133 protein-coding genes, 9 tRNA genes, 1 riboswitch and 2 other annotated features (1 of these 145 cut by a window edge) are annotated in these 113,695 nt (G+C 35.1%); of the genes, 123 read left to right on the top strand and 19 right to left on the bottom strand.

The window, feature by feature from the left end; all coding sequences use genetic code 11:
• The 13 genes in view from GVV10_RS04430 to GVV10_RS04370 are tightly spaced (at most 53 nt apart) and all read left to right on the top strand, a layout consistent with a single transcriptional unit that may run on beyond the window.
• Window positions 1–120, top strand: partial view of an HK97-gp10 family putative phage morphogenesis protein gene (locus GVV10_RS04430; protein ID WP_159519993.1) — the end only. It extends 405 nt beyond the left edge of the window; 120 of the gene's 525 nt are visible here — the last part of the coding sequence; its start codon lies beyond the left edge, outside the window; the stop codon is at window positions 118–120.
• Window positions 117–431, top strand: coding sequence for a hypothetical protein (locus GVV10_RS04425; protein WP_159519991.1), 315 nt, complete (start codon window positions 117–119; stop codon window positions 429–431). Before GVV10_RS04430 ends, GVV10_RS04425 begins: the two co-directional genes overlap by 4 nt.
• A 2-nt stretch (window positions 432–433) precedes the next feature.
• Entirely contained in the window at window positions 434–919 is a 486-nt protein-coding gene (locus GVV10_RS04420) for a phage tail tube protein (protein ID WP_159519989.1), read from the top strand.
• 12 nt (window positions 920–931) lie between these two features.
• Window positions 932–1,291 (top strand): hypothetical protein, encoded by a 360-nt coding sequence (locus GVV10_RS04415; protein WP_159519987.1) that lies wholly within the window; start codon window positions 932–934, stop codon window positions 1,289–1,291.
• Window positions 1,292–1,344: 53 nt separating this feature from the next.
• Window positions 1,345–1,623 carry a hypothetical protein gene (locus GVV10_RS04410; RefSeq protein ID WP_159519985.1) on the top strand — a complete coding sequence of 93 codons (279 nt, stop codon included), beginning with the start codon at window positions 1,345–1,347 and terminating at the stop codon, window positions 1,621–1,623.
• Window positions 1,623–4,208: a tape measure protein gene (locus GVV10_RS04405; protein ID WP_159519983.1), complete on the top strand. Its 2,586-nt coding sequence runs from the start codon at window positions 1,623–1,625 to the stop codon at window positions 4,206–4,208. Before GVV10_RS04410 ends, GVV10_RS04405 begins: the two co-directional genes overlap by 1 nt.
• A gap of 10 nt (window positions 4,209–4,218) precedes the next feature.
• Window positions 4,219–4,587, top strand: a complete 369-nt coding sequence (locus GVV10_RS04400; protein ID WP_159519981.1) for a hypothetical protein — start codon at window positions 4,219–4,221, stop codon at window positions 4,585–4,587.
• Complete coding sequence (locus tag GVV10_RS04395; RefSeq protein ID WP_159519979.1) at window positions 4,588–6,831, top strand: hypothetical protein; 2,244 nt, start codon at window positions 4,588–4,590, stop codon at window positions 6,829–6,831.
• Complete coding sequence (locus GVV10_RS04390) at window positions 6,831–8,552, top strand: DUF859 family phage minor structural protein (protein ID WP_159519977.1); 1,722 nt, start codon at window positions 6,831–6,833, stop codon at window positions 8,550–8,552. The genes GVV10_RS04395 and GVV10_RS04390 overlap by 1 nt, the downstream gene beginning before the upstream one ends.
• Complete coding sequence (locus tag GVV10_RS04385; RefSeq protein ID WP_159519975.1) at window positions 8,552–8,794, top strand: hypothetical protein; 243 nt, start codon at window positions 8,552–8,554, stop codon at window positions 8,792–8,794. The genes GVV10_RS04390 and GVV10_RS04385 overlap by 1 nt, the downstream gene beginning before the upstream one ends.
• Entirely contained in the window at window positions 8,787–9,146 is a 360-nt protein-coding gene (locus GVV10_RS04380) for a hypothetical protein (protein WP_159519973.1), read from the top strand. Before GVV10_RS04385 ends, GVV10_RS04380 begins: the two co-directional genes overlap by 8 nt.
• Window positions 9,143–10,120 carry a CHAP domain-containing protein gene (locus tag GVV10_RS04375; RefSeq protein ID WP_159519971.1) on the top strand — a complete coding sequence of 326 codons (978 nt, stop codon included), beginning with the start codon at window positions 9,143–9,145 and terminating at the stop codon, window positions 10,118–10,120. The genes GVV10_RS04380 and GVV10_RS04375 overlap by 4 nt, the downstream gene beginning before the upstream one ends.
• A complete protein-coding gene (locus tag GVV10_RS04370) occupies window positions 10,117–10,410 on the top strand; it encodes a hypothetical protein (protein WP_159519969.1) in 294 nt (97 codons plus the stop codon). The genes GVV10_RS04375 and GVV10_RS04370 overlap by 4 nt, the downstream gene beginning before the upstream one ends.
• A gap of 319 nt (window positions 10,411–10,729) precedes the next feature.
• On the opposite strand, the gene GVV10_RS04365 is transcribed toward GVV10_RS04370, so the two are convergent.
• The 3 genes from GVV10_RS04365 to GVV10_RS04355 all read right to left on the bottom strand — a co-directional run bounded on the left by GVV10_RS04365 (window position 10,730) and on the right by GVV10_RS04355 (window position 10,992).
• A tRNA-Gly gene (locus tag GVV10_RS04365) sits at window positions 10,730–10,803 on the bottom strand.
• A gap of 3 nt (window positions 10,804–10,806) precedes the next feature.
• Window positions 10,807–10,882, bottom strand: a tRNA-Asp gene (locus tag GVV10_RS04360).
• A 19-nt stretch (window positions 10,883–10,901) separates the two neighbouring features.
• Window positions 10,902–10,992 (bottom strand) — tRNA-Ser (locus GVV10_RS04355).
• A gap of 338 nt (window positions 10,993–11,330) precedes the next feature.
• Between GVV10_RS04355 and ytvI the strand changes: the two genes are divergently transcribed.
• From ytvI to GVV10_RS04080, 55 genes are all read left to right on the top strand, one after another.
• On the top strand, window positions 11,331–12,443 hold the full coding sequence (gene ytvI / locus GVV10_RS04350) for a sporulation integral membrane protein YtvI (RefSeq protein WP_159519967.1): 1,113 nt from the start codon (window positions 11,331–11,333) through the stop codon (window positions 12,441–12,443).
• Window positions 12,444–12,463: 20 nt separating this feature from the next.
• Window positions 12,464–12,670: a PspC domain-containing protein gene (locus GVV10_RS04345; protein ID WP_159519965.1), complete on the top strand. Its 207-nt coding sequence runs from the start codon at window positions 12,464–12,466 to the stop codon at window positions 12,668–12,670.
• Between the two features lie 193 nt (window positions 12,671–12,863).
• Entirely contained in the window at window positions 12,864–13,280 is a 417-nt protein-coding gene (gene rpsL, locus GVV10_RS04340) for a 30S ribosomal protein S12 (RefSeq protein ID WP_159519963.1), read from the top strand.
• 45 nt (window positions 13,281–13,325) lie between these two features.
• Complete coding sequence (gene rpsG, locus GVV10_RS04335) at window positions 13,326–13,796, top strand: 30S ribosomal protein S7 (protein ID WP_159519961.1); 471 nt, start codon at window positions 13,326–13,328, stop codon at window positions 13,794–13,796.
• A gap of 26 nt (window positions 13,797–13,822) precedes the next feature.
• Window positions 13,823–15,889, top strand: coding sequence for an elongation factor G (gene fusA, locus GVV10_RS04330; RefSeq protein WP_159519959.1), 2,067 nt, complete (start codon window positions 13,823–13,825; stop codon window positions 15,887–15,889).
• 84 nt (window positions 15,890–15,973) lie between these two features.
• Window positions 15,974–17,158, top strand: a complete 1,185-nt coding sequence (tuf, locus tag GVV10_RS04325) for an elongation factor Tu (RefSeq protein ID WP_159519957.1) — start codon at window positions 15,974–15,976, stop codon at window positions 17,156–17,158.
• A gap of 231 nt (window positions 17,159–17,389) precedes the next feature.
• Entirely contained in the window at window positions 17,390–17,701 is a 312-nt protein-coding gene (gene rpsJ / locus GVV10_RS04320; RefSeq protein WP_159519955.1) for a 30S ribosomal protein S10, read from the top strand.
• 15 nt (window positions 17,702–17,716) lie between these two features.
• Window positions 17,717–18,406: a 50S ribosomal protein L3 gene (gene rplC, locus GVV10_RS04315; RefSeq protein ID WP_159519953.1), complete on the top strand. Its 690-nt coding sequence runs from the start codon at window positions 17,717–17,719 to the stop codon at window positions 18,404–18,406.
• Entirely contained in the window at window positions 18,399–19,028 is a 630-nt protein-coding gene (gene rplD, locus GVV10_RS04310; RefSeq protein WP_159519951.1) for a 50S ribosomal protein L4, read from the top strand. The genes rplC and rplD overlap by 8 nt, the downstream gene beginning before the upstream one ends.
• A complete protein-coding gene (gene rplW, locus GVV10_RS04305) occupies window positions 19,028–19,312 on the top strand; it encodes a 50S ribosomal protein L23 (protein ID WP_159519949.1) in 285 nt (94 codons plus the stop codon). Before rplD ends, rplW begins: the two co-directional genes overlap by 1 nt.
• Before the next feature lie 71 nt (window positions 19,313–19,383).
• Entirely contained in the window at window positions 19,384–20,226 is an 843-nt protein-coding gene (rplB, locus tag GVV10_RS04300; RefSeq protein WP_159519947.1) for a 50S ribosomal protein L2, read from the top strand.
• Between the two features lie 20 nt (window positions 20,227–20,246).
• Window positions 20,247–20,525, top strand: coding sequence for a 30S ribosomal protein S19 (gene rpsS, locus GVV10_RS04295; protein WP_159519945.1), 279 nt, complete (start codon window positions 20,247–20,249; stop codon window positions 20,523–20,525).
• A gap of 2 nt (window positions 20,526–20,527) precedes the next feature.
• Entirely contained in the window at window positions 20,528–20,863 is a 336-nt protein-coding gene (gene rplV / locus GVV10_RS04290; protein ID WP_159519943.1) for a 50S ribosomal protein L22, read from the top strand.
• 14 nt (window positions 20,864–20,877) lie between these two features.
• Entirely contained in the window at window positions 20,878–21,666 is a 789-nt protein-coding gene (gene rpsC, locus GVV10_RS04285) for a 30S ribosomal protein S3 (protein WP_159519941.1), read from the top strand.
• 2 nt (window positions 21,667–21,668) lie between these two features.
• Window positions 21,669–22,091: a 50S ribosomal protein L16 gene (rplP, locus tag GVV10_RS04280; RefSeq protein WP_159519939.1), complete on the top strand. Its 423-nt coding sequence runs from the start codon at window positions 21,669–21,671 to the stop codon at window positions 22,089–22,091.
• Window positions 22,088–22,288: a 50S ribosomal protein L29 gene (gene rpmC, locus GVV10_RS04275; RefSeq protein ID WP_159519937.1), complete on the top strand. Its 201-nt coding sequence runs from the start codon at window positions 22,088–22,090 to the stop codon at window positions 22,286–22,288. Before rplP ends, rpmC begins: the two co-directional genes overlap by 4 nt.
• A 14-nt stretch (window positions 22,289–22,302) precedes the next feature.
• Entirely contained in the window at window positions 22,303–22,563 is a 261-nt protein-coding gene (rpsQ, locus tag GVV10_RS04270; protein ID WP_159519935.1) for a 30S ribosomal protein S17, read from the top strand.
• Between the two features lie 14 nt (window positions 22,564–22,577).
• On the top strand, window positions 22,578–22,946 hold the full coding sequence (rplN, locus tag GVV10_RS04265) for a 50S ribosomal protein L14 (protein WP_159519933.1): 369 nt from the start codon (window positions 22,578–22,580) through the stop codon (window positions 22,944–22,946).
• A 9-nt stretch (window positions 22,947–22,955) separates the two neighbouring features.
• Window positions 22,956–23,264, top strand: a complete 309-nt coding sequence (gene rplX, locus GVV10_RS04260) for a 50S ribosomal protein L24 (protein WP_159519931.1) — start codon at window positions 22,956–22,958, stop codon at window positions 23,262–23,264.
• 16 nt (window positions 23,265–23,280) lie between these two features.
• Window positions 23,281–23,826 (top strand): 50S ribosomal protein L5, encoded by a 546-nt coding sequence (rplE, locus tag GVV10_RS04255; RefSeq protein WP_159519929.1) that lies wholly within the window; start codon window positions 23,281–23,283, stop codon window positions 23,824–23,826.
• Window positions 23,827–23,829: 3 nt separating this feature from the next.
• Complete coding sequence (gene rpsN / locus GVV10_RS04250) at window positions 23,830–24,099, top strand: 30S ribosomal protein S14 (RefSeq protein WP_159519927.1); 270 nt, start codon at window positions 23,830–23,832, stop codon at window positions 24,097–24,099.
• Window positions 24,100–24,122: 23 nt separating this feature from the next.
• The gene (gene rpsH / locus GVV10_RS04245) at window positions 24,123–24,521 is read left to right on the top strand and encodes a 30S ribosomal protein S8 (RefSeq protein WP_159519925.1); all 399 of its coding nucleotides are present in this window, start codon (window positions 24,123–24,125) and stop codon (window positions 24,519–24,521) included.
• Between the two features lie 15 nt (window positions 24,522–24,536).
• Window positions 24,537–25,082: a 50S ribosomal protein L6 gene (rplF, locus tag GVV10_RS04240; protein ID WP_159519923.1), complete on the top strand. Its 546-nt coding sequence runs from the start codon at window positions 24,537–24,539 to the stop codon at window positions 25,080–25,082.
• A gap of 21 nt (window positions 25,083–25,103) precedes the next feature.
• On the top strand, window positions 25,104–25,460 hold the full coding sequence (gene rplR, locus GVV10_RS04235; RefSeq protein ID WP_159519920.1) for a 50S ribosomal protein L18: 357 nt from the start codon (window positions 25,104–25,106) through the stop codon (window positions 25,458–25,460).
• 11 nt (window positions 25,461–25,471) lie between these two features.
• Entirely contained in the window at window positions 25,472–25,978 is a 507-nt protein-coding gene (gene rpsE / locus GVV10_RS04230) for a 30S ribosomal protein S5 (protein WP_159519918.1), read from the top strand.
• Between the two features lie 11 nt (window positions 25,979–25,989).
• Window positions 25,990–26,430 (top strand): 50S ribosomal protein L15, encoded by a 441-nt coding sequence (gene rplO / locus GVV10_RS04225; RefSeq protein WP_159519916.1) that lies wholly within the window; start codon window positions 25,990–25,992, stop codon window positions 26,428–26,430.
• Window positions 26,430–27,716, top strand: coding sequence for a preprotein translocase subunit SecY (secY, locus tag GVV10_RS04220; RefSeq protein ID WP_159519914.1), 1,287 nt, complete (start codon window positions 26,430–26,432; stop codon window positions 27,714–27,716). The genes rplO and secY overlap by 1 nt, the downstream gene beginning before the upstream one ends.
• An 11-nt stretch (window positions 27,717–27,727) precedes the next feature.
• The gene (locus GVV10_RS04215) at window positions 27,728–28,375 is read left to right on the top strand and encodes an adenylate kinase (RefSeq protein WP_159519912.1); all 648 of its coding nucleotides are present in this window, start codon (window positions 27,728–27,730) and stop codon (window positions 28,373–28,375) included.
• Window positions 28,375–29,142: a type I methionyl aminopeptidase gene (map, locus tag GVV10_RS04210; protein ID WP_159519910.1), complete on the top strand. Its 768-nt coding sequence runs from the start codon at window positions 28,375–28,377 to the stop codon at window positions 29,140–29,142. Before GVV10_RS04215 ends, map begins: the two co-directional genes overlap by 1 nt.
• A complete protein-coding gene (infA, locus tag GVV10_RS04205; protein WP_159519908.1) occupies window positions 29,142–29,360 on the top strand; it encodes a translation initiation factor IF-1 in 219 nt (72 codons plus the stop codon). The genes map and infA overlap by 1 nt, the downstream gene beginning before the upstream one ends.
• Window positions 29,361–29,385: 25 nt before the next feature.
• Window positions 29,386–29,499 (top strand): 50S ribosomal protein L36, encoded by a 114-nt coding sequence (gene rpmJ / locus GVV10_RS04200; protein WP_159519906.1) that lies wholly within the window; start codon window positions 29,386–29,388, stop codon window positions 29,497–29,499.
• A 14-nt stretch (window positions 29,500–29,513) separates the two neighbouring features.
• Complete coding sequence (gene rpsM, locus GVV10_RS04195; RefSeq protein WP_159519904.1) at window positions 29,514–29,879, top strand: 30S ribosomal protein S13; 366 nt, start codon at window positions 29,514–29,516, stop codon at window positions 29,877–29,879.
• Window positions 29,880–29,904: 25 nt separating this feature from the next.
• Window positions 29,905–30,294, top strand: coding sequence for a 30S ribosomal protein S11 (gene rpsK, locus GVV10_RS04190; RefSeq protein ID WP_159519902.1), 390 nt, complete (start codon window positions 29,905–29,907; stop codon window positions 30,292–30,294).
• A 37-nt stretch (window positions 30,295–30,331) separates the two neighbouring features.
• On the top strand, window positions 30,332–31,291 hold the full coding sequence (locus GVV10_RS04185) for a DNA-directed RNA polymerase subunit alpha (RefSeq protein ID WP_159519900.1): 960 nt from the start codon (window positions 30,332–30,334) through the stop codon (window positions 31,289–31,291).
• A gap of 11 nt (window positions 31,292–31,302) precedes the next feature.
• Window positions 31,303–31,665, top strand: a complete 363-nt coding sequence (rplQ, locus tag GVV10_RS04180; RefSeq protein ID WP_159519898.1) for a 50S ribosomal protein L17 — start codon at window positions 31,303–31,305, stop codon at window positions 31,663–31,665.
• Between the two features lie 115 nt (window positions 31,666–31,780).
• Window positions 31,781–32,869 carry a DUF871 domain-containing protein gene (locus tag GVV10_RS04175; protein ID WP_159519896.1) on the top strand — a complete coding sequence of 363 codons (1,089 nt, stop codon included), beginning with the start codon at window positions 31,781–31,783 and terminating at the stop codon, window positions 32,867–32,869.
• Window positions 32,866–33,729, top strand: a complete 864-nt coding sequence (locus tag GVV10_RS04170) for an N-acetylglucosamine kinase (protein ID WP_159519894.1) — start codon at window positions 32,866–32,868, stop codon at window positions 33,727–33,729. Before GVV10_RS04175 ends, GVV10_RS04170 begins: the two co-directional genes overlap by 4 nt.
• Window positions 33,730–33,836: 107 nt before the next feature.
• Window positions 33,837–34,019, top strand: coding sequence for a hypothetical protein (locus GVV10_RS04165; protein WP_159519892.1), 183 nt, complete (start codon window positions 33,837–33,839; stop codon window positions 34,017–34,019).
• A 67-nt stretch (window positions 34,020–34,086) separates the two neighbouring features.
• Entirely contained in the window at window positions 34,087–35,313 is a 1,227-nt protein-coding gene (gene pepT / locus GVV10_RS04160; RefSeq protein WP_159519890.1) for a peptidase T, read from the top strand.
• 11 nt (window positions 35,314–35,324) lie between these two features.
• Entirely contained in the window at window positions 35,325–36,152 is an 828-nt protein-coding gene (locus GVV10_RS04155) for an energy-coupling factor transporter ATPase (protein ID WP_159519888.1), read from the top strand.
• Window positions 36,128–36,967 (top strand): energy-coupling factor transporter ATPase, encoded by an 840-nt coding sequence (locus GVV10_RS04150; RefSeq protein WP_159519886.1) that lies wholly within the window; start codon window positions 36,128–36,130, stop codon window positions 36,965–36,967. Before GVV10_RS04155 ends, GVV10_RS04150 begins: the two co-directional genes overlap by 25 nt.
• The gene (locus tag GVV10_RS04145; protein ID WP_159519884.1) at window positions 36,964–37,761 is read left to right on the top strand and encodes an energy-coupling factor transporter transmembrane component T family protein; all 798 of its coding nucleotides are present in this window, start codon (window positions 36,964–36,966) and stop codon (window positions 37,759–37,761) included. Before GVV10_RS04150 ends, GVV10_RS04145 begins: the two co-directional genes overlap by 4 nt.
• Window positions 37,761–38,495 (top strand): tRNA pseudouridine(38-40) synthase TruA, encoded by a 735-nt coding sequence (gene truA, locus GVV10_RS04140; protein ID WP_159519882.1) that lies wholly within the window; start codon window positions 37,761–37,763, stop codon window positions 38,493–38,495. Before GVV10_RS04145 ends, truA begins: the two co-directional genes overlap by 1 nt.
• Before the next feature lie 96 nt (window positions 38,496–38,591).
• Window positions 38,592–39,029 (top strand): 50S ribosomal protein L13, encoded by a 438-nt coding sequence (rplM, locus tag GVV10_RS04135; protein ID WP_159519880.1) that lies wholly within the window; start codon window positions 38,592–38,594, stop codon window positions 39,027–39,029.
• Between the two features lie 8 nt (window positions 39,030–39,037).
• On the top strand, window positions 39,038–39,445 hold the full coding sequence (gene rpsI, locus GVV10_RS04130) for a 30S ribosomal protein S9 (protein WP_159519878.1): 408 nt from the start codon (window positions 39,038–39,040) through the stop codon (window positions 39,443–39,445).
• A 371-nt stretch (window positions 39,446–39,816) separates the two neighbouring features.
• On the top strand, window positions 39,817–41,178 hold the full coding sequence (locus GVV10_RS04125; RefSeq protein ID WP_159519876.1) for an RNA-binding domain-containing protein: 1,362 nt from the start codon (window positions 39,817–39,819) through the stop codon (window positions 41,176–41,178).
• A gap of 526 nt (window positions 41,179–41,704) precedes the next feature.
• Window positions 41,705–42,169: a cysteine peptidase family C39 domain-containing protein gene (locus tag GVV10_RS04120; protein ID WP_159519874.1), complete on the top strand. Its 465-nt coding sequence runs from the start codon at window positions 41,705–41,707 to the stop codon at window positions 42,167–42,169.
• A 314-nt stretch (window positions 42,170–42,483) separates the two neighbouring features.
• Window positions 42,484–42,804: a hypothetical protein gene (locus GVV10_RS04115; protein ID WP_159519872.1), complete on the top strand. Its 321-nt coding sequence runs from the start codon at window positions 42,484–42,486 to the stop codon at window positions 42,802–42,804.
• A 676-nt stretch (window positions 42,805–43,480) separates the two neighbouring features.
• On the top strand, window positions 43,481–43,687 hold the full coding sequence (locus tag GVV10_RS04110) for a hypothetical protein (RefSeq protein WP_159519870.1): 207 nt from the start codon (window positions 43,481–43,483) through the stop codon (window positions 43,685–43,687).
• A gap of 98 nt (window positions 43,688–43,785) precedes the next feature.
• A complete protein-coding gene (locus GVV10_RS09570; RefSeq protein ID WP_328705625.1) occupies window positions 43,786–44,076 on the top strand; it encodes a hypothetical protein in 291 nt (96 codons plus the stop codon).
• A gap of 413 nt (window positions 44,077–44,489) precedes the next feature.
• Window positions 44,490–44,705 (top strand): argininosuccinate lyase, encoded by a 216-nt coding sequence (locus tag GVV10_RS04100; protein ID WP_159519868.1) that lies wholly within the window; start codon window positions 44,490–44,492, stop codon window positions 44,703–44,705.
• Between the two features lie 772 nt (window positions 44,706–45,477).
• Window positions 45,478–45,897 carry a LytR/AlgR family response regulator transcription factor gene (locus tag GVV10_RS04095; protein ID WP_159519866.1) on the top strand — a complete coding sequence of 140 codons (420 nt, stop codon included), beginning with the start codon at window positions 45,478–45,480 and terminating at the stop codon, window positions 45,895–45,897.
• 24 nt (window positions 45,898–45,921) lie between these two features.
• Entirely contained in the window at window positions 45,922–46,458 is a 537-nt protein-coding gene (locus tag GVV10_RS04090) for a hypothetical protein (protein ID WP_201289985.1), read from the top strand.
• Complete coding sequence (locus GVV10_RS04085; RefSeq protein ID WP_159519862.1) at window positions 46,455–46,907, top strand: hypothetical protein; 453 nt, start codon at window positions 46,455–46,457, stop codon at window positions 46,905–46,907. Before GVV10_RS04090 ends, GVV10_RS04085 begins: the two co-directional genes overlap by 4 nt.
• 77 nt (window positions 46,908–46,984) lie before the next feature.
• A complete protein-coding gene (locus GVV10_RS04080; protein ID WP_159519860.1) occupies window positions 46,985–47,803 on the top strand; it encodes a nuclease-related domain-containing protein in 819 nt (272 codons plus the stop codon).
• A gap of 12 nt (window positions 47,804–47,815) precedes the next feature.
• On the opposite strand, the gene GVV10_RS04075 is transcribed toward GVV10_RS04080, so the two are convergent.
• Together GVV10_RS04075 and GVV10_RS04070 are read right to left on the bottom strand one after the other, a co-directional pair.
• Window positions 47,816–48,277: a GyrI-like domain-containing protein gene (locus GVV10_RS04075; RefSeq protein ID WP_159519858.1), complete on the bottom strand. Its 462-nt coding sequence runs from the start codon at window positions 48,275–48,277 to the stop codon at window positions 47,816–47,818.
• A 6-nt stretch (window positions 48,278–48,283) separates the two neighbouring features.
• Entirely contained in the window at window positions 48,284–48,697 is a 414-nt protein-coding gene (locus GVV10_RS04070; protein WP_159519855.1) for a helix-turn-helix transcriptional regulator, read from the bottom strand.
• 290 nt (window positions 48,698–48,987) lie between these two features.
• On the opposite strand from GVV10_RS04070, the gene GVV10_RS04065 reads away from it, so the two are divergent.
• From GVV10_RS04065 to GVV10_RS04035, 7 genes are all read left to right on the top strand, one after another.
• Window positions 48,988–49,302, top strand: a complete 315-nt coding sequence (locus GVV10_RS04065) for a hypothetical protein (RefSeq protein ID WP_159519853.1) — start codon at window positions 48,988–48,990, stop codon at window positions 49,300–49,302.
• A 53-nt stretch (window positions 49,303–49,355) separates the two neighbouring features.
• Complete coding sequence (locus GVV10_RS04060) at window positions 49,356–49,985, top strand: hypothetical protein (RefSeq protein WP_159519851.1); 630 nt, start codon at window positions 49,356–49,358, stop codon at window positions 49,983–49,985.
• Window positions 49,986–50,144: 159 nt separating this feature from the next.
• Window positions 50,145–50,221 (top strand) — tRNA-Ile (locus GVV10_RS04055).
• A gap of 28 nt (window positions 50,222–50,249) precedes the next feature.
• Window positions 50,250–50,325 (top strand) — tRNA-Ala (locus GVV10_RS04050).
• 95 nt (window positions 50,326–50,420) lie between these two features.
• Window positions 50,421–51,338: a metallophosphoesterase family protein gene (locus GVV10_RS04045; RefSeq protein ID WP_159519849.1), complete on the top strand. Its 918-nt coding sequence runs from the start codon at window positions 50,421–50,423 to the stop codon at window positions 51,336–51,338.
• A gap of 79 nt (window positions 51,339–51,417) precedes the next feature.
• Window positions 51,418–53,097, top strand: a complete 1,680-nt coding sequence (locus tag GVV10_RS04040) for a Na/Pi cotransporter family protein (RefSeq protein ID WP_159519847.1) — start codon at window positions 51,418–51,420, stop codon at window positions 53,095–53,097.
• 62 nt (window positions 53,098–53,159) lie between these two features.
• Window positions 53,160–53,570 (top strand): PPC domain-containing DNA-binding protein, encoded by a 411-nt coding sequence (locus GVV10_RS04035; RefSeq protein ID WP_159519845.1) that lies wholly within the window; start codon window positions 53,160–53,162, stop codon window positions 53,568–53,570.
• Window positions 53,571–53,583: 13 nt separating this feature from the next.
• Here the strand turns inward: GVV10_RS04035 and GVV10_RS04030 are convergent, their stop codons facing one another.
• Window positions 53,584–54,090: an LURP-one-related/scramblase family protein gene (locus GVV10_RS04030; protein WP_159519843.1), complete on the bottom strand. Its 507-nt coding sequence runs from the start codon at window positions 54,088–54,090 to the stop codon at window positions 53,584–53,586.
• 55 nt (window positions 54,091–54,145) lie between these two features.
• Here GVV10_RS04030 and GVV10_RS04025 point away from each other — a divergent pair.
• The 7 genes from GVV10_RS04025 to GVV10_RS03995 all read left to right on the top strand — a co-directional run bounded on the left by GVV10_RS04025 (window position 54,146) and on the right by GVV10_RS03995 (window position 56,994).
• Window positions 54,146–54,221: transfer RNA gene (locus GVV10_RS04025), tRNA-Thr, on the top strand.
• Between the two features lie 84 nt (window positions 54,222–54,305).
• Window positions 54,306–54,617: a PTS lactose/cellobiose transporter subunit IIA gene (locus tag GVV10_RS04020; protein ID WP_159519841.1), complete on the top strand. Its 312-nt coding sequence runs from the start codon at window positions 54,306–54,308 to the stop codon at window positions 54,615–54,617.
• 197 nt (window positions 54,618–54,814) lie between these two features.
• Window positions 54,815–55,258 (top strand): hypothetical protein, encoded by a 444-nt coding sequence (locus GVV10_RS04015; protein WP_159519839.1) that lies wholly within the window; start codon window positions 54,815–54,817, stop codon window positions 55,256–55,258.
• Between the two features lie 118 nt (window positions 55,259–55,376).
• A complete protein-coding gene (locus tag GVV10_RS04010) occupies window positions 55,377–55,679 on the top strand; it encodes a PTS sugar transporter subunit IIB (protein WP_159519837.1) in 303 nt (100 codons plus the stop codon).
• A gap of 45 nt (window positions 55,680–55,724) precedes the next feature.
• Entirely contained in the window at window positions 55,725–56,147 is a 423-nt protein-coding gene (locus GVV10_RS04005) for a flavodoxin domain-containing protein (RefSeq protein ID WP_159519835.1), read from the top strand.
• A gap of 271 nt (window positions 56,148–56,418) precedes the next feature.
• Window positions 56,419–56,898, top strand: coding sequence for a pantetheine-phosphate adenylyltransferase (coaD, locus tag GVV10_RS04000; protein WP_159519833.1), 480 nt, complete (start codon window positions 56,419–56,421; stop codon window positions 56,896–56,898).
• Between the two features lie 19 nt (window positions 56,899–56,917).
• Window positions 56,918–56,994 (top strand) — tRNA-Arg (locus GVV10_RS03995).
• Window positions 56,995–57,050: 56 nt separating this feature from the next.
• Here GVV10_RS03995 and GVV10_RS03990 read toward each other — a convergent pair.
• Both GVV10_RS03990 and GVV10_RS03985 read right to left on the bottom strand, forming a co-directional pair.
• Window positions 57,051–57,605, bottom strand: a complete 555-nt coding sequence (locus GVV10_RS03990) for a DNA-3-methyladenine glycosylase I (RefSeq protein WP_201289984.1) — start codon at window positions 57,603–57,605, stop codon at window positions 57,051–57,053.
• Between the two features lie 35 nt (window positions 57,606–57,640).
• Window positions 57,641–58,315 carry a class I SAM-dependent methyltransferase gene (locus tag GVV10_RS03985; RefSeq protein WP_159519831.1) on the bottom strand — a complete coding sequence of 225 codons (675 nt, stop codon included), beginning with the start codon at window positions 58,313–58,315 and terminating at the stop codon, window positions 57,641–57,643.
• A 378-nt stretch (window positions 58,316–58,693) separates the two neighbouring features.
• On the opposite strand from GVV10_RS03985, the gene GVV10_RS03980 reads away from it, so the two are divergent.
• From GVV10_RS03980 to GVV10_RS03930, 11 genes are all read left to right on the top strand, one after another.
• On the top strand, window positions 58,694–60,010 hold the full coding sequence (locus GVV10_RS03980; protein WP_159519829.1) for a PTS sugar transporter subunit IIC: 1,317 nt from the start codon (window positions 58,694–58,696) through the stop codon (window positions 60,008–60,010).
• A 70-nt stretch (window positions 60,011–60,080) separates the two neighbouring features.
• Complete coding sequence (locus GVV10_RS03975; RefSeq protein WP_159519827.1) at window positions 60,081–60,230, top strand: LPXTG cell wall anchor domain-containing protein; 150 nt, start codon at window positions 60,081–60,083, stop codon at window positions 60,228–60,230.
• Between the two features lie 2 nt (window positions 60,231–60,232).
• Entirely contained in the window at window positions 60,233–60,673 is a 441-nt protein-coding gene (locus GVV10_RS03970; protein WP_159519824.1) for a DUF3284 domain-containing protein, read from the top strand.
• Window positions 60,674–60,709: 36 nt separating this feature from the next.
• Window positions 60,710–61,369, top strand: coding sequence for a GntR family transcriptional regulator (locus GVV10_RS03965; RefSeq protein ID WP_159519822.1), 660 nt, complete (start codon window positions 60,710–60,712; stop codon window positions 61,367–61,369).
• A 103-nt stretch (window positions 61,370–61,472) separates the two neighbouring features.
• On the top strand, window positions 61,473–63,212 hold the full coding sequence (gene argS, locus GVV10_RS03960) for an arginine--tRNA ligase (RefSeq protein ID WP_159519820.1): 1,740 nt from the start codon (window positions 61,473–61,475) through the stop codon (window positions 63,210–63,212).
• A gap of 104 nt (window positions 63,213–63,316) precedes the next feature.
• Window positions 63,317–63,721, top strand: a complete 405-nt coding sequence (locus GVV10_RS03955; RefSeq protein ID WP_328705626.1) for a YbaN family protein — start codon at window positions 63,317–63,319, stop codon at window positions 63,719–63,721.
• Entirely contained in the window at window positions 63,714–65,393 is a 1,680-nt protein-coding gene (locus GVV10_RS03950; RefSeq protein ID WP_236261868.1) for an ABC transporter ATP-binding protein/permease, read from the top strand. Before GVV10_RS03955 ends, GVV10_RS03950 begins: the two co-directional genes overlap by 8 nt.
• Window positions 65,386–67,011 carry an ABC transporter ATP-binding protein gene (locus tag GVV10_RS03945; protein ID WP_159519814.1) on the top strand — a complete coding sequence of 542 codons (1,626 nt, stop codon included), beginning with the start codon at window positions 65,386–65,388 and terminating at the stop codon, window positions 67,009–67,011. The genes GVV10_RS03950 and GVV10_RS03945 overlap by 8 nt, the downstream gene beginning before the upstream one ends.
• 121 nt (window positions 67,012–67,132) lie before the next feature.
• A complete protein-coding gene (locus GVV10_RS03940; RefSeq protein ID WP_159519812.1) occupies window positions 67,133–69,283 on the top strand; it encodes an ABC transporter ATP-binding protein in 2,151 nt (716 codons plus the stop codon).
• On the top strand, window positions 69,270–71,069 hold the full coding sequence (locus GVV10_RS03935; protein ID WP_236261861.1) for an ABC transporter ATP-binding protein: 1,800 nt from the start codon (window positions 69,270–69,272) through the stop codon (window positions 71,067–71,069). The genes GVV10_RS03940 and GVV10_RS03935 overlap by 14 nt, the downstream gene beginning before the upstream one ends.
• A complete protein-coding gene (locus GVV10_RS03930) occupies window positions 71,062–71,319 on the top strand; it encodes a DUF3781 domain-containing protein (RefSeq protein ID WP_159519808.1) in 258 nt (85 codons plus the stop codon). Before GVV10_RS03935 ends, GVV10_RS03930 begins: the two co-directional genes overlap by 8 nt.
• 56 nt (window positions 71,320–71,375) lie before the next feature.
• On the opposite strand, the gene GVV10_RS03925 is transcribed toward GVV10_RS03930, so the two are convergent.
• Window positions 71,376–71,460: transfer RNA gene (locus GVV10_RS03925), tRNA-Leu, on the bottom strand.
• Between the two features lie 112 nt (window positions 71,461–71,572).
• Here GVV10_RS03925 and GVV10_RS03920 point away from each other — a divergent pair.
• From GVV10_RS03920 to GVV10_RS03900, 5 genes are all read left to right on the top strand, one after another.
• Window positions 71,573–72,907, top strand: a complete 1,335-nt coding sequence (locus tag GVV10_RS03920) for an MATE family efflux transporter (protein WP_159519806.1) — start codon at window positions 71,573–71,575, stop codon at window positions 72,905–72,907.
• A gap of 66 nt (window positions 72,908–72,973) precedes the next feature.
• Window positions 72,974–73,447 carry a signal peptidase II gene (lspA, locus tag GVV10_RS03915; protein ID WP_159519804.1) on the top strand — a complete coding sequence of 158 codons (474 nt, stop codon included), beginning with the start codon at window positions 72,974–72,976 and terminating at the stop codon, window positions 73,445–73,447.
• Window positions 73,428–74,336: an RluA family pseudouridine synthase gene (locus GVV10_RS03910; RefSeq protein ID WP_159519802.1), complete on the top strand. Its 909-nt coding sequence runs from the start codon at window positions 73,428–73,430 to the stop codon at window positions 74,334–74,336. The genes lspA and GVV10_RS03910 overlap by 20 nt, the downstream gene beginning before the upstream one ends.
• Complete coding sequence (locus GVV10_RS03905) at window positions 74,336–75,535, top strand: rhomboid family intramembrane serine protease (protein ID WP_159519800.1); 1,200 nt, start codon at window positions 74,336–74,338, stop codon at window positions 75,533–75,535. Before GVV10_RS03910 ends, GVV10_RS03905 begins: the two co-directional genes overlap by 1 nt.
• 10 nt (window positions 75,536–75,545) lie before the next feature.
• Window positions 75,546–76,028 carry a deoxycytidylate deaminase gene (locus GVV10_RS03900; protein WP_159519798.1) on the top strand — a complete coding sequence of 161 codons (483 nt, stop codon included), beginning with the start codon at window positions 75,546–75,548 and terminating at the stop codon, window positions 76,026–76,028.
• On the opposite strand, the gene rnhC is transcribed toward GVV10_RS03900, so the two are convergent.
• Complete coding sequence (gene rnhC / locus GVV10_RS03895) at window positions 76,012–76,872, bottom strand: ribonuclease HIII (RefSeq protein WP_236261860.1); 861 nt, start codon at window positions 76,870–76,872, stop codon at window positions 76,012–76,014. The genes GVV10_RS03900 and rnhC overlap by 17 nt on opposite strands.
• Before the next feature lie 68 nt (window positions 76,873–76,940).
• On the opposite strand from rnhC, the gene GVV10_RS03890 reads away from it, so the two are divergent.
• The 14 genes from GVV10_RS03890 to GVV10_RS03825 all read left to right on the top strand — a co-directional run bounded on the left by GVV10_RS03890 (window position 76,941) and on the right by GVV10_RS03825 (window position 93,544).
• Window positions 76,941–77,609 carry a CvpA family protein gene (locus GVV10_RS03890; protein WP_159519796.1) on the top strand — a complete coding sequence of 223 codons (669 nt, stop codon included), beginning with the start codon at window positions 76,941–76,943 and terminating at the stop codon, window positions 77,607–77,609.
• On the top strand, window positions 77,599–79,878 hold the full coding sequence (locus GVV10_RS03885; RefSeq protein WP_159519794.1) for an endonuclease MutS2: 2,280 nt from the start codon (window positions 77,599–77,601) through the stop codon (window positions 79,876–79,878). The genes GVV10_RS03890 and GVV10_RS03885 overlap by 11 nt, the downstream gene beginning before the upstream one ends.
• The gene (gene uvrC, locus GVV10_RS03880; protein WP_268892248.1) at window positions 79,878–81,644 is read left to right on the top strand and encodes an excinuclease ABC subunit UvrC; all 1,767 of its coding nucleotides are present in this window, start codon (window positions 79,878–79,880) and stop codon (window positions 81,642–81,644) included. The genes GVV10_RS03885 and uvrC overlap by 1 nt, the downstream gene beginning before the upstream one ends.
• Complete coding sequence (locus GVV10_RS03875; RefSeq protein WP_159519793.1) at window positions 81,634–82,368, top strand: glutamate racemase; 735 nt, start codon at window positions 81,634–81,636, stop codon at window positions 82,366–82,368. Before uvrC ends, GVV10_RS03875 begins: the two co-directional genes overlap by 11 nt.
• Window positions 82,368–82,835 (top strand): metallophosphoesterase family protein, encoded by a 468-nt coding sequence (locus GVV10_RS03870; RefSeq protein ID WP_236261858.1) that lies wholly within the window; start codon window positions 82,368–82,370, stop codon window positions 82,833–82,835. Before GVV10_RS03875 ends, GVV10_RS03870 begins: the two co-directional genes overlap by 1 nt.
• Window positions 82,836–82,887: 52 nt before the next feature.
• Window positions 82,888–82,964: transfer RNA gene (locus GVV10_RS03865), tRNA-Arg, on the top strand.
• A 76-nt stretch (window positions 82,965–83,040) separates the two neighbouring features.
• Window positions 83,041–84,030 (top strand): sugar-transfer associated ATP-grasp domain-containing protein, encoded by a 990-nt coding sequence (locus GVV10_RS03860; protein ID WP_159519792.1) that lies wholly within the window; start codon window positions 83,041–83,043, stop codon window positions 84,028–84,030.
• An 86-nt stretch (window positions 84,031–84,116) separates the two neighbouring features.
• Window positions 84,117–84,761 (top strand): hypothetical protein, encoded by a 645-nt coding sequence (locus GVV10_RS03855; protein ID WP_159519791.1) that lies wholly within the window; start codon window positions 84,117–84,119, stop codon window positions 84,759–84,761.
• A 61-nt stretch (window positions 84,762–84,822) separates the two neighbouring features.
• On the top strand, window positions 84,823–86,094 hold the full coding sequence (gene tig, locus GVV10_RS03850) for a trigger factor (RefSeq protein ID WP_159519790.1): 1,272 nt from the start codon (window positions 84,823–84,825) through the stop codon (window positions 86,092–86,094).
• 47 nt (window positions 86,095–86,141) lie between these two features.
• Window positions 86,142–88,454, top strand: coding sequence for an endopeptidase La (gene lon, locus GVV10_RS03845; RefSeq protein ID WP_159519789.1), 2,313 nt, complete (start codon window positions 86,142–86,144; stop codon window positions 88,452–88,454).
• Window positions 88,454–89,035 carry a ribosome biogenesis GTP-binding protein YihA/YsxC gene (yihA, locus tag GVV10_RS03840; protein WP_159519788.1) on the top strand — a complete coding sequence of 194 codons (582 nt, stop codon included), beginning with the start codon at window positions 88,454–88,456 and terminating at the stop codon, window positions 89,033–89,035. Before lon ends, yihA begins: the two co-directional genes overlap by 1 nt.
• Before the next feature lie 19 nt (window positions 89,036–89,054).
• Complete coding sequence (locus tag GVV10_RS03835) at window positions 89,055–90,083, top strand: sugar-transfer associated ATP-grasp domain-containing protein (RefSeq protein WP_159519787.1); 1,029 nt, start codon at window positions 89,055–89,057, stop codon at window positions 90,081–90,083.
• A 77-nt stretch (window positions 90,084–90,160) separates the two neighbouring features.
• Window positions 90,161–90,374 (top strand) — a binding site (T-box leader).
• 34 nt (window positions 90,375–90,408) lie between these two features.
• Entirely contained in the window at window positions 90,409–90,972 is a 564-nt protein-coding gene (locus GVV10_RS03830) for a GNAT family N-acetyltransferase (protein WP_159519786.1), read from the top strand.
• Window positions 90,953–93,544, top strand: a complete 2,592-nt coding sequence (locus GVV10_RS03825; RefSeq protein WP_159519785.1) for a valine--tRNA ligase — start codon at window positions 90,953–90,955, stop codon at window positions 93,542–93,544. The genes GVV10_RS03830 and GVV10_RS03825 overlap by 20 nt, the downstream gene beginning before the upstream one ends.
• Before the next feature lie 195 nt (window positions 93,545–93,739).
• On the opposite strand, the gene mgtA is transcribed toward GVV10_RS03825, so the two are convergent.
• Window positions 93,740–96,322 (bottom strand): magnesium-translocating P-type ATPase, encoded by a 2,583-nt coding sequence (mgtA, locus tag GVV10_RS03820; protein ID WP_159519784.1) that lies wholly within the window; start codon window positions 96,320–96,322, stop codon window positions 93,740–93,742.
• Between the two features lie 207 nt (window positions 96,323–96,529).
• Here mgtA and ald point away from each other — a divergent pair, with 207 nt between their 5' ends.
• From ald to GVV10_RS03785, 7 genes are all read left to right on the top strand, one after another.
• Entirely contained in the window at window positions 96,530–97,657 is a 1,128-nt protein-coding gene (gene ald / locus GVV10_RS03815; RefSeq protein WP_159519783.1) for an alanine dehydrogenase, read from the top strand.
• A gap of 29 nt (window positions 97,658–97,686) precedes the next feature.
• The gene (locus tag GVV10_RS03810; RefSeq protein WP_159519782.1) at window positions 97,687–98,670 is read left to right on the top strand and encodes a zinc dependent phospholipase C family protein; all 984 of its coding nucleotides are present in this window, start codon (window positions 97,687–97,689) and stop codon (window positions 98,668–98,670) included.
• A 21-nt stretch (window positions 98,671–98,691) separates the two neighbouring features.
• Window positions 98,692–99,237 (top strand): ribosome hibernation-promoting factor, HPF/YfiA family, encoded by a 546-nt coding sequence (gene hpf, locus GVV10_RS03805; protein ID WP_159519781.1) that lies wholly within the window; start codon window positions 98,692–98,694, stop codon window positions 99,235–99,237.
• A 48-nt stretch (window positions 99,238–99,285) separates the two neighbouring features.
• Window positions 99,286–99,696, top strand: a complete 411-nt coding sequence (locus tag GVV10_RS03800; protein WP_159519780.1) for a cell division protein SepF — start codon at window positions 99,286–99,288, stop codon at window positions 99,694–99,696.
• Window positions 99,689–100,171, top strand: coding sequence for a DivIVA domain-containing protein (locus GVV10_RS03795; protein ID WP_159519779.1), 483 nt, complete (start codon window positions 99,689–99,691; stop codon window positions 100,169–100,171). Before GVV10_RS03800 ends, GVV10_RS03795 begins: the two co-directional genes overlap by 8 nt.
• Window positions 100,137–100,344: a binding site (T-box leader), on the top strand. (Overlaps the previous gene by 35 nt.)
• Window positions 100,345–100,390: 46 nt before the next feature.
• Window positions 100,391–103,111 (top strand): isoleucine--tRNA ligase, encoded by a 2,721-nt coding sequence (gene ileS, locus GVV10_RS03790; RefSeq protein WP_159519778.1) that lies wholly within the window; start codon window positions 100,391–100,393, stop codon window positions 103,109–103,111.
• On the top strand, window positions 103,108–103,815 hold the full coding sequence (locus tag GVV10_RS03785) for a TrmH family RNA methyltransferase (RefSeq protein WP_159519776.1): 708 nt from the start codon (window positions 103,108–103,110) through the stop codon (window positions 103,813–103,815). Before ileS ends, GVV10_RS03785 begins: the two co-directional genes overlap by 4 nt.
• 4 nt (window positions 103,816–103,819) lie before the next feature.
• Here GVV10_RS03785 and GVV10_RS03780 read toward each other — a convergent pair whose 3' ends face one another.
• From GVV10_RS03780 to GVV10_RS03745, 8 genes are all read right to left on the bottom strand, one after another.
• On the bottom strand, window positions 103,820–104,962 hold the full coding sequence (locus GVV10_RS03780; RefSeq protein WP_159519774.1) for a hypothetical protein: 1,143 nt from the start codon (window positions 104,960–104,962) through the stop codon (window positions 103,820–103,822).
• 174 nt (window positions 104,963–105,136) lie between these two features.
• On the bottom strand, window positions 105,137–105,628 hold the full coding sequence (locus GVV10_RS03775) for a hypothetical protein (protein WP_159519772.1): 492 nt from the start codon (window positions 105,626–105,628) through the stop codon (window positions 105,137–105,139).
• Between the two features lie 308 nt (window positions 105,629–105,936).
• Complete coding sequence (locus GVV10_RS03770; protein WP_159519770.1) at window positions 105,937–106,203, bottom strand: hypothetical protein; 267 nt, start codon at window positions 106,201–106,203, stop codon at window positions 105,937–105,939.
• The gene (locus GVV10_RS03765; protein WP_159519768.1) at window positions 106,184–107,530 is read right to left on the bottom strand and encodes a hypothetical protein; all 1,347 of its coding nucleotides are present in this window, start codon (window positions 107,528–107,530) and stop codon (window positions 106,184–106,186) included. The genes GVV10_RS03770 and GVV10_RS03765 overlap by 20 nt, the downstream gene beginning before the upstream one ends.
• Window positions 107,505–108,179 carry an ATP-binding cassette domain-containing protein gene (locus GVV10_RS03760; RefSeq protein WP_159519766.1) on the bottom strand — a complete coding sequence of 225 codons (675 nt, stop codon included), beginning with the start codon at window positions 108,177–108,179 and terminating at the stop codon, window positions 107,505–107,507. Before GVV10_RS03760 ends, GVV10_RS03765 begins: the two co-directional genes overlap by 26 nt.
• A gap of 31 nt (window positions 108,180–108,210) precedes the next feature.
• Entirely contained in the window at window positions 108,211–108,402 is a 192-nt protein-coding gene (locus GVV10_RS03755; protein ID WP_159519763.1) for a hypothetical protein, read from the bottom strand.
• A gap of 282 nt (window positions 108,403–108,684) precedes the next feature.
• Window positions 108,685–109,293 (bottom strand): superoxide dismutase, encoded by a 609-nt coding sequence (locus GVV10_RS03750; protein ID WP_159519761.1) that lies wholly within the window; start codon window positions 109,291–109,293, stop codon window positions 108,685–108,687.
• Window positions 109,294–109,348: 55 nt separating this feature from the next.
• Window positions 109,349–110,818: a carboxypeptidase M32 gene (locus GVV10_RS03745; RefSeq protein WP_159519759.1), complete on the bottom strand. Its 1,470-nt coding sequence runs from the start codon at window positions 110,816–110,818 to the stop codon at window positions 109,349–109,351.
• Between the two features lie 76 nt (window positions 110,819–110,894).
• On the opposite strand from GVV10_RS03745, the gene GVV10_RS03740 reads away from it, so the two are divergent.
• The 4 genes from GVV10_RS03740 to GVV10_RS03725 all read left to right on the top strand — a co-directional run bounded on the left by GVV10_RS03740 (window position 110,895) and on the right by GVV10_RS03725 (window position 113,381).
• Complete coding sequence (locus GVV10_RS03740) at window positions 110,895–111,371, top strand: phosphatidylglycerophosphatase A family protein (protein ID WP_159519757.1); 477 nt, start codon at window positions 110,895–110,897, stop codon at window positions 111,369–111,371.
• A 12-nt stretch (window positions 111,372–111,383) separates the two neighbouring features.
• The gene (locus GVV10_RS03735) at window positions 111,384–112,061 is read left to right on the top strand and encodes an AAC(3) family N-acetyltransferase (protein WP_159519755.1); all 678 of its coding nucleotides are present in this window, start codon (window positions 111,384–111,386) and stop codon (window positions 112,059–112,061) included.
• A 22-nt stretch (window positions 112,062–112,083) separates the two neighbouring features.
• Window positions 112,084–112,185: riboswitch (TPP riboswitch) on the top strand.
• Between the two features lie 35 nt (window positions 112,186–112,220).
• Window positions 112,221–112,745: an energy-coupled thiamine transporter ThiT gene (locus tag GVV10_RS03730; RefSeq protein ID WP_159519753.1), complete on the top strand. Its 525-nt coding sequence runs from the start codon at window positions 112,221–112,223 to the stop codon at window positions 112,743–112,745.
• A gap of 105 nt (window positions 112,746–112,850) precedes the next feature.
• Window positions 112,851–113,381: a DUF402 domain-containing protein gene (locus GVV10_RS03725; protein ID WP_159519751.1), complete on the top strand. Its 531-nt coding sequence runs from the start codon at window positions 112,851–112,853 to the stop codon at window positions 113,379–113,381.
• The last annotated feature ends 314 nt before the right edge of the window (window positions 113,382–113,695 follow it).

The following is a 113,695-nucleotide window of genomic DNA, read 5'->3' as shown; positions in this document are numbered from 1 at the left end:
ACACGAGGGCAAAAAGCACAACAATTCATGACACCTGCATCATTAAAAAATAAAGTAAATGTTGGCAAAGATATTGGAGCAACTGTATCTAAACAATTAAGGAAGGACTTGAAAAAATGAGAAAAGAAGTATATGAACTTTTGTCTCAAATCACAAACAATGTATTTCAAGAATATCCTAATAAAGATAAGGATTTCCCTTGCTTAGTATTTACTCTAAATAATACTGCAGGTTATTCTATGAGCGATATTGAATATTACAAGCAGTTTCTGAGAGTCGAAATATTTGCTGAAACAGCTGAACAACGGAGTGAACTAGAAGTCCAAGTTATCGAAAAATTGTTCAAAGATGATTGGATCAATAAAAATAATCGTGATATACCGCATGAACTGTATTATAGACAGGATTTAACATTCGAAAGGAAGGATTAAATATGTCAAAAGAAACTAAAGTAATGAACGAACAAATAGAAAGTGAAGAGGAAGAAAATATGCCTGAAAAGAAAAAAAGAACAATTGGCACAAAATTAACAATGTTAAAAAAAGGTGCTGACACAACTGATCTAAAAATCGGTCATTTGACAAACATTGGTGAAATAGGTTTAGAGTCAGAAGAAATTGATATAACAACTCATGACAGTGTTGATGATTTCAAAGAATATATCGCAGGTTCAAAAGATGCTGGGGAAGTATCGATTGAAGGATATTTATTTAATGAAAGTAATTTTGAAAAATTATTAGAACTAGCAAATTCAAGAGAAGTTCGAAGTTGGAAAGTTCAATACCCAAGTGGTGCGACATGGATGTTTGACGCATTTGTAAAGTCTTTAAAAGATGGTGCAAAGGATATTGAAGGTGTTGCAAGTTTTACTATGAATTTAAGAATTTCAGGTGCACCAAAATTTGAGAAGTCAATTTAATAGGAGGAAATTATGAGTAAGATTACATTTAAGTTTACCGCGTCAGTTGTTGATGCGATTGAGAAACGCTCTGGGGAATCAATTGGTAATGCAGTGTCGAATAATACAGTTGGAAATATTACTAACTTTATTGAGTTGGCGCATTTCGATGGAGATAAAGTTGGAGTGTCTCGAAGTATGGCCATGAAAAAAATTGATGAATATCTTGAAGAAAAATCTAATGACCTTGATGATTTGGTTCTAGATATAACAGAACAGTTGGTTGAAGATGGTTTTTTATCTCGAGGTCTCTCAGTAGAGAAGATGAGAGAGTTGAAGAAATCGAAGATTCAGCAAGTAGCAGAAGTGATGGAGAACGAGCTGAACAATTAAAAGATTTTAGATTTGGTACACATTGGCGAGAAAATGAAGTAAATGCAATTTCTATGGGATTGAATTTAGATTATTATTGGTCACTGAATCCAAAACAATTTCAAAAACATTATGATGCTTATAACTCACAAGTTAGAGAACGAGTTGAGTATGATGATTTTATAAATCATATGCTAGGAAGATATGTAATGATTGCTGTTCATGATCCTGAGAACTATCCAGAAGAACCTTTTACTTCACTGAAAACAAAAGTTGAAGAAAAGATGACTGATGAGCGCATGGAAAAAATCGCTAGAAGAAATACATTATTGATGGGAGGTGAGATTGTTTAATGACAATTGAAGAATTACAAATATTGATCACAGCTAATACTAATGATTTAAGAAAAGAAATTGCTAGAACTAATAATACGCTTGGAAGTTTAGAACGAACGTCTAACAAAACCAGTAAAGGTGTTATTGGCGGATTCAAGTTTATGAAAACAGCAATACTAGCATTAGGAATAGGAAAATTAATTCAGACTATTACGAATGGAATGGACGGAGCAATTGCTCGAGTTGATACTATGAATAACTTTCCAAGAACAATGAGTAATCTTGGAATTGGAGCAGAGCAATCTCAAATGTCTATTGACCGTTTAAGTGAGAAACTTAAAGGTCTCCCAACAACGTTGAATGATGCTGCTTTATCAGTTCAAAGATTTACGTCATCGAATGGTAACATTAAAGCATCGACTGAAATGTTCCTAGCAATGAATAACGCTGTCTTAGCAGGTAACGCACCAATGGAAATGCAGCGTTCAGCTGTTGAACAGTTAAGCCAAGCTTACTCTAAGGGTAAACCAGACATGATGGAATGGCGTGCAGCTATGTCTGCTATGCCTGCCCAACTTAAACAAGTAGCTCTCTCGATGGGATATGCAAGTGCCGATGCACTCGGTGAAAGTTTAAGAAATGGTACTTTAACAATGAACGAGTTCATGTTAGAAATGATTAAACTAAACCGTGAAGGAGTTGCAGGATTTCAAAGTTTTGAAGAACAAGCTAGAAATGCTACTGGTGGTATTTCTACATCAATAGCAAACGTTAAAACAGCAGTTACAAGAGGAATTGCAGATATACTAAATACAATCGGGCAAGCTAACATAGCTGCCTTTTTTAATGGAATAACCAATGCAATCAATGCTACTATTCCTTATTTAATTGCATTTATAAAAGTTGTTCAAATGGCGGTTGGATGGGTTTCTGCATTATTTGGACGTACTGCTAAGCAAACTCAAACAGTTGGAAGTAATGTTCAAAGCGCATCTAAATCTATGGGTGGCTTAAGCTCTAGTGCTGGGAATGCTTCTAAAGGAATTGATAAGGCAACAAAATCAACAAAGAAACTAAAAAAAGAAATGAATTCATTGGCAGACTTTGATGGTGACTTACATGTAATGAAACAAGAAAGTGATTCTCCTGGAGGATCAGGTGGAGGTTCTGCAGGTGGTGCAAGTGCAAGTCCTGTGGACTTATCAGGTCTTGACTTTGATTGGGGAGACCAAATTAAAGGAGCTGATAAAGTAAATCAAAAAGTTCAAGAATTGTTAGGTCATGTGAAGAAACTAGGTGCTTTTTTTGATGAATATAAAGTTCCAATCTTATCTACACTTGCTGCAGTTCTTGCCGGGTTAGGAGCTCTTGGTGTTATTTCTCTTTTACCGAAAGCTAAAGCTTTATTTGATACTGTCGGTCTAGGTCTGGGAGTATTTAAACTATGGACTTCTGAGATGGGCATAGTAAAAGGGACCCTTGATCTATTAGCGACCGCAGTTGGTACAACCTCACTTGTGATTGGGGCAATCGTGCTTGTTGTTGCAGCAGTTGCGGCAGCACTTACTCAGTTGTGGTTAACTAACGAAGGATTTAGAGAAAGTGTAATCGGTGCTTGGAACGGTATCAAGGACACATTGTCGATAATATACAACACAGTAATTGCTCCTATACTTCAAATCTTTAAAGATGCATTAGTTCTCATTTGGACTGATGGAGTCAAGCCTTTATGGGACGGATGGGTAGAATTTATTAGATCCATTACAGTAGCTCTTATTGATATTTGGGACAATGTGCTAAAACCGTATGTAGATTGGTTTGTTGTAACGTTCGGTCCAATACTTACTAATATTCTAAAAGTAGTTATGTCAGTGTTTTCCGGAGTAATGGCAGCAATTGGTCAGTTTGTAGGTTTCGCATTTAAGAATATCGGCGCATATGTTGAAGGTATCGTAGGAGTATTTACAGGATTAATTACGTTTATTCGTGGTGTGTTCTCGGGTGATTGGAAAATGGCTTGGAATGGTGTTGTAAAAATATTTGATTCCATAACTGGAACAATCAAAAAAGTATGGAGTAACATGTGGAATTTTGTCATGGGCTTATTCAATACGGGAGGAAAAGTCTTTGATGGTATTAAGGATGGTATCGTCGGAGCATTCACTGCTGTAGTAAATGCTTTAATTAAAGGTATTAATAAAGTAGTTGGCATTCCCTTCAATGCAGTAAATGGAATTTTAAACTGGATTAGAGATTTCTCAATTCTTGGTGCAAAGCCATTTAGTGGAATGTGGGGAGCTAATCCAATAGGTGTACTTCAAATACCTAACGTACCAGCTTACGAAGAAGGAACTAATTATGTACCGGAAACAGGACTTGCCCTACTCCATAAAGGTGAAGAAGTTAGACCTGCCAAGCAAGGAAAAAGATATGAAGAAAAAGCAATGCAAGAATTGGAAACAATTCAAATTTTGTTGGAAATGAATATGTATTTAAAGCGAATTTCAGAAAAAGATACCAATGTTTATATGGATACTGAAAAAATGAATAAGAAACTAAAGAGTGCAGAATTAAAACAATTGAAAGCACTGGGGATAGGATAGGAGGTGTATCATGGCTACAAAAGAACAGTTGAAAATAAAGGTAGGTGGGTACACTTTCCCGTCTCCTTTAAGTGGCACTTATTCAGTGACTAAAATTAAATATAATGCTTTTGCTGAACGAACTGCAAAGTCGATGCGTATTGATCAATTAGGAGATGTGTGGAAGGTTGAATTTACATTGCCGTCTTTGCCTGAAACTGAATACAAAAAAATAGCGGATGCATTAGATCCATTTGTAATAGAGATGGAATTCTTTAATACATGGATGAACAAAAGAATGAAAACAAAGTTTTATCATTCAGATTTAGAATTAATAAGGATTAGCCAAAAACTACATAAACCAATAAAAATTACATTTACAGGAACTGAGGTGATTTGAATGTGGCCAACAAATCAAGTATATAAAGATTTTGCTACCGCACAAACTAGAACACCAGTTCCGATTGTACTTGTAAATAGTATTGAAATTGACATTATCAGTATAGAATTCAAGGAGCCAAGAGAAACTTTTGTAGGTGGATTCAGTTCTAAATATATTGTCCTTGAAGTTGATAGGGATGCATATGTTGGGACTTACTATGGCGCTGAAATTGAACCCTATATTCAATTTAAAGGTGATTTAACAAAGGTTCCTATTGGAAAGTTTTATGTTGATAAAGAAGATGTGGAATTTGATGAAGTTCAAAAGAAATATACGATTACAGCTTACGATAGTGCCATCAAGTTTGATAAACAATATGAACCGATGAAGTGGCCTATGAAAGGTAAAGAATTCATAAGTGAAATTTGTCAATCGGTGGGAGTCGAGTTTCATTCTGCAAGTATACCTAATATTCCTTTTTACGAAAAAAGCTTAAGAGGAATTAACGTTAATGAAAAAGAGTTGATTTCCTATAGACAGGTCATCAATGAGTTTGCACGGTTGAATTTTTGTTCAGTCCATATAAACAGACTTGGGCAACTTGAATTTAAGAATGTTTTCATGAATCAAATCTCTGAGACTATTACTGGATACGACTACAAAGATTTGAAGCTAGATAAAGAAGTTAAACCTTTTAACTCATTAGTGTATGAACAAAAGGATATTAATGATCCAGTTTTTATCAAAAATCAAGAAAGCATTTATGAATTTGGTTTAACTGAACTTAAGATGACAGACAATATTTTTGTTGATGTCATGGACAGGAACCAACAGCAAGTATACGTCAATGAAATGTTTCAATTTGTATCAGGATTTACATACCATAAGTTTGAAAGTAATCAGATTATGAGACCTGATTACGATGGATGTGACTTGATTGAATATGAAGACATGGATGGTAATCGATTTAAAACTATTTTAACAAACATATCTTGGAGTTGGGTAAACGGTGGATTACAAGGTTCGATGGACTGTCCACAACTACCCGAAACAATTACAAAATATGAGCTTGCAGGAGAACGTCAGGACTTATTAAACATGGGTATTGATGTTGATAGGGCCAATAAAAAAATAACGTCATTGATTCAAGATGTAGGCGACAGAGCAGATAAAGAAACATCTCTCACTCAGGATGTAGATTCAATCAATATAAAAGTTAATTCTCTTGATGTTGGTTCTAATCTAATTCCGAACCTTAATGCTTTGTTACCAATGGTGGATGAAAGCCATACTGGTTGGAAGTTCGATGATAAGCCCATATTCGAAGTTGAAGAAGATTTAAGGAGTCTATCGAAACATAAGAAGGTGTTTAATCATAAAGGAACTGCAGAAACATCGAAAGCATTCATTGTTCCTGACTCTGTCTATTCATACAGAATGAAAAGATTAGCGCTACAGTTAGAAATTTCAACAAGCGAAAAGGTGGTAACCGAAAAAAATCAGGGCACATTAAAGGTATATGTTAAAGAGTTTAACAGTGAGGAAGTACTAATTAAAAGTACTCCTTTTTATTTGGAAGGAAAGAATATAATTGAAACTATTACTTTCCAACCAATAGCTGAAACATCTTATGTCAGTTTATTATTTGAAAATAACAATGATTTTCCATTCGCCATCACAGAAGAAATGTTCACTAGAGGTAACCCTGCAAAGTGGGAAGAAGATAGTGAAGATTTAAAATTATGGTCGCAAGCTCAATTCAATATTCAAAATGACAGAATCACCAACACTGTAGAGCAAGTCAATATTTTCAATGATGACCTTACTGAAAGAATTCAGGGAGCAGAAGATCAACTGAGTGAACAAGAGGGACAAATTCAAGACGTATCTAAAGAAGCTGCAGCTGAAGTTACAAAAGTTAGGACAGAGTTACTGTCCTCATTAGAACAAACAGCTGAACAACAAGAGCTAGTGTTCAGGAGAATTGAATCAGTGCAAGACGGTCAGGAAGAACGATTGAACGAGATGGCCACATTTTATAGATATGACATTGATGGTGCGATTGTTGGTCGAGAAGGTGACCCAATGCAATTCTATTTTTCGAATGATGAAGCAAGTTTCAGAAATAACGGTGAGCGAATCTCGTACTGGCGTGGTAAAAAGTTTTATGTTGAAGAGTTAGAAGTATTGGCCAGTATTATAATTGGTCAACATTTAATTGAGTCAGAAGGAAATAATACAAAAGTAAGGAGTGTTAATTAATGGCGACATTTAGAAAAACATTAAGGAATAGTGCCTACAGATTAGTTCTTGAAATGAATCAAGGAACTCCAAATGTAGCGAATAACACTTCTCCAGTTTCATATAGTGCTTATGTTGAAAAAACTTCTGGGTCAGGTTACGTTTCATCCTACTCACATCCTTACAATATCAAGATAAATGGTAAGACTGTAAAAAGTGGAAGTTTCAGTGGATATAACTTCAAAAACTATTCGAGGTTAAGTCTTGGTACAGGTACTGTACCGGTCGCCCACAATTCGAATGGAACTAAAACTGTAAGTGGCTCGGCTTATTTTGAAGCTAATCAAAGTGGAGCAATTGGTTCAGCAACAGTAAGTGGAAACTTAGCTTTATCTAGAATAGCAAGAGAAAGTACACTTACGGCACCAAATTCATTTGTACTTGGAAATTCTTTTGATATTAAATTAGATAGACAGGACAGTTCATTTTTCCATTATGTTGATATAAAACTTGGCTCAACAATGCTATGGTCACAAAGAGTGGAGACAAGTGCGACAGTTCTAATTGATAGAAATCAGATGCTTGATTTAGTTCCGAACTCCAACAGTGCTTCTTTAAGTTTAGTTTACAGTACTCGAACAGAAGATAGTTCAGTCATAGGTGTATCAACAAAGACGATTACATGTAACTTAAATGCTCCAAATCCAAGTATTTCAGGAATAACGAATACAGAAGCGGTTGATTCAGTTGCTAGTTTGGGAGTTGGCTATGTTCAAACCAAATCGATGATAAGAGTTGCACTAGTCGGAGTCGAACCTGGACGAGGTGCAAGAATTGTTACAACGCGAATTACGGTTGATAGCCAAGTTTTAAATGCAACTTCAGGAGTAACTCAACCTATTCAAAAAAGTGGCAATATTACAATCGTAGGAACTGTAACTGACTCTAGGGGTAAAACGTTTAAAAGAGAAATGGTTATAAACGTAGTTCCTTATTCAAACCCTAAGATAACTAGCATCAAGGCATTTCGATCTAAGGCAAACGGGGACAGGGACGATTATGGAACTTATGTAAAATTCGAAGTTGGTCATAATATTACTTCTCTCAGTTCCAAAAATATCAAACGAATTAAAATAAAAATAGGTTCAAACGATACTTGGGTAGCTTTACCTAATTATGTAGGGACATATATTAAAATATTCTCTGGATTTGATGTTAACAATAGTTTTCCTTTTACAATAACTGTTGATGATTATTTTGGAAATACTGTTACTTCTTCCATCATCCCAAACGGTGCAGTCACTATGATGTGGGGAAAAGACAATATGTCTATTGGAACAACAGAATTGAAAGAGCCGGGATCCTTGAATGTTAAAGGGCAAGGCTATCAACAGGGCGGAAAGAAAATATTAGATGAAAACTCTCTTCCTGAAACTGTTTATATTAATGGAGTTAAAATTAAAAAATACATTGATGGAACGATGGAACAATACGGAAACATCAAAGGTAATTGGACAATCGATATACCTATGGGAAATGGTTTTAGACAACTTGGAAACTTTGAATTCCCAATTAAATTTATTGATGCACCCGAATCGGTGACAGTAGTTGGGACAAACTATGTAATGATGTCGGTTGCTGAGCAAATAACAAAAGATTCGTGTCCCATTAGGTTTATGAGTTTGGATAGAAATCGTGTAATCGATAATTTTTATTTTGAAGCGAAAGGGAGGTGGAAATAATGTTAGATTTAATTGATAAAGAAATTGAACGTTTAGAAATAGAAAAAGAACCTTTTAGTTATCGAGCAGAAGAATTAGCTATCAAAAAATTAGAAGAGGAAATGCAGCCATTGATCGAACGTCAACTGAAGAAACGTCCGCTATACGAAGAATATACAAATAAAATAACAGAATTAAAGAACACAAAGAAAACATTAGAAACACTAGTTAATAAGGAAAGAAGAGTGAATGTATATGAATGAATTATTTAAATTGCCTATATTTTGGTTAGTTTTGTCAGTTCCAATTTTTATGTTGGCCAATATGATAGCAGGTTCATTACTTGCGGAAAGTAAGAATCAGTTTAAGTGGGAAGTAGTATGGGTCTCATTGCAAAAATATGCAGGATTGCTTATTGTGGCGGTCCTTTTGTATATAGGTGCATTTTTATCAGAACAATCAATATACGAGTTGTTAAATAAGCAATTATACTTGAAAGAATTGGTAATGTTGGGGATTGCTACCTTGGCCGCAAACTATGCAATACAAGCATCTATAAAATTTAAAGATTTAACGGGAGTTAAACTAAGTGAGAGAAAGGAAGATGAAGAATGATTACCAAACTTATTCGAAAAAGTGGAAGTGATTTAAAACATAATAAAAACTATAATCAATGGAATGGAGAATTTAATCCATTCTTCCCTGAATTTGCACCAAAATCAGTAGGTGGAACAATGAGTGGAGTTCCTTTTAAAGACTCAAAGGGAAACTGTACTTGGTATGTGAGTGGAAGATTAAGCGAGGTTTTCGGAAAAATGCCTGCAAGACCTCAATATCGACCAGACGCGAAATATTGGGGTACAAATGGTGAACCATTATCAAAAGGACCAGAAGTTGGTGGAGTTGTTGTATTCGGTGATAATAGTTATGGCCATGTTGCATTTATTGAGAAAATTGTAGGGAGTGATGTTTATGTATCGGAATCTTCTTACTCAACGCGTGGAAATGATTTTCTATTTAGGTATGGTAGAACCATTGACCAAATAAAAAAAGAATGGAACATGACAGTATTGCGATACTTAGCTCCATTCGAAAAAGTTAAACTTGTTGATGATTTGGACAAAGAGATTCCTGAAGATGGCGAAATAACTGTTACTGTAAAAGAAGGTTTAAGAGTTAGAAAACATCCTTCTTTATCTGCAGAACAAATTGGATTGTTACAAAAGGGAGCAAAAAGAGTTTACACTCATTATGTCGATGAAGAAGGCATAAGGTGGGTTAAATTAAAAGAAGGAGGCTATTCGGCCCGTAGAACATTAGACAATAAACAAACCTATGCTGATGCCCGTTTCATTAATAAGCCTGCAGCTAAGCCTAAAACTGATGTAGGTAAGTCATGGAAGAATAACAGAAACCCTTTACCTTTGTACCCATATTCGACTGGATCCACGAATTATGGTCCTTCAAAGAATATTCGAACATATAAAATCTTAAAAGAAGAATATGGACGCATTCAGATTAAGCATGAATACTTCGATTCGCCAGGTAATCTAGTTTGGGTTAATAAGGATGATGGGAAGCTGCAGTGATGGATGACTTTATTAAAAATATCATGACTCTTGTAGGCGTTATAGGTGTTGTTACTGGGATATTGGTAAAACAGCTTAAAGCAACTAATGAAACTAACAATCAATTGGAACGTCTTAACACGAATATGGAACATCAATTCACTTTATTTAAGAAAGATGTAAATAATAATTCATCGATATTAAACGATAACTTCGCGATTGTAAATGGTGAATTAGTGGAATTGAAAAAGGTTGTCTTTGACAAAGACAAGGGTAGTCCTTTACCATTACGAGAAGTTGAGAAAATATAAGAAAACGGAGCTGTCAAAAGCTCCGTCTTTTTTTATGCTTATTATGATAAAATGTAAATAGGGAAGAGGTTACCCCTACTTCCCTAATCCTTGAGAGCTTTTTCAATTAGTTTTAATACTCTGATCAGTATGGCTAATTCAAGAAGCTCTTTTTAGCGCTCCGTGTTTTTTGTAGGGAAATTTTCTGATGGAAATTAGTTATTGATTTTTCTTAAATTTTAATTTTGTGGTACTTTTGTGGTACTTTTGATATATTTCAGTTCTTCAAAACATAAAAAAAGCCACTTAACAGTGGACTTTAGATAATTTAGTCTTCTCCTGGAGCGGGTGAGGGGAATTGAACCCCCGCCTCAACCTTGGCAAGGTCGCGTTCTACCATTGAACTACACCCGCAAATGGCGGTCCAGACGGGAATCGAACCCGCGATCTCCTGCGTGACAGGCAGGCATGTTAACCGCTACACCACTGGACCGTGTGTAAATATTTAAGAATGGCGGAGATGGGGAGATTTGAACTCCCGCGCCGGTTACCCGACCTATACCCTTAGCAGGGGCACCTCTTCAGCCTCTTGAGTACATCTCCAAGTTTTGAACTCTTTCCTGAGTGCTTATACATATTAGCACATGGTTATGAGATAATCAACACTTATTTTGAAATTATTTAGATAATTTTTTTGAGATGTATTCGTGTGTGAATACGATGCTAATTGCTAGCCATTTCTTCTTTAGCAACTGTTAGTATTATAATCATTTTAGATAGGTAAAGTCAACTGTTATTTGCAATAATCTTCAAAAAAGGCCAAAAAGACTGTAAAACCATCATCTTTAGTGGGTAAATGATGAAAAAATCGTTAAAGATAGATAGTTAATACAATATGAATCCGCACTCATGGTATAATTTATTTAAGTGCGAGGTGGCATATGGAAAGATTAGATAAAAGAAAAGATTTTATTATTAATGTAATGTATTGGGCGATTGTGCTTTCAATCGTGTTTGTTGTTTTGAGATTTACAACTCAGTACTTAATGCCTTTTGTAATTGGATTTTTCATTTCTTTTTTACTTAGACCTTTTATTCTGCGATTAACCAAACGATTAGGAGAACGGAAATGGGTATCGCTTTTGGTGATCGTTCTATTTTATACACTTCTTGCGTTTTTAATGTTCTGGGTGTTTATTGGTCTTTTTTCTGCGATTCAAAATTTTGCTATGACACTACCTTCTTTCTATCAAGGAACGATTTATCCTGCTTTAGAAGAAGTTAATAAGTATCTTGGTAATTTTATGGAAAATTTAAGTCCTGATGTTTTAAAAATAATTAATGAAATGACGGTAAGTTTGATATCGAGTCTAGAATCAATTGTTAAAAGTATTTCAAGTGGAGCTGTTAATCTTCTTACTCGAGTTGTCTCATCGGTTCCTAGTATTTTAATATCCATTCTTATTTCGATTATTTCATCTTTCTTCTTTACAATGGATTATCAGAATGTTGTTCAGACAAGTCTAGGGCGTATTCCGAAGAAACAAAGAGATTTAATCCTTGATATTAAAGATGGTTTAGTGTCGGTGATTGGGAAGTATTTAAAAGCTTATGCATTGTTAATGTCTTTGACCTTTATTGAATTGTCAATTGGCTTCCTTATATTACGGGTTGCAAATCCGATTGGTTTAGCAGCTGTTATTGCGGCTGTTGATATTCTTCCGGTACTCGGAACAGGTGGGGTTGTGATCCCATGGATGATTATTGAAGCGTTGACAGGAAATGTCAGTCTTGCGATTGGTTTGTTGGTTCTTTACTTAGTCATCACAGTTATCCGTAATATTCTTGAGCCGAAAGTTATTGGTGATCAAATTGGTCTTCATCCATTAATTACATTGATGAGTATCTTTGTTGGCGTTAAGTTATTTGGTTTTTGGGGGTTGTTTGGTTTGCCAATCGCGATTACGATTATTAAAACCTTGCATGATGAAGGAAAGATTGATATTTTCAAACGCAATGACAATGAAGTGGTTGTTGAAGAAATCACTGAGTAAAAACAAAAGGAGATTATATTATGGCTTATCATTCCAATAAAAGAATGTATCGAGATCGTCAAGGGGCGATGGTTGGTGGTGTCTGTGCAGGTTTATCAGAGTACTTCAAAATTGATGTTACTGTCTTGCGGATTCTATTTGCCGCACTGGTTCTAGCGTGGGGGAGTGGCTTGCTTGCTTATTTTGTACTTTGGATTGTATTGCCAGAGAAACATGATGTATATTAGTCTATTTAACAAGAAAGGTGTTGATTGCTTTCTTGTTAAAACTAATCACAGAAAATATATTGACAATTGAACGATATATGTTAAAATGAAAAGGCTTGTGGATTAAATGGGTTTCTCAGACGGGAAACCTAATTAATGTAAAAGTGATGGCACACTTGGAAGTGTGTACATATTGATGGGAAGGAGAAATATAATGCCAACAATTAACCAATTGATTCAAAAAGGTCGTACTCGTCGAGTATATAAGTCGAAGTCACCAGCATTGGGTCGTAGTTTAAATACGATTAAACGTCAAACAACTCGTGTAAACAGTCCACAAAAACGTGGAGTATGTACTCGTGTTGGAACAATGACACCTAAGAAACCTAACTCAGCATTACGTAAATATGCACGTGTTCGTTTGAGTAATGGTATGGAAGTTACGGCCTACATTCCAGGAATTGGACACAACTTGCAAGAGCACAGTGTTGTCTTGATTCGTGGGGGACGTGTAAAAGACTTACCTGGGGTTCGTTACCACATCGTTCGTGGAGCTATGGATGCTGCAGGAGTTACAGACCGTCGTCAAAGCCGTTCATTATACGGAACTAAAAAACCAAAAGCTGAATAAAAGCTTAATAACTATTTAAAATAAATATTGGAAGGAGTGACTTAAATGCCAAGAAAAGGACATGTGCCTAAGCGAGACGTAGTAGCGGATCCAATTTATAATTCGAAACTTGTTACACGTTTAATCAATAGAATCATGATTGATGGTAAAAAAGGTTTAGCACAATCAATTCTATATAATGCTTTCGCAATTATTGAAGAAAAAACAGGTCGTCAACCGATGGAAGTTTTCGAAGAGGCTTTAGAAAATGTATTGCCACTTTTAGAAATCAAAGCTCGTCGTGTTGGTGGATCAAATATTCAGGTACCGGTAGAAGTTAGCGAGGAACGTCGTTTAGCTTTAGGATTACGTTGGATTGTCCAGTATTCTCGTTTACGTAATGAGAAGACAATGGAAGAGAGATTAGCAAATGAGATTATTGATGCTGCTAATGGAACAGGTAACGCTGTTAAAAAACGTGAAGATGTGCATAAGATGGCTGAAGCCAACCGAGCATTTGCACACTATCGTTGGTAAGATCAATCGGAGAGGAGAGTTAAGTTATGTCACGTGAGTTTTCATTAGATAAGATGCGTAATATTGGTATTATGGCGCATATTGATGCTGGTAAAACAACTACTACTGAACGTATTCTTTATTATACAGGACGTACGCACAAGATCGGGGAAACACATGATGGTGCTGCTACGATGGACTGGATGGAGCAAGAACAAGAGCGCGGAATTACAATTACGTCTGCTGCTACAACTGCTGCATGGAAGGGTCACCGTATCAATATTATCGATACTCCTGGTCACGTTGATTTTACTGTTGAAGTTGAGCGTTCATTGAGAGTGCTTGACGGTGCAGTTACTGTACTTGATGCTAAATCAGGTGTTGAACCTCAAACTGAAACAGTTTGGCGTCAAGCTACAAAATATAATGTACCAAGAATTGTTTTTATTAATAAAATGGATGCGATTGGAGCAGACTTCTTTATGGCTGCAAATACAATCGTTGATCGTTTAGGTGCTAAATCTGCACCAATTCAATTGCCAATTGGTGTTGAAGATGATTTCAATGGACTAATTGACATTGTTGAACAAAAGGCTCATATCTTTGCTGATTTGAGTCAAAAATCAGACGACATTATTGATGTCCCTGAAGAGTATGCTGCACAAGTTGCTGAATACCGTGAATTGCTATTTGATACAATTGCTGACTTTGACGAAGATTTCATGATGAAAATCTTGGAAGGCGAAGAGCCAACAGTTGATGAAATCAAAAATGCAATCCGTAAAGGTGTTGTTAGTGGAGAATTCTTCCCAGTACTTTGTGGTGCTGCTTATAAAAATAAAGGTGTTATCGCGATGCTTGATGCAACAATCGATTACTTACCTTCACCATTAGATATTGATGCTGTTGCAGGTACATTACCAAATGGTGAGGAAGCGACTCGTGAAGCAAGTGATGATGCTCCGTTCTCAGCTTTAGCGTTTAAAGTTATGACTGACCCATATGTTGGGCGTTTAACTTATTTCCGTGTGTATTCAGGTTTTGCTGAATCAGGTGGAAGCACATATAACTCGGTTAAATCAAAACGTGAAAGATTTGGACGTATTATGCAAATGCACGCGAACTCTCGTGAAGAGATTGATCGTGTCTATGCAGGTGAAATTGCTGCTGCTGTAGGATTAAAGGTAACTGCTACTGGTGATACACTGTGTGATGAGAAACAACCAATTGTATTGGAATCAATGATTTTCCCAGAACCAGTTATTAACGTTGCTGTTGAACCTAAGTCAAAAGCTGACCAAGATAAAATGGGTCTAGCGTTGGCTAAACTTGCAGAAGAAGATCCAACATTTAAAACATACACTGATGATGAAACAGGTCAAACTATTATCGCTGGAATGGGTGAGTTACACTTAGACATTCTTGTTGATAGAATGAAACGTGAATTCCGTGTTGAAGCTAATGTTGGTGCGCCACAAGTTGCTTACCGTGAAACAATTCGTGGTACTGCAGATTGTGAAGGGAAGTTCGTTCGTCAATCAGGTGGACGTGGACAATACGGTCACGTTTGGATTAAGTTTGAACCAAACCCAGGAAAAGGTTTCGAGTTTGTTGATAAAGTTGTTGGTGGATCAGTTCCTCGTGAATTTATCAAACCAACGGCAGAAGGACTTGAAGCTGCTGTAGAAAATGGTTTAATTGCTGGATATCCTGCAATTGATATTAAAGCAACTCTATTTGATGGTTCATCACACGACGTTGACTCGAGTGAGATGGCATATAAGATTGCAGCAAGCATGGCTTTTAAAGAAGCAGCTAAAAAATGTAATCCTGTATTGTTAGAGCCAATCATGGAAGTTGAAGTTACTGCTCCAAGTGAATACTTAGGTGCTGTAATGGGTGACTTATCTTCAAGACGTGGACAAATCCGCGATCAAGAAGAACGTCAAAACGCAGTTATTGTTAAAGCGTTCGTGCCTCTTTCAGAAATGTCAGGCTATACAACTGACTTACGTTCATTTACACAAGGACGTGGAAACTCATCAATGCAATTTGCACATTACGATGAAGTTCCAAAGAGCATCGCTGAATCAGTAGCTAAAAAGAAAAACTAGTTCAGTCTTAAATGATAGATATTGATTTTATCTAAGGTTTATCATAAGATATAATAGTAAAAGAAAATTAGGAGGAAATTACAAATGTCAAAACAAAAATTTGATCGTTCCAAAACGCACGTAAACGTTGGAACATTAGGTCACGTTGACCACGGTAAAACAACATTAACAGCTGCAATTACAAACGTATTAGCAAAAGCTGGTGGTGGAGCTGCTCAAGCTTACGACCAAATCGATAAAGCGCCAGAAGAAAAAGAGCGTGGAATCACAATTTCAACATCACATGTTGAGTATGAAACAGAATCACGTCACTATGCACACGTTGACTGCCCAGGTCACGCGGACTATGTTAAAAACATGATCACAGGTGCTGCACAAATGGACGGTGCTATCTTAGTTGTTTCAGCTACAGATGGTCCAATGCCACAAACACGTGAGCATATCTTGCTTGCAAAACAATTAGGAGTTCCACACTTTGTTGTATTCTTAAACAAATGTGACATGGTTGATGACGAAGAGTTAATTGACCTTGTTGAAATGGAAGTTCGTGAAGCATTATCAGAAAACGGATATGACGGGGACGATGTTCCAGTTATTCGCGGATCAGCTTTAAAAGCTCTTGAAGGCGAAGAAGCATGGGAAGCAAAAGTTCTTGAATTAATGGCTGCAATTGACGAATATGTTCCAGAACCAGTTCGTGATACAGACAAACCATTCTTAATGTCAATCGAAGACGTTTTCACAATCTCAGGTCGTGGTACAGTTGCTACTGGACGTGTTGAGCGTGGAGAGTTAAAAATTAACGAAGAAGTTGAAATCGTTGGTATTCGTCCAACAATCAAATCAGTTATTACAGGTATTGAAATGTTCCACAAAATGTTAGATTCAGCATTAGCTGGTGATAACGTAGGTGCATTATTACGTGGTATTAACCGTGAGCAAATTGAGCGTGGACAAGTTATTGCTAAACCAGGTTCAGTAAACCCACACCAATCATTCAAAGCTCAAGTATATATCTTGAGTAAAGAAGAAGGTGGACGTCATACACCATTTGTTGACAAATACCGCCCACAATTCTACTTCCGTACAACTGACGTAACAGGAACAATCAACTTGCCAGAAGGTGTTGATATGGTTATGCCAGGGGATAACGTAGAAATGACTGTTGAGTTAATCAACCCAATTGCTGTTGAGCAAGGTACAACATTCTCAATTCGTGAGGGTGGACGTACAGTTGGTGCTGGTAACGTTACAGAAATCATTAAATAATTTCAGTAAAATCAACACAAAAAGAGCGCTAATCTAGCGTTCTTTTCTTTTTGTAAATTTCTTTAGAAAAAACCTTGAATTACTATATAAATAGTGTATAATACTTAAGCGACTGCATAGAAGTGCAAGGTTGCCGGCACACTGAATAGCGTTGTCATGGTCAGTGAGAAGTTCGGGGAATTTGCATGGAGCAGGTCTATTGGAAATAGACAGATAGAAGGAGGATTTTCCATGGCAAAGAATTTTATCAGGATTCGTTTAAAAGCTTACGAATCACGCACAATTGATACAGCAGCTCAAAAAATTGTTGAAGCGGCAATGGATCACGGTGCAAAAAAGGTTGTAGGACCAGTACCATTACCAACTAAAAGAGAGGTAGTTACTGTTCTTAGATCACCACACGTTAATAAGGATTCTCGAGAACAATTTGAATCAAGAACACATAACCGTTTGATTGAAATTGTTGGACCAACTGCAGAAACAATCGATGCATTAACACGATTGGATCTACCAAGTGGTGTTGATATCGAGATTAAACTTTAGTAGGGAGGAGAAATCATGAAAGGATTATTAGGACGTAAATTAGGAATGACACAAGTCTTCTCATCAGAAGGAAGATTAATCCCTGTTACAGTTGTTGAAATCGAACCAAACGTTGTTTTACAAAAGAAAACAATTGAAAGTGATGATTACAATGCTGTGCAATTGGGAGCTTTCGATAAGAAAGAACAACGTGCGAACAAATCTGAGATTGCTCACGCTGCTAAAGCTAACACAGCACCAAAGAAATTTGTTCGTGAAATCGTAGGATCAGCAATGTTAGAGTTCGAAGTTGGAACTGTATTAAAAGCTGACTTATTCGAATCAGGAGATTTTGTTGATGTAACAGGAATCTCACGTGGTAAAGGTTACCAAGGAGCGATTGTACGTAACAATCAATCATTAGGACCTAAATCACACGGTTCAAGATTCCACCGTGGAATCGGTTCATTGGCTACAGGTGGTATGCAATCAATGAACATTAAAAAAGGTGCGGTTATGCCTGGACAAACAGGTGGTTATGTACGCACAAACCAAAAACTTGAAGTTATCAAAGTTGATACTGAACAAAATTATTTATTAATTAAAGGTAATGTTCCTGGACCACGTCGTGGCTTTGTAGTTATCAAAGAAACAGTTAAACGTGTTAAGTCGAAAGACGCAGTAGAACTTGCTGATTATTCTAAGGAGGATTCTGACAATGCCTAAGATCGATATATTAAGTCAAGACGGCAAGAGTCTTCGACCATTAGATTTAAATGATGCTGTTTTCGGTATTGAGCCAAATAAACAAGCAATCTTTGATGCAGTTGTTATGCAACAAGCATCAATGCGCCAAGGAACACACGCTACAAAGAACCGCTCAGCAGTTCGTGGTGGTGGACGTAAACCATGGCGTCAAAAAGGAACTGGACGTGCTCGTCAAGGTTCTATCCGTTCTCCACAATGGAGAGGTGGGGGCGTTGTTTTTGGACCAACACCAAGAAATTATTCATACAATCTAAATCGTAAGGTACGTCGATTGGCTCTAATTTCATCATTATCACAAAAAGTGGTTGATGAAAGTCTATTAGTTGTTGACAACTTAAACTTCGACAGTGTTAAAACAAAAGATTTCGTTAAAGTACTTGATGCTTTAAATTTAGAAAGAAAAACATTGTTTGTTGTTTCAAATGAAGAAGAAGTAGATAATGCTTACTTATCAATGAGAAACATACCTAGTGTTTTACTTATCACTGTTGAATTCTTAAACGTATACGACATTATTAATGCTAATAAAGTTGTATTCACAGAAAAAGCAGCTGTTGAGGCTGGGGAGGTATTTGCATAATGAAGCGAAACCCTAGAGATATAATTCTACGCCCTATCATCACAGAAAAATCAGTGCAATTACACGCTGATGACAACAAAATTACATTCGAAGTTGCTAAAGGTTCAAATAAAATTGAAATCCGTCAAGCAATCGAAGAAATCTTTGATGTTAAGGTAGAGAAAGTTAATATTGTTAATGTTAAACCACGTAGAAAACGTGTTGGACAATATGAAGGAATGACAAAGAGTGTTCGTAAAGCTATCGTTAAGTTAGCTGAAGGGCACACAATTGAATTGTTCTAATTATTAATTAGAAAACTTATCGGAAGAATTACGCTATTTCCGGAAAACTTGCGTAAGGAGGACATTGTAATATGGCAATCAAAACATATAAGCCAACGACTAATGGACGTCGTAACATGTCAACTCTTGCTAATGAAGAGTTAACAAAAAATGTTAAGCCAGAACGTTCATTGATGGCTCCGCTTGATAAAACAGGTGGAAGAAACAATTTAGGCCGTATGACAACTCGCCACATTGGTGGAGGTCATAAACGCCAATATCGTATTATCGATTTCAAACGTAACAAAGATGCAATTCCTGCAACAGTTGCAACAATCGAATACGATCCAAACCGTTCAGCAAACATTGCACTTTTACACTATGCAGATGGTGAAAAACGTTATATCTTAGCTCCAAAAGGAATTAAGGTTGGCGATGTTATTGAAAGTGGTTCACAAGCTGATATCAAAGTTGGTAACGCTAAAGTATTATCAGAAATTCCTGAAGGTACTGTTGTTCACAACATTGAATTAAAACCAGGACGTGGAGCTCAATTAGTTCGTTCAGCTGGAGCATCTGCTCAAGTTTTAGGACATGAAGAACGCTACACAACTGTTTCATTGGCATCAGGTGAAGTTCGTAAAATCTTATCAACATGCCGTGCAACAATCGGTGAAGTTGGTAATGCATCACATTCATTAGTAACAATTGGTAAAGCAGGTCGTAAGCGTCACATGGGCGTTCGTCCTACAGTTCGTGGTTCTGCTATGAACCCAGTTGATCACCCTCATGGTGGTGGGGAAGGACGTACACCAATTGGTCGCGTTGCTCCTATGACACCTTGGGGTAAAAAAGCTATGGGTGTTAAAACTCGTAAAGTTAAAAAATCTTCTACAAAAATGATTGTACGTCGTCGTACAGATAAGAAGAAATAAACGAAAGGAAGGAAAGAAAAATGAGTCGTAGTTTAAAAAAAGGACCTTTTTGTGATTATCACTTAATGGACAAAGTTGAAAAACTTAATTCTGAGAATAAAAAAGAAGTAATCAAAACATGGTCACGTCGTTCAACCATTTTCCCTCAGTTCGTTGAACACACATTTGCTGTACATAACGGTAAAGAGCATGTTCCAGTTTATGTAACTGAAGATATGGTAGGACATAAGTTAGGCGAATTTGTTCCTACACGCCGCTTCCCAGGACATACAAGTGGCGATAAGAAGGCAGGTCGTTAATAATGGATGTTAAAGCAGTAGCAAAAACAGTTAGAGTAACACCTAGAAAAACGCGTTTAGTTCTTGATGAAATTCGTGGTTTGGATGTAGATCATGCAGCAGCAGTTCTACGTTATACACCAAATAAAGCAGCAAAAGCTATCGCGAAAGTGTTAAACTCAGCAGTTGCAAACGCAACTAATAATCATCAGTTAGATGAGGATAAATTATATATATCAGCATGTTTCGCAGATGAAGGAGTTACCATGAAGCGTTTCCGTCCCCGTGCAAAGGGATCGGCATCGCCAATCATGAAGCGTACAAGCCACATTACTGTTGTGGTTTCGGAACGCGTATAAAGGGAGGATAGAAAATGGGTCAAAAAGTACATCCAGTCGGTTTACGCGTTGGGGTGATTCGAGATTGGGAATCACGCTGGTATGCGGAAAAAGACTTCGGAGAATTATTACATGAAGATGGATTAATCCGTGAATATGTATTCAAAAACTTAAAAGATGGATATGTATCACGTGTTGAAATTGAACGTTCAAAAAATCGTGTTGACATTATTATCCGTACAGCACGCCCAGGTGTTATTATCGGGGTTAACGGTTCAAACATTGAAAAAACTAAAAATGAGTTAACAAAAATTACTAAAGGTAAAAATGTTCAAATCAAGGTTGTTGAAGTAGCAAACCCAGATTTAGATGCTCATTTAGTTGCTAGAAATATTGCAGAACAATTAGAGCAACGTGCATCATTTAGAACTGCACAAAAACGTACAATCCAACGTACAATGCGTGCAGGAGCTAAAGGGATTAAGACTGCAGTATCCGGTCGTTTAGGTGGAGCAGATATGGCTCGTACCGAAGGTTATGCTGAAGGAGTCGTTCCTTTACATACACTTAGATCAGATATTGACTATGCACACTATCCAGCTCATACACAATTTGGAATTATTGGTGTAAAAGTTTGGGTTTGTCGTGGAGAAGTCTTACCAGGTCAAATGGTTCAAGAACCAGAAGCACCAAAAGGTGGACGTTTCGATCGTCGCCGTCGCGGAGGCAATCGTCGTCCTCGTCGTGATAATCGTGCTCAACAAAATAGCAGACCAGCAGCACCAGCTGCACCAGCTGCTAAAGCTGAGCAAGGAGGAAATTAATCATGTTAATGCCTAAACGTACAAAATATAGAAAGCCACATCGTCTTTCATATGAAGGACGCTCAAATCAAGGACGTGAAGTTGTCTTTGGTGAATATGGCTTAGTTGCTGAGACAGGAAACTATATCAGTAACCGTCAAATTGAAGCAGCACGTATTGCTATGACTCGTTCAATGAAACGTGGTGGAAAAGTTTGGATTAAAGTTTTCCCTCATTTAGCAATCACAAAGAAACCCTTAGAAGTTCGAATGGGTTCAGGTAAAGGATCACCTGAAGGCTGGGTAGCAGTCGTTAAACCAGGTCGTGTTTTATTTGAAGTAGCCGGTGTAGATGAAGAAACAGCTCGTGAAGCTCTTCGTTTAGCATCACACAAATTATCAGTCAAAACCCGTTTTGTTCGTAAGGGAGAGGAGGACCAAGTATGACATTAAATGAAATTCGTGCAACTGAAAATGCAGATTTGCTTGTCGAAATTGATGATTTAAAAGAAGAACTTTTTGATTTAAGGTTCCAACAAGCAATTGGTCAACTTGAAAATCCTGCTCGTCTAAAAGAAATCCGTAAAACTATTGCACGCATTAAAACAGTTATCACTGAGCGCGAGCTTAGTGAGACTAAGTAGGAGGTCACACAGAGATGGAAAGAAATAATCGTAAAATCTACCGTGGTACTGTTGTATCGGATGCAATGGACAAAACGGTAGTCGTAGAAGTAACTACATCTAAACGTCATCCATTATATGGAAAACGTGTTAAATATACTAAAAAATTCAAGGCTCATGATGAACAAAATGAATTTATTGTTGGAGATATCGTAGAAATTGTGGAAACAAGACCACTTTCAAAAGATAAATTCTTCAGAGTAAATCGCTTAGTTCAAAAAGCCGTTGTATTGTAGGAGGTTGTCATTAGATGATACAAAACGAATCAAGATGTAAAGTCGCTGACAACACTGGCGCTAAGGAAATCTTAGTCATCCGCTTGTTGGGTGGTAGCCACCGTCAGTCATCAAATATTGGTGACATTGTTGTCGGTACAGTAAAAGAAGCGCTTCCTGGTGGAGCAGTTAAAAAAGGTGATGTTGTTAAAGCAGTTGTTGTTAGAACAAAATATGGTGTGCGCCGTGATAATGGTTCATACATCAAATTTGATGATAACGCAGTTGTTATTCTAAAAGACGACATGACACCTCGTGGTACACGTATTTTTGGGCCGGTCGCTCGTGAACTTCGTGAGAAAAACTTCATGAAGATCGTATCGTTGGCTCCGGAAGTGTTATAGGAGGCTTATATGAAAATAAAACGTGGAGATAAAGTTCAAGTTATTACAGGCTCATATAAGGGCACAATTGGCGATGTTATCGAAGTAGCACCTAAACACGACAAAGTCAAAGTTGAAGGCGTTAACTTGGTTAAGAAGCATCTTAAACCAACCCAAATGAATCCTGAAGGTGGAATTGTTGAGCAAGAAGCATGGATTCACGTATCAAACGTGATGGCTTATGATTCAAAAGCAAAACAACCAAGCCGTGTAGCTTATGAAATTAAAGATGGAAAGAAAATCCGTGTCTATAAAAAATCTGGCGCGGAAATCAAATAAGGAGGTATAGTCAAAGATGAATCTAAAAGAACAATACAATACACAAGTTGTTGCAAGTCTAGTTGAACAATTTAACTATACTTCAGTAATGCAAGCTCCAAAGATTGAAAAAATCGTTGTAAACATGGGTGTTGGTGAAGCTATCAACAACTCACGTTTCTTGGATGAAGCAGTCGAAGAGCTTACACAAATTACAGGACAACAACCTGTTATTACAAAAGCAAAAAAATCAATTGCGAACTTTAAACTTCGTGATGGAATGCCAATTGGTTGTAAAGTAACTCTAAGAGGTGAAAAAATGTATGACTTCTTAGAAAAATTAATTAAATTAGCACTACCTCGTGTACGTGACTTCCGTGGAATTAGCAGCAGTGCTTTCGATGGTCGTGGAAACTATACATTTGGTGTTAAAGAACAATTGATTTTCCCTGAAATTGATTTTGATAAAGTAAATAAAGTACGTGGTATGGATATTACCATTGTTACATCCGCAAAAACAGACCAAGAAGGACATGCTCTATTAAAAGAATTAGGCATGCCATTCGAAAAGGAGAATGCATAATTTATGGCAAAGAAATCAAAAATTGCACGTAATCAACAACGTCAAGAAGTAGTCGATCGCTATGCTGAAAAACGTGCTGAATTAAAAGCGAATGGAGATTACTTGGGCTTACAAAAATTACCACGTGATGCATCACCAACAAGATTGCGTAACCGTGATTCAGTTGATGGACGCCCTCGTGGATATATCCGTAAATACAATATGTCAAGAATTCGCTTCCGTGAATTAGCTCATAAAGGGCAAATTCCAGGCGTTAAAAAGTCAAGCTGGTAGGCAAAGGAGGAACTTTTCAGATTATGTATGTAACAGATCCAATCGCAGATTTCCTTACTCGTGTACGTAATGCTTTAGTAGAAATGCACGATGTAGTTGAAATTCCTGCAAGTAAAGAAAAAATCGAAATTGCCAGAATTTTGAAAGAAGAAGGGTTTATCCGTGACTATCTTGTTAATGGTGAAGGAACAAAACGTTCAATCACAATCGTTCTTAAATATGGACCTAACAATGAAAAAGTTATTAACGGCTTAAAACGAATTTCAAAACCTGGATTAAGAGTATACTCAAAAGTTAATGAGATTCCTCGCGTTCTTAATGGATTAGGAATTGCAATTATCTCAACTTCAGAAGGTATATTAACAGATAAGCAAGCTCGCCAAAAACATGTTGGTGGCGAAGTGTTAGCTTACGTTTGGTAAGAGAGGAGATACAATATGTCACGTATCGGAAATAAAACGATTACCATTCCGGCTGGCGTTGAAGTAGAAGTAAAAGCTGGTAATGAGGTGACAGTCAAAGGTCCTAAAGGAACTTTAACACGTCAGTTCAATGAACTACTTGAAATCGAAATCAACGAAGGTGAACTTACCGTAAAACGCCCGAATGATACAAAAAAAGTAAAACAAATCCATGGAACAACTCGTTCATTAGTATTTAATATGATTGAAGGAGTAACAAATGGTTTTTCAAAGGAACTTGAGTTAGTTGGTATCGGGTATCGTGCATCTAAGTCAGGCAACAAATTAGTCTTAAATGTTGGATACTCACATCCAATTGAATTTGAAATTGAAGAAGGTGTTGAAATCGAAGTACCTAAAGCAACTGAAATTAAAGTGTCAGGTATCGATAAACAACGTGTTGGAGAATGGGCTGCAAATATTAGAGCAACTCGTAAACCAGAACCTTACCTTGGTAAAGGTGTTAAATACAAAAATGAACATATCCGTCGTAAAGAGGGTAAAACAGCAGCTAAGAAATAGTGGGAAAGGAGAAATTAAATTATGGCAAAAGAATTATCAAGAAATCAAAAAAGAACTCGTCGTCATGCTCGAGTACGTCGTAAAGTTAGTGGAACGCAACAACGCCCACGTCTTAGTGTATATCGATCAAGCGAACACATTTATGTGCAAATCATCGATGATGCAGCACAAAATACATTAGTGTCTGCAAGTTCGTTGCAACTGAAACTTGAAAATGGCGGTAACATCGCAGCAGCTCAAGAAGTCGGTAAAAAAATTGCTGAATTAGCACAAGAAAAAGGTATTAAATCTGTAGTGTTTGACCGTGGAGGTAACATTTATCATGGTCGTGTTAAAGCACTAGCAGAAGCAGCTCGTGAAGCTGGACTAGAGTTTTAAGGAGGACAATGATGAATCAAAGACCGAGAAGAAATCAACGCGATCAAGAATTCGAAGAACGTGTTGTTGTCATCAATCGTGTTACTAAGGTTGTTAAGGGTGGACGTCGTTTCCGTTTCTCAGCTTTAGTCGTAGTTGGTGATAAAAAGGGTCGTGTTGGATTTGGACAAGGTAAAGCAAACGAAGTTCCAGATGCAATTCGAAAAGGTATTGAAGAAGCAAAGAAAAACTTAATTAATGTAAAACTTGTAAATGGTAGTTTACCACATGCACAAACAGGAATCTTTGGAGCTGGGGAAGTATTCGTACGTCCTGCATCAGAGGGTACTGGAGTTATTGCTGGTGGTGCCATCCGTGATATCATGGAATTAGCAGGAGTTACAGATGTCTTAACTAAGTGTATTGGTTCAAGAACACCAATCAACATGGTTCGTGCTACATTTGAAGCATTAGAAAACATGAACACAATTGAAGACGTTGCACAATTAAGAGGTAAGAAAATCGAGGAAATTCGCTAAAGGAGGCCTTTATGAAATTACATGAATTAAAATATACAGAAGGCTCCCGTCAATCACGTAAGCGTGTAGGTCGTGGACACGGTGCTGGTTCAGGTAAAACTGCTGGTCGTGGACACAAAGGACAAAATGCACGTAGCGGTGGCGGCGTAGCTTTAGGTTTTGAAGGTGGACAAACACCACTTTATAACAGAATCCCGAAACGCGGATTTAAAAACATTAACCGCGTTACATTTGCAGTTGTAAACATTGACAAGCTTAATGTATTTGAGGATGGTTCAGAAATAACAGTTGAAGATCTCCAAGCTAAAGGTTTTGTTAAGGATACTCTTGACGGTGTAAAAATCTTGGGTGAAGGAAAACTTGAAAAGAAATTAACTGTTAAAGCAAATGCATTCTCAAAAACTGCACTTGAACAAATTGAAAAAATGGGTGGAAAAGCTGAGGTGATCTAATGAGATTTTTTACTGATTTATTCAAAAATAAAGAAATCAGAGTAAGAATCTTTTTCACATTAGCCATGCTTCTTGTCTATCGTCTTGGAACTGTAATTCCAGTTCCTAATGTCGATAGCACAAGACTTGCCGCCATGGTTGCGGGAACGGATGATAATACACTACTTGGCATGATGAATGTTCTTGGTGGTGGGTTTATTCAATCCTTTTCCATTTTTTCATTGGGAGTAGGTCCATATATCACAGCGTCGATAATTATTCAGTTATTGTCGATGGATGTTATTCCTTATCTGACTGAATTAAGTAAGTCAGGTCAAAAGGGCCGTATGCAAATTGATAAGATTACTCGTTACTTAGGAGTTGTTTTAGCATACATTCAAGCAATTGGGCTGATATTGATGTTCAATAAACAATATGAAATCTTATTAGACTCAAGCATTGCTAGTTTCTTTTATATGGGAACAATCATGGCTGCTGGGACTATGTTCTTGTTATGGTTAGGTGATCAAATTACTCAAAAAGGGGTTGGAAATGGCTTGTCCATGATAATCTTTGCAGGGATTGTATCATCATTACCAGCAACATTTACTGGAACCTATACCAGTCTTACAGAAACAAACTTTACACAAGGCTTGCTATTGTTTGGATTATTTGTTCTATCATATTTATTAATTATTATTCTTGTAATTTTTATGAACCAAGCTGTTCGTAAAATTACAATTCAATACACATCAAGTTCAGGTGGCGCAGTTCGTGGACGTAACATGAGTCATTTGCCGTTAATGATTAACTCAGCAAGTGTTGTTCCTGTTATCTTCGCAAGTGCTATTATGAACGCTCCATTAATTGTGATGTCTTGGATTAATCAACAAAGTGCATTCTACAAGTTTATGAGCACCTATATGGTTCTCACTCATCCTGCGGGATTAGTGACTTATGCAGTCCTGATTATTCTCTTTACATTCTTCTACACTCATCTTCAAGTTGATACTGAAAAGATCGCTGAAGATTTTGGAAAGAATGGTTCATATATTCCAGGTGTTCGTCCTGGGAAAGACACACAACGTTACTTAAGTACTATTCTGAATAGAATTACTGTACTTGGAGCAGCATTTTTAACATTTATTGCGCTTTTACCGCATGTGTTACCGATGTTTACATCAATACCATCCACAACCGCTATTGGTGGTACAGGGATTATTATTGTTGTAGGGGTTGCTTTAGAAACTGTGAAGGAACTCAAAGGTCGCATGACGCAAAGGTCATATAAAGGTTTCTTTAATTGATAGGAGGACATATGAATTTATTAATTATGGGTCCTGCTGGAAGTGGTAAAGGAACAATGTCAGAGAAGATTGTGGAATTGTTAGAAATTCCACATATCTCCACTGGCGATATGTTCCGTGATGCTATGGCCAATCAAACAAAAGTTGGGCTGGAAGCAAAATCTTACATGGACCAAGGTTTACTTGTTCCAGACGAGGTAACAGATCGTATTGTTAAAGAAAGATTAAGCCAAGATGATTGTGCTAAGGGATATCTACTCGATGGTTATCCTAGAAATCCACATCAAGCCAAAGCTTTAGCAGAGATGACTAAAGAATTGAATCGTGAAGTTGAGCTCGTTATTAATTTGGAAGTTTCTTATGAAGAACTTGTTAAACGAATTACTGGACGTCGCTTATGCAAAGAGTGTGGAGCAATTTATCATATTCATTTCAAACCTTCAAAGGTTGAGGATGTATGTGATATCTGTGGTGGTGAACTTTACCAAAGATCTGATGATAATGAAGAAAAATTAAAAGTTCGACATGAAGAGTATCTTACAAAGACTGCCCCTTCAATCGATTATTATCGTGAGAAAGGTTTAGTTAAAGATATTGATGGAAGTCGTTCCCCTGAATTAGTCATGAATGAAATCAAAAGCATATTGGAGGCGTTCTGATGATTACAACCAAGTCTGATAGAGAATTAGACTTAATGAGAAAAGCAGGTGTGATTGCGTTTATGGCCCAAGAAAAGGTCAAAGAAGCAATTAAACCAGGAGTTTCAACAAAACACTTGGATAAAATCGCACATGATTATATAATTAGTCAAGGGGCTACCCCGGCTTTTCTAGGTTATGAGGGTTTTTCAGGATCAATATGCGCTTCAGTCAATGAAGTTTTGGTACATGGAATCCCTAGTTCTGAAGTCATTCTTAAAAAGGGTGACATCATATCTATTGATGTAGGTGCGATTTACAAAGGGTATTACAGTGATCATGCTTGGACCTATCCGGTTGGCAAAATTAGTGATGAAGCTCAACATCTTTTAGATGTTACAGAGGAAGCACTGTTTGCTGGAATTGAACAAGCGGTTGCTAAAAATCGCGTTGGTGATATTGGTCATGCTGTTATGAGTGTTGTTGAGCCGTTTAATTATGGCTTGCCCATTGAATATACAGGTCATGGTGTCGGTCGTACGATGCATGAAGCGCCCTATGTTCCCAATGTAGGTGTTCCTGGTAAAGGAGCACGCTTGAGAAAAAATATGGTTATCGCAATTGAGCCAATGGTTCAGTTAGGTACTCGTAGAACTAAAACTTTAAGTGATGGTTGGACTGTTGTCTCTGAAGATGGCAAACTAACAGCTCACTTTGAACACACAGTACTTATATTAGAAAATAGTTATGAAATACTTACAAGAACTAAGGAGGCATGTAAACATTAATGAGTAAAGAAAATGTCATTGAAGTCGAAGGAAAAGTTATAGACACCTTACCAGGTGCAAAATTTAAGGTTGAGCTTACCAATGGTCATGAGATATTAGCTCACGTATCTGGTAAAATCCGTATGCATTACATTCGCATTTTACCAGGAGATAGAGTGACTGTTGAAATATCGCCTTATGATTTATCACGTGGGCGTATTACATTTAGACATAAATAATTGATTTTTTAGGAGGATTAAAACGATGAAAGTTAGACCATCTGTAAAACCTATGTGCGAAAAATGTAGAGTTATTCGCCGTAAAGGTAGAGTTATGATTATTTGTGAAAATCCAAAACACAAACAAAGACAAGGATAGGAGGACGTCATTATATGGCTCGTATAGCAGGAATTGATATTCCACGTAATAAGCGTGTAGTAGTGTCATTAACATATATTTATGGTATTGGTGATAAAACAGCAAGAGATATCTTAGCAATCACAAATATCGATGAGAACATTCGTGTTCAAGATTTAACTGAAGAACAAGTTACAGCAATCCGTCGTGAAGTTGATAAAATGAAAGTTGAAGGAGATCTTCGTCGTGAAGTGAACCTTAACATCAAACGATTAATGGAAATCGGTAGTTACCGTGGAATCCGTCATCGTCGCGGATTACCAGTTCATGGGCAACGTACAAAAACAAATGCCAGAACACGTAAAGGTAAACGTCGTGCAGTAACAGGTAAGAAAAAATAAAAATTTAAATTAGGAGGAATTCGTAATGGCAAAATCAAAAGTAACTCGCAAACGTCGCGTTCGTAAAAATGTACCGCGCGGAGTTGCACATATTCACTCGACATTTAACAATACAATTGTTTCAATTTCGGATGAACAAGGTAATGTTCTTGCGTGGTCAAGTGCTGGAGCTCTAGGCTTTAAAGGTTCCCGTAAGTCAACACCATATGCAGCACAAATGGCTTCAGAAGCAGCTGCAAGAGCGGCAGTTGAACACGGCATGAAAACAGTTGAAGTAAGCGTAAAAGGACCTGGTCCTGGACGTGAATCAGCAGTTAGAGCACTTCAAGTTGCTGGATTAGAAATTAGCGTCATCAATGATGTTACACCAGTTCCACATAATGGATGCCGTCCACCAAAACGTCCACGTGGATAAAAATTATACACATACAAAATCGAGGAGGTATTCATAGATGAACAAGTTCGAACGTGCAGAGTTTGAAGTAAAAGAATTAGATGAAACAGCTCATTATGGAAAATTTGTGATCGCTCCACTAGAACGTGGATTCGGTACAACAATGGGAAATGCCTTGCGTAGAGTCTTATTATCTTCATTGCCTGGAGCATCAGTTTATTCAGTTAAAATTGAGGGTGTATATCATGAATTTACATCTATCAAAGGTGTTGGAGAAGACGTTACTGGAATCGTATTAAATGTAAAAGATTTAATTCTGAACATTAGCGATTCAGAAACATATACACTTCGCATCTCCGAAAAAGGTCCTAAAGTTGTGACAGCAGCAGATATTGAATGTCCAACAAATGTGGAAATTTTAAATCAAGATCATATCATCGCAACACTTGCAGAAGGTGCTGTTCTTGAGATGGAGCTTAAAGCAAGAAATGGTCGTGGATATGTTAGTTCTGATGAAAATAAACAACTTTATCAGAGTTCATCACAAGGGATTGGCACGATCTTTACTGATTCTATTTATACTCCAATTGAAAGAGTACAATATTCAGTTGAACCTACTCGTGTAGGACAAGACTCGAAATATGACCGTTTAATTATGGAAGTTTGGACAAATGGTTCAATTAAACCACAAGTTGCACTTTCATTAGGATCTAAAATTCTTATGGACCATCTTGAGCAAATTGTTGCAATTAAAGATGAAGTTTATGAAAGTGATTCAGTTATTAAAGAAGATGTCACTGGAGTAGAAAATCCAATGGCTACAATGATGATTGAAGATTTAGATCTTTCTGTTCGATCATATAACTGCTTGAAGAGAGCAGGTATTCAAACAGTTGAAGAATTAACAATGAAAACCGAAGATGAAATGATGCGAATCAGAAATCTTGGTAAAAAATCACTCAAAGAAGTTAAAGATAAGTTATTTGACTTAGGTTTAGACTTTAGAGTATCTGAATAGGAGGAAGTAGAATGGGAAATCGTAAATTAGGTCGTGACGGAGCTCATCGTAAAGCATTACTACGTAATCTTTCAACAAGCTTAATCGTCCACGGTAAAATTGAAACAACTGAAAAGAAAGCTATGGAGTTACGTTCATTTACAGATAAATTAGTAACATTAGCTAAGAAAAATGATCTTCACTCACGTAGACAAGCTGCAAAAATTGTTTACAATGTGGTGGCAGATGAAAAAACAGGACAAACAGCTCTTCAAAAATTATTTGATGAGATTGGTCCTAAATACCAAGACCGCAATGGTGGTTATACTCGCGTAATCAAGACTGAAAAACGTCGTGGTGACGCAGCCGACATGGCAGTCATTGAGTTTGTTTAATAAAAACTAAACCGCTACGGCGGTTTTTTTCTAATAGAATATGTTTTATTTTGGGAAAGTTGTACCAATGAAAAAAATATGATGTATGATATAGAAGAAAGAAGAGGAGAATATAATGAGAAAATTAGGTATTTCTATTTATCCTAACAAGTCTACAGTTCAAGAGATGAAAGACTACATTGTTAGAGCTGAAAAAGCAGGGTTTTCAAGAATTTTTTCAAACTTATTACAAGTTACGAAATCTAAAGAAGAAGTAATTGCTGAGTTTATTGAAATTAATACATTTGCGAAAGAACATGGTTTTGAAATTTTTGTTGATGTATCACCAAAGGAATTTGAAACTTTAGGGATTAGTCATACAGACCTTTCATTCTTTAAAGAGATTGGTGCTGATGGAGTTCGTTTAGATGCTGGTTTTGGTGGTAAACCTGAAGCAGATATGACCTATAATCCAGAGAATTTATTGGTTGAAATTAACATGTCAAATGATACTCATGTTATTGATAATATTATGGACTTCATTCCAAATAAATACAATTTAGTTGGATGCCATAACTTCTATCCACATCCATATTCAGGGTTACCAGAAGCTCATTTCTTAAAAGCTACAGAAAACTTTGATAAATATGGTTTACGTACTGCAGCATTCGTTACAAGTCAAACAGATGGTGTTTTTGGACCTTGGCCAGTTGACGATGGAATTGTTACATTAGAAACTCATCGCTATTTACCTGTCGATGTACAAATTAAGGATTTCGTAGCGATGAATGCAGTTGATGATATTATTATTTCAAATTGCTTCCCTTCAGAAGAAGAAATGCAAGCGATTGAAAAGATTGACTTGAGTGTCGTTAACTTTGAGGTAACATTAGTTGATGGATTAACGGATGTTATGAAGAAAATTGTCTTAGAGGAACCACATTTTAACCGTGGTGATATTAATGACTATTTAATTCGTTCAACCATGTCTCGTGTTAAATATAAAGGTGAAGCTTTCCCATTGTTTAATGCACCAGATATGATTCGTCGTGGCGATATTGTGATTGAATCAGAGTTGTTTGGTCATTATGCTGGTGAACTTCACATTGCACGTCAAGACATGAAGAACACAGGTAAATCAAATGTTGTAGGTCGTATTCGTGAGGAAGAAATCTACATTCTTGATCGCATTAAACCATGGCAACGTTTCCAATTTAACTTATGAAATATTTTTTAGGCGTTGATGCGGGTGGTACATCTACCCGCTTTGTTATTTTTAATCATGAAGGTGAATTACTTGATGTTTTAAAATTGGAGAGTATTCATTTTATGAAGGTTGACGATGCAACCATGAAAGAAAGACTCATGGAAGCGAGAATTTATTTTGGAGAACGTTATGACCTTGAAGAGACATTTGTAGCCATGGGGCTTGGAGGTTATGGACAAAATCTTGAAATTCGTCAACGCATTGAAAATGTTGTTTATTCTGTGTTTCCCAATGCTTATTTAACCAACGATGCGAAATTTGCAATGATTTCTGCTTTAAATATGCAGGATGGAGTTTTTGTAATATCAGGGACAGGGTCTATTGCTTTTAGAAGCAAAGATACCATTGAGTCCCGTCGTGGTGGATATGGGTATTTAGTTGGGGATGAAGGAAGTGGTTTTTGGATTGGTAAAAAACTGTTGGAGCGCTTCACTCAAGAGGCTGATGGTCGCATTCCAAAAACAGAGTGTTATTCAGTCTTAATGAAAGAACTCAATCTATCGACACCGTACGATATCGTTCCATTGGCAAGTTCTCAAGACACAGATTATCGAACATGGGTAGCATCCCTTGCTGGATTGTTATCGAATGTTGAGTCTGTCCAGGATATCTATGCCAAAGCTGGGCGTGAATTAAGTCGCTTGGCAAATAGTTTTAACATCAAAGAACAAACTAATATTGCCTTTGGTGGTTCAGTCTTGGTTCATCAGGAAACAGTAAGAAAAGAACTAATCAAAAACTTAGATCCACTGTATAATATTTTAGAATTTGAGCATGAGATTGAATACAGTGCTTATTTAATTCACAATAGTTTATAACACCTAATCTAGGTGTTTTTTTATGAACTTAGTGTGTACTTTTACCCTATGTCTTTAGTTATAAACAAGAGTGTGTTAAACTAGTACTAAAGAAAGGGAGGCCCGTAATGAAAAAATTCTTACCTTTAGCAATGATAGGAGCAGCCGTCGGTGCCACAGCTTACTATGTTGATCGTAATAATAAAAAGCATGTTGAAAAAACCCTTGATGCTTTGGATGAAATTAGTAAGACTGCCGAAGAAACAGTTGCTGCACTGTCAAGTGAAGTCATAGACAACGAAGAAGCTTAGTTTGAAACTAAGCTTTTTTTTGTTTGATTTGTGCTAAAATAGATAAGATAGAGAGGTCGAGGATATTATGAAAGAAAAACTATTAGAAAGATTAGTACGATATTGTAAGATAAACACGAGGTCTGATGAGAATTCAACGTCTGTTCCATCGACTAAGATTCAATTTGATTTAGCAAATGTATTACTAGAAGAGTGTATTGAAATTGGGTTAAGTGATGTTTCGATGGATGAGCATGGTATCGTTACTGCATTGTTACCAAGTAATCTTGATAGAAAGGTTCCAACCATTGGTTTTATAGCTCATATGGATACAGCTGATTTTAATTCTGAAAACGTTGTTCCAAGGGTTATTGAAAATTATGATGGCAAAGATATTGTCTTGAATGAAGCATTGGGTATTATTAGTAAAGTTGATGTGTTTCCTAACTTGAAAAATCATATTGGAAAGACATTGGTTGTAACTGATGGGACGACATTGCTTGGAGCGGATGATAAGGCTGGTATTGCGGCGATAATGACTGCAATGGATAAGATGATTCAAGATCCATCAATTCCTCATGGCGACATTAAAATAGCCTTCACAATTGATGAAGAAATCGGTACAGGGGCATCTTACTTTGATGTTGAAGGATTTGCTGCTGATTTTGCGTATACTTTAGATGGCAGTGCATTGGGAGAATTGGAATATGAGACATTTAATGCTGCCTCAGCTTCCATCACATTCAATGGTGTGAGTGTTCATCCAGGTTCTGCGAAAGATACCATGGTGAATGCTTTAGTCCTTGCTCACGAATTTTATGCTGCCTTGCCACACTATGAACGTCCTGAACATACAGAACATTATGAAGGATTCTATATGCCAATGGAGTTGAATGGAAATTCAGAATCAGCAACACTAACATTTATTATCAGAGATCATGATCGAGCTCAGTTTGAAAATCGTAAAAAAACACTTCATAAAATAGGAAAAGAAATGAATGCTCGTTATGGTCATGAGCATGTTACTGTTAAAACAGATGATACCTATTATAATATGCGTGAAGTGATTGAAGAAAAAATGGAAATCGTAGATTTAGCAGTTTCCGCAATGAAAGCATTAAATATTGAAGCAAAAATTTCACCAGTAAGAGGTGGGACGGATGGTTCTAGACTGTCGTTTGATGGACTTCCAACACCTAATCTTTTCACCGGTGGAGAAAACTTCCATGGACGTCATGAATTTGCCGTTGTGGAAACGATGGAAGCAGCAAGTAACGTGATTGTTAAAATTGCTGAAACTAATACAAAAATCTAAGGAGTGGTAATTTGAAACAATTAACAGTTAAAGATCTTGTGTTTTCTTACGATGGTAAGAAAAATGCTGTTGATAATGTAAATTTTGAAGTTCGTAAAGGTCAATATGTGAGTATTATCGGACATAACGGAAGTGGAAAATCGACCATGGCCAAGTTACTTATTGGTTTACTAGCAGCAAATCGTGGTGAAATATCAGTTGACGATTTACATCTAACAGAAGATACAGTCTATGAAGTACGAGAAAAAATTGCAATTGTTTTCCAAAATCCAGATAATCAATTTATTGGTTCGACTGTTCGTGATGATATAGCATTTGGTTTAGAAAATAGAAGCATTGAACCAAGTGAAATGGATGAAATTATTGAAACCTATGCTGCAGAAGTTGGGATGAGTGACTACTTAGGCCATGAGCCTGGAAAATTGAGTGGTGGTCAAAAACAACGGGTAGCGATTGCGGGTGCCTTAGCGATGCATCCCGATATTTTAATCTTGGATGAGGCAACAAGTATGTTGGATCCTCGTGGAAAAGAAGAAGTTAATCAATTGGTACATCGTTTGCACACTGAGAATAAAATGACGATACTCTCGATTACGCATGACATTGAAGAAGTTATATTTAGTGACTATGTCATTGTTATGAACGAAGGAAATATTGCTTTACAAGGTACACCTGAAGAGGTATTAAAGCAAAGTGATCGTTTAGTTAGATTACAATTGGATGTTCCCTATTCTGTTAAATTTAATCAAGCGATGAAGAAAAAAGGAATCAAGTTAAAGAACTCATTTGATTTAGAAGGAATGGTGAATGAATTATGGGAATACAATTCGAAGAAGTAAGTTATGAGTATAGTCCCAATACTCCGTTTGCTCACCATGCTTTAAAGAATATCAACTGTGAAATAAACTTAGGAAAACTAACGGCTATTGTGGGTGAAACTGGGAGTGGAAAAAGCACATTGGTCCAACATCTTAATGCACTTTTACAACCCACATCAGGTAAAGTTACTATATTGGGTCAAGAGGTTGTTGCGAAACAAAAAGCTAAAGGATTAAAAGCATTACGAGCAAAGGTTGGGTTGGTTTTTCAATTCCCAGAAATGCAACTTTTTGAGGAAACAATTTATAAAGATGTGAGTTTTGGTCCGAGTAATTTTGGTTTTAGTGAAACTGAGTTGAAACAAAATGTTGAGGAAGCTTTGAAAATGGTAGGGATTGATGAGTCTTTGTGGGATCGTTCTCCCTTAAATTTATCAGGTGGTCAAAAACGACGTGTGGCGATTGCGGGCGTACTAGCAAGCAATCCAGAAGTGATTGTGTTAGATGAGCCAACGGCTGGTTTAGACCCTCAAGGTAGTAAAGATATGATGCAGTTATTCTTAGACTTAAAGAACAAACATCAAAAAACAGTGATTATGGTAACCCATGATTTAGACCATGTTTTAAACTATGCTGATGATGTTTTACAACTTGAAAAAGGGGAAATTATCTTTAGTGGTTCAAGCGATGATTTCTTTCAGCAACTTGAAGAATCAACCTTTGTCTTACCTAAAACTCTACAATTGAAAAAAATGTTAGCTGAGAAAGGCTTTGATACAACTGGAGCAATTGATGTCGAAGAGATTGCAACGTGTGTTAAGGAGGGGTTACGATGAATAATATTACGTTAGGGCAATACGTACCCTTAGATTCAAAAATTCATCGAATAGACCCACGTATGAAAATTGTGGCCATGATTATTTTAATGGTTGGGGTTATGATTGTCCCTAATTTCTACGGGTATGCTTTTCTATTTACAGTACTTACGATTGTTATTCTTATTTCGAAATTAACAATTTCTTATGTCATTAAAGCCATGAAACCAATGTTAATGATGATGATCATACTCTTTGTTTTAAATATGTTTCTAATTAAAACAGGTAAACTATTAATTGATTTTTGGTTCATTAAAATCTATTCAGATGCGTTGTCTCAAACCTTATTTATTGTCTTTCGTTTGATGTTGATGGTGATGGTTACAACGTTACTTACGGCAACGACTGCACCGTTAGATTTAACTTTAGGTATTGAAGACTTACTCAAGCCATTTCAAAAAATTGGTGTGCCTGCGCATGAGATTGCCATGATTATCTCAATTGCTCTGCGTTTTATACCCACACTCATTGAAGATACGCAACGAATCATGAACGCGCAAGCGAGTCGTGGGGTTGATTTGCAAGAAGGATCATTTAGAGAAAAAATCTCAGGTGTTATTTCCATGATTGTTCCTTTATTCATTTCGAGCTATCATCGCGCAGAAGACTTAGCAGATGCCATGGAAGCACGTGGATATTTCCCAGGAAAAGAAAGAACACGTTACAAACAATTAAAAATACGTTTTACTGATTGGCTTGTGTTAGCCATCACGATTGTGATTGTAGTGGGTGTTCAAGCAACAGGGCGATTTTAATGAGATATAAAGTAACGGTGTCTTATGATGGAAGTCAATTTCACGGATGGCAAATTCAAAATGAAGTACGAACAGTACAAGAAGAACTTGAAAAATGTTTATCAAAAATTGTAAAAAAACAAACAACAATTCATGGGTCGGGTCGAACAGATGCGAAAGTTCATGCTTCTAGACAAGTCTTTCACTTTGATGCATCGTTAAATATGACCTGTGATAATTGGTATAAAGCATTGAATGCTCTATGTCCTGATGATATTTACATTCAGAAAGTTGAAGAAGTTGATGATGATTTTCATGCTCGTTATGATGTCACAAGCAAAGAGTATTGTTACTATGTAAATATGGGCGACTATGATGTTTTTAATAAAAATTATGTTTATCAATTTAATCATGTGTTAGATGTAGGGCAGATGAAAGAAGCTGCGAGTTATTTAATCGGGACTCATGATTTTACAAGTTATAATGCGACACCACTTGATGAAATAGAAAATCAAGTGCGAACTCTTTATGCATTAGAAATTACCCAAAAAGATGATGTTTTAGAATTTAAAATTACGGGGACAGGTTTTCTACGTTATATGATTCGAATGATTGTTGGAGCATTAATTGAGTGTGGAAAACACAAACTAAATCCTGAAGATATAAAAGAAAAATTAGAATTGAAAACCAAGGCTACAGTGCCATTTAGAGCACCGGCGGAAGGCTTATACTTAAAACGCGTTAATTATGATTAAATAATTGACAAATGAAATTAGAAAACGTATAATAAGTATCGGCACTTATGCCAATTGTAGCCCCGGAAACTACATTTGGTTAGGAGGAAATTAATTATGCGTCAAACAACTATGACGAAACCAGCAGAGGTTGTGCGCCAATGGTACGTAGTCGATGCAGCTGACAAGACTTTAGGTCGTATGTCAACAGAAATCGCTAAGGTATTACGTGGAAAGCATAAACCAACATACACTCCAAACGTTGACTGTGGAGATTACGTTATTGTAATCAATGCAGACAAAATCGTTTACAGTGGAGATCAAGAAAGTAAAAAGTTCTATTATAACCATTCATCATTCCCAGGTGGATTGAGAAAGCGTTCAATTGGAACAATGCGTGAAAAATTTACTGTAGAATGGGTTGAAAGATCAGTTCACGGTATGTTACCACATACAAAACTTGGTGACAGACAACGCAAACATTTGTTTGTATACAAGGGTGAAAATCACCCACATGCGGCTCAACAGCCTATTGAATTAGAAATCAAAGGATAGGAGGAAATATGACACAGAAGAATAAAAATACTGTAACTTATATGGGTACAGGACGTCGTAAGACATCTGTTGCACGTGTTTATTTAACTCCTGGAACAGGTGTGGTTACTATTAATCACAAGCCGATTGAAGAGCATTTACCATCAGAATTACTACGTATGACTGTTAATTCACCATTTGAAACAACAGCAACAACTGGTACATTTGATGTTAATGTTAACGTTAAAGGTGGCGGCTTAACAGGTCAAGCTGGAGCAATTCGTCATGGTATCTCACGTGCTTTATTAGAAGCATCAGCAGATTACCGTCCAGCGCTTAAAGCTGCAGGATTCTTAACACGTGATCCACGTCAAAAAGAACGTAAAAAATACGGTCTACGCGGAGCTCGTCGTGCACCACAATTCTCAAAACGTTAATCTTATTAACAGTAGAATACTTATACAAACCATTGTCGCAAGGCAATGGTTTTTTTATTTCCGAAAATAACGCCACAATATCTTAATAATGATAAATATTATTTAATTATAGATAGTGGTAAATAGTGCTAGAAAGTGCTAAATAATCCTAGATAATGCTAGATAATCCTAGATAATGCTAGATAATGCTAGATAATGCTAGATAATGCTAGATAATGCTAGATAATGCTAGATTGTGCTAGATTGTGCTAGATTGTGCTAGATTGGCTAGATTGTGCTAGATTGTGCTAGATTGTGCTAGATTGTGCTAGATAATGCTAGATAATAGGTTATAATAAGAATATAAGATAATAATACATTGGAGGTGTGTTATGAAAGAAGAAAATAATAAATTAGAGTATAAAATATCTCTTCCAACAGATAATTCAAAGTGGTTAAAAAGTATAGTGTCTTTTAGTAATACATCTGGAGGAGAATTAGTAATTGGTGTTGATGATAAGACTAAAGAAATTGTAGGTATTGACGAATCTAGATCCGAATTAGAAACTAAAATAATGGATGCAATTTATAACAATATTTTACCTAAACCAATTGTAGATATTGTATTTATGAACATTGAAGATAAAGATATATTAATTATTCAAGTTTCAAGAGGTAATGAAACACCTTACTTTATAAAAAACAAAGGAATTGTTGAAGGAACTTATGTAAGGTTTGGATCAACTGACAGAGTGGCAACGGACGCTCAATTAGAAGAAATTAAATTAAGTAGTAAAAGAGAGAGTTATACTAATCTTGAATTTTATGAAAATAATAAGATGAAATTAATCTCAATTGATGAAATTAATACGTTCTTAACATATTTAAATAAGAATAACATTGAGAGAACAATTACAATTAATAAGTTGTTAGAATGGAAATTAATTAAGTCTAACTTTAATAAATATTATGCTACTAACGGTTATATGTTGTTAACAGATAATCCATTTAATAATAGTTATATCAAAATAGGATTATTTAATGGAAATGATAAATCTAATTTAATTAGCAATGAAACCATAACTGGATCACTAATCGAGCAATATGAAAAATCACTTATAATAATAAACGAAATGCTATATAAAGGTTATAGCTTTAAGAAAATTAGAAAAAAAGAATTTATGATTCCAGAAGTTGTAATAAGAGAAGTACTTGCTAATTCGATTGTTCATAGAAACTATTTTGATAACCACCCGATAAGAGTTGAAATATATAGTGATAGAATAGAGTTTTATTCACCAGGATCATTATATGATGGATTACAACTCGAGGACATATTAAGTGGTTTATCAAAACTAAGAAATGTTAATATTGCCGAAGTGTTTCACTCATTAGGATATATTGAAAAATGGGGTTCAGGAATTCAACGTTCGAATAATGCTTTGGTATCTGCAAACATGAATAAATTAAATATTGATGCTGAAAGCATACATGGAATAACTGTAACTATATTTTTTGAAATATTAGATGATAAAATAGAAAATGAAGAAAAAGAGAAAATAAATGCTTTAGATGTTTTTGATTTTTATAAACCAATTGCTGATAATATAACACGTAAAAAATTAGAGAAAGATTTTAATTTAACATTAAGACAAGCAAGATCCATTCTAGAAGAACTGCAAACGAAGAACTTAATAGCAATGAGAGGTAGTGGACCATCTACATATTATGAAATTATTAAAAAAGAGAAGTAATAAAATAATGCAACACACATCGATAATACGCACTCTACAGTAGGCGTGCAATTCTCAAAACGATAATCAATATTTTCGTTTTCAAATCAAAGTCATTGCATTATGCAGTGGCTTTTTTGTATCTAAATTCATAAATAAGTGTTCTTTAATAAACTAATAAAAGCTTCGAAAAGAAAGTAGATTTGGAATCGTATACTAAAATCATCTTAAACATCTGAATTTTATTCACGTTCAATCTATGAATAGTTATTTTTTATAATGGGGTATCATTATTGACCTAGGATACTTGGAAGAAGTTTGAGCGTTATATGTATAAATAGTTATCATAGAGATACTCTTTTAAACGGTATAGCTAAAATACTATAAAATAATAGTGTTTTTCGTTGTAATCCTCATTCGATTTATATAATTCAAAACTGAAAATGTTTGACAGCCTAAGTAATCTATGCTAATTTTAAAATAGTTCAAATCAAATGTGAATATGTAATTGTAGTTTAATTCCGGGGGGAGGTTAAATGCGATTTTTATGTTATCAAAAATAAGACTAAACAAGTATCCAAATGTTAAAGAGCACGATTCATCTGATTGTGCTGCAGCAGTAATTTCTACGATACTTTTAAAATACAAAAAAGAAATATCACTCATGAAGGTTAGGGAAACTATTGAATCCCATGCTTATGGCACCAGTCTAAAGGGTATGGTTGAAGTCCTTGAAAAGCTTAAGTTCATCGTTAAGGCGATTAGGACTTCTACAAAATATTTAACTGGCGAGATTACATTACCAGCAATTGCTCAAGTTAAGACAAAATCGGGTCTTAACCATTTTATTGTGCTTAATAAAATCACTAAGAAGAATGAGTTTATAATATCTGATCCAGCAAATGAAGTCAGTAAAGTAACATACGAAGATTTTGATTCGTGGTTTACTGGCTTTTTTATTGTACTCATTCCAACGAGCGAATTTGTGGAGTCAACTTTAAGAGATAAATGAATGTTTGAAACATTTTAAGTTTTTGATACTTCCACAACAGAAACTTCTATTTACAACACTATTGATTTCATTATTATTAAGTCTTTTAGGGTTTTAGCTAGTTTGTTTTCTAAAGTATTAATGGATGAAATTATCCCATTTCAGTTAAGGAAGAGTCTACGAAAAAGAAAGATACTTGGACTGGATGCAGAATATGCTTAACTATAAAGATAAAAACCTAAAGAAGGTGGTGTTTGGAATTAGGAAACAAACACAATTTGGTTTAGTTTATCTTGTAGACATATAATATCGATATATATGAGGAGGTTAATATTATGGAATTAGTAATGCCAATAAATTATGAAGTATTAGAACAAGAACAAATGATGTACCTTGATGGTGGTCTTTATATAAATGATTCAACTGTTCAAGGAATTGCATTTGCTATTGGAGCAATGGGGTACATGTCAATTGCATCGATTGCAAGGATAATCAAAATTAAATCAACAATATTTTCATTGAAATTAGCTGCTTTTAGTAAGACTCTAGCAATTTTTGGTGCAGCATATGTTGCTGCAAACATTGGTAATATAGCTCCGGCGTTTGCGAGTGCACTAGTGAGAAGAAAAGGATTGGATATTGGAATTGACTGGTGATACGCACTACCTGTGCTTGGAATTTCAGCTTGTTAAAAGTATACGACAAAGTCACCTTGGTAGCGATACTAGCTGACTACTTTATATTAAAGAAAGGAAAAATTATGAAAAAAAATGAACAAGGTAAAATATATTCATATCATAAAGATTCAAGTAATATCAGTCTTCATGTATTATATTATGTTTTAGTTATAGTGATTCGATCTTTTTATCAAGTAAAATCTACGAATAAACTATCATTTATTTTGTTTGTTCTATGTTTTATAACTTTACTATTAAGTAGTAGTCATAATAGTCCAAGAATACTTCCAACTCGTAAAAGTGGTAAGATGCTCTACACTCTAAGACTTGTTTTTAAGTGTTTAAGTTATTTTATTATCTTGAATATTGACAGTGTTTTCTATCTACTTGTTTATTTATCTATGGTAACCATATTTGAAATGGCGATTAGGAAAAACTTCGTTCATAATAAAAACAAACTATATTACTCTTTTGATGATAACGATATAGAGCATTTCATCAAGACAAAAAACAGTCATAAGTGCTAAATATGATCGTTTGGTTAACGGTGGTGTGTAAGAAAGCCCTTAATGGTTGTGCTAACTGTTGTATGAAGATTAATGAATAATAATGCTACAACATAACTGTTTAAAACATAGATTAAAGGACACTTTTATTGATAAATACAGGAACAATTCCACATGAGTCTAAAGAAGGCAATGCGCTTCTGTATAGGGTTAAAATAAACTCGAATTCTTATGTATACAAAAGTAAAGATGAGTCAATGGAAATTATTTCATCGATGCCGGTTGAAGCAAGAATAGTCTACGAAAAAGAAACATATTTAGATTGGATGCTTAATATGCTTAGCTTGAAGAATTAAAACATAAAGGAGGTGGTGTTTGAAATTAGGAAGCAATCGTATTTTAGTTTGCTTTATAGACACATAATATTACGTATGTAAAAAAGGAGGTTAATATTATGGATTTAGTAATACCGATGAATTATGAAATGATAGATCAAGAAGAAATGATGTACTTAGATGGAGGTGCAATTAGTAGACGTGATAAAGCTTGGATAATTGAACTTGCTGCTGGGGCGGTAGCAATTGGGGTTGGAGCTTGGGGTGTTGCTGTTAAAATAATGGGCTATTCATTAAAAACTATAGTTAGAAAAGCAGGAGCAGCTGCAGTTGTTACTACGTTAATTTTTGCAATTGGGATAACAAGTATAGCAGAATGGAAAATAGCAAATTTTGCCACGAGAAATTAGATTATGGATGATAAAAAAAGAATAATACTTATTGTGAATGGAGTGCTCTTTATTATCTCAATTTTTCTAATAATACTTTCGCTTATTTTTACATATTTAGACAGGGATAGTAAATACATTTTTGGTACGTTGGGTTCACTATTACTTATAATATTACTGATTATCCCAAGTTATTTTAAAAAAAAGTCTAGATGAACCGAATCCCTTATCTTGGATCAAGATGAGGAGGTCCGGTTTTTTATGGCTAAATTGATCGGAAGTAGAAAAAAGAATCATATTTAGATTGGATGCTTAATATGCTTAGCTTGAAAAATTAAAACATAAAGGTGGTGGTGTTTGAAATTAGGAAGCAATCATATTTTAGTTTGTCTTATAGACACATAATATTACATATATAGAAGGAGGTTAATATTATGGATTTAGTAATGCCGATGAATTATGAAATGATAGATCAAGAAGAAATGATGTACTTAGCTGGATCAGTGGTTAGTTTTGGTGTAGTCGCAGTTAATTATGCAGCTGGAGCTTTTTTGACTGCGGGATCAAGTGCAGCATGGTATATGACTACAAGAGGATACTTTAATCTTAATAGACAGTGGCAATGGGCAAACCCTAGATCGGTTTCCTAGTATGATTATATTTGTACTTCTTAATTTGTTAATTTGGGCTTATAATTATTATAATTTGCTAAAGAGAAAAAAATCAATGAGTTACTTAGATATATCAAGTCAATTAGCAATAATTGGAGGGTTTTCCACAGTTAGTGAAGAAAGCTTCAAATTTTTACTTGGAACTGTGTTATTATACGCAATCATGCTGTACCCATACCAAACTTTAAAATTTGGAAAATTTAGGATCTATAAATTCAATAATAATTAGAGAAAACGTATAATGACAGATCGCTACCTCTGCACGTTATTTTTTCAGCTAACAGAGAAATAATAGATATAATATATGCACAACATTGCGAGTTTCTTTTTTTATAGAGGGTTAATTTTTCAAAAGTATGAATACTAACGGACAAATGCGCTTTAAATATAATACAAATAAAAAAACTACTGTTTAGTAGATTACAAATTAACAAAAAAGCGAATCAATATTATCGTCTTCAAATTAAAATCATTGTATAATACAGTGATTTTTTTATGCTGGGTATGGCAACTATTTGTATGTTGAAAATCCATTGTAGGGCGTAATTGTTAAACGTGTATACATCGTATATTACGAGATGGAAGAAGTAGTTAGTCAGATGCTCTAAGAAAGTGGATGTCTTAATATGGTTTCGTAAAATCATTTTTTTGTATCTTATGAAACAATGGGTGCAAGTTATCATAAAAATTGGCTATTAAATGGTTAAAGATGTAATCTTAAGATAAAGGCATTGATAGATTGGAGGAAGCTATGCGTGTACAGTTAGCAAAAGATATTGATGAAAATGAGATAAAGGAAAGCCTAGACAAGATCGAAATTGTTGAAGATGGAGAATATATGCTTATTAGAAAAGCTCCAAGGCTTCCTGTTTATAATGATGATGGTGATTATTTTATTGATGTTTTTTCAATTGATTATGTAGAAGCATATGGTAATGAAATTTCAGTGTATTCACAGTCGAAAAAATACCGAACAAATTACAAGCTTTATGAAATTATAGAATTAAGTACTCACTTCTTGAGAATTAATAAATCTGTCGTCATTAATCAAACTAAGATTAAAGAAATTAAACCAAGTATGAATATGAAGTTTAAAGTCTTGGTGGGCGATCAATGGCTTGATGTTAATCGCCATTATTACTATAAATTTAAGGATACAATTGGTATTTAGAAAGGGATCATCATGAAATACTTAATGACAATAATTATATCAATAGCTGTTGGGTACATTCTATACAAGGTTTACACAAGTCTGTTTCAAATCAAAGTAAGACGGGCTTTAGCCGGTGAGAAAATTTATCCGATGGCTGATCTTGAAGATTTAGTCGTAGTTTATATTAGTTTCACGTTAATAATACTCTTGTTCATTGCAGTAAACGATGCAAAACGATTCTTTCGCAACGATGTAGGGTCATGTTTATGGAAAGAGGTCGAAGTTGAAGGGATTTCTGATCATTATTCGATGTGTACTAATCGGTATGGTAATGTCATCTTTAAGAATCAGGAAGAAGTTCTAGATGTGATTTTAAATGATCACCAAGCATTAATTTTAAACATCCAACAATCATCTTTGCCAATAAGTTCTAATGAGGTAGACAATCTTTATTACCTCTTAACAAAAGATCACGAAACTGATGAGAAAAGAGAACTTTATCTGCTCCTAACTATTTACAGAAATTACTATATTCAATTTAAGGATGTTCAAGCGAGTGAGGAGGTTATCATCCGATGAAAAAGAACAAAAATATCATTTTGCTATCGTTTCAACAAGTTTTATTCGTTACATTACTAATTTGTGCGTACCATATTTATTTTTCTGTTCCGTTTGATGCATTGGACAATGGTTGGAGCTACTCACGATATTTTTTAAATGTTAATGTATATGAAAAGGGATTGATTGTGATGATGTTTGCTTTATGGATTAGCGCAATTTTTCTAAAGAATAGCACCAGACAAAAAAATGGTAGATTTAAAATAATGATTCTACTGTACGGTATAAAGTTGGTGGCTCTACTGGCATCGGTTAATCTTTTAATCGGAATGTTTCAACTGTTTGAGAATACATCTAGCATAATCGATATCGGATTACTGATGATTCCAATTATAATTGTTCTTTGTGTCTTTAATATTATCTTATTGGTTAAAGAGTTAGTCGATAGAAGTATGGACTATAGCGTTTAACTTTAAAAGTTGGAGCAATCAATTCTTATTTGCTATAATTGTAGGTACAAATATGAAGAGGGGATGAAGTATTAGATATGAATGTTATTTTTGGTGTGTTGATTTTAGTACTATTTGTTTACTACGGAGCAAAGGGAGTCTTATTTCTTGTAAGAAATAGACGTCGGGTTGGATTGGAAATTGAACGGTGGTTTTATGATCTAGGACATTCATTTGATCGGGGTTTTTTTGATAGGCTGAGACGAACATTTTTCGAAAATCTGAGGTCGTTCATCGATGAGCGAGAAAGGAAAAATAATCGCAGAGTATCGCCAAGAACTCATCGAACGAGCACTTATAAACGAAGGAAGCCTGATAAGGGTGAACATGGCGAGTCAATGACCCATTGGGACTTACAATCAGTCAATGGATACTCTAAAACCTTGAGAAACCTTTATATACCAACTGAGAACGGAACTACAGAAATTGATCTTGTGTATATGAATGAGTATGATGTATTTGTTATTGAGAATAAAAATTATAGTGGTTGGATATTTGGAAGTGAAAATAATAAATATTGGACTCAATCGTTTGGTAAGAAAAAATATCGTTTCTACAACCCGATTTGGCAAAATGCTGGTCATGTTCAGCATTTGCAGAAAATATTACCGATGAATGAATTAAAACCGGTGGTAGTGTTTAATGAAGGATGTGTATTAAAGAAAGTTGATGCTGGTGATAATGTTGTCTTGCATGATCATGAATTAAAAAACTATATTATTAATGCATCTTACTATAAAAAATATACAGTAAATCAAGTGCAAGAGATTTATGAAAAATTATCAATGTTTTCAAATCAATCAAACACTATAAAGAATAAGCATATTAATCAAATCAAACAATATCAAAAAAAGTAGGTCTAAAGAGATCTACTTTTTCTTTACTGGCAAATATATTTCACAGCGTTGAGTGGTGTCATTTTTATCGACCATTGGATAAAATTCATAGTCGTAACTTGAATCGTCGAGTTGATAGTCAGAGGTACTAAACCATTCATTGAATATATAGTTCCATGTGTTTTGTATATTGGTGGAGAAAGTATCACCATTTTTATTTGGGACCATAAACACTGCAAATGTGGCCGCAGGAATCGATGCGATGACGTAGCCCTGTATAGGATCAAGGGGAGCTTTAATACCAATCATATAATCGAAAGTTTGGTTCTCTTGATTTAAAGGGAGACAGACACCGTACTCACTGTGATCTTCTATAAAAGGTTCTTCATGTATTCGCATTGATTTCCCACTTTCAAAGTAATCTTGCCATAGTAAGGGGATATCAGTATTATTGCTGTCATCAATGTTTGTTGTTGTAATCTTATAGCCAAACAAGTGTATTTAATCTTGTTCAATAATTCTTGGTTTCATAATAATGCCTCCTAAAGCATAGCGATCTAAATGATTGAGATCGATTAGTTCTGGTTTACTTTTGCTTGCATGCAATCGATAGGATTCAGGTGAACAATGATAGATTTTTTTAAAACTTTTTGAAAAACCAGAGTGGGTTTCGAACCCTAAACTTAACGCAATATCTATAATTTTCATCTCAGTACTTAAGTAGAAACAAGCATATTCCATCTTTCGTTTATTGACATAGTTCATGAGTGAAATTCCTAAAGCCCATGAAAAAATACGACTAAAATGATAAGGAGAATACCCATATTTTTCAGCAAGCATTTCTAATGTCAGATGTTTATCGAGGTTTTTATCTATATATATTAATGTTTGTTCAAGCAATTCTTTATTTTTCATGCTTATCATCCTAACTGATCAGTGAGAGTATCATACCATAGGAAATCCAAGGTAACTGTTCCAAACCGGTTAAAAATAAAAATATTTTTAAGAGAAAATGGAGCAAAATGTTTTGGATCCAATGAAAAAAGAGCGATAATAAGGCTTAGGTAGTGCGTTTGAGCGAATTGTTTTGCTTGTAGAGTTTTTTTGAGGTTTTGAAAACATTTTGCTCTAAAAAAGTCGCTTGCAAACTTTTTTTATAAGTGCTAAATTGAATTCACAAGGCCTTGTTAGAAAGTTGAGTGCATATGGATTATCATCGAATTTGGAAGTTGTATAGAAATCCTTTGTTAATCGAAATGATTGATGAAAATAATTCTCATGAACCCTTTGAGGTATTAGAGTCGGGTTGGATTTCTGAAATAACTCATGTTTATCATGATGCTTTATACCACGTTTACTCACTTGAATGTGAAAAAGATTGTCGATGCAAGAATCAATTAATGATACAAAAATATGAAATGATCGATTTTAAATTGAAGCAAACTAATCTTTGTAATGACGATGAGCATATAATTCCAGACTTAATTGAAAGATATTTTAATTGTTTTGTGCAATCATAAATGGATTGAGGGGATGTTCAATCTTACGAATACATTTAAACTAAGGAGAAAATATGAAAAATAAATATAATATGTTTGTTGATAAACATTACAAAAAATTGGTTATAGGACTGATTATTGGGGTATTGATGGGATTAATCATGCATGTATTGATTATTTCTAACCATTTACAAACTAACAGAGAACTTAGCAGTTTGCTTAAAGACCGAAGAGAAACTATTGCGGTCATGGAGCCAAAAATCAAAAGTCTAGAATCAGAAAATAAAACACTTAAAGAAACAAACTTAGAGTTATCGAAAGAAGAAATACAAAAAGAAATAGAATCAAAGATTACTAAGTTAAAAGACGAAGAATCTGAATTGTCTTTGAATAAGAAAAGCTTGAGTGATGACATTAAGTCATTAGAAAATGACAAGAAAAGATTAGAAGGAGATATTATTAAGTCAAAAGGGGCCCCTAAACACTATCCAGCAGGAAAATTAACGGTTGGGAAAGATATTGATCCTGGTCGTTATAAAATCTATAATGGGAGCAGCAATTACATTGTCAGAGATAGTTTTGGGGGATTACAAGTTAATATAATACTTGGCGGAAGACTCGGCGTTGATGAGTACATAAATACCTTTGTTGAAGGTGATGAAATTGAAGCCCGATCAAGTTTTTCACTTTTACCGATTCAGTAGTATATTCAGATACAAGAGGCATTAAAATGCCTCTTGTATTCTTGTAAAACAGCCTAATTAGAGTGGTTTATGGAGAGTTTAAAAAAAGATTAAAGTTTTTCTTGAAATCTGTTGACATAGCTAATTCTTAATGGTATATTATTAAGGCAGTCAAGGAATGGGCCTGTAGCTCAGTTGGTTAGAGCGCACCCCTGATAAGGGTGAGGTCGCTGGTTCGAATCCATTCAGGCCCACCATTCTAAGTTTACTGCATCACATATAAATGGGGTTTTAGCTCAGCTGGGAGAGCGCCTGCCTTGCACGCAGGAGGTCATCGGTTCGATCCCGATAAGCTCCACCATTTATAAATTAACACCTACTTCTCTTGAAGTAGGTTTTTTTATATGTTTCCATAATGTGATATTATATAACTAAAAAAGAATGGTGGTTATGATAATGAGATTTGCTTTGATGAGTGATATTCACTCTAATGTCATTGCTTTAAATCTTGTACTAGACGAAATTAGTCGTGTTCATGTTGATGCTTTTGTTTTTCTAGGTGATTATATATCAGATGGAAACAATGATTCAAAGGTTTTGGATATCGTATCAAAATTAGGTGATTACATCATTGCTGGAAATCGAGAAAAAATTGCTGAGATGACATTTAATGAAGAAATATCTATTAATCAATTGCCTTTAAAATGGACGCGAGAATCACTTCAAGAAGATGAGCTTCAGTTTATTAAAACGTTGAGCACATCTCTACGATTGAAGGTGCATGATCAAGAAATTTTGTTGCTGCATGGCGATGGTGTGTTGGAAGATAAACCATTTAGAAAGTCCTTTGATTGGTTAATTGACAACGAAGTATTTGACATTTGTATTATGGGTCACATTCATGAGGCCTTTGATTGTTCGTATAGAGGTAAGCGGTTTATAAATCCTGGTTCGGTAGGGCTGCCTGCAGATGGTCCTGGCTATAGCTATGCAATCTTGGATATTAATGAAGAAAATGTTTCGGTAAAATATTACAGCATTGATTCATTTGATACTTATAATGGCTTGCGTATTGAATATCAGAACTCAAACTATTTTGATAAACATCCGGTATGGGGAACACTGGTTTTGGATGCAATACGTACCGGGAAAGCGACGAATGTGATGTTCTTTGAACTTCTTAATGAACTAAGGAAAAAAGATGAAGGGATGAGCTATAACCAACTGTGGAATACAGCGTTCTTGGCGTATCGAAAAATTGTAAATTCTAGTTTTGATTTACTCTCTAATGCTCAAATAATTTGCTATGAGCAACGCTTTGAGGAGGAGATGATGATCGAAACGTCGCCGTGCTTGAATGGAAAAAACAAATGATTCATACTAAACAATATTTGTTGATGTTTTATCAAGTTATTTTATGTTATTATTATGTTGGTCTTATGGAGGAGAAACTATGATTGTTCAATTAACTCAGAACCCATCAATACAAGATTTGGGGTTGAATGTAATCTTGGGTGGTTTCGGTTTATTTATCTTGGGAATTACGTTTTTAGGGGATGGGCTTAAAGAAGCGGCAGGACCTAAAATTCGTGATTATATTGAAAAGTATACAAGTAATATTTTTATGGCAATTTTAGTTGGTGCTGGAATTACTGCAATCATGCAGTCAAGTTCTGCGGCGACTGTTATTTCTATATCTCTTGTTAGAGCGGGTCTAATGACGCTTAATCAAGCAATTGGTATATCTGTTGGTGCTAACGTTGGTACCACAGTTACAGCTCTAATGATTGGGTTAGAAATTGATGAGTTTGGGTACTATTTCGTATTTATTGGTGCGCTAATTTATGTTTTTTCTAAACGATCTAAAAATAAAAATATTGGGTTTGTGATCTTTGGTTTTGGTATTACGTTTGTTGGATTAGAACTAATGAGTCAAAAACTAAGTTTATTACAAGATTATGCATTTTTTGAAAGTTTTATGATGACCATGTCGGCTCATCCTTGGCTTGCACTCTTAGGAGGGACGGTCTCGACGGCGATTATTAACTCGTCATCAGCTGTCATTGCAATTGTTCAGAAGATCTACGCTTCTGGAGGAATGGATGTTGTGGCTGCGATTGCATTTGTCTTGGGATCAAACATCGGAACGACGGTTACGGCGTTGATGGCTTCAATGGGTGGATCAATCGTTACAAAGCGTGCGGGGTTATTTCATACGCTATTTAATATTACTGGAGCAACGATTGTTATGTTGGTTCTCCAACCATATTCTAATTTTGTTGTTATGTTAAACGGTTATTTAAAAGGGAGTCCTACTTTTTTAATCGCATTAAGTCATTTCTTATTTAACTTTACTTTTGCGATACTGGTCATTCCATTTATTCCGAAGTTTATTAAATTATTAGAAATCTTAATACCTGGTGAAGATCGAATGAGAAATCGTGAAAAGATTGAACCTCTCGATGAGAATTTAATTACAACATTTCCTGAAGGAGCGTTGCAGCTTGCAAAAAGTACAACGATGCATATGGCAAGTTTAGTTTTAGAATCACTTGAAACAACGCAGTCATATTTGCATAATGGATCAAATGAAGACTACGAAGTCGTCTTGCAACTAGAGGAAATGGTTAATGCGATTGATACTGATTTAACTGATTATCTGTTAAAAATTGCGAAACAAGGAAATCAGTCAGGACATATTGCTGAATCGTATACTAAAAACTTAGAAATCATTAAAAATTATGAACGGATGAGTGATTTATCAACCAATCTCGTTGAGTTTTATCATATGGTTTATGAAAATAGAGAAGAGTTTTCAGCTGATGCAATGAGAGACTTAGATACAATGTATCAATTACTCTTAGATATGTTAAACCGGTCATTTGAAATATTCAAACATGAAGATTTATCGGGATTTGAGTCCTTAATTCGAGATGAAGAGTATCTTGATCTGATTGAAGATAAATACAGAGAAAAACACTTCCAACGTATGGCAGAAGGAATCTGTGATACCAAGGTAGCAAGCAGTATTTATATTGATATTTTAGGAATATTGGAACGGATTGGAGATCATGGTGTCAACGTAGCTCGTTATGTTTCATCCGCCATTAAATTACACGACGAAGATTTATAACACTCAAATTAATTGAGTGTTTTTTTTATTATGGAGTATAATAGGATTAGGTGGTGGTTTTAATGAAAGAACATGTTATGCGTTTATTACCAGGCGAAGATCTTGTTTTGAGTTTACACAATTACTGTAAGAAACATGAGATTAAAGCTGCATATATTGGCACATGTGTTGGAAGTTTTCAACGTGTAGTTTTTAGAAAAGGGTATGATCAAGTTTTATTTACAATGGAGGGTCCTTTTGAAATTGTTTCAATGGAAGGGACTTTATCGAATCAAGGAATGCATCTCCATACAGCCGTGAGTGATACCAATTTCAAGGTCTATGGTGGACATCTTTTAGTTGGTTCGATTATTCAATCGACGGCTGAAATTGTTCTTATTGAGTTGGAAAGCCATGAATTAAGGCGATCAAAGGGCGATCTAACAGATTTCAAAGAACTACACATTGATCATATAAATAAATGTTCTGAATAAAAAATACAGCTGCTTAGGCAGCTGTATTTTTGGGTTGATTGTTTCGAACCATTTTTTTATCGGATGCAAGTTCAGCATCAATTGCGATAGCGATACAAAGACTCAGTAATGCATTTTGTTGATGGTTGATCGATAATTCATAGCTATCGCCCCATTTGAACCATTGTTTTTGCATGCTCATAATCGTCGTATTTTTATCTTTGATTGAATACTTTCGATTAATAAAGTCACCAGAGGTTACCCAGTTTAGGTTACTCATAACATATTTGTGTTTAAAAAAAGTGATGTTACGTTTTAGTGTATAAGTTTCATCGCCAATGGTAATTTTGTAATGAGGTCTAAAGGTAAAGATTTTTTTCTTGATGCTAGCAACTCTTTTTCCCTTTGAATCCTCAACATTAAATCTTTTTGACAAAGCAAAAAGTTTACCCGCAACTTTATATTCTAAATCAAAGTGTTCATTTCTAACTTCAAACTTGTCTTTATACGTAAAGACTTTCTGTTTAATATATAATTTCATAAGACTTCCTCCTTTAACTTGCAATTTGTGTCAAAAATTAATATAATTCTTGCAGGCCGACTTAGCTCAATTGGTAGAGCAACTGAATCGTAATCAGTAGGTTGGGGGTTCAAGTCCTCTAGTCGGCACCATATGATAATTATAGCACAAGAGTGTTTACTAAATCATCGGATTAAAGTATGCTATAATGGTAAAGATAGTAAAGGAGAATTAAGATGGAAGGTATCGAATTACTAAGTTTTCAAATGATTTCATTTAACGGTTCAGCACGCTCAAGCTTTGTTGAAGCAATTGCAGCTGCAAAAGAAGGAGACTTCGACCGCGCAGAAGAATTAATGGCAGAAGGTGAAGAGCAATTTGTTGAAGGACACCGTGTTCATGCGCAATTAATCCAACAAGAAGCACAAAACGAAGGTTCAACAGACATTAACTTATTGTTAATCCATGCTGAAGATCAAATGATGAGTGCAGAAGTTTTAAAAATTATTGCAGCAGAATTAATTGACATTCATAAAAAAATTAAATAAGTTTTTTAAAAAGTATTGTTAGGAATCATTCTAGCAAGGTTAAAATCAAAACTACCACACTTTAGGGTGCGGTAGTTTTTTTTGTAAACCTGTGTGTTAAAAATTAGTTTCGTAAATATGGTTGTTTATTGAGCCTGATTCTGATGTTAGAACCTCATATTTTTATGTTATAATGTTTCATAGAAATGAGGGTGTTTATGGTACATATATTGGTTAAGTTAATTTTACTTGCACTGTTAGTGATTGTTTCATATAAGATTTCAAGAGCTAAAAAAACTGATCCGAGTATTGAATTGAAACTCAATCTTCGTTCTTGGGTTGAGCTATTCGTTGTTGTGGCTCTTGATTTATTTGTTTTAGTGAGTAAAGCAAATGAGGCAAATTCATTTAAACTTATGATTTTAGGTCAAGTCATGATTGTTGTGACGTTTTTACATACACGCCGTTATGTGTTTGTGGGTAAGAATATGATTTACTTACTTGAACACATGTTTTTAACCAAACATGTTAGTCATGTTCGTTACGAAAAAGGAAAATTAATGCTTGCGATTCAAGGGACTGAAGTTAAAGTTCGTTTACCATTAGCTGATGTTGAATATATCCAGGAACGATTTTCAGGAAAGCGTTATCAAAAAAAGTAGTTTGGGAGTATTGAGTGGAATTGTCTAATTTATCACACATACTATTTATCAAGGACTTTATCTAGACTAAACGATTTAATGTTGTTATAATATGGAAGACTAAGGAGGGTATTGTATTATGAGAAAAATTGTATTGTTATGTTCAGCAGGAATGTCAACAAGCTTACTTGTTACAAAAATGCGTGAAGCAGCTGCAGCTCAAGGTTATGAAGCAGACATTGAAGCTTACTCAGTCAGTGAGGCAAGCAGAGAAGGTGCTGATGCAGATATTATCTTGCTAGGACCTCAAGTTCGTTTTAACTTAAGTGCAGTTCAAAAACAATTACCAGGAAAACCAGTTGAAGTCATTGATATGGCAGCATATGGTATGATGAATGGTGAAGCAGTCGTAAAACAAGTCAAAGAAGTATTAGGTGATTAAATGTTAGCTTGTCTAACATTTTTTCTTGTTTAGGGAGGTTTTTATATGAAACAAGCAATTGTCTATTGGACAGGAACAGGAAATACACAAATGATGGCTGAAACAATTATGGATGAGTTAGAGTCATTGGGATTTGATCCGAGTTTTGATTTTGTGGGTGATGCAGAAATTAGTGATGTTGAAGAGGCAGATTGGGTATTTTTAGGATCGCCTGCGATGACGGGTGAGGATATAGAAGAATTAGAGTTTAGACCTTTCTTTGAAGATATCAAACCACTCTTAGCAAATAAGAAAGTTGTGTTGTTTGGTTCTTATGATTGGGGCGGTGGCGAGTGGATGAATTCGTGGTCCAAAGAAGTTGAAGATGCTGAAGGTGAAATCATGGCGACCCTTAAAGTTCAGTGGAATCCTGAAGAAGAGCAACTTAATGCAATTCGTGAGCAAGTTCGTATATTCTTCGTTGAATGAAACAAAATGAAACAATGAAAACTTTACATTTTCATGTAAATTTCATTGACTTCTTACAAAAGTGTAGGGTATAATTGTCCCATAGATGACCATCACATCTATACTATAATAAATTGAAATATCAAATTCATAATCTCTATTTCCTCATAGAAAATAGTATTACTATATTTCCTTCCTGAAATGATTGATATTTCTAATAAAGAAACGTATCCCAAGTGCGTTTCTTTTTTTTATGAACTGTTGTATAATCATAAAGGAAAGAGGTGGCACTATGAAAGTAATGTATCCAGGATCGTTTGATCCGATTACAATTGGTCATATTGACTTAATAGAACGTTGCTCAGCAAAGTTTGATCAAGTTGTCGTCGCAATCATGCTTAATGATAGTAAATTAGGGACTTTTACAATGGATGAACGATTAGAGTTGGTGGAAAAATCAATTGGACATCTTAAAAATGTTGAGGTTGTGATTGGCCATGGATTAACGGTTGATTTTGCTGCGAAGATGAATTGTAGTGTTCTCGTTCGTGGAATCAGAGCGGTGATGGATTATGAACTTGAACTTCAACAAGCAACTGCTAATCGAGTTTTAAATCCAAATGTTGAAACATTATTTCTAGTAGCATCTCCAAAATATTCATATATATCATCATCTGTTGCACGTGAGTTAGCAAGTTATGGTGCTGATTTAAAAGATTTTGTGCCTGAATTTGTTGCAAAGGAACTTTATGAGCGTATGAGGCGGGACTAAGGTCTACGTCTTTACTCATGCGGCTGTAGCTCAGTAGGATAGAGCAAGTGCCTCCTAAGCACTAGGTCGAAGGTTCGATTCCTTTCAGTCGCGCCATAATATATATAATAAAAGCTGGGACAAAATAAATTTGTCTCAGCTTTTTTGAAATTTTATTTCTTTTTAAAACAATAATTCATATGATCATTGACCAAACCCGTTGCTTGCATAAAAGCATAAACGGTTGTAGGGCCTAGAAATTTGAAGCCTCGTTTCTTTAAATCTTGACTTATTTGAATGGATAAATCTGATTTTGCAGGGACCTCATCAATACTATTCCAAGAATTATTGATGGTTGTCCCATCAACAAAGTTCCAAATATATTGATCAAAGGAACCAAAAGATTCTTGAATCTCCATAAAGGCATGAGCATTTGTAATAACAGATTTAATTTTTAGTTTATTTCTAATAATTCCTGGATTGTTGAGTAACTCATGGTATTTATTATCATCATAGGTTGCAATTATTTTATAGTCAAAGTTATCATAGGCTTCTTTGAGTGTTTCTCTTTTTGATAAGATCGTTGACCAACTGAGGCCAGCTTGCATACTTTCTAGAATCAACATTTCAAAAAGTTTGTTATCATCGTGAACGGGGATTCCCCATTCGTTATCATGATAATATATTTCTTGTGGACTATGGTTTGCCCAATCACATCGCTTTATCATAGTGACTCTCCTTTTGAATTATTATATCACAAAGTCTATTTGTTTATAAAAACGATTACTGCAAAACCACCGCGTTCATTCTGATGTTGGTAAAAGGTATTTGATTCAGTTGTATAACAATCATCAAGGAGTCCAGGTGGTGTAAATAGTGTTTCTTGATAAGAAGTAATTGGCAATGAAAAATCTTTTTCTAACTCATCTTTTGTATAAAATGTAGCATAATCATAAACGCTGCCTTTCATTGCTTCGGATTCGTACATGTTGACCCATCGACTTCCTTGATTCAAAAAACCGACAATAATTTGTCCATCTTTTTTGGTTACGCGTTTCATTTCTTGAATAGTAGCGATGAGATCATCCATAAATTCTAATGATGTAAATGCAATGGTAGAGTCGAAGTTAGAGTCTGAAAATAAAAGCTTGTCTGCGTTCATGTGATGTAGTTCAATCTCGTTGTGTTTGAATTTTTGTTTTGCGACATCTAACATGTTTTTTGAAACATCGATGCCTGTGACATGGGCACCCGCATTCAGTAATTCTTTAGCAATATTTCCAGTTCCGACACCGATTTCAAGAAAAGTCTGTCCGGGATTGATTGTAATTGATTTAAAGAGTGTTTCTAATTCCAAAGTATGGATATGATTTCCTAAATGAGTGGTTAACCATTCATCGTATTCATTTGATGACTGATCAAAAATTTGATTATTCATGTTGTTCTCCTTTTTTGTGTTTAGACATATTGTATCGATAATCGAGGTGAATTGCTATGGTTTTATGAGGGTGGTATACCACGATGAGTTGGTCCAGTTAATGAAAAAATGTCTATAGAAACGTTGATAATTAATAAATTGATAAAAGAATATTGATTATAAAAATGATGAATATGCAGTCTTTAAGCGGTATCTACAAATATCATATAAAGGCCATCACACAAAAAAAACATTATTTACTCTGAAATCGTTTACAATCCTAAAAGCATATGCTATATTGTTAATGTACTTGTGGTATATACCAGCAAGAAAACAAAAAGTGTTGCCGATATCACAACACGATACATTAGATCTTAGGATCGAAAAGGAGAGGGAAATATGGAAAAGTTTACGAACTGGATGGAAAAACACTTCGTTCCAGTTGCAATGAAAATTGGATCACAAAAGCATTTAATTGCTATTCGTGATGCATTTATTAGCATCATGCCAATTACGATGGCAGGAGCAATTGCAGTATTACTAAACGCATTGGTAAGAGATTTACCAGGAAAGTTTGGTTTAGATGGTATTACAGAAGCATTTAGTTGGTTAATTGGGATCAACGGAAACATTTGGTGGGGAACCTTAGCAATGTTAGCCTTGGTTTTCTCGTTTGCGATTGGTTATCAGTTAGCGAAAGCATATGATGTTACACCGCTTGCAGGTGGATTAGTTTCACTTTCAGCATTTATTATTGTAACACCTCAAGTTGCAACATTTACACCTGAAGGATTTGATGCAGCAGTTACAGGATGGGGATTCTTGAACTGGGCGTATCTAGATGCTAAGGGCTTGTTTACTGCAATGATTGTTGGTTTTATTTCAACCATTACATTCTCAAAATTAATGATTAAAAACATTACAATTAAATTGCCGGACGAAGTACCTCCAGCAGTTTCAAAAGCGTTTGCTTCGATCATTCCAGGTACAATTGCTTTATATGTTGTCGGTGCAATTGCATATGTTACAACTACATACTTTGGAGCAGGTCTTGGAGATTTAATTCTTAAATACGTACAGATGCCATTCTTGAGCGTTTCACAGAGTTTAGCATCAGTCTTAATGTTAACAGTTTTTGTTTCAATCTTCTGGTTCTTTGGATTACATGGTCCAAACGTATTAGCACCAGCGTTAGATGGAATTTATAAAATTGCTTTGACAGAAAACACAAACGCATATAACGCAAGTCGTTCTGTTAAAGATTTACCACATATTTGGACTCGTGGATCATTTGATGCCTTTATTTGGATGGGTGGTTCAGGAGCAACAATTGGTTTAATTATTGCAATCTTAATCTTCTCAAAACGTGCAGAAGATCGTGCTGTAGCTAAGCTAAGTGCGCCAATGGGTGTGTTTAATATTAACGAACCAGTAATCTTTGGATTACCGATTGTTCTTAACCCTATTTATTTAATTCCTTGGATTTTCGTACCAGCAATCCTTGCGACAATCGCTTATGGTGTAACAAGTATTGGATTAGTTCCGCCAGTATTCCTAGAAGTTCCATGGGTCATGCCACCAGTTATTTATGCATGGATGGCAACAGGGTTCTCGTTCCCTGCAGCCTTGCTAGCATTGTTTAACTTAGTGCTCTCAGTTGTTCTATGGGGAATATTCGTCATTGTTGCGAATAAGGTAGAATACAAACAAAATTAAAATAGCTTTGCATAATAAGAGAGGCTAGTCCTCTCTTATTTGTGCTAATATAGTAGTGGGGTATTAAACTATGAAAGAATGGGCATTTGCAATGTTAAGTATTGGGGGGATCTTTGTAATGGTCTCTATGCGTGATGGCTTGAATATCAATTATTTGTTTTTAGGCGTCTCGCTTATTATTATTTCTTTATTGATGATATTTAAACGAAAGAAGGATTAGCAATGGAAGTTACTAAAATCTTAAAAGGGACAAAAGAAGAATGTTTTGATATAATATTAGAAGCACTTATTCATGATATTAATCAAGAAACTGAAACAGAGGTCACTGTGGATGATATTCATTCTGGGTATTCCTATGTAAAAATATTGCCGAATCGGCTAGGTAAAGATGGCAGTGTGAACGTGGTGATCGATGAACTCGAAGTACCAACATTTTACCAAGCTCGTTTTGAGAGTAATCAAGGAACTAATCGTTTATCGTATTCATTAAGTGATAATGATTCAGAGTCATTCAATCTTATCTATCAGGAAAGTTTTGACAGTCCCAAAAAAATGAATCAGTGGAATTTTAAGTTGGGAAATTTTATATACAAAAGATCAAGTAAAAAGAGAATTAACATCATGTTTGATCAATTACAACGTTTATTAAATGAAGAAAAGTAATCTAATTTGATTATCCAGGAAAGGTGGTTGTCCTAAATGGGAATTCCTATTTATCAAAGAATTAAAAATGACATAATCGAAGAAATTAAGGACAAGCCAGCTAATTCTCCATTACTAAGTGAGAGAGATCTTGCTGTTCAACATGGAGCCAGTCGGATGACGGTTAGAAGAGCAGTTAATGATTTAGTTGAGGAAGGGTACTTGTATCGGGATTCAAATAAAGGAACATTTATTGCTGATAAAAAATTAATTCGAAAGAATACATTACAACAAAGTGAACACTTAGACTATAAAATATTTTATTTTGATTTAAAAGCATCGTCAAGCAACGAGGTGCAAGATATTCTTGGAATCGGTCCCAATGATCAGATTATTAGAATGATTCGAATTATGCTTGATGATAAGAAACCTGTTGCGGTTGAAGAATTCTACGCAAGTAGGAATCGACTCACAGATGAAGAAGTCGACAATCTTCGCGATTGGAAAAAATTAGATGAAGCAATTGCACAGTATACGACAAATTATAGGTTTAATCCTATTATCGTACCAATGAAGTATGCTCGTATGTTGGAGGTTCCTATTAATTCTCCAATGATAATGACCGAAAGTGTAGTAACCAATAAGTTGGGTAAAACTATCCTTTACATAAAAACATTTAACAATCCACAAGAACGTGTGATTGAAATAACATCTTAACCACTTCAAGTGGTTTTTTTATAATATCGAAGATTTTTCATTTAACGGATGCAAATGGTCTTGAGGTAAGTTATAATAATGAGAAATAGAAAGTGGGTTTATTATGTCTCTATTAGAAAAAATTAATGTAATTGTTAGTGTGTGTTTTGCTGAAGCAGGTTATCCTAATCATGGTCAGGTTACAGAATCTAAACGCCCAGATTTATGTCAGTTTCAATCCAATGATTCGTTTGTGATTGCGAAAGAAGAAAAAATTAATCCTAAAATTGTATGTGAGCGTGTTATTGAAATTCTTGAAAGAAACCCACATCTAAAAAATGTTACGTTTGCTCCTCCAGGTTTTATTAATATTGATGTAACCGACGAATTTTTACTAGATTCTTTGTCTGAAATGATGGCAAGTAAAACATTAGGGATTAAGCAAATTGGAGTTGGTCAATCAATCATTATGGATTACGGTGGTCCTAATGTGGCTAAGCCGTTACATGTTGGTCACGTACGATCAGTTGTCATTGGAGAAGCAATGAAGAGAATTGCTAGGACAAGTGGTTATGATGTCATTGGAGATATTCATTTAGGTGATTGGGGTTTACCAATTGGTTTAGTTATCCTCGAATTGCAGACGAGAAATCCTGAATGGGCTTGTTTTTCAGATGATTTTGAAGAGACCAATCATTTAACTATTGAAGTTTATCCTGAGGATCTTTATGAAATTTATCCGTATGCTAGTGCCAAAAGTAAAGAAGATGATCAGTATTTAAAAGATGCGCGGTTAATTACGGCTCGACTTCAAGAAGGGCATCAAGGTTATCGCTTCTTATGGAAAAAGATTATTTCAGCATCAAAACAAGATATTAAGAAAGATTATGATAAATTGGATGTAGAGTTTGACTATTGGTATGGGGAAAGTGATGCAGATGTGTATATTCCACAATTAATGGAGATATTGAAACAAAAGGACCTAATTCGTGAAAGCGAAGGTGCTTTAGTTGTGGATATTTTAACGGATGAAGACAAATCTCCAATGCCACCAGTTATTGTTGAGAAAAGTGATGGTTCTAGTATTTATGCGACCACTGATTTAGCGACGATCATTCAAAGAGAAAGAGATTTTACACCTGACAAGTATTGGTATGTTGTGGACAAACGACAAGGGCTTCACTTTGAACAAGTGTTTAGAGTTGCACGGAAAGCAAATCTGGTGAGTGAGGATACTGATTTCAACTTTTTAGGATTTGGTACAATGAATGGCCCAGATGGTAAACCATTTAAAACAAGAGATGGTGGAGTTATGAGTCTTTCGAGTTTGTTGCAACTAGTTCAAGACAAGTCGTTTAAAACGTTAGCATTAACTCAAAAAAACCCAAGTGAATTGGATGCTTTGAAAATAGGAACTGCGGCTATAAAGTTTGGGGATCTTATAAACCATCCAAGCCTTGATTATGTTTTCGATATTGAAAAATTTTTATCGTTTGAAGGAAAGACAGGAAGTTATATTCTTTATAATAATGTTCGTATATTAGCCATTCTTGAAAAAATGAATGTCAACAAACAATTAGTTGTTTCTGAGATAGTGAACCAATATGACCGAAATCTAATTCTTCGTCTGTTAAAGAATCCCGAAGTATTTAATACAGCTGTAACCCAACAGTCTCCCAACGTGGTGGCTGAGTCAACATACCAAATTTCTGTGGCGTTTGCTAAATTTTATGCGGAAAATAATATTGCAAAAGAAAAAGATAGAAATCGTCAAGCATCATGGCTGGGACTGATGCAAGCAACAACTAAGATATTAACATTTAATCTCGATAAATTAGGAATTCAAACAGTTGAAAAAATGTAAGATTAGTCACTCGATTGAGTGACTTTTTCCTTAATCAATTAGATACTGATAATCACTATCCAGAGGGTTTTAAGCAATCCTTTCTTTTTTAAAGAGATGGTCTTATAATAGATAGAGGTAGGAGTGGTATTATCAAATCATTATATATTGTTACGTCACTTTTTTTTCTTGTGCTAGGGGTGGTTGGGGTTGTGATTCCAGTATGGCCAACGACTCCTTTTTTGCTATTGTCATCCTTACTAGCGGCAAAAGGTTCGACTCGAATTCACCGTAGAATCACGCAATCAAATTTATATAAAAATAATTTAGAAGATTTTGTTGAGACACGAACTATGACTAAGAAATCTAAGATAAAAATATTAATGCTTGCGACAGTTTTGATGATGTTTGCTTTTTATTTTTCAGGACGATGGTGGGCTCGTGTAATTATCACTCTATTAGTTGTTGTTAAGTATTATACATTTTTAGTTTTGATTAAAACGTGTGAAGAGGAAGAATGTGATGATTAAGAAGGATTTATTGAAGCTTGTTCCTAAAAGCAAAATAGCAATTGTCTCATCGACACTATTAAAAATTATTAACCTAATATTAAACATTAAAATTGTATTTTATCTCGTTGATAGTTTGCTAGCAAGGGAAATTTATTGGATGCTTATAGTGTTTATCATTATAAAAGCATTTGTTGTTTACTTGGATATACAGATGACGCAACACATTTCAAGTTTAGTCAAGGTATCTTTACGTGAACATCTCTTGAATGTTCTACTTTCGAGTGGATATAGAAAAAGTAAGTCAATGTCTAGTTCCACCATGTCTCAAGTATCAACAGAAGGAATTGAACATTTAGATTCGTATTTTTCGTTGTATTTACCACAGTTTGTCTATAGTATGGTTGCTCCTTTGATTTTATTTTCTGTGATACGTGTATACAGTCTCAAAATAGCTATTGTTTTACTACTGGGAGTCCCTTTAATTCCGCTTTCGATTATTGCGATACAAAAAATAGCGAAACGAATTCTTAATAAATATTGGGATAGTTATACACAGTTAGGCGACAGTTTTCTTGAAAATGTGAAGGGATTGACAGATTTAAAAATATACGGTGTTGATGGGTTAAAGTCAATGGAAATGGAGCAAGAATCCGAATCATTTCGACAAGCAACGATGCGTGTTTTATTGATGCAATTGAATTCAATTGCGATGATGGATTTAGTTGCGTATGGGGGTGCAATGATTGCGGTGCTTATGTCTTATCGTCAATACTCTGACGGTTTAATTACGGTTTATGGGGTGTTGATCATTATTCTACTTTCTGCAGATTTTTTTCTACCTATGCGACGATTAGGTTCTTATTTTCACGTTGCTATGAATGGAATTGCTGCACATGAACGTCTTGAGGCGATTCTAAACATGGAATGTTATGAAAGAAAAAACCATCAATATGTCCAAGTTGAGGACATATTGAGCTTAAATAACGTTAGTTTTAAATATCCTGATTTTGGTTTAGAGGCCATCGATATAGTTTTAAAAACAGGAATGTTTCAGGCAATCGTTGGTGTAAGTGGATCTGGAAAAAGTACAGTAGCAAAACTTATCATGAATGATTTAGTTCCAAATAGTGGTGAGATATGTTTATTTCAAGAACCATTGGATAAAAAGAATCTTTATGATGAGATTGTTTACTTAGGCAGTGACGCATTTATAATTAAAGGGACACTGGCTGAAAATTTACGAATTAAAGAAGATTATGATAAACAAATGTGTCGTGTCGTTTTGGATAAGTTAAAACTTGACCACTTATCGCTTGATTTGGATATTGATGAACGAGGTGCTAATTTATCGGGCGGAGAGAAACAGCGTATTGCCTTTGCTCGTGCTGTACTATTGAATCCATCTGTCTTTATACTCGATGAGTTTACGTCAAGTTTGGATATGGAAAGTGAAAAGATTGTCCTTGATTTTGTTGATGCGTTGTTGTTAAAGGGGAAAGCTGTTTTAATGATTTCCCATCAATTAAAAAACGTTGAAAAGGCAGATGAGATAATGGTTCTAGACAAAGGCCGTCTTGTAGAATCTGGAACACATGATGAATTACTTTCCAACAGATCATGCTATTTCAACTTGTATAAGCAACAAGAAACCTATTTATCTTTTATGGGTAAAGAGGTGACCTATGAATAAACTCAAGGAACTTTGGACGATGATTCATCGCTTAAAATCACTTCATGGACCGATGATAGTTGCTATATTTTTAGGATTATTAGGTCATTTATCAGCATTGATGATTCCAGTCTTAGGCGTGGTTTTAATAACTCAACCCTTTCATCCAGTCTATTTGGTATTGCTTATTGGATCTGGTGTTTTCAGGGGTGTGTATAGGTATGGTGAACAACTCATGAATCATTACATTGCATTTCATGTTCTCGCTGATATTCGAGTGAGTGTGTTTGAAAAATTAAGAGAATTAGCTCCGGCTAAATTAGAAGGGAAAGACCAAGGGGATATTATCGCATTAGCAACAGGTGATATTGAGCTGATTGAGGTTTTTTATGCGCATACTTTATCACCTCTTGTTATTGCCTTTCTATTTAATAGTCTTGTTATTATCGCACTGGCGATGATAGATTTTAAAATAGGGCTTGTGAGTCTTGTGACTCACCTTTTGTTAAGTGTATTTATACCGATGTATTTTGGTAATCTGAATAAAAACTTGGGATTAAAGTATAGAAATCACCTTGGTCAGTTCAATAGTTTATTACTCGAAGGGATTCATAATTACCAAGGTTTTCGCCAATTCTCTGGACTAGAAGCTCGAAAAGAAAAACTAAATACTTTGAGCATTGCGAATACTAAGATACAAGAAAGGGTTAAGCAAAGTTATGGTATTAGTATGGTTTTGACAGATTTAATCATTTACTTAAGTTTAATTGTTGTGCTTGTTTTAGGCTTTCAGCAAAGTCGTGCTTTCGCGATGGTTATCTTAGTAATTCATATAAGTTCATTTGGTCCTTCACTTGCACTGGGAAATTTAAGTTTAGACTTAAATCAAACGATCGGTAGTATTATGAGGATTAATGACTTATTGCAAGAAGATCCAATGATTTATGACAATACTGACGGAGTATGTTTAGACTATAAGGACTTGAATGTGAGCGATGTAACGTTTTCATATGAAGAGACAAGGGTCTTAGATGAAATTTCTTTGAAAGTTGAGCAGGGTCAGATTATTGGAATCATGGGAGAAAGTGGTTCGGGAAAATCAACATTAGCTAAATTATTAATGCGTTTTTGGGATGTGGATGATGGATTTATAGCGATGAATGATATCAACATAAAAGAAATTGAAACCCAAAGTTTACGGAAAAACCAACGATATATGACTCAGTCAACAAATTTATTTACAGGTACAATTTTCGAAAACATCACAATGTTCCAAGATGGATTCACACAAGAAATGGTTGAAAATGCAGCTCATCAAGCAGCGGTCCATGACTTTATAGAAGGCTTAGAATATGGATATCAGACCAAAATCGAAGAAATGGGAGAGAATGTTTCATCAGGCGAAAAACAGCGATTAGCATTGGCACGAATGTTCTTGTCAAAAAGCCCTCTTTTGATTTTAGATGAACCCACGAGTAACTTGGATAGTTTGTCGGAAGCCATGATTTTAAAGTCGTTACATGAGAATAAAGATGGGCGATCAATCGTTATAATTTCTCATCGACAATCCACAATGAGAATTGCAGATTGTGTTTATAAAATGGAAAACGGAAATTTAAACGAATTGCAAGACTTGTAAAGCTAGAGTATAATAAAAGAAGTCAAGAGCGTATGTTCATACATTAATCTTTGGTGCATTAGGCATTTGGGGTTTTTGAAGACATATGCTTTTTACTTATCAAAAAAGAATCGAGGTATGTATGAAAAGGATATTTTCGCATTTAAAACCTTTTGTATCCGTGCTACTGCTTGCAATCGTTTTACTCTTTGTACAAGCGTTTGCTGATTTAAAGTTGCCAAATTATATGTCGGATATCGTTAATGTTGGTATTCAACAAAACGGTATTGAACACGCAAGTCCAGACAGGCTTACACAGGATGGTATGGATTTTATTGTTTCACTGTTGCCCGAAAAACAGGGTAATACGTTGAAAGATATGTATACAAAAGAAAAAGAGTTGTATATTGTTAAGACAGATATCGATCGCGATCAAGCAGACTTACTTGTGGGAGAAGCTGCATGGACGATGATGAATATTGCTAAAGAGAGTGGACAAACTAGCTTAGAAAGTGACTTGTCGGGTGATTTTAATCCTCAAGAGCTTTATCAGTTAACACCTATGTTCCAACTTATGGACAAGACATCTGCGTATGAAGAAGCAAGCAAGATGGAAGATAGCTTAAAACTTCAAACGGGTGTTGTTTTTTCTAAGATGTTTTACAAGGATCTAGATGTAAGTCTAGATTCAATGCAAAATAAATATATTTTAAAAACAGGTGGCATCATGATGGTTATTACATTAATAGGAATGGTTGCGACCATCGGTGTATCCTATTTTTCTTCAAAAATTGGAGCAGGATTTGCTCGTAGTTTACGAAAAGATGTCTTTGAAAAAGTTGAAAGTTTCTCAAATGGTGAGTTTGATGAGTTTTCTTCATCGTCACTGGTCGTTAGAACGACAAACGATGTCAATCAAATCCAACAAGTTATTTTGATGGGGATTCGAATGTTTTTCTATGCCCCTATCATGGCTATTGGTGGAATAATCATGATTCTAAATCGTGATACGACAATGGTTTGGATTATTATTGTTGCAGTTGCTGCACTAGCGATCTTACTAGGAGTTGTTTTTATTGTCGCTGTCCCTAAGTTCAAGATTATGCAAGATTTTGTTGACCGCTTGAACCTTGTTTTTAGAGAAAATCTTAGCGGAGTTATGGTTATCCGAGCGTTTGGTAATCATGACTTTGAGAATAAACGGTTTGATAAAGCAAATAAAGACAAATCAGATTTAACCTTATTTGTAAACCGTCTCATGTCGCTAATGATGCCATTGATGATGTTTATGATGAACATTACCATGTTAAGCATTATTTGGTTTGGCTCTCAACAAATTTCAGATGGTTTACTACAAATTGGAGACATGATGGCTTTTATGCAATATACCATGCAAATTATATTCTCCTTCTTGATGATTTCGATGATGTTTATTTTTATCCCAAGAGCTATCGTTTCGATGAACCGTATTGATGAAGTGCTTTCTAAAGAGAATGCGATCTTAGACCCTGAGAAGTCGATTGATTTTATTGAAGATAAAACAGGATATGTTGAATTTAAAAATGTTTCTTTTAAATATGGTGATGCAAAAGAATATGTCTTGGAAGCGATCGATTTTGTCGCAAAACCAGGACAAACAACTGCAATTATTGGATCAACTGGAAGTGGAAAATCAACACTAATTGGCTTGATACCGCGATTTTTTGATGTGGTTGAGGGAGAAGTTTTAGTGAATGGTGTCAATGTTGAGGCTGTTTATCAACATGATCTTCGAGAGCAAATTGCTTATATTCCCCAAAAAGGAATTCTAATTTCCGGAGATGTGGAATCTAATTTAAAATATGGAAAAGCAGATGCAACAGAGGAAGAGATGATTCGTGCTCTAAAAATTGCTCAATCAGATTTTGTTTTAAACAGTGATGAAGGATTAAGTATGGCAATTTCTCAAGGTGGAACAAACGTTTCAGGTGGGCAAAAACAACGGTTAAGTATAGCAAGAGCCGTTGTCAAAAATGCTCCCATCTATATTTTTGATGATAGTTTTTCGGCTTTAGATTTTAAAACTGATCAAAATTTACGTCAAGCACTTCATGAAAACCTTGAAAATGCGAATCTGATTATTGTTGCTCAACGTGTTAATACGATTCTCGATGCTGATCAGATATTAGTGTTAGATGAAGGTCGATTAGTTGGCAAAGGTACTCATAGTGAACTGTTGAAATCATGTGAAACTTATTATGAGATTGCAAGTTCACAGTTAACAAAGGAGGAACTTGAAAATGAAAGACGCTAACATGAATCCAAAAGTAAAAGATAGTAAACGTGTCTTTAGAGGGTTTTGGGACTTATTGAGACCCTATAAAATTAAGTTTTTTATTGTATTGGTGTTTGCTTTGTTATCAACAATCTTCTCAATTGTTGGTCCTAAAATAATGGGAGAAGCAACAACAGAATTGTTTAATGGCTTATTAGGTAAAGTACAGGGGACAGGTGGAGTTGATTTTGCTAGGATTGCAGAGATATTAATTTGGTTGCTTGTAATTTACATTGTTTCATTCTTATTCAACACTATTCAAGGGTTCATTATGGCTGGAATTTCTCATAATATAACTTACAAATTACGGACTGATATGCATGCAAAAATAAATAAGCTGCCCCTTGATTATTTTGATAAAAACAATACAGGTGACGTCTTATCACTCGTTACGAATGATATCGACACGATCGATGGTAATCTCACCAATACTTTGACTCAGTTGATGACATCAATTACGACAATTATTGGGATTTTATACATGATGTTTTCAATTAATTGGCAAATGACTCTGGCTGCATTACTTATTTTACCGGTGTCATTCATGTTGATGGTTGCGATTTTTAAGCGATCTCAAGGTTTTTTTAAAGATCAACAAAGTCAAATTGGTAAATTAAACGGTCATGTTGAGGAAATGTACTCAAGCCATGTGATTGTTAAGGCATTTAATGGTGAAAAAAAATCGGTTGAGGACTTCGAAGCGGCGAATGATAAACTTCACGATGCCGCTTGGAAAAGTCAATTCTTCTCCGGTCTTGTTAATCCTGTTATGACATTCATTAGTAATTTGGGGTATGTTGTGGTCAGTGTTATGGGAGGCTATTTTGCAAGTCAAGGTGCAATTTCTGTTGGTGAAATTCAGTCGTTTATCCAGTATATGCGTAACTTTATGAATCCAATTGCCCAACTGGGAAACTTGTCAACAACGTTCCAATCATCGTTAGCGGCAGCAGAAAGAGTGTTTGACTATTTAGATTATGAAGAAGAAGTGGATGATGTCACTGAAGATTTAGATGTTAGTACTATTGAAGGGAATGTAACATTTGATAATGTGAGTTTCTCATATGATGGTGAAACAATGATTATTAATGACTTTATCGCAGATGTGAAAGCAGGCCAAACTGTCGCGATTGTAGGTCCAACAGGTGCTGGAAAAACTACGCTTGTTAAATTATTAATGCGTTTCTATGATGTTAATAAAGGGTCGATAAGAATTGATGGTGTTGATATTAAAGATATGAAACGTCAAGACTTGCGTCAAATAATAGGGATGGTTTTACAAGATACTTGGTTGTATTCAGGAACAATCATGGAAAATATTCGCTATGGTAACTTAAATGCTAGTGAAGAAGAAGTCATTGAAGCAGCGAAAGAAGCTCAGGTTGATTACTTTGTTCGTACCTTACCTGATAACTATGAAACAGAGCTAAACGAAGAAACAAGCAATGTCTCACAAGGACAAAAACAATTACTCACCATTGCTCGAGCAATTCTAGCTGATCCTAAAATAATGATTTTGGATGAAGCGACATCTTCTGTTGATACACGAACTGAAGTCTTAATTCAAAAAGCACTCGATGTCTTGATGAAGGGTCGTACTAGTTTTATTATTGCGCACCGTTTATCAACCATTCGTAATGCTGACATGATTCTAGTCATGGATCATGGTGATATTGTTGAAAAAGGAAACCATGAGGAACTTCTAGCGCTTGATGGATTCTATGCTTCTCTTTATAATAGTCAGTTTGCTGATATGGATGAATAACCCAGAAATATTGCTTGCTAATGTAACAAAGTTAAAAACAACTGAACTTGGAGTTGTACGGATTAAACGAAATTTGAACTTAGAGGTGATTGATGTCGTTGAATGGTGCAAAGAATTTGTTTTAAATCCAGAAAGCGAAATAACAAGAACAGGTAAAAATTGGTATGTTAGTTTGGATGGTGTGACGTTAACCATTAATGCTAGCAGTTATACCATAATCACAGCGCATAAGAAGAAAAGCACACGGTAAGTGTGCTTTTTATGTATAAAAAAAGATGGAAACTCCATCTGTTTAAGTTATTAAATTGGTGCACCAGAGAAGATTTGAACTTCCACGCCTTGCGGCACACGCCCCTCAAGCGTGCGCGTCTACCGGTTCCGCCACTGGTGCGACTGCTTTTAGATTATACCAAAGATGGAAATCATATTCAAGACTTGCTTAAAAATAAACCGTTATGTCCAAAATGATGTATAATTATAAGATGGTTAAGAAGGGAGATCTTATGAAGAAAAATCGATCCATGACGGAAGGGATCATATGGAAACAAATACTAATGTTTACATTACCGTTGTTATTAGGGAACATCTTTCAACAATTATATAATGCTGTGGATTCATATGTAGTAGGGAACTATGTAGGACCTGAGGCTTTGGCGGCTGTTGGAGCAAGTAATCCCTTAATTAACTTAATTATTGGACTATTTATGGGAATATCGACAGGTGCCGGTATCTTAATATCACGCTATTATGGTGGCCAAAAGTATGATGAGGTTGAGAGTTCAATTCATACGTTTATGGCTTTTTCATTAATTGTAGGTGTTTTGCTGACTGTGTTGGGGTTGGTGTTTTCTCCTCATTTATTAAAATGGTTAAAAACACCTGCAGAAGTCCTGCCTGATGCAACAACGTATTTACGGGTTTATTTTTGGGGTGTCTTGTTTTTAGTTATTTATAATTCAGGTGCAGGTGTTTTACGGGCGGTTGGTAATTCAAGAAACCCCCTCATTTATCTTGCTATTTCTAGTTTCATCAATGTGTCTTTGGATTTATTGTTTGTCATCGTTTTTAATATGGGGATACTTGGCGTTGCAGTTGCAACGTTAATCGCTCAACTCGTATCAGCGGTGTTGGTCGTTATTCATTTAATCAGAAGCGATGATGTTTATAAGGTTGTCCTTAAAAATATACGGATTGATTTAGAGATGTTGTGGGATATTATTCGCATGGGTGTTCCAACTGGTATTCAGCAAACAGTCGTTTCTTTTTCGAATGTATTAGTTCAATCTTATATCAACAGTTTTGGTGCAAGTGCTATGGCGGGATTTTCAGCATCTGATAAATACCATGCTTTTCTCGCAATGCCAACCAATAGTTTATCATTGACCATAACCACATTTACAAGTCAAAACCTTGGAGCAAAGAAAAAGGATCGCGTGCAAGTTGGGATTCGGACGGCAACAATCATGGCCATCGTAGCGGTAGTTCTTTTAGGAATTCCCACATTTATTTTTGCAGAACAGTTGATTGCTATCTTTAGTAATAGTCCTGAAGTTATTGGATTTGGTGCTAAAGAATTAAGGATTCGAGTTCCGTTTTACGCTTTTTTAGCAATTAATGCAATTTTGAGTGGCGCGTTGCGTGGTGGAGGATTGACCATTGTACCGATGCTCATTATGATTTTCTGCTTTACTATTTTGCGTCAATTATTCTTGGTCATCACGATGAAAATTAATCGCTCAATGGATATGATTTTTTGGAGTTATTCGGTAACGTGGTTTGCATCGATGATTTTGACAATGATCTACTACCGTAAGTCAAAATGGATTGAGAAAGCATGAGTTACTATAGTGTCACACTCCGTTAAAATCGTGATATAATATTATATGGATGAAATGAGGTTTATTATGAAAAAGAAATCGTTAGTCCTCGCTATATTTGTTTTAGGAATTGATCTAATCAGTAAACATTTTGCGCAGGTATATTTAGAGAATTCATTACCATTTGTAGTGATTCCAAATTTCTTTGAATTAACATACATGACAAACACTGGCGCAGCATGGAGTATTTTAGAAGGTAAACGATTATTCTTTATCTTAATTGCAAGTACTGTCTCGATTGTTTTAGTATATTATATTCGGAAAGAAGAAAAGCCTATTCTAATGTTTGCGCTTAGCTTAATGCTTGCGGGAACACTTGGCAATTTAATCGATAGAATAGCATATGGTTTTGTTAGGGACATGTTGTCCTTTAATTTGTTTGGTTACCATTTTCCAGTGTTCAATATTGCAGATTCATCATTGGTCATTGGTGTTGGTTTAATCATGTTAGATATGATACTTGAAGAAAGGCGGAATAAACATGCGAAAATTAGTAATTGATGAGAGGTATGAAACGGTCCGCTTAGATCATTACATGACAGATGTCCTTGGCGATTATTCACGGTCCCAAGTACAACGTTTTATTGAAGATGGTTCAATTCTTGTTAATCAAGAGGTAGCAAAGGCAAACTATCGACTCAAAGAAGATGACGTAATTAATGTTGATATTTCAGAAGAAGATTTTGTATTGAAACCAATTGAAATGGATTTGGAAGTAATTTATGAAGATGATTATCTCCTAATTGTGAATAAAGAAGCTGGCTTAATTGTCCATCCTTCAGAATCGAGCAAGGATCAAGAAACCTTGGTGAATGGTCTATTGGCTTATACAAGTCAGTTGAGTGATCTAGGTGGCGAACTTCGCCCAGGGATCGTTCATCGATTGGATAAAGATACCAGTGGATTATTGGTTGTTGCGAAAACAAATGAAGCCCATGAGAAACTAGTTGAAATGTTGAAACAACGTGATATTGTTCGTGAATACATTGCGATTGTTCATCATAAATTTAATCATCAACAAGCATTAGTGGATGCACCGATTGGACGTGATCCTCACGATCGTAAGAAAATGACGGTGACTCATGTTAATTCTAAGGATGCGAAAACATACCTTACATTGGTTGAAGAATTTAAAGATTATTCAATTTTAAAAGCAAAATTGGACAGTGGAAGAACTCATCAGATACGTGTTCATTGCCAATACATTAAACACCCTGTTGTAGGGGATGAAATGTATGGCTACAGAAATACACTTGAAATGCAAGGTCATGCTTTGCATTCATACCACCTTGCTTTTAATCACCCAATTACAAATGAGAAGCTAGATTTTGAAATTGATTTACCCATGCGTATGAAAGGAATACTTGAAGAGATTAGGAGGCAAGACTAGTGGATTCAAAAAGCCAATATGGCGCTTGGATGCTTGAACTTGCAAATTATTTTGTTAAGGAACACGGATACCAAGTTATTACAATATCGAAGAATCAAGCTGAAATGTGGCTTGTAAATGTAGAAAATACCAAAAATCCAATTATGATGATTACCTCAGAACCAATTGAGAGTTTGGATGAGATGTTATTGTTAAAGCATCGTCAATCCTTGTCCATGGTGTTTAATGTTCCAGCACAAGGGATTAATTTATCTGTTTCCCAGGAGAATGATTTTACAAATGAGAAAAATATTGCGATCGGTCCTGACTATGTGAGCGATGAAGCAATCCTTAGAGATTATCCCCGTTTGAAAACGGTCTTAAAACATAGTCAAAATCCAGAAAGATCGTTAAATAAAGCATTGAATGGTTTACGTCGAAACTTGCAAAAAGCTCAAAAACAAGCACAACGAAAACTTTTGCCAGTGACAAGTACAATTGGAACGGTGTTATTAGTCGTATTTTTAATCAGTCGGATTTTATTAACACAAGGTATTAAACTTGACGTTACTGCTGTGATGCTTGGTGCTTATTATAAGCGATTCATGGTGGATGCTCATCAATACTGGCGTTTAATTACAGCGGGATTTGTTCATATTGACTTTTTCCATCTGATGATGAATTTAATTGCCCTGAGGAATTTGGGGACAATTATGGAACGTGTAATGGGAAGTAAGAAGTTCTTATTTACCTTACTCGCTGGGATTATATTTGGAAACATGTTTGTGTTTATCACAGATGAAGCTGCGGTTGGTTTGGGGATAAGCGGTGGTTTATTTGCTCTTATGGGTGCGATGATTGTTTACTTGTATGAAAGTGGTGCCTTTAAAAACCGCAGAATGTTAGCTCAAATTGGAAATATATTGTTTATTAATTTGTTCATCAGTATGTTGCCTGGAATTAGCTTTATGGCGCATTTGGGTGGTTTTATTGCTGGAATCCTTCTTGGATTTGTATTCTCAAGTCGTCCTGATTGGCTAGAATTAAGAAAGTATATGACATTTTTGTTTGTTGGAATGATTGTAGGGTTAGCTATCTTAATGACACAACGCGCTTATACAGAACCGGATTTAGTTTTTGATAAAACGGTGATTAAAGCTTGGAAAGATATTGGCTTGGGCCGATATGCAGACTGGTTAGCTCATCGTCTATCGCTTTAGGAGGGACTATATGTCAAAACGAAATGATGCAATTACTTGGGATCAATACTTCATGGGCTTAGCTCATTTATCAGCAAAACGCTCAAAAGACCCCTCAACACAAGTTGGTGCAGTCATTGTCAATGAGAAGAAAAAAATAGTTGGGATAGGCTATAATGGCCTCCCAACAGGATTGAATGATGATGACTTTCCATGGTCACGAGATGGTGACTTTTTAGATAGTAAGTATGCGTATGTTGTTCATGCTGAATTGAATGCAATTCTGAATGCAAGTGGAGATTTAGGGTCTTGCAGTATCTATGTTTCTTTGTTTCCCTGCAACGAGTGCGCTAAAGCGATTATTCAATCTGGGATAAAAGAAATTGTTTATGAGAGTGATAAATACGCACAAAGTCATTCAGTCCAAGCGTCCAAAGCAATGTTAAAGGGTGCAGGCGTTGAATTACGCCAGCTTGATGAAACAATTGAACTAAAACTTACAGTAGCTCAATAATTTTTTCTCTATTTTTAAAGTGTGTTTTAGCAACATGGTCGAGTTTATCTAAGCCATGTTTTTTAACAAATTCGACACCAGCAAGGTCGACTTTGGTGCCAGCGCCTTTGGGAAGAGGCATGCCGTAATGGCGCTCCAACAAGTCGAGTTGTTCGATAAAAGCATAACGAGCAATAATAGCGGCACAAGCAACGGCTAAAAACTTATTCTCAGCTTTAGTTTCAAATACTAAATTTCTATAGACTGCTTCTTCATGTTGAAGGACACGGTAGTATGAGGGTTCTTTCATAAATTGGTCAATGATGACATTACCCTTGGGTAACGTTACTTTTTTTGATAAGTTTATGAAAGCTTGATTGTGTAAAAGTGCTTTAATTGCATTCATATTGTGTGTTTGATGAACTTGATTGTATTTATGGTTGTTTAGAATTAATAAACTATGACTTAAGTTGTCGATAAGAATGGGAGCAATTGAACGGATTTTATCGTCTGTAATCTGTTTTGAATCAACAATTTCGTCGACTGGAATTTTGTTTAAGTCTTCCTTGCTAACATAGCAAGCACAAACAGTCACAGGACCAAAAAAATCGCCAGTACCAACCTCATCGCTTCCTGCCATAGGAAACGAAACGGTATGCTCTTGCGCTTTCACACTAGATTCCACAATGCCATATTTTCGGGCGTGCTTCTCAGGGTTTTTTCCTGCGAAGACTACTTTACCGCTTGTATAAGCTGTAATAACTGCATCAACAGTTTTTAATTGGAATATTGTGTAGGGAATATCGTAGCGAAATTCAGCATTTGGATAGTCGTTTTCTAGTTTTTTTATTTGATTTTTTGTCATCTTTAAGGTTATCATATCTATAATATATATGATTTTATGTGAGTTTGAAAGGAAATAGGTGGTAATTTATGTTTACTTTTCCTGATTCGATGATTATTTATATCAACGGCGCTTTAATTATTTGGTTTTTAATTGTCGTCGCACGTGGGTATACAAGAGGATTATTATTGATGATTGTGGATGTCGTTGGAACATTCGTTGCATTATTTGCTGCATGGGTATTTGCACCGGTTTTTGTGAGGATTTACCAGTTTGTAAAACCAGTAGGCAGTGGTTTAGTTACGATTGATCAAATGGTGACCCAACAGATTAACCGAATGATTTGGTTTTTACTTTTATTTATTATTGCGAAACTGTTATTACTGTTGGTCACACCTTTAGCCAGTGTTATTTCTAAAATTCCATTGGTTAAACAAGTGAATTCAGCAGTAGGTGGAATTTTTAGTGTTGTGTATTTTAGTTTTCAAGTACTCTTATTGATCTATTTCTTGTCTTTCCCAGTGGTTAAGAATGGTCAAGATATTATTAATAAGACATGGTTATCTAAAGTGGTTGAATTGAGTGAGCCTGTTTTGGAAGTTGTGAATAAAACACTCACACAAAATGAAGCGATTCAAAGTCTTGTCAATCATCAATCATTAACGGACCAACAACAAGAAGAATTGGCATTATGGTTACAGAAAAAAGGATTTAATGAAATTGAAATTAAGGAGTTTTTGAATAATTATGGACGATAGTTTAATTCGTTTAGAGATGGATAAGGTACTGGAAAAGATTGCAAGTCATGCATCTTTTTCTTTAGGAAAAAAAAGAGTGCTTTCCACTCGTCCTATCTACTCTAAACTGAAGTTAAAAAGAGAATTAGAACGATTACAAGACGCAATGCAGGTTTTAAATGATGGCCATGCATTGTCTTTTTCAGGGTTGAGTGATGTTGGATTATTACTGCAAAGAGCAGAAAAATCTTCCGTACTCGCTGTATTTGAATTGGTACAAGTTGCCCGTTTTATGCAAGGTGTTTCGCGATTAAAGAAGCAGTTCAACAACTTTGAGGAAACTTATGAACGCCTCGATGACTTATTTAATAGTTTAATTATTAATGACCATGTTTTAAATACCCTTTCCAATGCGTTTAGTGAGCAAGGGGAGGTTTTAGATCGCGCAAGTGCGGAGTTAAGAAATGTTCGTCAAGAAATCCGAAGTTTAGAAAAAAGAATTGATGACTCCAGTGAATCCTTTATGAAAAAAAATAAAGAGATGTTGAGTGAACAAGTTGTTTCATTACAGCAAGGGCGTCGAACCTTTTTAATTAAGCCATCTGATAAATATAAAATTGATGGAACCATTTATGGAAGCTCGGCAAGTGGTCAATCTGTCTACTTTGAGCCAGCGTTTTTAGCGTCAATGCAAAATGAACTGCAAGGATTAATGATGCGAGAACAAGAAGAAATTGAAAGGATTTGTATCGAAGCGAGTGCATTAATCGCAAACGATGCATTACAATTGCGAGCTAACTTAGAAACAGTTGCACTGATTGATGACTTATTTGCAAAAGCAATCTGGGGGTATCAAGAAGAAGCGAGTGTTCCTGTGATTACTGAGAATAGTTTGGAACTAATTCAAGCACGTCATCCCTTGATATCGAAAGATGAAGCTGTTTTGAATGATTATCGACTGGGAGATGAGTATCGTAGTATCCTTATCTCTGGACCCAACACGGGAGGGAAAAGTGTTAGTTTAAAGACCATCGGTTTGGCCGTTTTACTGAGTCATTCAGCTTGTCCTGTCATTGCTAAAAAGGCGAGAGTTATGTTTGTTGATGCTGTGTTTGTTGATATTGGTGATCAACAATCGATTGAAAAATCATTGTCATCATTCTCAGCTCACCTTACAACTATAAAATATGTCACATCAAATGCGACCAAGAAATCATTGATATTGCTTGACGAATTAGGGTCACAAACTGATCCTTTAGAAGGTGAAAGCTTAGCGATGGCCATTCTTGATGATTTAAGAAACAAAGGATCATGGGTTGTCGCAACGACACACTTTTCTCGTCTAAAAAAATATGGAAGCCAGTATGATGATACCTTAATGGCAAGTGTTGAATTTGATTTAGAATCACTCAAACCAACGTATCGTTATAAAGAACACATTGTTGGCGAATCCAATGCACTAGCGATTGCTCGGCGCTTAGGGATTAACGATGAGATACTTGATGCAGCTTTCAGATACAAGCAAGAGAGTCAGTATGAAGAAGACCATCTTATTGAAATATTAGAAGGTAAAATTCAAGAGCAAGAACGGTTAAAAGAGCAGCTTGCTAAAGAAGAAGAAAAACTAAAAGAGAAAGAGACTGCACTGGATGAACAAAGCCACCAACAACATCTTGCTTATCAATTAAAATTAGAACAGTTGGAAGCTAAGCATGAAGAAAAAATTGAAGAATTGCTATTGGTTGCGCAAGAACAAATGGAGATAATCAATAAGACTAACCGTCCGCATGAACGAAAAAAAGCAGTTGAAAACATTGCTTCGATGATTGAAGTGGAAGAAACGGCTGTGAAGATATCTGTAAAAGACCGTGTACGCATAAAGAGTAGTCAACAAATTGGGACGGTTGAAGAAATAGATCGCAAAGAAGCAAAGGTGCAGATTGGACAGATGTCGATTCAAGTTCCTTTGCATAAATTAGACCGTGTGTCAGGCCCTGTAAAAAAACAAAAACAAAAGGCAAGTCATCGAGTCAAAGCAACACGTTCTGTGAGTTTAGAATGCAATGTTATTGGTAAGCGTGTTGCAGAAGCATTGCCTATTGTGAATAAACATCTTGATGATTGTATTTTACAAGGTATGACAAGTACTAGAATTGTTCATGGTCATGGAACCGGACAATTAAGAACTGCTATTCATCAAAGCTTAAGAAAAAACAAACAAGTTAAGAGTTTTAGTTTAGCCCCTGTCATGGAAGGTGGAGCTGGAGCAACGGTGGTGACGTTACGATAGTGAATCAACAATTGGATGAAAAATTAAGACTTTTACCCAACGAACCTGGGTGTTACTTAATGAAAAATAAGTTTGGTGACATAATTTATGTGGGTAAGGCAAAAAAATTAAAACAACGAGTTAGCTCGTATTTTACGGGTGCCCACGATTATAAAACGACCAAACTAGTTAGTCAGATTGATGATTTTGATATTATAATTACATCGACAGAAAAAGAGTCGTTAATTTTAGAAATTAATTTAATTAAAGAACATCGACCACGTTTTAATATTTTGTTTATGGATGACAAGTCTTATCCGTATTTACGACTAAATCGAAGCGGTTTACCCAAAGTAGAGGTTGCACGAGATCGTAAACAAAATCCTAAGTTTTATTATTTTGGACCCTATCCTGATGCGACAGCGGCCCGTAATATGGCTCAATTACTCAATGAAACAATGCCAACAAACAAAGAGTTTGTTCCAAATACACAAGCAATCTATCACAAGTTTAATCGAACAGAACTAACCTTGAGTGCTGAAGAAATCGAAACATGGCGGAATAATCTTCATGCGGTTTTAAATGGAAATATTGAAATATTCAGATCGAGTTTGATGAGTCAAATGCAAGATGCAAGCGACGCCATGAATTTTGAATTAGCGATGAACTTAAAAGCAAAACTTGAGGCACTTGATTACATCGGCGATAAACAACAAGTCCAATTTTCACGCAATGAAAATTTTGATATGTTTCACTATGCATACCATCAAGGATATATAGCAATTGTTGGACTTTTTGTTCGGCAAGGACGACTTTTAGAACGAAGTATGGCAGTCGAAGCATGTTTAGAAGAACCAGATGATGCCTTGTTTTCATTTATTGCTCAATTTTATCAGAATAAACCAAGTGTAAAATTAATTTATGTCCCTCAAGAAATCGATACTGACGCATTGTCGAGTATAGTTGGTGTCGATGTTATGACACCACAACGTGGAAAAAAACGAAAACTACTCGATATTGCGCATAAAAATGCTGAAAACCAATTGGAAGATCAGTTTAGTTTACTTCATGATCGTCAAAGTTTTAAGGATCAAGCCTTACGAGATTTAGAAAAAGTTTTAGATTATAATGGAAGGATTGTTCGCATAGAAATTTTTGATAACTCACACATCGCGGGTAATTTTACCGTATCATCCTGTGTTGTTTATGATGATGGAGAACCCAATAAAAATGAATACCGACGGTATCGCCTCCAAGATGGACACGATGATTTAGCGTCGATGAAAGAAGTGTTGTATCGTCGTTATTTTAGATTGTTGAAAGAAGGAAAAACTTTACCTGACCTCATTCTTGTGGATGGCGGAGAAACACAAATGAAGGTTGCTCAAGAGGTCCTTCATAGTTTACGTTTAAAGGTTCGGTTGGCGGGCTTAGTTAAAGATGATCGACACCGCACAAGAGCCTTACTCACAGATTTTAATGAAACCATTGAAATTGATCCCCAATCACCAATGTTTTCATTATTAGTCGCTATGCAGGATGAAGTCCACCGGTATGTTATTGCTTATCATCGGTCCATTCGAAGCAAAGCCATGACACGTTCAATTTTGGATGAAGTCAAAGGGATTGGTGCTGTTCGTAAGAAAAAGTTATATAATAAGTTTAGATCTTTAAAAGGAATGCGTGAAGCAAGCATCGAAGAATTGACTGAAGTTTTACCAGAAGATGTAGCTCAAGAATTGAAAATGATGTTGAATATAGATTGGAGTGATGACAATGAAAATTAAAACACTAGGTATTTTTGATTCAGGACTTGGGGGATATAGCGTATATGATGCGTTAAAAACAAAAGGACCCAAGATTCAATATGTCTTGTATGCTGATCAAAAAAATGCACCTTATGGAAATCAAAGCGCTACGGCAATCATCAACCATGTAAGAAATGCCTTAATGTGGTTTCAAGATCAAGCCATCACGACAGTTCTTTTAGCATGTAATACGGCATCGGCTGTAGCGCTAAAGACGCTTAGAGATGAATTTCCAAGTATGACAATTGTTGGTATCATTGATTTGACCCTTCATCAAATTGAACAAAATGATTGCAGTCTTGCAGTTGTATCAACCCAAGCAACTATGGAATCTCACGCCTATAAAAAAGCGTGGTCAAGCCCATTGATTCAAGAATATGCTTTACCTGAACTGGTCGATTTGATTGAGAATGATTTTGATTTACTGAACGTTAATCAATATCTCAAAGAAGCTTCTTTAACAATTAAGCAAGCAGATTATATGATCTTAGCCTGTACACATTTTCCTTTGGTAGAAGATGTGTTTAAAGAAGTATTTGAGATGGAAATCTTAGATTCAAGAAAGCCCATTCTAGATTATGTCAAGCAGATTGCTGGTGTCTGTGATAAAGATTCAGTAGTTTACACAAGTGGTCATCCTGACAAAATGGCTCAACAAATTAAAGTGTTGTTTAATAAAGATGAGAAAGTGAGTGGATTATAGTGGAGATATTAATATGTAGTGATAATCATGGGAAAAAAATTGTCCTGAAACAACTTGTTGATCAATATCAAAATGTCGATGCTCGTATTCATTGCGGCGATATTGAATTGCCTAATCAAGATCTTGTCGATTTTTATGCGGTGACGGGTAACAATGACTACTATTACCGGTATCCTGATGACTTAGTTGTTGAAGTGAAGGGACACCGAATCTACGTAACTCATTCGCATCGCCTTAGTTTTAGGAATCGATTGGAGGATCTAGCAGTTCTTGCAAAAGCCCATAATTGTGATATTGCCTGTTTTGGACACACGCATCGTTATGAAGTCGAAACAGTGGATGGTGTGCTTTGTATTAATCCTGGATCGTTGTATTACAATCGTGATGGATCAGAGCCAAGTTATGCGATTTTGAGTATCGTTGATGGCGAATTTTTTGTTAAACGAAAATTAGTTAGTGAACTTTAACAAAAAGCATTGATATTTCAAATTAACTTTGTTATTATAGTACTCGCATGATGTCTCCGTAGCTCAGTTGGATAGAGCACGCGCCTTCTAAGCGTGTGGTCGGGAGTTCGAATCTCTCCGGGGACGCCATTTGAGATAAATCAAACCTATTCGTATCTAGAATAGGTTTTTATTTTTTGGTATCATAAAGAGGTGGAGGAAAATTATGAAAAGAATTATAAACCGTTTCAAAAGAATTGATACAAAACTTTTAAAATCAAACATCAAAGAAATTAGTCAACTAACTGGTAAATCTCAAATTTCAGTCTTCATGGATATGTTGCAATGTTACAAAAAATATGGTGCAGGGTATTCAGAATATTTTGAGTATGAATTTTATTTGTTAAATGAACAAGAACGCTCAACATATATGACGAGTGTCCAAGCAAATGAAATTGTTCAACGCTACAATCAAAAAGAATACCGACATTTATTTTATGATAAAGCAGATTTTAACAAAACATTTGCAGACTATGTCGGACGAGATTGGTTAAATATACAAACTGCCTCAAAAGACGATATCGATAAGTTTTTAGAAAATCGAGACACAATGATGATCAAAGAAACACAAAACTTAATGGGGCATGGGGTTGAAAAAATAACTATTTCCGATATTGAAAATGTCGATGAGTTTGTTCAAAAATGTTTAGAAAACAAACAATATTTATGGGAAGAGTTTTTTACACAACATACAGAAATGGCAAGACTTTATCCTGGGAGTGTAAACACTTTAAGAGTTATTACATTCTTTGATGGTGACGAGGTTGCGATTTTGGAGAAAGTTCTTAAAATTGGTAATGGTGGTCATTTAGATAACTTTGCTGCAGGTGGAATGTATACAATCTTAAGTGAAGAAGGAAAAGTTCTTTATCCTGCATTCGATGCGAAAGCGAACGCATTCTCAATTCATCCATCAAGCCAAGTTGAAATCATTGGGTTTGAAGTTCCACATTATGACAAAGTTGTGGAATTGGTAAAGAATGTTGGACGTCAAGTGCCTCAAATTCCTTATGTTGGTTGGGATATTGCGATTGGCCAAGAGGGTCCCATTCTAATTGAAGGTAATTACAATAGTGGCGTATTTCAAATGAAACCCAGCATCACAAAAGAAAAAGTTGGGGTCAAGCCACACTATAAAAAATATATTGATTTCTAACTGTCTTTAAGGTGTAAATTTTATGTGTCTTACACATTACTTATTGATTGATTTATGGTAAAATAAAGAAGTGTGAAAGGAATCTAATGAAAAATTATTATGATGAAATAATCCATGAGATTGTCAGTGCAATTGATAATCAAAATTATACATACGCTAAAACTTTATTGGAGCAAGAACTTCTGGTCCCTTATGTACCAGAGCCTTACAATTCAAAGTTTATCGAAATGTATAAAGGTCTTCCCAATGAAAATAATGTAAGTAATCAATACTTCACAGCTATTGAAGACATTGAGAAAGCCTTGGAAGGAACAGAAGCATTTCAAATGAAAGCTCTTCGTTCTTTAGAAAAATCTAATTTAAGAATGTTTGTCAATGAATTAGATTATATTCTCTACAATAATCAAATAGAAGATTGGATAAAAAAACAAATTCTAGTTCTTATGTTAGAACAAGGATTAAGTGGTGAGAAGAAAATTTGGTTACATGGACATGAACACTGCCTTAAACTGGAGGATCTATGTCATCCATTTAAAACAGAAGAGTTCACTCAGGCATATCGAGAATTACAGAATCGATATGAGTCCAACAACCCCAGTTTTTTAAAGTTGTGTTTAGCAGAATTACAATTTCAAAGTAGCAGTAGTTTTCCGTTCAAACAAGAACCAGTCGATGTGGATGGTATTGTTGATACAATCAAGCAATATTTATCCATTGAGGAGAATGATTAGCACTTAAATGTTGACAGTGCTAAGTCATGTGTTATAATAGAAAAGATATTAGGAGGAAATTATGAAATCAACATGGACATTAAATGAAAATTCAACAGGTGATTTAATTGTTGAAGTTAACAAAGAAGCTTGGGCAACAGCACAAGAAAAAGCATTAGAAAATTTAACAAAAGACTTAGAAGTAAAAGGATTTAGAAAAGGTCAAGTTCCTGCAAACGTAGCAAAAAAACACATCAATGGACAACAAGTACTTTTAGATGCTGTGAATGAAGTTGCTAATGATGCATTTGTAGCAGGTATGGTTGAACATACACTTGAGCCAGTTGCACAACCTCAATTAGATATTAATGCAATGACAGAAACTGATTTAACATTAAAATTCTTAGTAACAATTAAACCAGAAGTTACACTTGGTGATTACAAAGGAATTACAGTTGAAGCAGAAGACATTACAGTCACAGAAGAAGAAGTCATGGAAACACTAACAGCAATGCAAGAGCAAAATGCTGAATTAGTTTTAAAAGAAGACGGAACAGTTGTAGATGGTGATACTGTCATTATGGACTTTGAAGGATTTAAAGACGGCGTTGCTTTCGAAGGTGGACAAGGTGAGAACTATGAACTTGTTATTGGTTCAAACTCATTTATTCCTGGCTTTGAGGATGCGATGATTGGTTTAGCTGTTGGTGAAGAAAAAGATTTAGATATTACCTTCCCTGACACATATCATGTCGAAGACTTAAAGGGTCAACCTGTAGTGTTTAAGGTTAAAGTACATGAAATTAAAGAAAAACAATTACCAGAATTGAATGATGATTTTGTTGAACTTCTTGATGAAGAATTTGAAAACCTTGAAGCTTTAAAAGCCTCAATCAAAGAAGATCTAGAAGAAAGTAAAAAACAAGCAGAAGAAGATCGTGTGAACGAATTGTTAATTACAACAGTTGCGGACAATGCAACAATTGAAGTTCCTGAAACAATGGTTGAAGAAGAATTAAACCAAATGTTCCAAGAATTTGAACAACGTTTAGCACAACAAGGTATGAACTTCGAATTGTATTCACAAATTTTAGGACAAAGTGAAGAAGACATCAAAGGTCAAATGAAAGAAGACGCAATGATGAGAATTCGTACTCGTTTAACTTTAGAAAAAATTGCTGAAGTTGAAGAATTAAAAATTGAAGAAACTGAAATTGAAGAAGAATATGCTAAGATTTCAGAAATGTATGGAATGGAAGTCGAACAAATTAAGCAAATTGCTTCAGAAGATGCAATCAGCTACGATATTCTACTTCGTAAGGCAATCGAGTTAATTCAAGAAGCTCGTGCTTAATGAAAAAAGACGCCTAGCGTCTTTTTTATCCTAGAAGGAGGGATTTTATGAGTGAAACAAAAACAATGAATGTTCCAGTGGTCGCAACTCGCGGTGTGATTGTCTTTCCTGAACAAGAAATAATGATCGAAGTTGGTCGCCATAAAAGTATCAATGCGATTGATGAGGCTGAGAAATTCTTTAACGGACACGTCGTCTTAGTCAGCCAAAAAGACGTATTAATTGATGATCCAAGTGAATCCGAATTATATGAATATGGATCATTGTGTCATGTAAAAAAAGTTACTCGTAAGCAAGGTTATTTACGGGTAACATTTAGTGGTGTTCAGCGTGTTCGTTTAGAAAATTTAAATGATGATGAAAAGATGTTGTTCTCATCTGTCACGCTTCTTGATGATTTTTATGGTGATGGTGCAGAAGAAGCAGCGCTGCTTCGCCGAATAACAAAAGAAATCGAAGCTGTATCTGTTCAAAATGTTGCCATTCCTCAAGAAATGATTACTCAACTTACAATGGGGATATCATCATCGCAATTAAGTGATCAATTTGCTCAATATTTCCCAATGCAAGTTTCTAGAAAACAAGCATTGTTAGAAACGTTGAATGTTAATGATCGTCTTCTAATGATTCTTGAAGACCTTAACAAAGAGCAAGCGATTAATGCGATAGAAAATGAAATCAACGAAAAAGTCAAAAGCAGTGTCGATGAAAATCAACGTGAATTTTATTTACGAGAAAAACTTCGCGCAATTCGTGAAGAATTAGGCGATGTTGCTGATGTGGGTGAGGATAGTGATGAATTCAGAGAAATGCTGGACAATAACCCATATCCTGACTATGTAAAAGAAAAAGCTTATGAAGAATTACGTCGTTATGAAATGTTGCCACAAGCAGCTGGTGAATCGGGCGTTGTTCGAAACTATCTTGATTGGTTGCTTTATACACCATGGTGGCAAGAAACAGAAGATATCGAAGATTTGAATCTTGTTCGTAAAAAACTGGATGCAGATCATTATGGTTTGGATAAAGTAAAAGATCGTATCTTAGAATATTTAGCGGTTAAGAATATGACTCAATCCTTGAATGCTCCCATCTTATGTTTAGTCGGTCCACCAGGCGTTGGTAAGACATCGTTAGCACGTTCAATTGCGGATTCAATGGGACGAGAGTTTGTTAAAGCGTCTGTTGGTGGTGTTCGTGATGAGGCAGAGATTCGTGGACATCGTCGAACTTATCTTGGATCTATGCCTGGACGTATTATTCAAGGGATGAAAAAAGCTGGCGTTGTTAATCCGGTTTTCTTGATTGATGAAATTGATAAAATGGCATCTGATTACAAAGGAGACCCTTCATCTGCAATGCTTGAAGTTTTAGATCCAGAACAAAATACAATGTTCAGTGATCATTATTTAGAAGAGCCTTATGACTTATCAAAGGTAATGTTTGTCGCAACGGCTAACTACCTTGGCGATATTCCTGAAGCGCTTCGTGATCGATTAGAAATCATAGATTTAAGTTCATACACTGAAGAAGAAAAATTAATGATTGCTAAAGAGCATTTGATTCCTAAGCAACTTAAAACGAATGGGTTAAAGAAAAGTCAATTTAAAATTACAGAAGTTCAATTGCGTTATTTAATCCGTCATTACACACGAGAAGCAGGCGTTCGTCAATTAGAACGTGTTATTGCATCGTTGTGTAGAAAGACTGTCTTAGCTATCTTGAAAGATGGCAAGGAATCAGTTTCAATTACACAAGCTCAAATTCAAGAATGGTTAGGTAAAACAATCTTTGAATATGGTCAAAAAGAGAAGGCGAATGAAGTCGGTGTCGTTACAGGCCTTGCTTATACTCAATTTGGTGGCGATGTATTGCCGATTGAAGTGACTCATTTTGATGGAAAAGGACGTTTAATTGTTACCGGACAATTGGGTGATGTCATGAAAGAATCAGCTGAGATTGCTTTTGGCTATGTAAAATCTCATGCGAAAGCGTTTGGTATTGAGGCTGACTTCTTTGAAAAACACGATATTCAGATTCATGTACCCGAGGGAGCTGTTCCTAAAGATGGACCAAGTGCAGGTGTTACATTTACGACTGCATTGGTAAGTTCAATCACCAATAAGAAAGTTTATTCTGATATTGCGATGACAGGCGAGATTACACTAAGAGGAAAAGTTTTACCAATTGGGGGTCTTAAAGAAAAATCTTTAGCGGCTCATCGTGTTGGTATTAATCGTATTGTAATTCCGAAATTGAATGAAAAAGATATGGAAGATATTCCTAACGTTGTTAAGGAGAGTGTTCAGTTTATTCCGGTTGATACAATTGACCAAGTCTTGAAAGAAGCGTTAGTATAATGTCCTTAAGAACACAGGATGCTCATTTAATAATATCAGCAGCACATCCTTCCCAATTTCCAGAAGTATCAGGACAAGAAGTTGTTTTTGTTGGGAAATCAAATGTTGGTAAGTCGAGTATTATCAATGCTTTAGCGAAACGAAAAAAATTAGCCTATGTCGGGCAAAGACCAGGGAAAACAAGACTTGCTAATTTCTATCATATCAACGAAGATTTAGTCTTCGTTGATGTCCCTGGTTATGGTTTTGCTAAAAGATCAAAGAAAGAACAAGAAGATTTTGGTGTTTTAATGGATGGTTATTTTGGTGGTCGACAGATTGATTTTATGTTTGTTTTAGTAGATGTAAGACGTGGTTTGAGTGACGATGACGAGATGATGATTCAGATTGCTGAAATGAATAATATCCCTTTTTTAGTAATTCTTAGCAAAACAGATAAACTTTCTCGTTCAAAAGTGTTAAACTATAAACGTAGGTTAGAAGATTTACATGATTGGGAAGTTTTACCTTTTTCCCATGCCGATGCACAAAGCATCGAGAAAATAGAAGAATCATTAAAATTGAATCTACACATTGACTAGAAAATAAGAGGGGATCCTTGTGAAAAAGATAATGTGGAATTTAAAGTACTATTTTAAACGTTTAAAAAATATGGACCATAAAGGTTTTTTTGATGCGATTGATGTTGCTCACGCTAAAAGTGGCAAATTTCGCATCTTTTTGTTTTTCGATATGGTATGGTCATCATGGCGATACACCGCAGGATATGTTGATTACAATGAATTTGAATTTTATTCAATAAATGGCAAACAACGGAAAACTTATCTGACGCTTGGACAATCACACAAGGTTGAAAAAGCCTATAATGATGCGAAGTATAGTGGTATCTTTGATGATAAGTCAATATTTGTTGATAGGTTTGTTGAATACGTATCAAGAGATCATATCGATTTAAGAAAAGTGTCTGCGGATGATTTTTGTAAATTTGTTCGTGATCATAAAAAAGTTATGGCTAAAAAGACGAGTGATTATGTTGGACGTGGGATTGATAAAATAGATTTAACGACTACACCAAATTTAGATTTGTGTAAACTATATCATGAATTAAAAGATTCAGATCAAGTCTTAATTGAGGAATTCTTTAAACAACATCCTAAAATGGATGAACTCTCTGATAAAAGTGTTAATACCTTGCGTATTATTACATTTCTTGATGATCAAAAAATTCCGCGTGTTTTGGTTAGGGTTTTAAAATCAGGGCTAGGAAAACATCTTGATAATATTGGGCAAGGTGGTATGTATACAATATTAGATGAGAATGGCGTTGTTAAATATCCATTTCTCGATCAGTGTGGTAACCAACATACCATTAACCCATTAAACGGTCGACCATTAATTGGATTTCAAGTCCCCAATTATCCTGTCATTGAACAACAGATTAAAGAAGCGTGTCTAAAAGTTCAACAGGTTCGTTATATTGGGTGGGATGTTGCAGTTACTCCGGAAGGCAATGCAGAGATTATTGAAGGAAATACGAGTACGGGTCCATTTCAATTAGCACCAAGTATGTGTGAACGTAAAGAAGGATGCAAGCCGATTTATCAAAAATATATGAATATTCAATTGTAAATCTCTTTTAATATTCGATGATTTTGATGCTTTGATTCTTGGGCTTGTGCTAATAATCAAAGAATGATAAAATAACGGTAAGTTCGAAGAACAAGAAAAGTAAAATTACAAAACTGAAAATAGAGATGTATGGCTTGGTGAAACATACACAGTTTATAATTTGAAAGTCGCTTGGGAGAAAGAAATCAGAACTCATAGTAAGATTTCTCGTGGCTGGCGTTAACAGATTATGGAGGCTTTATTAATTGATAAAGTAAATTAAGGTGGTACCACGATAACATCGTCCTTTGGGTGATGTTTTTTTTGTGTGAAAGGGTGATGAGATTTGTCAAAATATAGTGTTCCTCTTTTAGAAACTGAACGCTTGATTCTAAGAGGACTAAAGAAAGAAGATGCTGAAGCAATGTATGATTATGCTTCAAACATCGATGTTGCATCGTTTACTTCATTTCAACCCCATACCTCGTTAGATGAAACGAAGCACATTATTGAGACAGTTTTTCTTTCTCGACCTCAAAAGAATTGGCCCGAAGCCTTTGCACTTGTTGATAAAAAGACTAAAAAGATGATAGGGACCTGTGATTTTTGGCCGGTAATGGGTAATGATTGTTTTGAAATGGGGTATGTCTTACACAAAGATTATTGGCACCAAGGTCTAATGACAGAGGCGGTACAAGGAGTCTTGCGATTTGCTTTTGAAGAGTATGGCGTTCGTCGAATGTCTATTCGTCATAAAAGCAATAATGCTAGATCTCAACGTGTCATTGAAAAAATAGGATTTATATATGAAGGAATGCATCAGGCAGTTTTCATTGAAAATGCCGAAGTTGTGGATATGAAATATTATAGATTATTGAAGGAGGAATATCATGGGAAACGAATTAGATAAAAAATATGATCATTTAAAAGTTGAAGCTGATAAATATGGGAAGTGGTTAGAAAAAGGGTATTTTACCGCGGGAGACAAAAGTAAAGAGCCTTATTCTATTGTTATTCCACCGCCAAACGTAACGGGTAAATTACATTTAGGGCATGCATGGGATAATACATTACAAGATATTATTGCGCGTTATCAAAGACTCTTAGGGAAGGATGTTCTCTATCTTCCGGGAATGGATCATGCAGGGATTGCAACACAGGCAAGAGTAGAGAAAAAAATGAGAGAAGAAGGGATGTCCCGTTATGATCTAGGACGTGAAAAATTCTTAGAAAAGTCATGGGAATGGAAGACTGAATATGCCAAACATATCCGTCAACAATGGGGTAAATTAGGTTTATCTCTTGATTATTCTCGTGAACGTTTTACCTTGGATCAAGGTCTAAATGATGCTGTTAATAAAGTTTTTGTGGATCTTTATAACGATGGTTTAATTTTCCAAGGGGATAGAATTATTAACTGGGATGTTGAAGCACAAACTGCTCTTTCAAATATAGAGGTCATTCACAAAGAGATTGAGGGGAATTTTTATACATTCGAGTACACAGTCGAAGATACACAAGAGAAGCTGGCTGTTGCAACAACACGTCCAGAAACAATGTTTGCGGATGTTTGCTTAGTTGTTCATCCTGATGATCAACGTTACACTCATCTTGTTGGTAAAAAAGCACTTAATCCTGCAAATGGTCAGTTAATTCCAATTATTGAAGATGATTACATTGATATTGAATTTGGGACTGGTGTCATGAAATGTACACCCGCTCATGATCCCAATGACTTTACGATTGGTGAAAAATATGGACTAGAAATGCCGAATTGTATGAATCCAGATGGTACTATGAATGACCTTGCCGGTGAATTTGAAGGTTTAGAACGATTTGCTTGTCGTAAAGCATTGGTCGATAAGATAAAACAAGATGGCAAATTAATTTCAGTAGAACAACGAATTCATCAAGTTGGGCATTCAGAAAGAACAGATGTTATTGTTGAGCCATATTTATCAAAACAATGGTTTGTAAAGATGAAGCCATTAGCAGAAGCTGTGTTAGACCATCAATCAGAAGAAAAAATTGAATTTTATCCTGATCGTTTCAATCATACATTTCATCAATGGTTGGAGAATATTGAGGATTGGTGTATTTCACGTCAATTGTGGTGGGGACATCGTATTCCTGCCTGGTTCCACAAAGAGACTAACGAAATCTATGTGGGTCTAACGCCACCAGAAGACATTGAAAACTGGAATCAAGATGAAGATGTGCTTGATACTTGGTTCTCAAGTGCATTATGGCCGTTTTCAACCTTAAAATGGCCAGAGGATAGTGAGGAACTTGCTCGTTATTATCCAACGGATGTTCTAGTTACTGGCTATGATATTATTTTCTTTTGGGTTGCTAGGATGGCTTTTCAAGCTCGCTATGCAACAAATAGCATACCGTTCAAAGATGTACTCATGCATGGTTTAATACGTGATGAGAACGGGTTAAAAATGAGTAAATCACTGGGGAATGGTGTTGATCCAATGGATGTTATTGAAGAACATGGCGTTGATGCCCTTCGATTCTTTTTAACAACCAATTCAAGCCCAGGTCAAGATATGCGATATATTCCTGCAAAAGTAGAATCTTCATGGAACTTTATAAACAAAGTTTGGAATGCATCACGCTATGTTCTTATGAATTTAGAGGGTGAAAATTTTGATATAACACAAGCACAACTATCACAAGTTGATCGATACATTATTAATAAATATAATGAAACACTCAAAGAAATTAGTAAAAATATGGATCGTTACGAATTTGCACTTGTTGGAAATACATTAACCCGCTTTATTTGGGACGATTTTGCAAACTGGTACATTGAATTAAGTAAAACTGGTCTTCAAGGCAATGATGAAAGCATCAAGTATGGAAGTAAAGCAACATTACAATTTATATTAAAGAATATTGTCATCATGTTACATCCATTTATGCCATTTGTCACAGAAGAAATTTATCTTGCTTTGCCGAACGCAAAAGAAAGCATAAATATCGAAGAATGGCCAAAAGAATTTGCAGTCGAGACACAAGACCTGAACCAAGTAGAATTGTTGATTAATGCCATCTCAGCAGTTCGGGAATTAAAAGTTGATTACGAACTGAAACCATCAACACGTTTGAGTGTACAAATGTTAGATGAGAAAAATAATACGATTGAATTTACAAGCTCAATCAAAGAAATGATGGAAGGTATGGCACGTGTCGACTTTACAGATTTAGAAGACGATACCCTACGTCATCCAATAAAAGGAGCAGCGTTACTTTTCAATAAGTCAGAATTGATTGATGTTGACATGTTGATTGAAAAATTAACGAAAGAAAAGAACCATTTAGAAAAAGAAATTAAAAGAGCAACCGGTATGTTAGCAAATAAAAACTTTGTCGACAAAGCCCCCGCAGCAAAAGTTGACGAAGAAAAAAACAAGCTTGAAGAGTACAAACGACAATTAAACCTTGTTGAAGAAGAACTTGAAGGATTAAAATAGTAACTAAATAAACATTTTATAGTTTAAGTGATAAAGGTATGACTTCCTTCCATGATAAGGCGTCATACCTTTTTGGACTCCATACGTAATATTGTTTTTAATTGAATGAAAAAAAGAACTGCAGTAAATAAAACGGATTCCATGAAATTGTCATGGTTTTTATTTAAGCAGTTCTTTTTAATGAATGATTATTATTTAATCTAATGGAGTCCAAACAAACTTCTTGACGATAGCAGTTGTTATCAAATATAATCCAACAATTCCAAGGACCCAAGAAAGATGTCCTGGAGCAAGTGGAGCTAGCTCAATTGAGTAAGCAAGCGGTGTGGTTACTAAGGCCACTGTGATTGCAACAGATAAAATTGATACCGCGACTAAGACAGTCGAAGGTTTGTTTTTGAAAGAAAATGGTTTTTTTGCTCGAATGATAAAGATAATAAGAGCTTGAGATAAAATCCCAAAGGTAAACCAGAAAGCTTGGAATGCGGTAGCTTGTGCTGGTGTGTTAATTCCTAAGACATAGTACAGTACAATAAATGACATAATGTCGAAAACAGAACTTAATGGACCAAAGACTGCCATAAATTTAACCAAGCGACCCGACTCTAATTTGCGAGGCTTATCAAGGTCTTCGTCATCGCAATTGTCAAACGGAATTCCTGTTTGAGCCAAATCACTGAGCAAGTTTTGTACTAAAATATGAACAGGAAGTAAAGGTAAGAAAGGCAAGAATAAACTTGCAACGATGACTGAAATCATATTACCAAAGTTCCCACTGACTGCCATTTCAAGGTATTTAATCATGTTAACAATTGTTTTACGTCCTTCAAGGATACCTTTTTCAAGGACAGTGAGATCTTTCTTCAAGAGAATGATATCAGCACTTTCTTTAGCAATATCAACGGCAGTATCGACTGAGATACCAACATCAGCTTGCTTTAAAGCAAGCGCATCATTAATTCCATCTCCCAAGAAACCAACAGTATGATTATTTTCTTGCAATGCCTTAACAATTCTTTGTTTTTGAACAGGTGATATTTTTGCAAATAAATGACAACTACCTACTACCTCACGCAGTTGAGTATCGTCCATTGCATCAATATCTTTACCGAGATAGGTTACCTCAGTATCGATTCCAACCTTCGCACAGACTTTTTTAGCAACACCTAAACTATCTCCCGTAATAACAACAACATCAACACCGTGTTGGTTTAGACTTTCAATGGTTGGTTTTGCACTTTCTTTTGGTGGATCTAAGAAACCAACAAAACCGATGAGAACCATATCTGATTCATCTTTAATGCCAAATTCATGTTCATTAGGAATGTCGTTTTTTTGAGCGACAGCAATCATTCTCAAACCATCATGATTATGTTGTTCATAAACTTCAAAGGCTTCTTGACGGGTTTGATCATCTAATTTAGTGACGATTCCGCCACGATCAATATAACTACAAATTTTTAAAATTTCTTCAACGGCACCCTTGGAAATTAACTGTCTTTTGCCATTTCCATCTTCGAGGATAACAGACATACGGCGACGAGCAAAATCAAATGGAACTTCATCAACAATACGATAGTAATTAACCAAGTCATCCATATTATAAGATTTGGCACGCTCAATAATTGCTAAGTCAATCAGATTTTTTAATCCACTTTGGAAATAGGAGTTCAGATAGGCATGTCGTAAAACGCGCATGTCATCTTCACCCGTTACATCCATATAACGTTCCAAAATGATGTTATCTTGCGTAATTGTTCCAGTTTTATCAGTACATAGGACATCCATCTCACCAAATGAAGAAATTGAACTCTGAGATTTTACGATGGTTTCATGTTTTGCCATATTAATCGCCCCGCGAGCTAAGCCACTCGACAAGACAACTGGAAGCATTTCTGGGGTTAACCCAACCGCAACAGTTAAAGCAAAGGTGAATGAATCAAGGAAGTTTCCTTTTAAAATACCATTAATAATGAAAATAATAGGTAACATAATCAACATTAATCTCATTAATAATCGACTGATTGTTGCGATGCTATTTTCAAAACTATTCGGTCTTTTTGTATTTTCCAAACTGCGATTCATTTGGCCTAAGTATGTATTGTTCCCTGTTCGAATGACAACGGCGCGTGCACTTCCACTCACAACGTTTGTCCCCATTAAACACAGATTTGAATAATCGCTCTCACTGTCTGTTTTTTTATCATTAAAACTGACAAATTTTTCGATAGGTTGAGATTCTCCTGTTAAAGTCGCTTGAGAGATAAACAAGTCTTTTGCAGAAATCACACGCATGTCTGCAGGAATAATGTCACCTGCTGATAAACGAACGATATCACCTAAGACCAATTCATCGATGGGAATTTCAATAAATTCACCATCACGTAAAGCGGCGGTCGTATTCGAAACCATATTTAATAGTTTTTCACTTGCTGCACTTGAACGTTCATCTTGAATAAATGAGATTAGTGTAGAAATCATGACAATGACAACTAATATTGTGAAAGTTACAAAGTCTTTTTCCTTTGGGAGTAAAATGTCGCTAAAAAATGTAACGACAATCACAATCATTAATACAAGGTTAAAAGGATTGATTAAGACGTTCACAAATCCAACAAACGGATTTTTTCGTTTTTTCTGTTGGATTTCATTGGGACCATAATCCTCCAAAAGTTGAGCAGCTTTTTCACCAGAATAACCACTCTGACTAGCGCCCAATTCTTTAAGAACTTCGTTTTGAGGACGTTTGAGCAGGTCAATCAATTTTTTTATGTCCATAATACCATCTCCTTCTCACGTGGGGATTGAAAAATATAATCCCTATCTATCAAAACTATAACAAATTAGTGCTTTGATAGCAATTAAGAGGATAGTTCTATTTTCAAAATAAACCGACATGTGGTATTATTTTTTAATAGAAGAAATAGTTAAAGAAAACAATATACCAAGACGTGGAGATCGTCATCGGAATTAAGGAGAAACATTATGATTATCGGAAGTGTAAAAGAAATTAAAGAATTTGAAAATCGAGTTGGCTTGATTCCAGCCCATGTTAAAGAATATGTTAAAGTTGGTCATCAAGTCCTCGTTGAAAAAGGTTTAGGCTTAGGGAGTGGATTCACTGATCTAGATTACCAAGAGGCAGGAGCAACTCTCATCGATAAACCTGAAACAGTTTGGCAAAAAGCAGAAATGATCATCAAAGTTAAAGAACCTTTGGAAAGTGAATTTGATTTGATGAGGAATAATCAAATTATTTTTACTTACCTTCATTTAGCAAGCAATGAAGCCCTAACCCATGCATTATTAGAAAAACAGGTCAGTGCAATTGCTTATGAGACTGTGGTTGACCAAGAAGGACGTTTACCATTATTAAAACCAATGTCAGAAGTGGCAGGTCGCTTATCGATTCAAGAAGGGTCAAAATACTTAGAGAAAACTTATGGCGGTAAAGGGATTTTATTATCAGGAGTACCAGGAGTAAGGAGTGGTCATGTCACCGTAATTGGAGGCGGAGTTGTAGGGATGAGCGCTTGTAAGACGGCTTTGGGAACTGGCGCAACTGTTGCTGTTTTAGATCGAAATCTTGATCGTTTAGCTTATATTGAAGATGTTTTTAATGGCCAAGTTGAAACATTGTATAGTGATGAAAAAAGCATTGAAGAAGAATTAAAAAGGGCAGATGTTGTTGTAGGAAGTGTGCTTTTACCAGGTGCGAAAACACCTAAACTGGTAAGAAAAGAACACCTATCACTTATGGAAAAAGGAACTGTTTTGGTTGATGTTGCAATTGATCAAGGCGGCTGCTTTGAAACAAGCCATCCAACAACACACAGTGATCCAATTTATATCGTTGATGGCATCGTTCATTACTCGGTCAGCAACATGCCAGGTGCTGTGCCTAAAACATCGACAGTTGCATTAGCAAACGCAACATTGCCTTACGGCTTAACAATTGCGAACTATGGTTTAGAAAAAGCTTTGGAAATTAATGAAGGATTAATCAAAGGATTAAACTGTTATCAAGGACAAGTAACTCATCAAGGTGTTGCTGAATCATTTGGTCTAGACTATACAGAATATGAAAATTGTATAAAAATAATGAAAGTTTAACCTTTTCTTGATACAATGTATTAAAGGAGGTGGCCGATATTCCAAATGTAACAGCTCATGGACTTATGGCGCTTGATGTTTATAATCAATTGGAAGAATCTCAAGTCAGAGATGCAATAGCAAAACATCCTAAAGCATTTCTATTGGGAAGCAATGGACCAGATATGTTATTCTATTACAATGTCTTTCCATGGCAAGATCAAAAATTAAACGCAATTGTAGCAGATTATGGACACGCAGTTCATACTCGTAACATCAATGATTTTTATAATCATGCGCTTAAGTTTATTCAGTCGACAAAAGATGACAAAAGGAAGAATGTACTCATTGCATACGTAGCAGGACATTTTCTACATTGGTCGCTTGATTCGCTAGCCCATCCGTTTGTTTTTTACCGTTCAGGTCCGCTGAGTGGGAAAAGCAAATATTGGCATTATCGATATGAATCAATGTTGGATGCCCTCATGGTCACTTATGTTAAACGAAAAGATATGGCCTCTTTGAAAGCTTATCGATTCGTTGATGTTGATGATTATGAAAAACGAGTGATTTCATTTTTCTACCAACAAATGTTATCGGATGTTTTTGGTATCTATACAAAACCAGAAACCGTCGCATCTGCGATTACATCATTTAAATCTATTTTAAAGTTCTTATATGATCCTCATAATTTGTTTACCCCTTTGGTTGAGTCACTTGAAAATAAAATGGCCGAACCTTGGGCATTCTCGAGTCATATAGTCAATTCGAAAATCGATGCTAAATATGATGTTCTCAACCTCAAGAAAGAGCCTTGGTCAAACCCAACGGATATTGAGGATGTTTCAACCATGAGTTTTATTGAATTATATGATTATTCAGTGAAACTTGGTGTGTTACTACTTCATGAATTTTCTTTAGCGCTAGCTGGAGAACGAGATTCCTTTGATGATTTATTAGAAAATCGTCAGTATGACACAGGACGTCCTGAAGGAATTCAGATGAAGTATTATGATAGTATTTATGATAAATAATAAAAAGAAGGAGGAAGTAATATGTTAATTTATATTCATGGTAAGAATGTTGATATTACCGATGCAATGCACGCTAAGGTGGAGGAAAAGCTCCAATTCTTAGATAAGTATTTCGATGTCGATGATTCATTTAGAGCAAATGTGGTTGTAAATGTTTATCCAGAAGGTGTAAAAGTAGAAATTACAATTACATCAAAAATCGGAACGCTCCGTGCAGAGGTCCTTCACGAAGATTTCTATGCAGCAATTGATAAGGCTGTCGACAAATTAGAAGATCAAATACGAAGACATAAAACACGTATTTCCAAGAAAAATAGAGAAGGTTTATCACAAGCTTTCTTAAAAATGATTGAGCAAGAAGAAAAAGATTTGGAAGAAGAACCACAATTAGTCCGAACAAAAGCTGTTTTTGCAGAAAAAATGAACTTAAACGATGCGATTGTGGATATGGAAATGTTAGGTCACTCATTCTTTGTTTATACAGACGATGAAACAAATGAAGTAGCGGTTGTTTATAAGCGCCGTGATGGTGATTATGGTTTACTAGAAGTTGAAGCGGATAAATAGTTAAATAGGCTTTGACTGTGTTATAATTGTTTCAATGGAGGAAGCGCGATGAGTTTTAAAGATAAATTAAAAAACATACTGACTCCCGTAGAAGACGATTACGAGGAGTATATTGAACTGACTGAAGAAGAAACAGAACGTTTGAGTGAATATGAGCAACCACGTTCTCAAGGAGGTCCTAAGTTGCCAAGCGATACAAAAATGGTGTTATTTGAACCAAGATCATTTGAAGAAGCAGATGAAGTTGCCCGTTACTTAAAAGAACGACGTGCAGCCGTTGTTAATCTTCATCGATTGCAAAGAGATTATGCCCAAAGAACGATTGATTTTTTAACGGGAGTTGTCTTTGCACTTGATGGTTCAATTCAAAAAATAGGACACAATGTCATACTGTGCACACCTAAAACAATTGGTGTTGAAGGTGAAATTAGTATGAACATTGATGAGTTGGATGAGTAGCAAGAAAGAATTTCAGATCAAACGAAAAGGGTATGACCGGTTTGAAGTTGATCAAGAAATTGCTCAATTACAGCGTGAACTTCAGGAAAGCAAAAAACAATCTGAAATCTACAAAGAGCAAGTTGACAATTTAAGCCAACAAAAAGCTCATTTAAGTAGTCGATATGAAACACTGATTGATGAACTAAGAGTTCGTGAACGTGCAGCAGAAGAGATGGCTCGAATTGCATTGCGTGAAGCAAACTCAATCATTGATCGTGCTTATGATAATGCTGATATGATTGTTCGTGAAGCAATGTCATCGGCACGTCAGATATTAGTGGAGATTGCTAGAATTTCGACCCAATCTCATGTACTAAGAGATGAATTACAAACAAAAATTAAAGAATTAGAAACTGTACTGAATGGTTTGGAACTTCCAGAAGCTCCGCCATTAGCATGGTTAGACGAAGACCAAGACACATCTGATCAATAATTAAAGAGAGTTCGTAAACGGTGAGAGCGAACAAGAGATTGATTGGATATCACTTGCGAGTTTGATTTCTGAACGAAGAGTAAGAAATTACGTTTAAGACGCGTTAAGTTTTTTAAGAGCATGGTGTTTTTAGCCATGAACTAAGGTGGTACCGCGTTTATGACGTCCTTACATATTCTTGTAAGGGCGTTATTTTTTATTAAGAAGGAGATAAAGATTATGGATTATAAGAGTACACTATTGTTACCAAAAACAGAATTTGAGATGAGAGGTAACCTCAATAAGAAAGAACCACGTTTTCAAGAAAAATGGGAAACAATGGATCTTTATGCACAAATGCAATTAAAAAGAGAAGGACATGAACAATTTGTTTTACACGATGGTCCTCCGTATGCAAACGGTAATATTCACTTGGGTCATGCATTAAATAAAATTTTAAAAGATTTTCTTGTTCGTTCTAAATTTATGGCGGGTTATAAAACGCCGTTTAGACCAGGATGGGACACACATGGATTACCCATTGAAAATGCTATTCAAAAATTAGGGGTTGATCGAAAATCGATGCCTATTGCAGAATTTAGAGCGCTTTGTGAGAAATATGCTTTGGAACAAGTTGAAATTCAAAAAGCAGACTTTAAATCATTAGGGACTGTTGCAGATTACAAAAACCCTTACATTACATTAAGTAAAGATTTTGTGTCAAAACAAATTAAAGTCTTTTCTGACATGGCGATGAAGGGAATGATTTACAAAGGAATGCGTCCAGTTTACTGGTCTCCTTCCAGTGAATCAGCGCTTGCAGAGGCTGAAATCGAATATAGAGAAAGACGAGACCCAGCTATTTTTGTTAGCTTTAATGTAGAAGACGGCAAAGGGTTATTAAATAAAGATGATGCATTCTTAATTTGGACAACCACACCGTGGACAATTCCAGCCAACTTAGCGATTTCACTCCATCCTGATATGGATTATGTTCTTGTGAAAACCGAACGTGGAAACTTAGTTATGGGAAAAACATTAATAGGTGATGTACTTGAAACGATTGAAGTTAAAGAACATACTATCCTTAAAGAATTCAAAGGGAGCGATCTCGAGAATATTACAGTAAAACATCCTCTTTACGATCGTACTTCACGTGTCTTAAATGGTGATCATGTCACTGATGACGCAGGAACTGGCTGTGTTCATACTGCTCCTGACCATGGTGTAGAAGACTTTGAAGTTGCTAAAAAATATGGAATTGAACCTTTTGGTCCTGTCAACGAGCAAGGTATTTTAAATGAAGTTACAGGAGAATTCGCCGGATTAACATTTGAAGAAGCAAATAAAGCAGTTACTATGAAGTTGGATGAGCTTGGTCACATGCATAAAATGTCATGGCTTGTTCACTCCTATCCACATGATTGGCGAACAAAGAAGCCAATTATCTTTAGAGCTACAACACAGTGGTTCGCATCGATTGATTCAGTTAGAGAGCAAGTTCTTGCTGAAATTGAAAAAGTTGAGTGGCAACCGGCATGGGGACAAAAAAGAATGCACAATATGATTGCAGATCGTGGCGATTGGTGTATTTCAAGACAAAGAGCATGGGGTGTTCCAATTCCTATCTTTTATTGTGAAGATGGAAATCCTATCATGGAACAAGAAGTTTTTGATCATATCGTCACTGTCTTTGCAACTGAAGGTCCAAATGTTTGGTTTGAAAAGGAAGCAAAAGATTTACTACCTGAAGGGTATGTTAATGCGCATTCCCCAAATGGTATCTTTACAAAAGAAAAAGATATTATGGATGTTTGGTTTGATTCAGGATCATCACATACAGCTGCATTAGATCATAAAGAAACGCCTTTACCAGCAGATGTTTACGCTGAAGGATCTGACCAATATCGTGGATGGTTTAACTCATCACTTATTATTTCAACAGCTGTTTATGGGATTTCACCGTACAAAAAAGTTGTGAGTCATGGCTTTATCATGCATGATGATGGTGAAAAAATGAGTAAATCTAAAGGAAATGCATTAAGTCCTCAAGCAATTACCTCAACCTTAGGTGCTGACACGCTCAGACTGTGGGTTGCGAGTGTTGATTATCACAGTGATATTTCAATGTCAGAAAAATTATTAAAACAAATCAGTGAATCCTACAGAAAAATTAGAAATACATTTAGATTTATGTTAGGGAACTTGAATGGCTTCAGTGCACAAGAACATGGGGTTGCAGTAGAAGATTTGAGTTTGCTTAATCGTTATGTCTTAAATGAAATTATTGATGTAAATAAACAAGTACAGGCGGCTTATGCACAGTTTGATTATCAAAAAGTAACAACAACTGTCCTAAATTCAATGACAAATCTCATGTCATCATATTACTTAGACTACAACAAAGACACGCTTTATATTGAAGCAGAAGATGATAAAAAACGTCGAGAAGTTCAAACTGTTTTATATCATGCTGTTGACATTTACTCACGCTTGATGGCGCCAATTCTAGTTCATACAATGGAAGAATTAACTGAGCAATTTAGTCCGGAAACAGAAAGTATTCATTTGGAAACATTTAGTCCGATGAAAGATGCAATCTTAACTGAACAAGAAAACGAATTGTTTAAAGAATTGTTTGAATTTAGAGATGCGGTGTTTAAAGCACTAGAAGATAAACGTGCAGAAAAAGTTATCGGAAAATCGCTCGAAGCACATGTCACATTAAATGTTGCTAACGATTTCAAAGAAACATTAGAAACAGTCTTTGGTCAAGATTTAGCTCAATGGTTAATTGTATCCAAAGTGAGTTTCACAGCTGATCAATTAGAAGAAGTTCAAGGGTATAATATTGCAGTTGAAAAAATTGAAGGAAGTGTATGTCCACGCTGCTGGAATATTGTTGAAACTGTCAATGAAGATGGTTTATGTGAACGTTGTGCTAGTGTCTTAACAAAATGATTACCTCAGTTAAAAATGACTTTGTTAAACACTTAGTCAAATTAAAACAAAAAAAATATCGTGACCTCCACCAAGAGTTCTTGGTGGAAGGCGAACACTTGATTCAAGAACTTAAAAAATCGAGTTATAAATATCAGGTTATTGGCTTGGATGCCTCATGCGATATCCAGGTTAGTGAAACCGTTTGTAAAAAGATTTCAGATTCTACTTCAGGCTCAACACTATTTGCTCTAGTCAAAATGAAGCAAGACGTTAAGACGATATCAAGTCGACATATTTTAATTGATGGTGTTCAAGATCCTGGAAATATTGGTACAATGATACGAACAGCTCATAGTTTTGGTTTTGATGCGATCTACCTATCGAATAATTCAGCAGATCATCTGAGTCCTAAAGCGATAAGGTCAAGTCAAGGCGCAGTTTTCCACATTCCTGTTATTAGAGGAGATCTCAGAGAAATAATTCAAGCGTTAAAAAAAGAAAAAATTAAAGTCTATGTGACCAATTTGTCAAGCGATTCTGTTCCATTGGAATCATTAAGGGTTGAACCGGTTGCAATTGTTATGGGTTCAGAGGGTCAAGGTGTTTCCCAGGAAATACTAACGTATGCAGACCAAGAAATTATTATTGAGATGAATGCGTTTGATTCTTTAAATGTCGCAATCGCTCAAGGTATTATTTGTCATTATTTTAGAAAAAAATAGGAAGTCACTGATTGTGATTTCCTATTTTTAATTGGGGGAATTTTTGAAGTACTACAGATAATGATTTATATCTTCTAGCTGTTAGAAGATATGAAGCAAGATATGAACACGTTAAACATTTAACTAAATAATCATGGTAATATGCGTTACAAATAAAGTCTATGTTTTTTTCAAGTTCAGAAGTCGATAGGGTTTGCTCTTTAATTTTACGAATGAATACCAAGACTGATGCTTCAAAATCATTCTCTGTAATAATTTCAGATGATTCTAAATTTAACTTTAAATCTAAAATCATGTTCGCCAATTTAGTAGAAGAGGAATGCTTTGATAAGTTATGTCGGAGTTGAATAGCGTCATCAAGCTCATCGAGATAAATTAAAGATTTAAACCATTCCTGATCCAAACTATCACTTGCTACTTGATTATAAGATAGTAAATTGCGGAGCTGTTCATATATTTTGAATGAATTATTAAAGTCTTTATTCATGACCGTAATCTTCATCCTTAATAATTGAATATCGATAATTCTTTGATAATTATGATTCTTTAAAGCATTATACTCCGAAACTTCTAAAAATTTCAAAGAAGAAATAAAATCGTTATTCAAGAAATGGGCATAGGCCATGTAGTAATTAAAGATATAGAGTTTGCTAGGGCAACTTAGGCCATTCTCAGCATGGTTCATTAATTGAATTGGTTTTTGCTTTAAGAAATAATGTTCACATAATAACCAATAGTACAACGAGTCATTCATAGACTCAACTTGATCTAACGAATAACTTAAATTCATTTGAATCTTATAAATCGAATTCAAAATATGATAACGATTTTGTAATACAAGAGAAATCGAAATTAAATACGATAAAGGTTCGATTCTTTGATAGAGTGATGTTCGATTAATGGTCTTGTAGGTAAGAGAGTGTTGAAACATATCCAAAAGGCTATACAATGTTTCTAACTGCTGTATTTCTAACTTATAGTTTATATCAAGCGTTTCTAACAAGTGGTTTAAAAGCGCATGATTAGCTCGTCGATTGCGATTTAAAATCGCAGATAAATACGGACGAGCATAACCGGCTTCATAAGCAAGATCCGTCACCTTTATATGTTGAGTGGATAAGTGATGACGGATTAGGTCTATTTTCAAATCTAAAGTGTCAATACTATCCCTCCTACCTTCATTAATTGTAGCGGAAACAGTGAAATATTGTGTTTCCGTAATTAAACGAATATCTACGTTTTAAATTTGAATTTATGACTAAATAAAGATACATAATTAAAAAATGCAGTATATAAGACTGTTATTAGTTTTTTAACAAGGTTACATATCGCTAAGTATTCTAAGATATTCCTGTTCTAAACTCTTTAAAGAATCAGTTAACCCGACTTGAGAATCCTTGATTTGACCATTTGTGAAAGTATACAAACTAGGTACCAATAAGGAAATCGAGCCATCATCATGGGTCTTAAGTTGGTTATTTAAAAGTGCATTGAGCGCTGCACGTTGCTTTTGATCTATATTTGATGCGTTAATATGATAAATGTTGTTTAGCTCATATTTAAATGCAAGTGTGTTCAGGGAAGGTATTGCTTTTTGACAAGCACCACAATCAGGCGTTGATAGAACGATGGCGAACGATTCTTTATCTTCCATCTTTATAAGCTCATCAAAAGATATATTTTTTATAGAAGAAGAATCCAAATTGTACTCGCTAAACCATTGACCATCCGAATGTGATGATTGTTTTCTTCCTTCCATCGAACAAGCACTTATAAAGAATAATAGAATAATAATATATTTTTTAATTTTCATAATTCCTCTTTTCGTTAAAATATTTTAATAAATTTTGCCAAAATGACTGACCATCTGAGGTAACAGGAAGAAACGACAGCATAAAAATTCTGTTAATAAAACTAAGGCTTGCACGACTGCTTATTGAAAGAATAAGATGAATTAAAATTGGTGCGAAACTAATGATACAATTTTGTAGGTAGGCGTTATTTTCTCGATACTCAATATAAGGGAAAAAGAATAAAAAGAACTTTAATTGTGGAGTTCTAGCAAAGAATAAAGCAAAAATAAAATGAACCGATTCATGCAAAGTAAGTGTTATATAAAAATCAATGAGATACATCATGTTTGCTAAATTTATTTACCATTGCTGTTAGGCCTAGAATTGCAAAATAAAACAAAATAATCCTAGGTGCAACACTAAAAGAAGTAGAAATATAAGTTGGTGTCTCTATGTGATCAAATACAATTCCCATCGTACTGGTAACTACTCCAGTTTCTGACAAAGAAAATAATGTGAAAACATAATCTATTAAAAGTAAAGCAAGAAAAAGGTTTGTCCCTAAATAGATGCTTTTAAATGCTGTTTTTTTCATAAAACCTCCTAAATTTATAACTAGTGAATACAAGAAAAACAAATGTCAATAAAACATGCAGAGTATATTTTAGATATGTTTCCTTAACAATGATGCTTAATAGTATTAACAGAAATGAAAATATAGTCAGCATGAAATTTGATATAAAACGATTCAAACTATTATTTTCACGCGGGAAAACAACTCCTAAATAGATAGAGCTCAAGAAGATCAGATAAGCTTGAAAAATTGCTAGTGGATTAGTCCTAAGAGCTAAAACGATAAACGGAGAATTAATTACAGTAAATACAAGAAACAAAACACCTAAAATACTAATAGAGTCATGATTGTTATAGAAAAATAAAAATTTCTGTTCATGGCTTATATTTGAAAAAAAGTTGATTCCTATAGCTGTCATAAACAAACTTAAAGAGAGAGCAATCGAAGGATCTTTTGTCATCATTAAATTTAACATTTGGGCTAAGAAAGTAAAAACAAGTATGAATAAACTCTTGCTATTTCTGATTATCGAATAGATATACTTTCTTTCTGTTGTCATCTTTTTTGAACTTGTCAATCGAAAATAGCGATTTGTAAAAGTGTGTGTCAAACTTACGGTATGCGTAATAAATAAAGAATAAAGCCATAATAGAATGAACGACACAAACAAAAGAAAGAGCCAAAAAATAAGACTGCTTTTTGAAAAATAGGAAAAAACATCTAATTTTTTTAAATCATTAAACCAAACCACAAGTTCAGAATAGTAGACAGCAACATAAATAATTGAGAGATTAACGAGGATTATTATTCGTGTTGCCGTAAGTTTAAAACCCAATTTTTGATAGTTCGTTTCCAAATATTTTGTAAAACAATCAATAATTACGAACATTAGATTAAAACCAATAACGCTCATTAAAATAAACTTTAAAAATAAAATTGCATTCAAACTCCGGTAAAGTGGAATGCCAGCTTGTAAAAGAATTAAAATAAGTGCAAAAATCTGGACTCCTATACTCATCAATATTTTCTTTGTAGTGTTTAACAGTTTATTGCTAATGAAATTTGTTACAAAAAATTGGTTGAGTTTATAAGAAAAATCAAAACTAATATAGACAAAGAGATACGAAATTATTGCAACGGAAGGGATCTGTAAGATTCCTAGTATGACGATGTTATTCAACATTTCAAAATTCGAGTTTAGGTTCGTTGGCGTAATTGAAAGACTGTAGTAAACGAAAATAACGACAACAAACACAAACAAGTATAAATTTTGTTTGTTTTCTTTAACATTAAACTTACCAAGGAATTCTTTTATTAAGATTCTAAATAAAATTATTAATTTGCTCATATAAACTTTCAACTTTACTTAGGCTCGACAGCTGTTCTCTTAGGTTTCCAGTAATTGATCGCACTTGATGATTGTCTATCAGAAGAACTTCATTAGAGATGCGGTCGATAAAATCAATCTCATGGGAAGAGATAATAAAAGTAGACTGATGATGCTCAAGGATTTTCTCAATGAGCAAAACCGCTTCTATATCTAATCCACTTGTTAACTCATCGAAAATATAGTATTTGCAATTTAATAAGATTCCAACAATAAACTGGATTTTCTTCTTCATTCCATATGAGTAATGTTCAATTAATTTATTTTGATCAATAAAAAACAACTCACAAAGCTTATTGAAATAATCAAAATTTATATCCTTTTCTTTTAGTTTATGCAAATAAATAAAATACTCTTGTCCTGTGAGGTAATTAGGTAGAAAAAAATCTGAAGGAATATAAAAGCAATCATCAATTCCTCGACTATTTTCTGAGAATGAAATATTCCCTTTAAAATCTAGGTCTAAGCCCAATATAAGATTTATCAGCGTAGTTTTACCACTACCATTTAACCCAATCAAACCATAAACATTGTTATTCTCAATTTTTAAATCAACATTTTTAAGAACTAAATGGTTAAATTTTTTTTCTAGTATATGTACCTTAATCATAATAAAAAGATATAGAGAGAATTCTCTATATCTATTTCCAACACCCGACTTTCAGTGGGTTTGCTATAACGCCAAAGCTATGACCTTTGTAAGTACAAAAGATTGCGTAGAATACAATGGCAATAACAATAAACCAAACAATACCAGGTGCATGATTCTTGATGCTTTTTGGATTTGAATCCTTAAAATCTAATGCAAAATAATTCGAAAATAAATGTAACATATTGTAATACCCCTCTTTCACAAGAAGAATAACAATCAATTTTAATCGAGTCAATAAAATAATTAGAACTGTGTGATAATACATCAGAACAGTCGATTTTCAAGATTTAACTACCCAAAAAGAAGAAATAAAGTGACACTTTAACTGGCTTTTATCTAATGCTTCGAAGAGTGTAAATGACTCTATCATCCATGATAAATCGTTAGAGTATCTTGAAAAACAAAAAAAGAGTGCTCAATTGAGCACTCTTCTATGATATTGAAAGTAAGTCTGATTAATCGATTACTTATTATTTAAATATAATTCGTTAACTTTTTCCCAATTAATAACATTAAACCAATTTTCGATATACTCAGGACGACGGTTTTGATATTTTAAGTAGTAGGCATGTTCCCAAACATCAATTCCTAGTAAAGGAGTATAACTTTGCATAATTGGGTTATCTTGGTTCGGAGTTGAGATTACTTCTAATTCTTTGTTTTTGTTTAAGACTAACCATCCCCAACCGCTACCGAAACGAGTTGCAGCAGCTGCACTAATCTTAGCTTTGAAATCATCAAATGATCCAAAAGTTTCTGTAATAGCCTTCGTAACTTCGTTATCAAGTAATTTAGAATTAGGTGTCAATGTTTCCCAGAATAAACTATGGTTCAAATGGCCACCACCATTATTTTGAACAGCGACTTTTATGTCTGCTGGAACATTGTCAATATTTGCGACGATATCTTGTAAATCTTTATCTTTTAACTCAGGATGTTTTTCAAGTGCACCATTCAAGTTATTTATATATGCTTGGTGGTGTTTTGTATGGTGAATCTCCATTGTTTCTTTGTCAATATGTGGTTCCAATGCATCGTATGCATAAGGTAATTTAGGTAATGTATGTGTCATTAATTAATTCCTCCTCTATGACCCCATATTAGCAAACTTCTACTTTTATATCTAACTATATGCCTAGTAATTGGCTATATTTTTCCTTCAGGTAGTTAATGTAGTGGTGAGGATTAAAACTTTCATTGGTAGCTTTGTTTAAAATTGTATCAGCTTGATAAAAACCGCCATATTGATGAACCTCGTTTTTAAGCCAAATAAACATTGGCTTTAAATCTCCAGTCATTAAACCACTTTTTAAAGGTATGTCTTTTTCCATTTGAACCATAAACTGCGCAGCATAAGCGCTTCCTAATGCGTATGTTGGGAAATACCCGAATGATGCATCTGACCAGTGAACATCTTGAAGAATTCCAAGGTCATCTGATTCAACATTAATGCCAATATATTCCTTCATCAAATCTCTAAATTTGATATTGAGATTTTCGGGTGTCTCATTGCTTTCAAACATCATTTTTTCTAATTCATAACGAACAAGAATATGAAGTGGGTAAGTCAATTCATCGGACTCAGTTCTTATGGCAGAACGCTCTACATAATTAATACCCAGAATAAACTCATCAAGAGAAATATTGGAAAGAGTGGTTGGGATAATAGCTTGCAATTTCCCATAAATTGGAATCCAAAATTCTTTACTTCGTCCAATATTGTTCTCTAGGAAACGTGACTGTGATTCATGCATGCTATAACTCATATTATTTGCCACGGCATGACCTTCAAATTTAGGATTTACATTGTGGTTATATAGAGAATGACCGACTTCATGAATTACCGAGAAAATATTCGAAGTAAAATCGTCAACTTTGTAATGTGTTGTGATGCGAGTGTCGTTAATCGAGAACGTACTACTAAATGGATGTTCGGCTTCAGCTAAATATCCAAAGTCAAAACTATAAGAAAGATGATCCATGATGAGTTTTGAGATTTCTTTTTGTTTTTCAATGGGCACATGACTTGTTAAAAAATCAGGCTTATCACCTTGTGCTTCAATGACAATATCAATAAATGGTACGAGTTCTGTCTTGATGACTTCAAAAAAATCATCAACTTTTTCAAGTGTTAGGCCATCTTCATAATCAGAGAGCAATTGTGTATAAAGAGGTTGTTCTTCCTCACGATAAGCCATCAATTTTTTTCGAGAAGCAATTAACTTAATTAAGTTGTCTTCAAATAATGAATAATCATTTTTACTTTTTGCATCTTCCCATGCTTGTTGAGAATCATTTGTTAGATGAACAAAATCTACATATTCCTTTTCTGGAATGTTCTTAATTTTTAAGATTTCTTTGCTTGTATATTTAGCACTTTCAGCAATAATTGCATCGTCATGATTTTGTGCTTCTTTGAATACTTTTATGCTTTCGTCACTTGTTAATAATTTGAAATACTCACCATTCAATAAAGCCATTGCTTCATTTCGATATGGTGCGCCTTGTTTAGGTGCGATTGTTAAAGCATCATACATCATTGTGTTTAATGCTAAACCATAACTGTTTAATAGTTTTGTTAGTTCGGTATAGTTCATAGATAGACTCCTTCTAGGTTTTTAACCTTTCATAATGTATAATAATAATATCATATTATTTAGAAGGGTGATTATTATGTACGAAGAATGTGTTAATCTTTTGAATGAACGTGGAGTCTTGGTTTCGGATATTGTTGACTGCGTTGTTTATTTGCAAAAAGAATTTGTGAAAAATATTGATCGAGATGAAGTCACTGAAATTGTAAAAGGTGTTTTAAATAAAAGGGAAGTTCAACATGCCTTGTTAACCGGGATAAATATTGATATTCAAACTGAAAATAATAAGTTTGGAAGTGAACGTATTCAGAATATTATTATGACTGATGAGGGTTTATACGGAATCGATGAGGTATTGGCGTATGGAATTTGTAATTTATACGGATCAATTGCATTGACGAATTATGGTTACATTGACCGAGTAAAACCTGGAATTATCGCTAAACTAAATGATGCAACAGACGGAAAATGTCATACATTTTTAGATGATATTGTTGGTGCAATTGCTGCAGCAGCTGCAAGTAAGTTGGCGCATAGTCAGATCAAAGAAATATAAGGAGACAGAATCATGGCAATTGATAAATTATTAAAACGCTTAAATCATCGTCACGACGATTTAGTTATGATAAGAACCAATGAATGTCTAGATGCAAAAACCTCAAAATTATATTTAGATATCTTACTTGAGAAAACAAATAATGAGGGAACCTTAGTAATGTTAGGGGATTGTGAATTCAACACAAGTGCTGAAGGTGACGATTTCTTGATGGCTTTACAGCCTCAAGAACGATTTATTTTAAGTTCAACTAAAATGATGCAACTAGCATCTTTAAAACATGAAAGCCAATTTGCCTACCATCCCGGTATTTCCTTGTTGTCACTTGGTAAGTATGCAAAATTATTTTCACGACCTCAGTCATTAGATTTTCCTTATGGTGAAGAATCTGTGTTTTCAGATTTATACGATCTAAATGCTGTTATCATTTTCGTGAGTGCAAAACATATACCCTTTGAAGCTAAATATGCATTGCATGATCTAGATGAAAAAGTAATTATAAAAAATACATCAGCAATTGAAGGAGAACTTATTCCCTACCTTGATTATGAAGTAAATTGGAAGTTGTTGCACGGCATTGTGTTTGGTAGCGGCCTTATGTTATATGAAATTGAAGATGATTTAATTATTTATGGTGTGCGCTATAAAGATTATATTGATTACATTAAGAAACGTATAGTATTTGATTAAGTTACTATATTGTGTATAATACATTTGTGAACAGGGGAACTATTGTAGTTGAGAACGATTTACTCGTAAACCCTTATCACCTGATCTAGGTCGTGCTAGCGTAGGGAGTTCGAGTTTTTTCCTTACGCCTCATATTTATTATGGAGGTGTTTTTTTTATATGAAAATGAAAACGAAGGATCTTGTTTTGATGGCGATGTATATTGCTATATTTGTTGTGTTAGAATTCTTAAGTGATCGATTTGGATTGTTTAAGATGCAAGCGGGTGGGAAACTGTCATTAAGTATTATTCCGCTGATTATTGCAGGTTACCAATTTGGTTTTGGACGTACATTGTTTATGTCGATGATTGCTTTAGTCCTTAAGTTTATGTTTAATCCACCAACATTTGTTCATGTTGTTCAATTTATTATGGATTATATTGTTGCTTATGGGTCTTATTCAATTGTTGGTTTGTTCAAAGACTGGAATGTGAAAGGTCTTGCATTACCAATTGGGGTAATTATTGCTAATATTGTTCGGTTTATGGCGCACAATATATCTGGATGGGTGTTTTTTGCAGAATACTACCCTGTCGATATGGTAAAGGCGGTCATGGTTTATAACTTAACGTATATGATTCCTACGACAATTGTTAGTTTTATTGTGGTTATGGTCATCAAACCAAGATTGTTGGAACATTAGAAATAGTAAAGGATAATTTCTTACTAGAAATTATCTTTTTTTATGCGAATATTTGATATTGGTCTGTCAAAAACATATAATGAATTAGGATGGGATGTGAAAATTATGAAACCAAAAATAGGCGAAGTAATTTACATTCAAAGTTATAAACATGATGGGTCATTACATCGTACTTGGTCAAGTGGGACTGTGTTGGATGTCGATGATGAAAAAATAGTGTTGATTACATATAAAACCTGGGTTGTTGAAGGTGATGGACGGAAGTGGTTCACACGAGAACCAGCCATTTGTTTTTATTATTTTGAGCGTTGGTATAATGTTATATCAATGATTAGAAAAAAAGGTGTTTATTATTATTGTAATCTAGCATCACCAAGTATATACGATGGTGAGTCACTAAAAAATATTGATTATGATTTAGATGTAAAGAAATTTCCAGATGGAAAAGTAATTGTTTTGGACGAAGATGAGTTTTTGGATCATCAGGTTAAAATGAATTACAGTGATGAAATCATTGAAATTGTTGAAACTGAAAAGAATAAGTTAGTTGAAAGAGCGGAATATTCTTATTTTCCTTTTAACGAGAAATTAATCTATCAGTATTTCAATCAATACTTTGATATAAAAGAACGTTAATTACTTCCTTATATATAGAATATATAGAGTAAAATATATAGAGTAAAAATTCATTGTGTTTTAAAAGCGATAATCAGCTATGTTTTGACGTCGAAAGCCTTAAATGGTGGAATATTAAAAAAGATTTCAAAACATAGTTGACAAAGGATGGTAGAAATAGTATTATGATTAGGCACTCAAGAAGTGCGCAATGGTCTTTGAAAACTGAACAGGAAACGTCAATTTCAAACAGAAATAGATAACAAAAATAAAACAATAACTCGTCAGAGTTATTCATGAGAAAGAATCAAATGAAGAGTTTGATCCTGGCTCAG

Source organism: Erysipelothrix urinaevulpis, from assembly GCF_009828835.1.
GTDB classification, from domain to species: Bacteria; Bacillota_I; Bacilli_A; order Erysipelotrichales; family Erysipelotrichaceae; genus Erysipelothrix; species Erysipelothrix urinaevulpis.
The sequence above is the reverse complement of the archived record's forward strand: the minus strand, read 5'-3'. Positions and strand labels throughout refer to the sequence as shown.

Excerpts from the sequence above, each read along its gene's own strand:
- GVV10_RS03890 (WP_159519796.1), top strand. The coding sequence starts at position 76,941 with ATGTTTACTTTTCCTGATTCGATGATTATTTATATCAACGGCGCTTTA.
- GVV10_RS04400 (WP_159519981.1), top strand. The coding sequence starts at position 4,219 with ATGGCTACAAAAGAACAGTTGAAAATAAAGGTAGGTGGGTACACTTTC.
- coaD (WP_159519833.1), top strand. The coding sequence starts at position 56,419 with ATGAAAGTAATGTATCCAGGATCGTTTGATCCGATTACAATTGGTCAT.
- GVV10_RS03920 (WP_159519806.1), top strand. The coding sequence starts at position 71,573 with ATGAAGAAAAATCGATCCATGACGGAAGGGATCATATGGAAACAAATA.
- GVV10_RS03990 (WP_201289984.1), bottom strand. The coding sequence starts at position 57,605 with ATGATAAAGCGATGTGATTGGGCAAACCATAGTCCACAAGAAATATAT.
- GVV10_RS04410 (WP_159519985.1), top strand. The coding sequence starts at position 1,345 with ATGGGATTGAATTTAGATTATTATTGGTCACTGAATCCAAAACAATTT.
- GVV10_RS04170 (WP_159519894.1), top strand. The coding sequence starts at position 32,866 with ATGAAATATTTTTTAGGCGTTGATGCGGGTGGTACATCTACCCGCTTT.
- GVV10_RS03885 (WP_159519794.1), top strand. The coding sequence starts at position 77,599 with ATGGACGATAGTTTAATTCGTTTAGAGATGGATAAGGTACTGGAAAAG.
- secY (WP_159519914.1), top strand. The coding sequence starts at position 26,430 with ATGAGATTTTTTACTGATTTATTCAAAAATAAAGAAATCAGAGTAAGA.
- GVV10_RS04405 (WP_159519983.1), top strand. The coding sequence starts at position 1,623 with ATGACAATTGAAGAATTACAAATATTGATCACAGCTAATACTAATGAT.
- GVV10_RS03800 (WP_159519780.1), top strand. The coding sequence starts at position 99,286 with ATGAGTTTTAAAGATAAATTAAAAAACATACTGACTCCCGTAGAAGAC.
- GVV10_RS03875 (WP_159519793.1), top strand. The coding sequence starts at position 81,634 with ATGAAAATTAAAACACTAGGTATTTTTGATTCAGGACTTGGGGGATAT.
- GVV10_RS03745 (WP_159519759.1), bottom strand. The coding sequence starts at position 110,818 with ATGAACTATACCGAACTAACAAAACTATTAAACAGTTATGGTTTAGCA.
- GVV10_RS04385 (WP_159519975.1), top strand. The coding sequence starts at position 8,552 with ATGTTAGATTTAATTGATAAAGAAATTGAACGTTTAGAAATAGAAAAA.
- rpsL (WP_159519963.1), top strand. The coding sequence starts at position 12,864 with ATGCCAACAATTAACCAATTGATTCAAAAAGGTCGTACTCGTCGAGTA.
- rpmJ (WP_159519906.1), top strand. The coding sequence starts at position 29,386 with ATGAAAGTTAGACCATCTGTAAAACCTATGTGCGAAAAATGTAGAGTT.
- rplB (WP_159519947.1), top strand. The coding sequence starts at position 19,384 with ATGGCAATCAAAACATATAAGCCAACGACTAATGGACGTCGTAACATG.
- GVV10_RS04035 (WP_159519845.1), top strand. The coding sequence starts at position 53,160 with ATGAAAGAACATGTTATGCGTTTATTACCAGGCGAAGATCTTGTTTTG.
- GVV10_RS04045 (WP_159519849.1), top strand. The coding sequence starts at position 50,421 with ATGAGATTTGCTTTGATGAGTGATATTCACTCTAATGTCATTGCTTTA.
- GVV10_RS03770 (WP_159519770.1), bottom strand. The coding sequence starts at position 106,203 with ATGAAAAAAACAGCATTTAAAAGCATCTATTTAGGGACAAACCTTTTT.
- argS (WP_159519820.1), top strand. The coding sequence starts at position 61,473 with ATGTCTCTATTAGAAAAAATTAATGTAATTGTTAGTGTGTGTTTTGCT.
- GVV10_RS03765 (WP_159519768.1), bottom strand. The coding sequence starts at position 107,530 with ATGAGCAAATTAATAATTTTATTTAGAATCTTAATAAAAGAATTCCTT.
- rnhC (WP_236261860.1), bottom strand. The coding sequence starts at position 76,872 with ATGACAAAAAATCAAATAAAAAAACTAGAAAACGACTATCCAAATGCT.
- GVV10_RS03935 (WP_236261861.1), top strand. The coding sequence starts at position 69,270 with ATGAAAGACGCTAACATGAATCCAAAAGTAAAAGATAGTAAACGTGTC.
- tuf (WP_159519957.1), top strand. The coding sequence starts at position 15,974 with ATGTCAAAACAAAAATTTGATCGTTCCAAAACGCACGTAAACGTTGGA.
- rplE (WP_159519929.1), top strand. The coding sequence starts at position 23,281 with ATGAATCTAAAAGAACAATACAATACACAAGTTGTTGCAAGTCTAGTT.
- GVV10_RS04375 (WP_159519971.1), top strand. The coding sequence starts at position 9,143 with ATGATTACCAAACTTATTCGAAAAAGTGGAAGTGATTTAAAACATAAT.
- GVV10_RS04175 (WP_159519896.1), top strand. The coding sequence starts at position 31,781 with ATGAGAAAATTAGGTATTTCTATTTATCCTAACAAGTCTACAGTTCAA.
- GVV10_RS03900 (WP_159519798.1), top strand. The coding sequence starts at position 75,546 with ATGTCAAAACGAAATGATGCAATTACTTGGGATCAATACTTCATGGGC.
- rpmC (WP_159519937.1), top strand. The coding sequence starts at position 22,088 with ATGACATTAAATGAAATTCGTGCAACTGAAAATGCAGATTTGCTTGTC.
- rpsI (WP_159519878.1), top strand. The coding sequence starts at position 39,038 with ATGACACAGAAGAATAAAAATACTGTAACTTATATGGGTACAGGACGT.
- GVV10_RS03930 (WP_159519808.1), top strand. The coding sequence starts at position 71,062 with ATGAATAACCCAGAAATATTGCTTGCTAATGTAACAAAGTTAAAAACA.
- GVV10_RS04060 (WP_159519851.1), top strand. The coding sequence starts at position 49,356 with ATGAAAAATAAATATAATATGTTTGTTGATAAACATTACAAAAAATTG.
- rplF (WP_159519923.1), top strand. The coding sequence starts at position 24,537 with ATGTCACGTATCGGAAATAAAACGATTACCATTCCGGCTGGCGTTGAA.
- GVV10_RS03725 (WP_159519751.1), top strand. The coding sequence starts at position 112,851 with ATGAAACCAAAAATAGGCGAAGTAATTTACATTCAAAGTTATAAACAT.
- rpsC (WP_159519941.1), top strand. The coding sequence starts at position 20,878 with ATGGGTCAAAAAGTACATCCAGTCGGTTTACGCGTTGGGGTGATTCGA.
- rpsH (WP_159519925.1), top strand. The coding sequence starts at position 24,123 with ATGTATGTAACAGATCCAATCGCAGATTTCCTTACTCGTGTACGTAAT.
- GVV10_RS03785 (WP_159519776.1), top strand. The coding sequence starts at position 103,108 with ATGATTACCTCAGTTAAAAATGACTTTGTTAAACACTTAGTCAAATTA.
- GVV10_RS04145 (WP_159519884.1), top strand. The coding sequence starts at position 36,964 with ATGAATAATATTACGTTAGGGCAATACGTACCCTTAGATTCAAAAATT.
- lon (WP_159519789.1), top strand. The coding sequence starts at position 86,142 with ATGAGTGAAACAAAAACAATGAATGTTCCAGTGGTCGCAACTCGCGGT.
- GVV10_RS03735 (WP_159519755.1), top strand. The coding sequence starts at position 111,384 with ATGGCAATTGATAAATTATTAAAACGCTTAAATCATCGTCACGACGAT.
- GVV10_RS03860 (WP_159519792.1), top strand. The coding sequence starts at position 83,041 with ATGAAAAGAATTATAAACCGTTTCAAAAGAATTGATACAAAACTTTTA.
- GVV10_RS04015 (WP_159519839.1), top strand. The coding sequence starts at position 54,815 with ATGGTACATATATTGGTTAAGTTAATTTTACTTGCACTGTTAGTGATT.
- GVV10_RS04125 (WP_159519876.1), top strand. The coding sequence starts at position 39,817 with ATGAAAGAAGAAAATAATAAATTAGAGTATAAAATATCTCTTCCAACA.
- rpsN (WP_159519927.1), top strand. The coding sequence starts at position 23,830 with ATGGCAAAGAAATCAAAAATTGCACGTAATCAACAACGTCAAGAAGTA.
- GVV10_RS03795 (WP_159519779.1), top strand. The coding sequence starts at position 99,689 with ATGAGTAGCAAGAAAGAATTTCAGATCAAACGAAAAGGGTATGACCGG.
- fusA (WP_159519959.1), top strand. The coding sequence starts at position 13,823 with ATGTCACGTGAGTTTTCATTAGATAAGATGCGTAATATTGGTATTATG.
- GVV10_RS03855 (WP_159519791.1), top strand. The coding sequence starts at position 84,117 with ATGAAAAATTATTATGATGAAATAATCCATGAGATTGTCAGTGCAATT.
- rplV (WP_159519943.1), top strand. The coding sequence starts at position 20,528 with ATGGATGTTAAAGCAGTAGCAAAAACAGTTAGAGTAACACCTAGAAAA.
- yihA (WP_159519788.1), top strand. The coding sequence starts at position 88,454 with ATGTCCTTAAGAACACAGGATGCTCATTTAATAATATCAGCAGCACAT.
- GVV10_RS03950 (WP_236261868.1), top strand. The coding sequence starts at position 63,714 with ATGATTAAGAAGGATTTATTGAAGCTTGTTCCTAAAAGCAAAATAGCA.
- GVV10_RS04345 (WP_159519965.1), top strand. The coding sequence starts at position 12,464 with ATGGCTTATCATTCCAATAAAAGAATGTATCGAGATCGTCAAGGGGCG.
- GVV10_RS04420 (WP_159519989.1), top strand. The coding sequence starts at position 434 with ATGTCAAAAGAAACTAAAGTAATGAACGAACAAATAGAAAGTGAAGAG.
- GVV10_RS03965 (WP_159519822.1), top strand. The coding sequence starts at position 60,710 with ATGGGAATTCCTATTTATCAAAGAATTAAAAATGACATAATCGAAGAA.
- rpsM (WP_159519904.1), top strand. The coding sequence starts at position 29,514 with ATGGCTCGTATAGCAGGAATTGATATTCCACGTAATAAGCGTGTAGTA.
- rplR (WP_159519920.1), top strand. The coding sequence starts at position 25,104 with ATGGCAAAAGAATTATCAAGAAATCAAAAAAGAACTCGTCGTCATGCT.
- GVV10_RS04030 (WP_159519843.1), bottom strand. The coding sequence starts at position 54,090 with ATGAAATTATATATTAAACAGAAAGTCTTTACGTATAAAGACAAGTTT.
- GVV10_RS04380 (WP_159519973.1), top strand. The coding sequence starts at position 8,787 with ATGAATGAATTATTTAAATTGCCTATATTTTGGTTAGTTTTGTCAGTT.
- GVV10_RS04005 (WP_159519835.1), top strand. The coding sequence starts at position 55,725 with ATGAAACAAGCAATTGTCTATTGGACAGGAACAGGAAATACACAAATG.
- GVV10_RS04010 (WP_159519837.1), top strand. The coding sequence starts at position 55,377 with ATGAGAAAAATTGTATTGTTATGTTCAGCAGGAATGTCAACAAGCTTA.
- GVV10_RS03945 (WP_159519814.1), top strand. The coding sequence starts at position 65,386 with ATGAATAAACTCAAGGAACTTTGGACGATGATTCATCGCTTAAAATCA.
- GVV10_RS03775 (WP_159519772.1), bottom strand. The coding sequence starts at position 105,628 with ATGAAAATTAAAAAATATATTATTATTCTATTATTCTTTATAAGTGCT.
- GVV10_RS04395 (WP_159519979.1), top strand. The coding sequence starts at position 4,588 with ATGTGGCCAACAAATCAAGTATATAAAGATTTTGCTACCGCACAAACT.
- rpsJ (WP_159519955.1), top strand. The coding sequence starts at position 17,390 with ATGGCAAAGAATTTTATCAGGATTCGTTTAAAAGCTTACGAATCACGC.
- rpsG (WP_159519961.1), top strand. The coding sequence starts at position 13,326 with ATGCCAAGAAAAGGACATGTGCCTAAGCGAGACGTAGTAGCGGATCCA.
- rplO (WP_159519916.1), top strand. The coding sequence starts at position 25,990 with ATGAAATTACATGAATTAAAATATACAGAAGGCTCCCGTCAATCACGT.
- ald (WP_159519783.1), top strand. The coding sequence starts at position 96,530 with ATGATTATCGGAAGTGTAAAAGAAATTAAAGAATTTGAAAATCGAGTT.
- tig (WP_159519790.1), top strand. The coding sequence starts at position 84,823 with ATGAAATCAACATGGACATTAAATGAAAATTCAACAGGTGATTTAATT.
- GVV10_RS03940 (WP_159519812.1), top strand. The coding sequence starts at position 67,133 with ATGAAAAGGATATTTTCGCATTTAAAACCTTTTGTATCCGTGCTACTG.
- ileS (WP_159519778.1), top strand. The coding sequence starts at position 100,391 with ATGGATTATAAGAGTACACTATTGTTACCAAAAACAGAATTTGAGATG.
- rplP (WP_159519939.1), top strand. The coding sequence starts at position 21,669 with ATGTTAATGCCTAAACGTACAAAATATAGAAAGCCACATCGTCTTTCA.
- GVV10_RS04100 (WP_159519868.1), top strand. The coding sequence starts at position 44,490 with ATGGATTTAGTAATGCCGATGAATTATGAAATGATAGATCAAGAAGAA.
- GVV10_RS03910 (WP_159519802.1), top strand. The coding sequence starts at position 73,428 with ATGCGAAAATTAGTAATTGATGAGAGGTATGAAACGGTCCGCTTAGAT.
- rplQ (WP_159519898.1), top strand. The coding sequence starts at position 31,303 with ATGGGAAATCGTAAATTAGGTCGTGACGGAGCTCATCGTAAAGCATTA.
- GVV10_RS04085 (WP_159519862.1), top strand. The coding sequence starts at position 46,455 with ATGAAAAAGAACAAAAATATCATTTTGCTATCGTTTCAACAAGTTTTA.
- GVV10_RS03760 (WP_159519766.1), bottom strand. The coding sequence starts at position 108,179 with ATGATTAAGGTACATATACTAGAAAAAAAATTTAACCATTTAGTTCTT.
- GVV10_RS03970 (WP_159519824.1), top strand. The coding sequence starts at position 60,233 with ATGGAAGTTACTAAAATCTTAAAAGGGACAAAAGAAGAATGTTTTGAT.
- rplW (WP_159519949.1), top strand. The coding sequence starts at position 19,028 with ATGAAGCGAAACCCTAGAGATATAATTCTACGCCCTATCATCACAGAA.
- GVV10_RS03740 (WP_159519757.1), top strand. The coding sequence starts at position 110,895 with ATGTACGAAGAATGTGTTAATCTTTTGAATGAACGTGGAGTCTTGGTT.
- GVV10_RS04425 (WP_159519991.1), top strand. The coding sequence starts at position 117 with ATGAGAAAAGAAGTATATGAACTTTTGTCTCAAATCACAAACAATGTA.
- GVV10_RS04390 (WP_159519977.1), top strand. The coding sequence starts at position 6,831 with ATGGCGACATTTAGAAAAACATTAAGGAATAGTGCCTACAGATTAGTT.
- GVV10_RS04415 (WP_159519987.1), top strand. The coding sequence starts at position 932 with ATGAGTAAGATTACATTTAAGTTTACCGCGTCAGTTGTTGATGCGATT.
- pepT (WP_159519890.1), top strand. The coding sequence starts at position 34,087 with ATGAAAGAAAAACTATTAGAAAGATTAGTACGATATTGTAAGATAAAC.
- GVV10_RS04095 (WP_159519866.1), top strand. The coding sequence starts at position 45,478 with ATGCGTGTACAGTTAGCAAAAGATATTGATGAAAATGAGATAAAGGAA.
- hpf (WP_159519781.1), top strand. The coding sequence starts at position 98,692 with ATGTTAATTTATATTCATGGTAAGAATGTTGATATTACCGATGCAATG.
- rpsE (WP_159519918.1), top strand. The coding sequence starts at position 25,472 with ATGAATCAAAGACCGAGAAGAAATCAACGCGATCAAGAATTCGAAGAA.
- rpsQ (WP_159519935.1), top strand. The coding sequence starts at position 22,303 with ATGGAAAGAAATAATCGTAAAATCTACCGTGGTACTGTTGTATCGGAT.
- rplM (WP_159519880.1), top strand. The coding sequence starts at position 38,592 with ATGCGTCAAACAACTATGACGAAACCAGCAGAGGTTGTGCGCCAATGG.
- rplD (WP_159519951.1), top strand. The coding sequence starts at position 18,399 with ATGCCTAAGATCGATATATTAAGTCAAGACGGCAAGAGTCTTCGACCA.
- mgtA (WP_159519784.1), bottom strand. The coding sequence starts at position 96,322 with ATGGACATAAAAAAATTGATTGACCTGCTCAAACGTCCTCAAAACGAA.
- rplX (WP_159519931.1), top strand. The coding sequence starts at position 22,956 with ATGAAAATAAAACGTGGAGATAAAGTTCAAGTTATTACAGGCTCATAT.
- GVV10_RS04070 (WP_159519855.1), bottom strand. The coding sequence starts at position 48,697 with ATGAAAAATAAAGAATTGCTTGAACAAACATTAATATATATAGATAAA.
- GVV10_RS04215 (WP_159519912.1), top strand. The coding sequence starts at position 27,728 with ATGAATTTATTAATTATGGGTCCTGCTGGAAGTGGTAAAGGAACAATG.
- rpsK (WP_159519902.1), top strand. The coding sequence starts at position 29,905 with ATGGCAAAATCAAAAGTAACTCGCAAACGTCGCGTTCGTAAAAATGTA.
- GVV10_RS03985 (WP_159519831.1), bottom strand. The coding sequence starts at position 58,315 with ATGAATAATCAAATTTTTGATCAGTCATCAAATGAATACGATGAATGG.
- ytvI (WP_159519967.1), top strand. The coding sequence starts at position 11,331 with ATGGAAAGATTAGATAAAAGAAAAGATTTTATTATTAATGTAATGTAT.
- GVV10_RS04185 (WP_159519900.1), top strand. The coding sequence starts at position 30,332 with ATGAACAAGTTCGAACGTGCAGAGTTTGAAGTAAAAGAATTAGATGAA.
- GVV10_RS03825 (WP_159519785.1), top strand. The coding sequence starts at position 90,953 with ATGGGAAACGAATTAGATAAAAAATATGATCATTTAAAAGTTGAAGCT.
- map (WP_159519910.1), top strand. The coding sequence starts at position 28,375 with ATGATTACAACCAAGTCTGATAGAGAATTAGACTTAATGAGAAAAGCA.
- GVV10_RS03975 (WP_159519827.1), top strand. The coding sequence starts at position 60,081 with ATGAAAGAATGGGCATTTGCAATGTTAAGTATTGGGGGGATCTTTGTA.
- GVV10_RS04120 (WP_159519874.1), top strand. The coding sequence starts at position 41,705 with ATGTTATCAAAAATAAGACTAAACAAGTATCCAAATGTTAAAGAGCAC.
- truA (WP_159519882.1), top strand. The coding sequence starts at position 37,761 with ATGAGATATAAAGTAACGGTGTCTTATGATGGAAGTCAATTTCACGGA.
- GVV10_RS04150 (WP_159519886.1), top strand. The coding sequence starts at position 36,128 with ATGGGAATACAATTCGAAGAAGTAAGTTATGAGTATAGTCCCAATACT.
- rplN (WP_159519933.1), top strand. The coding sequence starts at position 22,578 with ATGATACAAAACGAATCAAGATGTAAAGTCGCTGACAACACTGGCGCT.
- GVV10_RS04115 (WP_159519872.1), top strand. The coding sequence starts at position 42,484 with ATGGAATTAGTAATGCCAATAAATTATGAAGTATTAGAACAAGAACAA.
- infA (WP_159519908.1), top strand. The coding sequence starts at position 29,142 with ATGAGTAAAGAAAATGTCATTGAAGTCGAAGGAAAAGTTATAGACACC.
- GVV10_RS09570 (WP_328705625.1), top strand. The coding sequence starts at position 43,786 with ATGGATTTAGTAATACCGATGAATTATGAAATGATAGATCAAGAAGAA.
- GVV10_RS03750 (WP_159519761.1), bottom strand. The coding sequence starts at position 109,293 with ATGACACATACATTACCTAAATTACCTTATGCATACGATGCATTGGAA.
- GVV10_RS03755 (WP_159519763.1), bottom strand. The coding sequence starts at position 108,402 with ATGTTACATTTATTTTCGAATTATTTTGCATTAGATTTTAAGGATTCA.
- GVV10_RS03730 (WP_159519753.1), top strand. The coding sequence starts at position 112,221 with ATGAAAATGAAAACGAAGGATCTTGTTTTGATGGCGATGTATATTGCT.
- GVV10_RS04040 (WP_159519847.1), top strand. The coding sequence starts at position 51,418 with ATGATTGTTCAATTAACTCAGAACCCATCAATACAAGATTTGGGGTTG.
- GVV10_RS04065 (WP_159519853.1), top strand. The coding sequence starts at position 48,988 with ATGGATTATCATCGAATTTGGAAGTTGTATAGAAATCCTTTGTTAATC.
- GVV10_RS04020 (WP_159519841.1), top strand. The coding sequence starts at position 54,306 with ATGGAAGGTATCGAATTACTAAGTTTTCAAATGATTTCATTTAACGGT.
- lspA (WP_159519804.1), top strand. The coding sequence starts at position 72,974 with ATGAAAAAGAAATCGTTAGTCCTCGCTATATTTGTTTTAGGAATTGAT.
- GVV10_RS04165 (WP_159519892.1), top strand. The coding sequence starts at position 33,837 with ATGAAAAAATTCTTACCTTTAGCAATGATAGGAGCAGCCGTCGGTGCC.
- GVV10_RS04090 (WP_201289985.1), top strand. The coding sequence starts at position 45,922 with ATGACAATAATTATATCAATAGCTGTTGGGTACATTCTATACAAGGTT.
- rplC (WP_159519953.1), top strand. The coding sequence starts at position 17,717 with ATGAAAGGATTATTAGGACGTAAATTAGGAATGACACAAGTCTTCTCA.
- GVV10_RS04080 (WP_159519860.1), top strand. The coding sequence starts at position 46,985 with ATGAATGTTATTTTTGGTGTGTTGATTTTAGTACTATTTGTTTACTAC.
- GVV10_RS03980 (WP_159519829.1), top strand. The coding sequence starts at position 58,694 with ATGGAAAAGTTTACGAACTGGATGGAAAAACACTTCGTTCCAGTTGCA.
- rpsS (WP_159519945.1), top strand. The coding sequence starts at position 20,247 with ATGAGTCGTAGTTTAAAAAAAGGACCTTTTTGTGATTATCACTTAATG.